Genomic DNA, 109,804 nt, shown 5'->3' with positions numbered 1-109,804 from the left:
GCACCCGTGCCCGTGCCGAGGAGCTGGCGGCGGATCTGGCCGCGGTCGGGCTGAATGGTGCCGGTCTCAACGGCGGCGTGACGGTGGTCGATTGGGTTTCACGTGAAACCGCTCTCGACGGCGCGTCCCTGCTGGTCAACACCACGACCCAGGGCATGGCCGGGCAGCCGGCGCTGGACCTGTGCTTGCGCGCCCTGCCCGCCTCCGCCGTCGTCAACGACATCGTCTATGTGCCGCTGGAAACCCCGTTGCTGGCCGAGGCCAAGGCGCGTGGCAACCCGGTGGCCGGCGGCATCGGCATGCTGCTGCATCAGGCGCGTCCCGGCTTCAAGGCCTGGTTCGGCGTCGAGCCGCAGGTGACCCCGGATCTGGTCCGCTTCGTCCTGGCCCGCTTCGTCCCGGAAGGCTGAGGCAAGGGCGATGATCGTGCTGGGCCTGACCGGTTCCATCGGCATGGGCAAGAGCACCGCCGCCCGCATGCTGAAGGCGATGGGCGCCCCGGTCTGCGATTCCGACGCGGTGGTGCATGGGCTGCTCGGCCGCGGCGGCCGGGCGGTGCCCGTCATCGACGCCGCCTTCCCCGGCGTGGTGGTCGATGGGGCGGTCAGTCGGCCGGCGCTGGGGGCTGCGGTGTTCCGCGACCCGGACGCTTTGAAGCGGCTGGAGGCGATCCTTCATCCGATGGTCCAGGCGGCACAGCGCGACTTCCTCGCCCGTGCCGCCCGTCGCGGTGCCAGGATCGCCGTTCTGGACATCCCGCTGCTGTTCGAAACCCGGGGCGAGCGGCGGGTCGATGCGACCATCGTCGTCTCGGCCCCCTTCGTTGTCCAGCGCGCCCGCGTGCTGGCCCGGCCTGGCATGACGGCGGAGAAGTTCGCCGGCATCCTCGGCCGCCAGATGCCGGATATGGAAAAGCGGCAGCGTGCCGACTATGTCGTTCCGACCGGCGCCGGTCGGCTGGTGACGCGGCGCGCACTTCAGGGCATTGTGCGCCAGATCAGACAGCGACAGAAGGCGCAGCGGACCGGAAGGCACTGGCCGCCGCGCGGCTATCAACCAGGGCAGATCCATCATGCGTGAAATCGTTCTCGACACCGAAACCACGGGCTTCAAGCCGGAGGAAGGTCACCGGCTGGTCGAGATCGGCTGCATCGAGCTTGTCAACCACCTCGCCACCGGCGAGCGTTTCCATGTCTATCTCAATCCCGAACGCGACATGCCGCCGGAGGCCTTCGCCGTCCATGGGCTGAGCACGGAGTTCCTGGCCGACAAGCCGCTGTTCAACGACGTCGCCGCCGACTTCGTCAATTTCATCGGCGACGCGCCGCTGGTGATCCACAACGCCGCCTTCGACATGCATTTCCTGAACTGGGAACTGAAGATCGCCGGCTATCCGGTGATGCCGAAGGACCGCGCCGTCGATACCCTGCTGATGGCCCGGCAGAAGTTCCCCGGCTCGCCCGCCACCCTGGATGCGCTGTGCAAGCGCTTCGGTGTCGACAACTCCAACCGCACCCTGCACGGCGCGCTGCTCGACGCCCAGCTGCTGGCCGAAGTTTATCTGGAGCTGCTGGGCGGCCGGCAGACCGGCCTGTCCTTCGCCGGCGGGCCGGCCTCGAAGGGCGGCGTCGCCAGCCCGGTCCGCATCGACCGTCCCTTCCGCGAGGCCCGCGTCTTCGCCGTCAGCGACGAAGAGGCTGCGGCTCATGCCGAGATGCTGAAGAAGATCAAGAACCCGCTCTGGGCGGTGGAGTGAGGGAGGGCCGGATCCGGGTCTCCGGCTCCCCGCCCCCCGGCTCCAGTTCTTAGGGCAACAGCACCGTCGACCCCGTGGTCGCCCGCGATTCCAGCGCCCGGTGCGCGTCGGCGGTGTCCTTCAGCGCGAAGCGCTGGTTGACGGTGAACGTCACCCCGCCATTCCTCACCGCATCGAACAGATCGGCGGCCGAGGCCATCAGATCCTCGCGCTTGGCGGTGTAGGTCGCCAGCGTCGGCCGCGTCACGTAGAGCGACCCCTTCGCCGCCAGCAGCCCCAGATCCAGCGGCTCCGGCGCGCCCGACGCGGCGCCGAACAGCACCATCAGACCGCGCGGCCGCAGGCAGTCCAGCCCCTTGAGGAAGGTCGTCCTGCCGACGCCGTCATAAACGACCGGCACGCCCTGTCCGCCCGTCAGCTCCTTCACCCGGACGACGAAATCCTCGCGGGTGTAGTCGATGGTGTGGTGGCAGCCATGGGCCTTCGCCAGTTCGGCCTTCTCCTCCGACCCGACGGTGCCGATCACCGTGGCGCCGAGATGCCGGGCCCAGGAGCACAGCAGCAGCCCCACCCCGCCGGCGGCGGCCTGCACCAGGATGGTGTCGCCGGGCTGGACCGCATAGGTGCTGCGCAGCAGATACTGCGCGGTCAGCCCTTGCAGCAGCGTGGCCGCGGTCGCCTGCTCGTCGAGCCAGCTCGGCAGCGGCACGAGCCGGTCGGCGGCGATCAGCCGGCTCTCGGCATAGGCGCCGATGGACATGGCGTAGCCGACGCGGTCGCCGACCTTCAGCGTGGTGACGTCCGGACCCAGCGCCTCCACGACGCCGGATCCTGCCATGCCGATCACCGCCGGCAGATCCGGCAGCTTGTAGGCGCCGGAGCGGTGATAGGTGTCGATGTAGTTCAGCCCGACCGCGGTCTGGCGGATGCGCACCTGTCCCGGACCGGGCTCTCCCACCTCGATCTCGTCCCAGCGCAGAACCTCCGGCCCGCCGTGCTCATGGATGCGGATCGCGTGAACCATGGTGGTTTGGTCTCCCTTCTTTTGAGGTCTCAGGCGTTTCAGAGCAGCGCGAACTGCTCCGCCGCCGCGCCGTTGCCCTGGCTTATGCCGGCATGCCGGCGCTCCAGCGCCAGCAGCCACGCCTTGGTGTCGAGCCCGCCATGGCCGGAATAGCCGCCGGGCGCACCGCCGCTGGCCAGCACCCGGTGGCAGGGGATGACGATGGGGATCGGGTTGGCGCCGCAGGCACCGCCGACCGCGCGCGGCCCGCTGTCCAGCATCTTCGCCATCCCGCCATAGGTGGCGGTGCCACCGTAGGGGATTGCCAGCATCGCGTCCCAGACGCTTTGCCGGAAGGCGGTGCCCGCCGGCTTCAGCGGCAGATCGAAGCGCTGGAGCCGTCCGGTAAAATAGGCGTCCAGCTGACGCGCCGTCTCGACCAGCACGGCGTCCGGCTCGTCCTGGTCGAAACGGCCCCAGCCGACCGCGGTCAGGGCGGATCCGTCTCCCGTCAGCATCAGGGGGCCAAGCGGGCTGTCGATGGAAAGGCGCGCCATGGAGTGCTCCCGCAAAAATCAGTTTTTCGTTGCCAGCAGAGCGGCCAGATCCGCCGGGGCCGTCACCGGGGCCGAACAGGTCATGCCGCGGCAGACATAGGCGGTGGCGATCCCGTCGCGCATCCCCTTGCCCTGCGCCGGATGACCGGCGGGCAGATCCGCCTCCGGTGCCAGCATGGTCAGGATGCGGTTGGGCAGCGAGCGCTCCAGCACCGTCCGCCGCAGCGCTTCCGTCTCCGCCGTCCGGGGCGGGCCGACGATGACGATCTGCAACGGCGCCGTCATCAGTTCCACCGCGTTGAGGAAGGTCGGCAGCGGGAAGAAGTTGCGCGTCAGCTCGCCGGAGAAGGCGGCGGCGAGCGCCTCCGCCCGCTCGCGGTACGCATCCTCGCCGGTGCGCTGGAACAGAATGGTCAGCACCGCCAGCATGGTGCCGTTGCCGCTGGGGGTGGCGTTGTCGTGGACGCTCTTGGTGCGGACGATCAGCCCCTCCGCATCGTCGGCGGTGAAGAAATAGCCGCCGTTGGCGCCGTCCCAGAAATGGGCGTCGAGCGTCGCCACCCAGACCCTGGCCTGGTCGAGGGCGGCCGGATCCCCGGTCGCCTCATGCAGCGCCAGGGCGGCGCGCGCCATGTGGGCATAGTCGTCCAGCATGCCGGTGTGCTTGCCCTGCCCGTGCCTCCAGCTGTGGCAAAGCCGCCCGTCCGTGTCCATGCGGTCACGGACGAAGGCGAAGGCGCGCCCGGCGGCGTCCAGCCACTCCGGCTCGTCGAGCGCCAGGGCGGCATGGGTCAGGGCGGCGATCATCAGGCCGTTCCAGTCGGCCAGCACCTTGTCGTCCCAGCCCGGCCGCACCCGCTTGGCCCGCGCCCGCAGCAGGATGTCCCGGCCCTTGGCGAGCATCGCCTCGGTGGCGTCGTCGGCGAGCGTCAGGCCGCCCAGCCGGTTCAGGATGGTGACGCCTTCCCAATTGCCCTGGGGCAGCACCTCGTAAACGCGTTTAAACGTCGCCAGCCCGTTGTCGCCGAGGGCGGGACCGAGCAGCCGGTCGACCTCATGCTCCTGCCATATATAGAAGAGTCCCTCCTCGCCCTCGCTGTCGGCGTCCAGCGTCGCGGCGAAGCCGCCGCCGTCGGCGATCATCTCGCGCAACAGCCAGCCCACCGTCTCGCGGATGCGGGTTTCCAGCAGCGGGTCGCGCGCCTCCTGCCAGACCAGCGTCATCAGGTCGAGCAGCTCGGCGTTGTCGTAGAGCATCTTCTCGAAATGCGGCACCAACCAGCGTTCATCGACCGAATAGCGGGCGAAGCCGCCGCCGAGATGGTCGTAGATGCCGCCCTGCGCCATGTTGGCCAGCGTGCGGGTCACCGCCTCGCGGAAGGGTTCGCGCCCGGTCCGCTGCCACGCCCGCCACAGCAGTTCGAACAGCGGCACCTGCGGGAATTTCGGCGCGCTGCCGATGCCGCCATGGATGGGATCGACCTCCCGCAGCAGCCGTTGCGCCACCTGATCCAGCACCGTGGCATCGACAGCGCCGGCCGACCGGTTCTCCCCCATCCCGGCGAGGGCCGATTTCAGCGCGTCGACATTCTTGACCACCTTGTCCTGCTCGTTGGCATAGGTGTCGGCGATGCCGTGCAGCACGTCGGGGAAGCCGGCGCGGCCATAGCGCGCTGCCGGCGGGAAATAGGTGCCGCCCCAGAAGGGCTCGGCATCCGGCGTCAGGAACATGGTCAGCGGCCAGCCGCCCTGCTGCCCCAGCAGCGCCAATGCCGACTGGTAGATGGTGTCGAGGTCCGGACGCTCTTCGCGGTCGACCTTGATGTTGATGAACAGCTCGTTCATCAGCCCGGCGATCTCGGGATTCTCGAAGCTTTCATGCGCCATCACGTGGCACCAGTGGCAGGCGGCATAGCCGACCGACAGCAGCACCGGCTTGTTCTCCGCCCTGGCGCGGGCGAAGGCCTCCGGACCCCAGGGCATCCAGTGCACCGGGTTGTCCTTGTGCTGCAGCAGATAGGGGCTCGTCTCCCGGCCTAGCAGGTTCGCGCCCAACGAAGTGGCGGGCATGGCGGTGTCCGATCTGTTGGTGTGTCGTTAGACAATAGGTGGCGCCGGGGTGGCGTTGCGCCAGTGCATCCTATCTGTATAGTGGGGCATGAGCCGCCGCGGCGCTCAACCCCAAAATCAACGCGGCCAATGCCCGGACCGGTGCCCGATCCTTCGATTGCGAGGGTTGGGAGTCCGGCTCCGGCTCTGGAGGGGGTCCCCATGAAAATCACCGTCGACATCGACTGCACCCCGGATGAGGCCCGGCACTTCCTCGGCCTGCCCGACGTGAAGCCGATGCAGGATGCCATGATGCACGAGATCCAGGAACGGATGCGTGCCAACCTCCAGGCGATGGACCCGGAGACCATGCTCAAGACCTGGCTGCCCGCCGGCATCCAGGGCATGGAGCAGATGCAGAAGATGTTTTGGTCCCAGATGGCTTCTGCCCTGGGCCAGGAAGGAAGAAAGTGACCGATCCGAAGCCTTATTTTGAAGCCCATGTCTTCTGCTGCACCAACCGCCGCCCCGACGGGCACCGGCGCGGATCCTGCGCCGCCCACGGGTCGGAAAAGCTGCGCGACTATATGAAGGCCCGCGCCCGCGAACTCGGGTTCGACGGCAAGGTGCGGATCAATTCTGCCGGCTGTCTCGACCGCTGCGAGCTGGGGCCGACGCTGGTGATCTATCCGGACGGCGTCTGGTACACCTACCGCAGCACCGGCGACGTCGATGAAATCCTCCAGACCCATCTGGTCGAGGGCCGCCGGGTCGAGCGGCTGATGCTGACCGCGGAGCAGCGCGAGTTGCGGCCCGAGCAGCAGGGCTGATCCGACGGCGATGTCCTTCACCACCATCTACGCACTCGCCACCGCCCCCGGCCGATCCGGTGTGGCGGTGGTTCGCATTTCGGGACCCGAGGCCGGATCCGCCCTCGCGGCACTGACCGGCCGCCCTCTGCCTGCACCGCGCCGCGCCGTGCTGACCAAGCTGCGCGATCCGAAGACCGGCGATGAGCTGGACGACGCGCTGGTCCTGCGCTTCACCGCCCCCGCCAGCTTCACCGGCGAGGATGTGGTGGAACTGCATCTGCATGGCGGGCGCGCCGTCGTCACCGGCGTGATCGAGGCGCTCGCCACCCTGCCCGGCCTGCGGCTGGCCGAGCCCGGCGAGTTCACCCGCCGTGCCTTCGAGAACGGCAAGCTCGACCTGACGGAAGCCGAGGCGGTCGCCGACCTGATCGACGCCGAGACCACCGCGCAGCGCCGGCAGGCCCTGCGGCAGATGGAGGGCGCGCTCGGCAAGCTCTATGACGGCTGGCGGGAGCGGCTGACCCGCGCGCTCGCCCACATCGAGGCCGACATCGACTTCGCCGAGGACGATCTGCCCGGCGGTGTCGCCGATGCCGTTCGTCCGGTGATCGCCGGGCTGGCCGGGGAGATCGCCAGCCATCTCGACGACGGCGGCCGGGGCGAGCGTCTGCGCGAGGGCCTGCACATTGCCATCGTCGGCGCGCCGAATGCCGGCAAGTCGAGCCTGCTGAACGCGCTGGCCCGCCGGGACGCCGCCATCGTCTCCGCCCGCGCCGGCACCACCCGCGACATCATCGAGGTGCATCTCGACCTCGGCGGCTATCCGGTCGTGCTGGCCGACACCGCCGGCCTGCGGGACGCCGCCGCCGACGAGGTCGAGGAGGAAGGCATCCGCCGCGCCCGGGACAGGGCCGCCCGCGCCGACGTGAAGGTCGCGGTGTTCGATGCCGCCACCCTGCCCGATCTCGACCCGGCGACGCTGGACCTGATCGACAGCGACACCGTGGTGGTCTTCAACAAGACCGATCTTGCGACAGCGGCAGACCTGCGGCCGGATCTGTCGCCGATCCTGGTCTCCGCCCAAACCGGTGACGGGCTGAAACTTCTGGAAGAAAAGTTGACGGAGTTCAGCGCCGACCGCCTTGCCATCGGCAGCGCGCCGTCGCTGACCCGCGCCCGACACCGGGCCGCGCTGACCGAATGCCGGGAGTCGTTGCTGCGGGCGTTGGACGCGCCGTTGCCGGAACTGGCGGCGGAGGATGTGCGTCTCGCCAGCCGGGCTCTGGGGCGCATCACCGGGCGTGTCGACGTCGAGGATTTGCTCGACGTGATCTTCCGGGACTTCTGCATCGGAAAGTAAGGGAGAAGCGCGGGCGTGTTTCACGTGAAACAGGGCTGACCTGCGGCACTTGTCCTCGCCCGACTCCCTGCCAGCCTCTTGGATCCGCGCCGTCGTTCCGCTATGGTCCCGCACATGCGAAGCTATGATGTCATCGTTGTCGGCGGCGGTCACGCCGGCTGTGAGGCTGCCGCGGCGGCAGCGCGCATGGGTGCGCGCACGCTCCTGCTGACCCACAAGGTCGAAACCATCGGCGAGATGTCCTGCAACCCCGCCATCGGCGGCTTGGCCAAGGGCCATCTGGTGCGGGAGATCGATGCGCTGGACGGGGTGATGGCGAAGGCCATCGACCGTGGCGGCATCCAGTTCCGCATCCTGAACCGCAGCAAGGGCCCGGCCGTCCGCGGACCGCGCGCCCAGGCCGACCGCAAGCTTTACCGGCAGGCGATGCAGGCTCTGCTGGCCGAACAGGAAAACCTGTTCATCGAGGCCGGCGGCGCCGAAGACCTGATCGTCGATGGTGAACAGCGCATCGTCGGAGTCGTCACCGGGGCCGGCGAGTCCATCCGTGCCGGCGCCGTGGTGCTGACCACCGGCACTTTCCTGCGCGGGCTGATCCACATCGGCGAGGAACGCACGCCCGCCGGCCGCGTCGGCGAGGCGCCGTCCATCGGCCTGTCCGACACGCTGGCCCGGCTCGGCTTCCCGCTCGGCCGTTTGAAGACCGGTACCCCGCCGCGGCTCGACGGTCGCACCATCGATTGGGACGCGCTGGAGAAGCAGCCCGGCGACATGCCGCCGCCGCCCTTCTCCTACATGACGGAGCGGATCGATACGCCGCAGATCGACTGCGCGATCACGTGGACGACGCATGAGGCCCATGCGCTGATCCGCGCCAACCTGCATCGCGCCCCGATGTATTCCGGCCAGATCACCGGCACCGGCCCGCGCTATTGCCCGTCCATCGAGGACAAGGTCGTCCGCTTCGCCGAGAAGGAGAAGCACCAGATCTTCCTCGAACCGGAAGGGCTGGACGATCCGACCGTCTACCCGAACGGCATCTCGACCTCCCTGCCCCGCGACGTGCAGCTCGGCATCCTCGCCAGCATGCCGGGGCTGGAGAAGGTGGTGATGATCCGTCCCGGCTACGCCATCGAATACGACTATGTCGATCCGCGCGAGCTGAAGCCGACGCTGGAGACCCGCCGGGCGCCGCGCCTGTTCCTGGCCGGCCAGATCAACGGCACCACCGGCTATGAAGAGGCGGCGGCGCAGGGGTTGATGGCCGGCATCAACGCGGCGCTGGCGGCGAGCGGCAACCGGGACGGGTTCGTGCTCGACCGTGCCGACGCCTATATCGGTGTGCTGATCGACGATCTGATCGGCCGGGGCACCAACGAGCCCTACCGCATGTTCACCTCGCGCGCCGAATACCGGCTGCTGCTGCGCGCCGACAATGCCGACCAGCGGCTGACCGACAAGGGTGTCGCCATCGGCTGCGTCGGCTCCGAGCGTCGCGATGTCTTCGCCGCCAAGAGTGCCGCCCTGTCCGCCGGGCGCGGCCTGGTCGCATCGCTGCAGGCGACGCCGGTCGAACTGTCCCGCCAGGGCGTCGCGGTGAATCAGGACGGCGTGCGCCGCAGTGCCGCCGACCTGCTGCGCTATCCCGACATCGATCTCGCTGCCCTCGCCCGCCTGTGGCCGGAGCTTGGCGAGATCGCGCCCGAGATTGCCGAGCAGCTGGAGATCGACGGCAAATATGCCGGCTATCTCGGCCGGCAGGAGGCCGACATCCGCGCCTTCCGCAAGGACGAGTCGCTCGCCCTGCCCGACGATCTCGATGTCGATAGCATCGGCAGCCTGTCCGCCGAAATCCGGCAGAAGCTGCGCCAGTCGCGTCCGGCGACGCTGGGGGCTGCCGCGCGCATTCCCGGCATGACCCCCGCCGCGCTGGTCGCCCTGCTCCGCCATGTGAAGCGCCGCGATGTAGCATCGTCCAGTGGTGCATCGTCTGGGGTGGCTGCGGAATGAGCGGGTTCGATGCGGTTGCATTTCAGGAGGCCACGGGTGTTTCACGTGAAACGCTCGACCGCCTGATCGCCTATGAGGCTCTGCTGCGCAAGTGGCAACCGAAGATCAATCTGGTCGGTCCCTCCACCCTGCCGGATGCCTGGAAGCGCCATGTCCTCGACTCCGCCCAGCTCTATCCCTTGCTGCCGGACGGCACGCGGGTGGTGGTCGATCTCGGCAGCGGTGCCGGCTTCCCCGGTCTGGTGCTCGCCATCCTCGGCGTGCCGCAGGTGCATCTGATCGAGAGCGATGTGCGCAAATGCGCCTTCCTGCGCGAGGTCGCCCGCGTCTGCGAGGCGCCGGTCACCGTCCACACCAAGCGGATCGAGACCGTCACCGGCATCGAAGCCGATGTCGTCACCGCCCGCGCCCTGGCGCCACTGGCCGACCTGTTCAGCTGGGCCCATCCTTTCATCGGATCGCGCGGCAAGTGCCTGTTCCTGAAGGGCGCGGCACTGGACGACGAATTGACCGCTGCAACGCAATATTGGACACTGGTTCCCGAGCGATTCGACAGCCGCACCGATCCGAGCGGGACCATCCTGCGTGTGAGCCATCTTGAGCGTGCGTGAAGACCGTGCCTGACACCGTTCCCCCGCCCTCTTCCCGCCAACCGGACTCCCGAGAGGCTGCCATGTCTGCCGTCACCCGTCCCCTTGCCCGCGTGGTTGCGATTGCCAACCAGAAGGGCGGCGTGGGCAAGACCACGACGACGATCAACCTCGCCACCGCGCTTGCCGTCATCGGCAAGCGGGTGCTGGTGATCGACCTCGACCCGCAGGGCAATGCGTCCACCGGTCTCGGCATCCCCCGCTCCGACCGCTGCGTCGGCATCTACGACGTGCTGTTCGACGACGTGTCGCTGGAGGAGGCCGCTACTCCCTCCTCCGTGCCGAACCTGTCGATCATCACCTCGTCGGTCGACCTGTCGGGTGCGGAGATCGAACTGGTCGGTGCCGAGCGCCGCGAGTTCCGCCTGCGCGAGGCGGTCGCCAACAGCGCGCTGGAATATGATTACGTCCTGATCGACTGCCCGCCGGCGCTGGGCCTGCTGACCCTGAACGCGCTGGTCGCGTCGCATGCGGTGATGGTTCCCCTCCAGTGCGAGTTCTATGCGCTGGAAGGTCTCAGCCATCTGGTCCGCACCATCGAGCGGGTGAAGCGCGCCTTCAACCCCAACCTCGACATCCACGGCGTCGTGCTGACCATGTTCGACAAGCGCAACAACCTGTCGGACATGGTGGCGGCGGACGTCCGCGGCTTCTTCGGGGAGAAGGTGTACGACACCGTGATCCCGCGCAACGTCAAGGTGTCGGAGGCGCCGTCCCACGGCAAGCCGGTGCTGATCTACGACATGCGCTGCCCCGGATCGCAGGCCTACATCCATCTGGCGGGCGAGGTGCTTCGCCGTGAGAAGAGACTGACCGCATGATCGACGACACCAAACAAGGCGGCGCCCGCCGCGCCAGCCTGGGCCGCGGCCTGTCCGCCCTGTTCGGCGAAGCGACCGAGGATTACTCGGCGCTCGACAAGGTGCGGCAGTCCAAGCAGGTGCCGATCGAGTTCGTCCATCCCGGCAAATACCAGCCGCGGCGGAAGTTCGACGACGAGGCGATCCAGGGCCTCGTCGAGTCCATCCGCGACAAGGGCATCCTCCAGCCGCTGCTGGTCCGCCGCGATGCGGAGGACGCCAATTCCTATGAGCTGATCGCCGGCGAACGCCGCTGGCGCGCGGCGCAGATCGCCGGCCTGCACGAGGTTCCGGTCATCATCCGCGATCTCAGCGACCGCGAGGCGCTGGAAATCGCGCTGATCGAGAACATCCAGCGCCAGGATCTGACCCCTCTGGAAGAGGCGGAAGGCTATCGCCGCCTGATGGAGGAGTTCGAGCACACCCAGGAGGATCTGGCCCGCGCCGTCGGCAAGAGCCGCAGCCATGTCGCCAACATGATGCGCCTGCTGGCCCTGCCGGAGCCGGTCAAGTCGATGGTGCAGGACGGCGCACTGACCGCCGGCCACGCCCGTGCCCTGCTGACCGCCCCGGATCCGGCCGCCGTCGCCCGCGAGGTGGTGACCCGCGGCCTGAACGTGCGCCAGACCGAAGACCTGATGCGCGGCGATCAGCCCAAGGCGAAGAAGGGCAAGGCTGCGGCCGGCGGAGCCGGATCCGCGCCTGCGATGAAGGATGTCGACCTGATCAATCTGGAGGAGGAGATCTCCGCCCGCATCGGCTTGAAGGTCGCCATCAATCCGCAGGGTCAGCGCGGGACGATCACCATCCATTACCAGACGCTCGACCAGCTGGACGACGTGCTGCACCGGCTGGGCGGGGAAGAGTAACGGGGCTTTGTCGGGGGCGTTGGCCCCCTACCCCCTCACCTTTGCGAAGTCGATGTAGCGATAGATCAGCCCATTCTCTTCCATGGGCGCGCTCGACCACACCTCCGCCCAGTCCGTTCCGATCGGCGGCATCAGCGTGTCGCCGTCGACCGCGCTTTCGATGCGGGTCAGGTGCAGGCTGTCGGCAATCGGCATCGTCTCGCGGAACAGGGCGGCGCCGCCGATGACGCAGAGTTCGGCGGCGCCGGACTCCTGCGCCCACGACACCGCCGCACCCAGCCCGCTGAACCAGCGGGCGCCGTCCTTTTCGCCGATGGAAGCCTGGCGGCTGATCACCAGATTGTCCCGGCCGGGAAGCGGACGGCGCGGCAGGGACTCCCAGGTCTTCCGACCCATCAGGATCGGCTTGCCCATCGTCAGATCCTTGAACCGGCGCAGGTCGCTGGGAAGGGTCCAGGGAAGCCGGCCATCGCGGCCGATCACATTGTTCGTTGCGGCGGCGACGATCAGAGTGATGAGCATCCCATGCCCTTTCCCTGCTGGAGCTGACCGATTTTACGCCAGAATTGCGCCGAGCACCGCGTTCAGACGCTGTAGCCCCTCCGGTGTGGCAACCAGACGGTCGGCATCGCGGGTCAGGAAACCGCCGTCGATCAGGCGGGACAGGGCTGCCGGATCGACAAAATCGTCCAAACTCCGGCCGGTTTCCTCCGTCAGGCGGGCAAGCCGCACGCCTTCGGACAGCCGCAGCCCCATCATCAGCAGCTCGGTCCCGCGGGCGTCGCGGTCTATGGGATCGGGTGCGGCGGCGCCATGGCCGTCGCGCTCCACCCGCTCCAGCCAAATCTCCGGGGCGCGATGGGCACGGGTGGCGAACTTCTCGCCGTCCAGCGTCAGCCGGCCATGGGCGCCGGGACCGATGCCGACATAGTCGCCATAGCGCCAGTAGGTCAGGTTGTGGCGGCTTTCCTCGCCGGGTCGGGCGTGGTTGGAAATCTCGTAGGCCGGCAGCCCGGCCGCCGTCAGCTGGCTCTGCGTCGCCTCATAGAGATCGCCGGCCAGATCCTCGTCGGGCAGCACCAGATCGCCGCGGGCATGGAGCGGATAGAAGGCCGTGCCCTGCTCGATGGTCAGCTGATAGACCGACAGGTGGCCGACCGCGTAGTCCAGCGCCCGCGCCAGCTCCGCCTGCCATGCCGCCACCGTCTGGCCTGGACGGGCATAGATCAGGTCGAAGGAGAAGCGGTCGAAGGTCCGTGCAGCCAACTCGATGGCGCCGGTCGCCTCCGCCGCATTGTGCTCGCGGCCGAGGAACTTCAGGCTGGCGTCGTCCAGCGCCTGGATGCCCAGCGAGACGCGGTTGATCCCGGCGCTGCGGAAGGCGCGGAACTTGTCGGCTTCGACGGAGGTCGGGTTGGCCTCCAGCGTCACCTCCAGCCCATCGGCGACCGTCCAGCGCCGGGCGACACGGTCGACGATGGCGCCGACGGTGGAGGGCTCCATCAGTGACGGGGTGCCGCCGCCGAAGAAGATCGAGCTGACGGTGCGCCCGGCGGTCAGGTCGGCGTAATGGTCCAGTTCGCGCAGCAGCCCGGCCCGCCAGCGATCATGGTCGACCCGCTCGCGGACATGGCTGTTGAAATCGCAGTACGGGCACTTCGACTTGCAGAAGGGCCAATGGACGTAGACGGCAAAATCGGAATCGGAAACGCTCACCGGAAGCACCGCTCCACCAGCTGGCGGAAGGCGTCGGCGCGGTGGCTCATCTCGTGCTTCCTGGCCGGGTCCATCTCGCCGAAGGTCAGCCCATGCCGGTCGGGCAGGAACATCGGGTCATAGCCGAAGCCGTGCGGCCCCTGCGGCGGCCACACCAGCGTGCCGGTGCAGCGGCCTTCCACCGTCTCGACATGGCCGTCCGGCCAGGCGAGCGACAGGGCGCAGACGAAATAGGCGCTGCGGTCCGACTTGCCGACCAAACCATCCTCGACCTTTTGCATCGCCATGGCGAAGTCCTTGGTCGGGCCGGCCCAGCGGGCGGAGTAGATGCCGGGATCGCCGTTCAGCGCCGGCACCACCAGCCCGCTGTCGTCGGCGAGCGCCACATGGCCGGCGGCGGCCGCGGCCTTGGCCTTGAGTTCGGCATTGGCGATGAAGGTGGTGCCGGTTTCCTCAGGTTCGGGCAGGCCCAGCTCCCCGGCCGAGGTGAAAGTGGCGACATAGGGGCCGAGCAGTTCGGCGATCTCGCGCACCTTGCCCTTGTTGTGGCTGGCGATGACGAGGGTGTCGCCGGTGAAGCGGCGGGGAGCGGACATGATGATGAACCTCTGACTGAAACGGCCTTACTTGATGCCGAGGACCTGCTTCTGCAACGCCACCAGCTCGGTCACGCCCTTGCGGGCGAGCGCCAGCAGCTCCATGAACTGCGGCTCGGAGAAGGGGGTTTCCTCGGCGGTGCCCTGGATTTCAACGATGCCGGCCTTGCCGGTCAGGACGAAGTTGGCATCGGCCTGCGCCTTGGAATCCTCGTCGTAATCGAGGTCGAGCACGGCGTTGCCCTGATAGAGGCCGCAGGAGACAGCGGCGACCTGATCGGTCAGCGGCATGGTCTTCAGGGCGCCGATCTGCATCAGGTGCTGGAAGGCCAGATGCAGGGCGACATAGCTGCCGGTGATGGCGGCGGTGCGGGTGCCGCCGTCGGCCTGGATCACGTCGCAGTCGATCTTGATCTGTTTCTCGCCCATCGCCGAGCGGTCGGTGACGGCGCGCAGCGCGCGGCCGATCAGCCGCTGGATTTCCTGGGTGCGGCCGGACTGCTTGCCCTTCGCCGCCTCACGGTCGGTGCGGCTGTGGGTGGAGCGCGGCAGCATGCCGTATTCGGCGGTGACCCAGCCCAGCCCGGTGTTCTTCAGGAAACGCGGCACCGTTTCGTCGACGCTGGCGGTGCACAGCACATGCGTGTTGCCGAAACGCACCATGCAGGACCCCTCGGCATACCGGCTGAAGCCGGGTTCGAGGGAGACGGTGCGCAGTTGGTCGAAGGCGCGGCCGGAGGGGCGCATGGGCATCATTCCGAAGGTCGTTTGCAGATCGGCGGCAAGCTAACGGCTCCGCCCGCCCCCGTCCAGTACGGTGTCCAGTACGGCGTCCGTGACCATCTGGGCGGGAACCGGCGTCACCACCGGGCGCGTCGCCCGCTCCAGCCACAGGGTCAGCAAGGGAATGGCAAGCCCGATGGCGATGGAGACCACGGCCATGGTCGAGACATGCTCCAGCCGGCCGTCGGGCGCGTTGGTCAGGATTTCCGCCGACAGGAAGGCCCCGAAGGCGGAACTGAGATGCTGGACCGCCGACACCAGAGCCATGAAGCCGGCGCGCTCCTGCGGGTCCGGCACACGGGAGAAGGCGGCGCCGTTGGCGACCATGCGGACGCCGACGAAGGTCATGAAGAAGGGAAACAGCCCCAGCACCGGCATCCAGGGACGGTAGCCGATGAAGGCGGTGAAGATCACGACGCTCAACCCCACGGTGGCCGCGAAGGTGATGGCGCTGGAGCCGTGGCGGTCGACCAGCCGGCCGGCCCAGCGGGCGGCGAAGAAGCTCAGCGTGCCGCCGGTCATGTAGACCAGGCTGAGATGGTCGCGCGGGAAGCCCAGATTGCCCTGCACATAGGCGGCGATGTTGGGGACGATCATGAATTGCTGGACCTGCACCAGCGCCACCGTGGCGTAAGCCAGCCAGACCTTGCGGCGGGACAGCAGCGCCGTCATCCGCACCCAGGCGCCGGTCTTCACCCCTGCCCCTGCCCCGGCAGCCAGATGGCCGCGCTGCGGCGGCAGGATGGCGATGGCGGCGACGGCGACGACCAGCCCGGCGGCGGCCACCGCGAAGAAAGGCAGGCGCCAGCCGCCATAGAGCGCCAGTTCCAGCCCCACCGGCACCCCGGCGATGGCCGACAGCGAGAAGGCCGACATCACGGCCCCCATCGCCTGCCCGCGGCGCTGCGGCGCCACCCGGTCGGTCAGCGTGGCGATGGCGACCGCAACGGCCGGGCCGCCGAACAGTCCGGCCAGCACCCGCGCCGCCAGCAGCGACGGGAAGTCCCAGGCCAGACCGCCGAGCGCGGTGGAAACGATCAGCCCGGCCATCGCCACGGCAAGCGCCCGGCGCCGGTCGAAGCGGTCGAGCAGCATCGACCCGATCAGCCCGGCCACCGCGGCGGCGGCGGTGTAGCTGCCACCGATGTAACCGATATGCGCCGCGGGAATGCCGAGTGCCCGCGCGAAGTCGGGACCGAGCGGCATCACCATCATGAAATCCAGGATGTTGATGAACTGCACCGCCGCGATGACCAGCGTGATGCGGCGTTCGTCAGGCGTCAAAGCGGTGGGCGCCGCAGGGCGTGTGGCCTGGGACAAGATGGAGGCTCCGGCAGAGGCGGAAAGCGCGGGTTGCGGGGGTGCACCGCATGGTAACAGCCGCCGCCCGGCCCTCCCAAACGCCATGGTCATGCAAGGCGAGCGCAGCAGATAGGACGCAATCCCAACTGAATGTGTCTTCAATCGTCAAAGAAATGCATGATTCGTACAAAAAGCGGGCTTTGGAGGCTTGGCGAGTTGCGCGTGCGGCGTGTACCATCGCGACCCCACCGTCGGCAGCGCACCGCACAAAAAGCATCAACGACGACCGACGGGCTGTACACTCCGTTGAGGAACACGACATCCATGTCCGACACCAAGCGCGTCACCGATGAAGAGGCCCTGCTGCTGCATTCCAGCGGCCGGCCCGGCAAGCTGGAAATCACCCCGACCAAGCCGCTGACCACCCAGCGCGATCTGGCGCTGGCCTATTCGCCCGGCGTCGCCGTGCCCTGCCTGCGCATCGCCGAAGACCCGTCGCTCGCCTACGACTACACGGCCAAGGGCAACATCGTCGCCATCATCTCCAACGGCACCGCGGTGCTGGGCCTGGGCGACCTGGGTGCCTTGGCCAGCAAGCCGGTGATGGAAGGCAAGGCGGTGCTGTTCAAGCGCTTCGCCGACGTCGACGGCATCGACCTCGAGGTCGACACCCGCGACGTGGACGAATTCGTCAACTGCGTGCGCTTCCTCGGCCCCAGCTTCGGCGGCATCAACCTGGAAGACATCAAGGCGCCCGACTGCTTCATCATCGAGGAGCGGCTGCGCGAACTGCTGGACATCCCGGTCTTCCACGACGACCAGCACGGCACCGCGATCATCGCCGCCGCCGGCCTGATCAACGCCTGCGACATCACCGGCCGGAAGGTCGAGGACGTGAAGATGGTGGTGAACGGCGCCGGTGCGGCGGGTATCGCCTGCGCCGAGCTGTTCTGCACGATGGGTGTTTCACGTGAAAACATCATCCTGTGCGACACCAAGGGCGTGGTCTACCGTGGCCGCACCAACGGCATGAACCAGTGGAAGTCGTCCTTCGCCGTCGATACCGACAAGCGCACGCTGGAAGAGGCGGTGGCCGGCTCCGACGTGTTCGTCGGCCTGTCGGCCAAGGGGGCGATGACGCCGGAGATGGTCAAGTCGATGGCGGCCAGGCCGATCATCTTCGCGCTCGCCAACCCCGATCCGGAGATCACCCCGGAAGAGGTCAAGGCGGTGCGCGGCGACGCCATCGTGGCGACCGGCCGTTCCGACTACCCGAACCAGGTCAACAACGTTCTGGGATTCCCCTACCTGTTCCGCGGCGCGCTGGACGTCCGCGCCACCACCATCAACGAGGCGATGAAGGTCGCCGCCGCCAAGGCGCTGGCGGCGCTGGCGCGCGAGGATGTGCCGGACGAGGTCGATGCCGCCTATTCGGGGCGCCGGCTGCGCTACGGCCCGGACTACATCATCCCGGTGCCGTTCGACCCGCGCCTGATCGTCACCGTCCCGGCCGCCGTCGCCCAGGCCGCCATGGAAAGCGGGGTGGCGCGCAAGCCGATCCTCGACCTGACCAGCTACAAGCATTCCCTGCGCACCCGCCTGGATCCGACCGCCGACAGCCTGGAACTGATCCTGGAAAAGGTGCGGACCAACCCGCGCCGCGTCGTCTTCGCCGAGGGCGAGGAGGAGCGGACGATCCGCGCCGCCATGGCCTTCCGGGCCCATGGTTACGGCACGCCGGTGCTGATCGGCCGGGAAGAGGTCATCCGGGAACAGCTGACGGCGATGGGGCAACCCAACGTCCAGTTCGAGATCCACAACGCCCGCCTGTCGGACGCCAACCGCCGCTATGCCGACCACCTCTACCGCCGCCTGCAGCGCAAGGGCGCGCTGCTGCGCGACTGCCAGCGGATGGTCAACCAGGACCGCAACGTCTTCGCCGCCTGCATGGTGGCGCAGGGCGACGCCCACGCCATGGTGACCGGCCTGACCCGCAGCTTCGGCGTCGCCTACGAGGAAATCCGCCGCGTCATCGATCCCAAGGCGAGCGAGCCGGTGTTCGGCCTGCACCTGTCGATCACCCGCAACCGCACCGTCTTCATCGCCGACACCACCGTCCATGTCCGTCCCGACGGCAAGACGCTGGCCGACATCGCCATCGGGGCTGCGGCCAAGGCCCGGCAGATGGGGCACGAGCCGCGGATCGCGATGCTGTCCTTCTCCAACTTCGGCCAGACGCCGCACCCGAACACCGATCCGCTGCGGGAAGCCCTGTCGATCCTCGACAGCCGCCGGGTCGATTTCGAGTATGACGGCGAGATGTCGGCCGACGTGGCGCTGGATTACCAGCTGATGAAGCGGGTCTACCCGTTCTGCCGGCTGTCCGGTCCGGCCAACGTGCTGATCATGCCCGGCCTGCATTCGGCCAACATCTCGGCCAAGCTGCTGAACAAGATGGCCGGCGGCCAGATGATCGGCCCGCTGCTGATCGGCTTGGACAAGCCGGCGCAGATCGTCACCATGGGCGCCTCGGTCAACGACATCGTCACCGCCGCAGCGTTGGCGGCGCATGACTCGCTGCCGTGGTGAGGTGAGGTAAGACGCCTCTTCTTCCGCCGCGGTGGAGGAAGAGGCGTGACCTTTCCGGGCTGGGCATCCTATAGTTTAGTCCAGACACCAAGTGTTGGAGGGGATGCCCATGCCGGACGGTCTCGTCAGTGCGGCGGAAGCGAACCGCGACTTCTCGAAAATGCTGCGCGACGTCGAAGGCGGCGCGCGTATCACCATCACCAAGGATGGCAAACCGGTTGCCGTGCTATCGCCTGCCGATGCATCCATGAATTTGGATCGCAGCAGCGCGCATCGGCGGATGATGGTGATGCTTGCGGAAGGGCTTCCTCTTGGCTTCTGCGGCGGTGTCGACCGCGACGATGTGCATTCGCGATGAAGTTGGCTGGGATCGATACCAACATTCTTCTCTATGCTGTCGATAGTGCTGGCGACCCCGAAAAGCATCGCAGGGCGGTCGATCTTCTTGATCGGCTGGGTGCTGGTGGGTGTGGAGTGTTGCCGCTTCAGACCTTGACTGAGTTCTATTCCGTCGCGGTCAGGAAGTACCGCGCTTCCCCCGAGCAAGCCTCACGTTACGTCGACGTATGGAGCGGAGTTTTTCCAATACGTGAGGCGGTATTTGCAGATGTCGTCGACGCTATGCGCATACACCGTGACCATGGCGTCCAATTCTGGGACGGCATGATCTGGTCTGTGGTAAGGCGCGCCGGCGGCCGTGTCCTGTTCAGTGAAGATTTGCAAGATGGCCGGGAGCTTGAAGGGGTTCGGTTTGTGAACCCATTTGTCCCGGCCAATGCATCGGTTCTCGAAAAACTCCTTACCTTCTAGTACCGTTCGAACTGTCACTCACCCCAACGCCTTGTAGAAGAACGCCGTGTCGCAGAGCCCACCCTGCGGCCACAGGGCGAAGTTCGGGATGACGCCGACCTTCACCCAGCCGGCGCGCGTGTAGAGCCGCTCGGCCTCGGGTGAGGCGGTGTCCAGCACCAGCAGGGTCTTGCCGGCGGCGCGTCCCGCATCCTCGGCGGCCTGCATCAGGGCGGCGCCGACGCCGCGGCGGCGGCCGCGGCGGTGGACCAGCATCTTGGACAGGTCGGCACGGTGCGGCTGGTTCGGCGGCTGGGCGACCACCAGTTGGACGGTGCCGAGCACGCCGTCGCCATCCTCCGCCACCAGCAGGATGCGCTCTCCCCGCTCCACCCCGGCCGCCACGCTCCGCCAGAAGCCTTCGGCGGTGGCGCGGTCGAGGGGGGCCATGAAGCTGACCGACGCACCGCCCTCCACGCAATCCAGCAGCACGTCGGTCAGGCCCGGCACGGCGGCGCCGGCCTCGTCCGCCGTCAGCATGCGGACCGTCACCGCACCGTCTCCACTCCGCCGGCTCGGGTCCAGGCAGGCAGCGTCCATGACTCGCTCCTTCAACGTTTAACGGCGTTTGAACCGCCGCGACCCTCGGTGGTCAGCGCCACGATGTAGCGGGCGGTGCGGTCGGTCGGGTTGTGGAAGCTGGTCGGCCGGTCGAGCCGCATGGCGAGGCAATCGCCGGTGCTTAGCCGGTGCGTGACCTCTCCCACACTCAGTTCGATGGTGCCGTCCAGCAGATGGATTTGCTGCTCGACGATGGCGGCTCGGGCGCCGCTGTCGTAGGAGACGCGGGCGCCCGGCGGCAATTCCACCTCGACCAGCTCGATGGGGGACGGATAGCCCGGCGGCGACAGGTTGCGGCGGCGGTAGCCGGTGGCGGGGTCGGTCCAGGCGATCTGGTCGGTGCGGCGAACCACAGGGTCGGCGTCCGCGCGCTCGGCCTCGGCGAACAGCGTCGCCAGCGTCACGCCGAGCCCGGCGGCGAGCCGCTCCAGCACGGAGGCCGTCGGGCTGCTCTCCCCCCGTTCCACCAGCGAGATCATCGAGCGGCTGACGCCCGACCGCTCGGCCAAGCCGTCCAGCGTCAGGCCGCGGTCCGCCCGCAGGGCACGCAACCGGGTGGCAAGCCGGCTGTCGATATCGTTTTCCATCTTTTCCATGAAGATAGAATGAAGATCTAAGATATTGGAGTCAACGGCCAGCCGCACAGTCTCCGCCATGAATCTTTTATGACCGCCGCGCGAGCGTCGCGGCGATGGTGTAGAAGGGCTGGACCCGCGCATTCCCGGTCCGTCTCCACCCTCAAATCCGGTGCCACCCCATGCGCCAGAAGGCGTCGCCGCCCACCCCGCTTCTGACCGCCATCCTGCTGATGCTGGCCCCCCTTGCCGGCGTGCTGACCTGGGCGGTCTACAGCGGGGCCTTGCATGGCGGGCTGGCGCTGGCGGCGGGCATCGCGGCATTGGCGGGGGCGGTCCAGATCCTGCGGACCTACCGGCGCGACGCCAACGCGGTGACCGACTATGCCGCCCGGCTGGCCGAAACCGACGAGCCGCTGGCCCCGGCCGGCACGCCGCCGGCCCTCAAGGCGCTGGTCGCCACCATCGGCCGCCTGCACCGGGTCGGGCTGCGCCGCGCCGAAAGCGTGCGGATGCAACTGGACGCCGACGAGGCGGTGATCGACGCCCTGCCCGCCCCGCTGCTGCTGATGGATGCCGACAGGCAGGTGGTGCGCGCCAACCAGACGGCGCGGGAGCTGTTCGGCGACAAGATCGTCGACCGCGACCTCGCCTCGTCCCTGCGCACGCCGGCGGTGCTGGAGGCGGTGGATTCGGTGCTGCGCGGCGGTGCGTCCCGCATCATCGAGTTCACCCTGCCGGTCCCGGTGGAGCGCAGCTTCGAAGCGCAGGTGAAGCCCTTCCAGCGGCTGGTGCCGGAACCCGATCCCTCGCTGCTGGATGGCGAGATCGAGGAGGAGCCGGCGCCGCGTCCGCCCACCGTCGCCCGCATGGCGATCCTGACCCTGCACGACGTCACCGCCGCCCGCCGGTCGGAGCAGATGCGCGCCGACTTCATCGCCAACGCCAGCCACGAGCTGCGCACGCCGCTGTCCTCCCTGCTGGGCTTCATCGAGACCTTGCGCGGCCCGGCCCGCGACGATCCGGAGGCGCAGGACCGTTTCCTGGCGATCATGCACGATCAGGCCAGCCGGATGACCCGTCTGGTCAACGACCTGCTGTCGCTGTCGCGCATCGAGCTGGACGAGCACATGCAGCCCAACGGGCGCGTCGATGTGGTGGAGGAGCTGGAGAACGTCATCGCCGCGCTTCAGCTGAAGGCGGCGGAGCGCCGCATCCGCCTGCGCATGGAGGCGCCGGAGGATTTGCCGCCGGTCGTCGGCGACGAGGACCAGCTGACCCAGGTCTTCCAGAACCTCGTCAGCAACGCGATCAAATACACGCGCGAGGACACCGACGTGACCGTCAGCGTGGCGCTGGCCGACGGTGCGGCGGTGGGCTTCACCGGCCTGCCGGCGCCCGGCGCTGCCGCGAAGGACAAGCGTATGGGGCGCGGCGGCACCGCCATGGTGTCGGTGTCGGTGCGCGACCGCGGCGACGGCATCGCCCGCACCCACCTGCCCCGCCTGACCGAGCGCTTCTACCGCGTCGATGCCGCGCGCTCCCGCGCTATGGGCGGCACCGGGCTGGGGCTTGCCATCGTCAAGCACATCCTGAACCGCCACCGCGGCCGGCTGACCATCGAAAGCGAGGTCGGGGTGGGCAGCGCCTTCACCGTTTACCTGCCTGCCGAGTCCCCCTCTCCCCCCCGGGGAGAGGGCCGGGGTGAGGGGGAGACGCTGCGTCTCGTTCCCAAGGCTCCCGCCGCGCTCCCCCCTCACCCTAACCCTCTCCCCGGGGGGGAGAGGGGATATGGCGGGGTGTGAGAGAGGCGGGGTGCTCCGTGACGCTGTCATGAAAGCGTCATAAAAACGTAATCAATCGGTCGCCCTCCGGGTCTATGGTCCGCGCCATTCCGCTGGACCAGTCTCCGTTTCCTCAAGGAGGGGCACCCGTGACCACCCGGACCCATGTTGTCGCCGCGACCGCCCTGGGCCTGACCCTGGCCCTGAGCCTTGCCGCCCCGGCCTGGGCGCAGTCGCGCGACCAGATCCGCGCGGTCGGCTCCTCCACCGTCTTCCCCTTCACCACCGCGGTGGCGGAGGCCTTCGGCAAGACCGGCAAGTTCAAGACCCCGGTGGTCGAATCGACCGGCACCGGCGGCGGGCTGAAGCTGTTCTGCGCCGGCGTCGGCCCGGCCCATCCCGACATCGCCAACGCCTCGCGCCGGATCAAGAAGTCGGAAATCGACCAGTGTGCCGGCAACGGCGTCACCACGATGACCGAGCTGAAGATCGGCTATGACGGCATCGCGCTGGCCTCCTCCCGGAAGGCGGCGCCGGTGTCGCTGTCCACCGTCATCCTGTGGAAGGCGCTGGCGAAGGAGGTGCCGGTGAACGGCGCCCTGGTCGCCAATCCTTACAAGCTGTGGTCCGACATCGACCCGTCGCTGCCCAAGGCGGCGATCGAGGTGCTGGGGCCGCCGCCCACCTCCGGGACGCGCGACACCTTCAACGAGCTGGCGATGCTGGAAGGCTGCAGGAAGGTGGCCGAGGTCGCCAAGGCCGTCCCCGACGAAAAGGCGCGCGAGCGCGCCTGCATGACCATCCGCGAGGATGGCGCCTATGTCGAGGCCGGCGAGAACGACAACCTGATCGTCCAGAAGCTGCTCGCCAATCCCAACGCCTTCGGCGTGTTCGGCTACAGCTACCTCGACCAGAACCGCGACACCTTGCAGTCGGCGAAGATGGACGGGGTAGAGCTGACGGCGGAGACGGTGGCCGCCGGCAAGTACGAGCTGGCCCGCCCGCTCTACATCTATGTCAAGAACGCCCATGCCGGCGTCATTCCGGGCATCCGCGAGTTCATCGGCGAATACACGTCGGAACGGGCGATGGGCGACGACGGCTATCTGGTCGACAAGGGGCTGATCCCGGAACCGAAGTCGCTGCGCGACGCCGCCCGCGTCGAGGCGGTCAACCTGACGCCGCTCCAGTTCTGACCAACTCCTCCTCTTGAGCGACCCGCATGCAGCTGACTCTCCTCGCCCTGATCCTGGCCCTGCTCACCGTGATCGGCTTCATGATCGGCCGGTCGCGGGCGGCGGCGTCCGTCGGCGGGCGGGTGGCGGAGCTGCATTCGGTCCCCTCTTATCATGGCGTCTATGTCGCGCTGTGGGCCGGGCTGCCGGCGCTGCTGCTGTTCGTCGCCTGGACGGCGTCGGAAGGCTGGCTGGCCATGCAGCTGGTGCTGTCGGCCTTGCCGGAGCGGCTGACCACCGGCGACGGCCAGTCGGTCGCCCTGCTGAAGGCCGACATCCTCAACCTCGCCCGCGGCATCTCGACCGGGCGTGAAGCCGATCCGCTGGTGGTCGAGGCGGCGCGCCGCTACGCCGCGTTGCGCGATCTCGCCGGCTGGAGCCTGCTCGCCGTCGGCGCCAGCTTCGCCGTCGCCGGGCTGGCCTGGGGCCGTCACCGCATCGGCCCCGACCTGCGCGCCCGTCCGGCGGTGGAGCTGGTGGTGCGGGTGGCGCTGGTCGTCTGTTCGCTAGTCGCCATCCTGACCACGGTCGGCATCGTGCTGTCGCTGCTGTTCGAGGCGCTGCGCTTCTTCAGCGTCGTCTCGCCGCTCGACTTCCTGTTCGGCACCCATTGGAGCCCGCAGATGGCGATGCGGGCCGATCAGGTCGGCTCCAGCGGCTCCTTCGGCGCGATCCCGCTGTTCGCCGGCACGTTGCTGATCACGGTGATCGCCATGCTGGTGGCGGTGCCGGTCGGGCTGATGGCGGCGATCTACATGTCGGAATATGCCGGTCGCGGCGTGCGCACCTGGCTGAAGCCGGCTTTGGAGATCCTGGCCGGCATCCCGACCGTGGTCTACGGCTTCTTCGCCGCGCTGACGATGGCGCCCTTCGTCCGCTCGGTCGGCGAGGCGCTGGGGCTGGACGTCAGTTCGGAATCGGCTCTGGCCGCCGGCATCGTCATGGGGGTGATGATCATCCCCTTCGTCAGCTCGCTGTCGGACGACGTCATCAACGCGGTGCCGCAATCCTTGCGCGACGGCTCCTACGGCCTCGGCGCCACCAAGTCGGAAACCATCAGGCAGGTGGTCCTGCCGGCGGCGCTGCCGGGCATCGTCGCCGCGGTGATGCTGGCGGTCAGCCGCGCCATCGGCGAGACGATGATCGTCACCATGGCGTCGGGCCTGACCGCCAACATGACCGCCAACCCGTTGCAGGCGGTCACCACCGTCACCACCCAGATCGCCACGCTGCTGGTCGGCGACCAGGAGTTCGACAGCCCGAAGACGCTGTCGGCCTTCGGTCTCGGTCTCGTGCTGTTCCTCGTCACGCTCTGCCTCAACATGGTCGCCCTGCGGGTGGTCCGGACCTATCGGGAAAAATATGACTGACCTCGTCGAGCGGGACGCGGCGGCCGTGACGCCCTCCCCCGCCTCCTCCCCTGGCCACTCCACTGCGCCGAAGTCGCGCCTGCGCAGCGAGGCCTTCGCCCGACGTCTGCGTGCCCGCCATGCGGCGGAGCGCCGCTTCCGGCTGGCCGGCGCCGCCGCGGTGGCGCTGGCGGCGCTGATCCTGGTGCTGCTGCTGGGCTCCATCGTCGCCAAGGGCGCCAGTGCCTTTTGGGAAGCGCGCATCCGGCTGGAGGTGACGCTCGACCCGGCGGAGGTCGCCGACCGCAACTACACCGCCCCGCTGCGCCGGGCGCTCTACGCCCAGTTCCCGCAGGTGACCGACCGTGCCGGCAAACGCGTGCTGAACGACCTGCTGTCGTCGGGCGCCCCCTACGAGCTGGAGGCGATGGTGGCGAAGAATCCGGCGCTGGCCGGCACGACGCAGACCGTCTGGGTCCGCGCCGACGACCAGATCGACCAGCTGGTGAAGGGCGCCTACCGCCGCGACCTGCCGGAAAGCGAGCGCGGGATCGGCGACGCCAGGATCGCCGCCGCCGACGCGCTGCTGGCGTCGGGTGCGCTGGCGCAGGGCTTCAACACCACCCTGTTCACCGCCGGCGACAGCCGCGAGCCGGAACAGGCCGGCATCGGCGGCGCCATCGCCGGCTCGCTGCTGACCCTGCTGGTGACCATGGCGCTGTCGGTGCCGACCGGCATCGCCGCCGCGGTCTATCTGGAGGAGTTCGCGCCGAAGAACCGCTGGACCGACCTGATCGAGGTGAACATCAACAACCTCGCCGCGGTGCCGTCGATCATCTTCGGCCTGCTCGGCCTCGCGGTGTTCCTGGGATTCTTCGGCATGCCGCGCTCCGCCCCGCTGGTCGGCGGGCTGGTGATGGCGCTGATGACGCTGCCGGTCATCATCATCGCGTCCCGCGTCGCGCTGAAGGCGGTGCCGCCGTCGATTCGTCAGGCGGCGCTGGGCATCGGCGCCTCGCCCCTGCAGACGGTGCTGCACCATGTGCTGCCGCTGGCGATGCCCGGCATCCTGACCGGCACCATCATCGGCATGGCCCGCGCGCTGGGCGAGACGGCGCCGCTGCTGATGATCGGCATGGTCGCCTTCATCGTCGACATCCCGCATGGGCTGACCGACAGCGCCACGGTGTTGCCGGTGCAGATCTACATGTGGGCCGACAGCCCGGAGCGGGCCTTCACCGAGCGCACCTCGGCGGCGATCCTGATCCTGCTCGGCGTCCTGATCCTGCTGAACGGCGCGGCCGTGATCCTGCGCAAGATTTTCGAGAGACGGTGGTGAGCGTCATGAGCATTCCGAGCCCGCTGAAGCTGCGGCCCCGCGCCGACGACCGTCCGGGCCAGCGTTCCGGCGCAGCGCTGCCCAACAAGATGACCGCCCGCGGGGTGAAGGTGTTCTACGGCGCCAAGCAGGCGTTGAAGGGCATCGACCTCGACATCCGGGAAAACCGGGTGCTGGCGCTGATCGGCCCGTCCGGCTGCGGCAAGTCGACCTTCCTGCGCTGCCTGAACCGGATGAACGACACCATCGAGGGCTGCCGGGTCGAAGGGCAGATCGCGCTCGACGGCGAGGATGTCTACGGCAAGGCGGTCGATGCGGTGCAGCTGCGCGCCCGCGTCGGCATGGTGTTCCAGAAGCCGAACCCCTTCCCGAAGTCGATCTACGACAACGTCGCCTACGGCCCGCGCATCCATGGCCTGGCTTCCGGCCGCGACGAGCTGGACGAGGTGGTGCAGACCTCGCTGAAGCGCGCCGGCCTGTGGGCGGAGGTGAAGGACCGGCTGCGCGAACCGGGCACCAGCCTGTCCGGCGGCCAGCAGCAGCGGCTGTGCATCGCCCGCGCCATTGCCGTCAGCCCCGAGGTGATCCTGATGGACGAGCCCTGCTCGGCGCTCGACCCCATCGCGACCGCCCACATCGAGGAGCTGATCGACGAGCTGCGGGCCAACTACACCATCGTCATCGTCACCCACAACATGCAGCAGGCCGCCCGCGTGTCGCAGCGCACCGCCTTCTTCCATCTGGGCGAGATGGTGGAGTGCGACGACACAGAGGAAATCTTCACCAACCCGCGCGACGAGCGCACCCAGGGCTACATCACCGGCCGCTATGGCTGAGCCCCCGCCCTGGACTTGCCCCCTGTCTTTCCCGATGCCCGCCCCTCTTCCCTCCTTTGTTGAAAAGGCTGTGCCATGCCGGTTAACGTCGAGACGCGCGCTGTGAACGGAGCCACCATGAACGCGGCCCTGAAGCCGCTCGTCCTGATCGTCGAGGACGAGGCCGACATCCTGACGCTGCTGAAGTACAACCTGGAAAAGGAAGGCTTCCGCGTCGCCACCGCCAGCGACGGCGAGGAGGCCCTGCTGGCCGCCGGCGAACAGACGCCGCACATCGTGCTGCTGGACTGGATGCTGCCGCTGATGAGCGGGCTGGAGGTCTGCCGCCAGCTGCGCCGCAACGCCAAGACCCGCGACATCCCGATCATCATGCTGACCGCCCGCGGCGAGGAAGGCGACCGTGTGCGCGGCCTGAATTCCGGTGCCGACGACTACATCACCAAGCCCTTTTCCCCGACCGAGCTGGTCGCCCGCATGCGCGCCGTGCTGCGCCGCGCATCGCCCGGCATGACGGACGAGGTGCTGACCTTCGCCGACGTGACGATGGATCTGGCCGCCCACCGCGTCCGCCGCAACGGCCGGGACGTACACCTCGGCCCGACCGAATTCCGCCTGCTGCGCCATTTCATGCAGCATGCCGGCCGTGTCTTCTCGCGCGAACAGCTGCTCGATCTGGTGTGGGGCCACGACGTGTACGTCGAGCCGCGTACGGTCGACGTACACATCCGCCGCCTGCGCAAGGCGATGAACGAAGAGGACGAGCTGGACCTGATCCGCACCGTGCGGTCGGCCGGCTACGCGCTGGATACCAAGTCGGTGTGAGCCCAGGATAGGATGGGGGTAGGATGGGGGCAGAACCACCGCAGCCTTGGTGAGACTGCCCCCATGCCCCCGATGATCCTGCTCTTCACCGATTTCGGGCTTTCCGGTCCCTACACCGGCCAGATGAAGGCGGTGTTGGCGCAACAGGCGCCCGGCGTGCCGGTCATCGACCTGTTCGCCGACGCTCCCGCCTTCGACCCGCAGCTGTCTGCCTATCTGTTGGCGGCCTACGCCCCGGCCTTCCCCGCCGGCAGCGTCTTTCTCTGCGTCGTCGATCCCGGCGTCGGCACCGACCGGAGGCCGGTGATGGTGGAGGCCGACGGACGCTGGTTCGTCGGGCCGGACAATGGGCTGTTCGCTTTGCTCGCCCGCCGCGCAACGTCGCTAAACGCTTGGACAATCGACTGGATCCCGGACCGGCTGTCCGCCAGCTTCCACGGCCGCGACCTGTTCGCCCCCGTGGCCGCCAGCCTTGCCACCGGGCAGGCCGTGGCGCGCAGCCCGCTCGATCCCGCCGTCCTCGGCCGCCCGGACTGGCCGGACGAGCTGCCGCGCATCGTCTATGTCGATGTCTACGGCAACGCCATGACCGGCATGCGGGCATCCGCCCTGCCCGCCGACGCGGTGCTGACCGCCGGCGGCGCCCGCGTCACCCGTGCCCGCACCTTCGGCGCCGTCGGGCCGGGGCAGCCGCTGTGGTACGAAAACTCCAACGGGTTGGCGGAGATCGCCGTCAACCGCGGGCGGGCCGACCAACTGCTCGGTCTCAAGGTCGGCGATGCGGTGACGGTGGAAACCTGACCAAAAGAAAACCGCCCGGAAGCGGGTGCTTCCGGGCGGCTGCTGCGTCGATCAGGTGCTTGTCCGATCGGGCGTCTCGGGTTAGATGTCCGGGGTTCAGTCGTTGTTGCGCTGGCCCAGGAACTGCAGCAGGAACTGGAACAGGTTGATGAAGTCCAGGTACAGCGTCAGGGCGCCCATCAGGGCCAGCTTGCCGGTGCTCTCGTGATCGTAGCCCTCGGCGTAGCTTTCCTTGATCGACTGGGTGTCATAGGCGGTCAGGCCGGTGAAGATCAGCACGCCGATGGCGGAGATCGCGAAGTGCAGGGCCGGCGACTGGAAGAAGATGTTCGCCAGGCCGGCGATCACCAGACCGATGACGCCCATCATCAGGAACGAGCCCATCTTCGACAGGTCGGCCTTCGTGGTGTAGCCGTAGAGGCTCATCGCCAGGAAGGTCGCCGCGGTGACGAAGAAGGTCAGCGCGATCGACGCCCCGGTGAAGACCAGGAAGATGGCCGACATCGACAGGCCCATCGCGCCGCAATAGGCCCAGAAGATCATCTGTGCCGATGCGAAGGACAGGCGCTGGATGCCGAAGGACAGCACCATGACGAAGGCCAGCGGCGCCAGCATCACCACCCACTTCAGCGGCGTGCCGAAGATCGTGGCCATCATGGCCGGGCTGGACGACACGAGCGCGGCGACCAGACCCGTCAGGATCAGGCCGGCACCCATGTAGTTGTACACGCGCAGCATGTGCTGGCGCAGGCCTTCGTCGAAGTATCCCCGATCTGTCGCGCGGCCTGCGGTCGCGAAGCGGTTATAGGTCGGGTCTGCCATGGTTTGGTTTCCTCGGTGGAATTGGGTGATCCCGTCGCAGGACATATTGGCGAGTCCGCCAGGCGGTTCAATAGGAATCGGCGGCGCTTTTTCCAGATGAAAAAGCTTTCACGATTCGTTTTTCCTGCGGCTTCATCATACGGGAGTCACTCGTTCCGAAGCAATGGCGCCGAAGGCTGGCCCAGAGCCCGCCAAGTACCATAGAACCCGAAAGCCAGCGTGATCGCCGTGCTCAGCAAAGCGGTGGTGAAGACAGCCGACGGCAGGAAGCTCCATTCCCAATGCATCAGGAACTTCAGCACCGCCCAGGCGGTCAGCGTGCCGATGATGCCGGCGATGACCGCGGTCAGCAGTCCCAGCAGCCCGTATTCCAGCAGGAAGGCGCGCAGAATGTCGCCGCGCGTGGCGCCCAGCACCTTCAGCACCACCGCGTCATTGACCCGGCGGCGATGGCCTGCGGCGACCGCACCCGCCAGCACCAGCGTGCCGGCCGCCAGCGTGATGCCGGCGACGATGCGCACCGCGGTGCCGATGTGACCCAGCATCTCCGCCACGGTGTCGAGCGCGTCCTTCACCCGCACCATGGTGATGTTGGGGAAGCGTTGCAGCACCGCGCGCTGCACCTGCGTTTCGGCGTCCCGCGTGGCGCGGACGGTGGCGACCCAGGTCTGCGGCGCCCCTTCCAGCGTGCCGGGGGCGAAGACCATGGTGAAGTTGATCGCCATGCTGCTGAAATCGGCGGAGCGCACGTTGGCGACCTTCGTCTCGAAGCTGCGGCCCAGGATGTTGACGGTCATGGTGGCGCCGGGACCGATGCCGAAGGCCTCGGCGACGCTCTGGTGGATGGAGATCAGCGGCGGCCCGGCATAGTCGGTCGGCCACCAGGACCCGGCGGTGACGGTGGAATGCTTCGGCAGCGTCGCCGAATAGGTGATGCCGCGGTCGCCGGCCAGGATCCAGGCCTGTTCCGGCTTGACCAGCGCCTTTTCGGCGTCCACGCCGTTCACCCGCTCGATCCGGCCGCGCAGGCTCGGCACCGCCTCGAAGGCGCTGGTGCCGGGGACGGCGGTGACGAGGTCGCGCAAGGGATCGAACTGGTCGCGCTGGATGTCGACGAAGAAGAAGGCAGGGGCGTCCTGCGGGATGGTCTCCGACACCCGGCGGGCGAAGTTGCCCTGGATCAGCGCGATGGCGACCAGCACCGTCAGGCCGAGACCCAGCGACAGCACCACCGCCGCCGTCGGGTTGCCCGGCCGGTGCAGGTTGGCGAGCGCCAGACGCAGGCCCGGACGCCGGACCCGCCCTACCCGCGCCGCTCCCCAGGTGACCAGGGCGGCGGCGGCGCGGAAGGCGATGAAGGTGGCGATGGAGCCGCCGACGAACCACAGGGCGAAGATCTTGTTGTGGGCGGTCAGAACCGCCAGCCCGGCGAGCGCCAGGGCCGACACGATCATCGCGACGGTGTAGGGCGTGCGTGGCCGTCCACCGGCCGGGGCGATCACGTCGCGGAACAGGGCGCCGGCCGGCACCTCGCGCGCCCGGCCCAGCGGCCACAGCGAGAAGGTCAGCGCCGTCAGCACGCCATAGAGGGCGGCGAGCGCCAGGGCGCCGGGATAGACGCCGATGTGGGCCGACACCGGCAGCACGCCGTCGAGCAGCCGGCCCAGCGCCAGCGGCGCCACGGCCCCCAGCGCCAGCCCGATGACGATGCCCAGCAGCGCCAGCGTCAGGATCTGCGCCAGATAGAGCTGGAAGACCAAGGCGCCGGGCGCGCCGATGCACTTCATCATGGCGATGGTGCGGGCGCGCGAATCGAGATGGCTGCGCACCGCATTGCCGACCCCGACGCCGCCGACCAGCAGCGCGGTCAGCCCGACCAGGGTCAGGAACAGCGTCATGCGGTCGATGAAGCGTTCGATCTGCGGCGAGGCGTTGGTGTAGTCGCGCATCCGCCACGGCGCATCGGGGAAGCGGGCACGCAAGCCCTCCTGCCACGCCTTGAGGTCGGTTTCCGGGGGCAGCGCCACCTTGGCGCTCCACCAGGTGAGGCTACCGGGTTGCAGCAACCCGGTGTTCGTCAGCGACGGCAGCGCCACCAACAGCCGCGGCCCGAGCGAGAAGGCGTTGGAGGAGGCGCGGTCCGGCTCGCGGTCCAGCACGGCGGCGACGCGGTAGGCGCCCTCGCCGACATGGATGGTGTCGCCGGGCTTCACCCCCAGCCGGTCGACCAGACTGGCCTCGACCACGGCACCCCAGCGGCCGTCCTTCTGCGCCAGCGCGTCGCGCAGGTCGCCGCCGCCGTCCAGCGCCACGGCACCGTAGAGCGGATAGAGGTCGTCGACCGCCTTCAGCTCGACCAGCGATGAGCGGACGTTGTCATCCGCGCGGGCCATCGCCCGCATCTCGGCGGAGGTCGACACCCGGCCGCCGGCCTTCAGCGCGGCCATCTGCTCGTCGGCCGGCGGATTGTAGAGTTGCCGCAACGCGACGTCGCCGCCGAGGATGGAGCGCCCGTCGCTCGCCAGCCCGTCGAGCAGCCCGCTCGACACCGACTGCACCGCGGCGATGGCGGCGACGCCCAGGGCGAGGCAGGCGAGGAAGACCCAGAACCCTTTCAGGCCGGTGCGCAGCTCCCGCCGGGCAAGCCGGAGCGCGAGGCTGAGGTCGGTCATCCCCCTCACTCCCCCGCCGCCTGGAGCTTCGCGCGCCGGGCCGCCTGCCCGTCGTCGGCGATCCGCCCGTCCGCCAGCCGCACCGTGCGGTCGCAGCGCGCGGCGAGGCTCTGGTCGTGGGTGATCAGCACCAGCGTCGTGCCGCGCCGCTCGGCCAGATCGAACAGCAGCTTGACGATGGTGCTGCCGGTGTCGATGTCGAGGTTGCCGGTCGGCTCGTCGGCAAGCAGCAGCGACGGCTCGGTAACGAAGGCTCGGGCGAGCGCGGTGCGCTGCTGCTCGCCGCCCGACAGCTGGCCGGGATAATGGTGGATGCGGTGGCCCAGGCCCACCTGCTCCAGCCCGACGCGGGCGCGGTCGAAGGCGTCGGCGACCCCGGCGAATTCCAGCGGGATGGCGACATTCTCCAGCGCCGTCATGGTCGGCACCAGATGGAAAGCCTGGAAGACGATGCCTACATGCTGGCGGCGGAAGCGTGCCAGGCCGTCCTCGTCCAGCTTCCGGAGATCCTGGCCGGCGACGCGGACGATGCCGCCGCTGGGGCGTTCCAGACCGGCCATCACCATCATCATGGTCGACTTGCCGGAGCCGCTGGGGCCGACGACGCCGACCCGCTCGCCGGCAGCCACCTGAAGATTCACGCCGCGCAGGATGTTGACGGGTCCGGCGCCGCTGTCCAATTTCAGGTGGACGTCGTCGAGTTCAACGATGATTTCGTTTGAAGACCGGGCGATGGAATTTGACGACGTTGCAGGGGACTGAGCCTTGGACATGCGACACTCGCACAAGCGGAATGGACCATCGCCATATGGCACGACCCGCCGGGCTTTCAACACGGGCGCCCTTGGCGTGGCGCCAGCGGTCATATTCGCCTTTCTTTTCGCCGCAGGGGCATCGATGACCGTTCCGACCCGCGCGGTTGCCGCGCAGCCGGTGAAGCTGCTGGCGCTGGGCGACAGCCTGACCGCCGGCTACGGCTTGCCGGAACCGCAGGGCTTCACCCGCCAGCTGGAAAAGGCGCTGGCGGCGAAAGGCTACAGCGTCACCGTCGTCAACGCCGGCGTGTCGGGCGACACCACCGCCGGCGGGCGGGCGCGGCTGGACTGGGCGCTGGCCGACAAGCCGGACGCCGCCATTGTGGAGTTGGGCGCCAACGACATGCTGCGCGGGCTCGACCCCGGTCAGGCCAGGGCCAACCTCGACGCCATCCTGAAGACGCTGAAGGAGCGCAAGGTGCCGACCCTGCTGGCCGGCATGTTCGCCTCGCCCAGCCTGGGCAAGCCCTACACCGACAGCTTCAACGCCATCTACCCGGATCTGGCGAAGAGCTACGACGTGCCGCTCTATCCCTTCTTCCTCGACGGGGTGGCGTTGCAGCAGGCGCTGATCCAGCCGGACGGGCTGCACCCCAACGCCCAGGGCGTGGCGGTGATCGTCGAGCGCATCCTGCCCTCCGTCACCGCCCTGCTCGACAGCCTGCCGCAAATCCAGAAGACTACAGAAAAGACCGGAGGCTGACCCGCCATGAACGCGATCCTGGACAGCGACACCCGCTTTCACGCCGCCTGTGCCGCCGGGGCGGAGTGGGGACCGACGGTCAAGGCCTGCCTGGACCGGCTGGGGCCGGTCGCCGGCTGCAACCTGGGCTTCCTCTACCTGACCGACGGGCTGGCGGAGCATGCCACCAGCATCGTCACCCTGCTGCGCGGCGTCACCGGCATCCGCCATTGGGTCGGCACCGCCGGCATCGGCGTGATGGCGAACGGCGCCGCCCTGTTCGACGAGCCGGGGCTGGCGATCATGGCCGCCCGCCTGCCGGAGGACAGCTTCCGCCTGTTCCCCACCCTGACCGACGGGCTGGAGCCGCTGCGCGGCAGTGCCGGCGGCTGGCTGGACAAGCATGGCGCGGCGCTGGCGCTGATCCATGTCGATCCGCACCATGCCGACATGGCCGGGCTGGTCGCCCGTTTGTCGGAGGAGGCCGGCGTCTTCCTGGTCGGCGGCCTCACCGCCTCGCGCGGGGAATTCCCGCAGATCGCCGCCGGGGCGGAGGATGCCGACCCGGTCACCGAAGGCGGCGTGTCCGGCGTGCTGTTCGCGCCGCAGCTGCCGGTCGCCACCGCCCTGACCCAGGGTTGCCGCCCCATCGGGCCGACGCGCACCGTCACCGCCAGCGACGACAATGTGATCCTTGAGATCGACGGCCGCCCGGCGCTCGACGTGTTCAAGGAGGACATCGGGCCGGAGCTTGCCGCCGACCTGCGGCAGGTCGCCGGGCTGATCTGCGCCGGGTTGCCCATCGCCGGCTCCGACACCCAGGATTATCTGGTGCGCGACCTGATCGCCATCGACCCGCGCGCCGGCTGGCTCTCCATCGCCGAACGGGTCACCACCGGCCAGACGGTGATGTTCACCCGCCGCGACGCGGAGACCGCCGCCGCCGACATGCGCCGGATGCTGGACAGCCTCAAGAAACGGGTGAAGGCGACGCCGAAGGGGGCGGTGTATGTCAGCTGCATCGCCCGCGGCCCCAGCCTGTTCGGTGCCGCCAATGCCGAGCTGTCGATGATCCGCGAGGTCTTCGGCGACATCCCGCTGACCGGCTTCTTCGCCTCGGGCGAGGTGTCGCACAACCGGCTCTATGGCTACACCGGCGTGCTGACGCTGTTTCTGTAAAGATCATTTCGAATAAGGAACGTTCCGGATGCAGTATCGTCCGCTTGGCCGTACCGGCCTGTCGGTCAGCGCCATCGGCCTGGGCACCATGACCTGGGGCCGCCAGAACACCGAGGCCGAAGGCCATGCCCAGATGGATGCGGCGCTCGACCGCGGCATCAATTTCTGGGACACGGCGGAGATGTACGCCATCCCGCCCACCGCCGACACCTATGGCAAGACGGAGGAGGTGATCGGCAGCTGGTTCCAGTCGCGCGGCAAGCGCGACAAGGTGATCCTCGCCAGCAAGATCATCGGCCTGCCGGCCGGCGGCTTCGGCTGGATACGCGAGGGCAAGTCGCGGCTCGATCGCGCCAACCTCTTCGCGGCGGTGGAGGCCAGCCTGTCGCGGCTGAAGACCGACTACATCGACCTCTACCAGATCCACTGGCCCGACCGCGTGACCAACCGCTTCGGCGTCCGCACCTACAAGCACAAGCCCGAGCAGGACGCCGTGCCGATCGAGGAGACGCTGGCGGCGCTGGCCGAGCTGATCCAGGCCGGCAAGATCCGCCATGTCGGCCTGTCGAACGAAAGCCCGTGGGGCGTCATGCGCTACTTGCGCGCTGCCGAGGTGGCAGGGGAGGTCGCTGGCCTGCCGCGCGTCGCCTCGATCCAGAACGCCTACAATCTGCTGAACCGGACCTTCGAGAACGGCTTGTCGGAGGTGGCTCTGCGCGAGGATGTCGGGCTGCTGGCCTATTCGCCGCTCGCCGCCGGCACGCTGACCGGCAAGTACCTGAACGGCGCCGTCCCGCCGGGCAGCCGCCGCTCGCTCGACCACCGGCCGTCGCGCTACAACACGGTCAATGCCGACGCGGCGACGGAAGCCTATCTGGACATCGCCCGCCGCCATGGGTTGGCGCCCAACCAGATGGCCATCGCCTTCACGCTGCAGCAACCCTTCGTCACCTCGTCGCTGATCGGGGCGACGACGATGGAGACGCTGATCTCCAACATCGACTCCCTCTCCCTGACCCTGTCGCCCGAGGTGATGGCGGAGATCGATGCCGTGCACAACCGCATGCCGGATCCGTGCCCGTAAGCTGTCATACGGCCCGCCTCCTTTCCTGGAAAGGGGGCGGGCCGTTGCAGCAACCGGCCCTGTAAGTCTGGAGGTGCCCCATGCTCCGCCTGTTCGTCGCGCTCGACCTGACGGAGGAGGTTCGCCGCCGGCTGGCCGGTCTGGCCGGCGGGGTGCCCGGTGCGCGCTGGACCGAACCCGAGACCATGCATCTGACCCTGCGCTTCATCGGCGAGGTGCCGGAGGATCAGGCGATGGACATCGACGCCGCCCTGGCGGAGCTGCGGGCGCCGGCATTCGCGCTCACCTTCGACGGGGTCGGCGTGTTCGGCGCCGGCCGCAAGGCGCGGGTGCTGTGGGCCGGGGTGGAGCGCAACGAGGCGCTGACCCATCTCCAGGCCAAGGTCGAGTCCGCCATCGTCCGCTGCGGCCTGCCGGCGGAAGAGCGGAAATTCTCCCCCCACATCACGCTGGCCCGGCTGAAGGATGCGCCGGCCGACCGCATCGGCCGCTTCCTGTCCGACCGCGGCCTGTTCCGCGCCGGCCCGATGCCGGTCGACCGCCTCACCCTCTACCGCAGCCATCTCGGCAACGGCGGCGCCGTCTATGAAGCGTTGCGGGATTATCCGCTGGACGGCGCTGTGGACGGCTGACCGCGCTCAGGCGGTGATGCTGTCCCAGGGATCGGTCTCGGCGTCGGGCTTGACGCCGGTGCCGGTGACGACCACCCGGTCCTTGCCGTCCTGCTTGGCCCGGTACATGCGCTGATCGGCCAGTTCTACCAGCGCTTCCCAATCGGCGGGACGGTCGGCCGTCTGTTCGGCGATGCCGATGCTGGCGGTCTGCAAACTGCCGTCCGGCCGCTTGCCGAAGCCGGCGCGGCGCATGCGCTCCACCGCGATCATCGCGCCGTCCAGCGGGGTGTCGGGCATGACGACCAGGAACTCCTCACCGCCCCAGCGGATCAGGGCGTCGGACTGGCGCAGCAGGCTGCGGATGGTGTTGGCGGCATGGCGCAGGACACGGTCGCCCTCCTCATGCCCATAACGGTCGTTGACCGCCTTGAAGTCGTCCAGATCGACGAAGATCGCCGTCAGCGGCTGCGCCGCCCGCTCGGCATGGGCGACCTGGAGTTTCAGCAACTCCTCCCCGATCCGGCGGGAGAAGGCGCCGGTCAGCGCGTCGTGCGCCGCCTGCTCCAGCAGCGCGATCATGAAGTGCAGCTGGCTGATCGCCGCCAGCGTCGCCACCACCGCGATCAGCGCCAGCAGCCACAGCGCGCTGATGTAGGACGGGAACGGCATCACCAGCGAGCCGTAGAAGCCGGCGGCCAGATGGGCGCCCAGCATCGGCGCCGCGAACAGCGCCCCCTCCAGCGCGGTCAGCGGAAAGACGCTGAGGCCCGCCACCATCACGAAGGGCAGATAGCCGTAGCCGGCGCTGACGGCGATGCGCAGGTCGTCCACCCCCTGGTTGTACAGGAGCGGGTGCGAGACGGCGAAGAATAGGGTCGGGATCGCCAGCAGCGCCGCCAGCCGCCACCAGGCGCAGGTCATGTCCTCGCAGGACCGGCGGTCGAAGGCGAGCGCCAGGAAGGCGGCGCTGGCGGTCAGGCGCAGCAGGATCAGCCAGACCGCCAGCGACCATTCGAAGACGGTGACGTCGATGGCGATCCACAGCGGCGTCAGGATGCCGAAGATCAGCGCCACCATGCGGACGCGCGACTGGATCATCGCGGCGCGGCGGCGTTGCAGGATCGGCGAGTGGCCCGCCGGCAGGATCAGGTCGGGCAGTTCGTCGCTGCGGACAAAGGCGTCGACCAGCGCGGCGAGAAGCCTCTCAACCCGCATAAGGCAGCCTGCCCCCGGCACCGGCCGGACGTGTCGCCAATGGATTAGCCATGCTGGGTGATTACACGTGCATGACCGCCCCTTCAACGGCTTTCGCGCAAAAACCACTCAGGGGCGAATGGAAAGCACGGAAAGATCCCAGCGTGCGACAAAAAGTAACGGGCGGCGCATCGTCGACGCGCCGCCCGTCCGGACAGGTCCGATTTGTCCCCGGCCGCGGTCGGGATCAGTCCTTCAGGTCTTCCCAAAGCTCCTTCACCTTGGCGAAGAAGCCTTCCGACTGCGGGTTCGACCCTTCCTTGGCAGCACCCTCGAACTCGCGCAGCAGTTCCTGCTGGCGCTTGGTCAGGTTCACCGGGGTTTCCACCACCGCCTGGATGTACATGTCGCCGCGCTGGGCGCTGCGCAGCACCGACATGCCCTTGCCCTTGATGCGGAACTGATGGCCCGACTGGGTGCCCGGTGGGACCGTCACCTTGGTGCGGCTGCCGTCGATGGTCGGCACCTCCACCGCCCCGCCGAGAGCCGCCGTGGTCATCGGGATCGGCACACGGCAGTGGATGTTGGCGCCGTCGCGCTGGAAAATCGGGTGCGGGGCGAGCGCCAGGAAGATGTAGAGGTCGCCGGCCGGCGCCCCGCGCAACCCCGCCTCGCCCTCGCCGGCCAGACGGATGCGGGTGCCGTCCTCGACGCCGGCGGGGATGTTGACCTGAAGGGTCTTCTCCTTGCGCAGCCGGCCGGAGCCGCCGCAGTTCTTGCAGGCATCCTTGATGACCTTGCCGGCGCCGTGGCAGCCGGGGCAGGTCCGCTCGATGGTGAAGAAGCCCTGCTGCGCCCGCACCTTGCCGTGACCCTGGCAGGTCGGGCAGGTGATCGGCTGGGTGCCCGCCGCGGCACCCGACCCGTTGCAGCCGTCGCACTGCACGGTGGTGGGCACGCGGATGGTGGTCTGGGTGCCCTTGAAGGCGTCCTCCAGCCCGATCTCCAGATTGTAGCGCAGGTCCTGGCCGCGGCCGGACGCACCGCCGCCGCCGCGGCGCCCGCCCATGAACTCGCCGAACATCTCGTCGAAGATGTCGGCGAAGCCGCCGCCGCCGCCGAAGTCGAAGTTGAAACCGCCGGCGCCCGCACCGGCACCCGGACCACGGCCATTCTCGAAGGCGGCGTGGCCGAACCGGTCGTAGGCCGCGCGCTTCTGATCGTCCTTCAGGACGTCATACGCCTCGCTGATTTCCTTGAACTTCTGCTCGGCGTCCTTGTCACCCTGGTTGCGGTCCGGGTGGTACTGCATCGCCATCTTGCGATAAGCCTTTTTCAGCTCATCCGCGCTGGCGCTCTTCGCCACACCGAGCAGCTCGTAATAATCCTGTTTCGCCATGGGGGCCGACCGCCTTTGAGTCGTTCTGGTCCAAACTGTCCGCGTCGCGTCGGAGCCTGACCCCAGCATACCGAAGGCCCGCCGCCGGGGAAAGGCGGCGGGCCATCGATGCTCGCGTCAGGTCCGTATCAAAAAGAAGCTGGCCTAAGATCAGGCCGACTTCTTCTTGTCGTCCTGGACCTCTTCGAAGTCGGCGTCGACGACGCCCGGCTCGTTCGGCTGGGCGCCCGGCGCCTCGCCGCCCGCAGCCGGGGCTTCGCCCTGGCCGGCCTTGTACATCGCCTCGCCCAGCTTCATGGAGACCTGGGCCAGGGCCTCGGTCTTCGCCTTGATGCCGTCCAGATCCTCGCTGTCCAGCACCGACTTCAGTTCGGCGACGGCAGCCTCCGCGGCGGTCTTGTCGGAGGCCGGGATCTTGTCGCCGTTCTCCTTGATGGTCCGCTCGGTGGTGTGGATCAGGGCGTCGGCATGGTTGCGGGCGTCGACCAGCTCGCGGCGCTTCTTATCGTCGGCCGAGTGGGCCTCGGCGTCCTTGACCATCTTCTGGATGTCGGCGTCCGACAGGCCGCCCGAGGCCTGGATGCGGATCTGCTGCTCCTTGCCGGTCGCCTTGTCCTTCGCCGTGACGCTGACGATGCCGTTGGCGTCGATGTCGAAGGTCACCTCGACCTGCGGCACGCCGCGCGGGGCCGGCGGGATGCCGACCAGATCGAACTGGCCCAGCATCTTGTTGTCGGCCGCCATCTCGCGCTCGCCCTGGAAGACGCGGATGGTGACGGCGTTCTGGTTGTCCTCGGCGGTCGAGAAGGTCTGGCTCTTCTTCGTCGGCACCGTGGTGTTGCGGTCGATCAGGCGGGTGAAGACGCCGCCCAGCGTCTCGATGCCCAGCGACAGCGGGGTGACGTCGAGCAGCAGGACGTCCTTGACCTCGCCCTTCAGCACGCCGCCCTGGATGGCGGCGCCGATGGCGACCACCTCGTCCGGGTTGACGCCGCGGTGCGGCTCACGGCCGAAGAACTGCTTCACCGCGTCGATGACCTTGGGCATGCGGGTCATGCCGCCGACCAGGATCACCTCGTCGATCTCGCTGGCCTTCAGGCCGGCGTCCTTCAGGGCCGCCTTGCAGGGCTCGATCGTGCGCTGCACCAGCTCGTCCACCAGGGCTTCCAGCTTGGCGCGGGTCAGCTTGATGTTCAGGTGCTTCGGACCGGTCTGGTCGGCGGTGATGAAGGGCAGGTTGACTTCGGTCTGCGTGGTGGACGACAGCTCGATCTTCGCCTTCTCGGCAGCTTCCTTCAGACGCTGCAGCGCGAGCTTGTCCTTGCGCAGGTCGATGCCCTGCTCCTTGCTGAACTCGTCCGCGAGATACTCGATGATCCGGCTGTCGAAGTCCTCGCCGCCCAGGAAGGTGTCGCCGTTGGTCGACTTCACCTCGAACACGCCGTCGCCGATCTCCAGCACGGAGATGTCGAAGGTGCCGCCGCCCAGGTCATAGACCGCTACGGTGCCGGACCCCTTCTTCTCCATGCCGTAGGCCAGTGCCGCGGCCGTCGGCTCGTTGATGATGCGCAGGACTTCCAGCCCGGCGATCTTGCCGGCGTCCTTGGTGGCCTGGCGCTGGCTGTCGTTGAAGTAGGCCGGGACGGTGATGACCGCCTGCGTGACCTTCTCGCCCAGATAGTTCTCGGCGGTCTCCTTCATCTTGGTGAGGATGAAGGCGCTGATCTGGCTGGGGCTGTACTTCTTGGAGTGCGCCTCGACCCAGGCGTCGCCGTTGTCGCCGGAGATGATGCGGTAGGGAACCAGGCCCTGGTCCTTCTTCGTTAGCGGATCGTCGAAGCGGCGGCCGATCAGACGCTTGATGGCGAAGAGGGTGTTTTCCGGATTGGTGACCGCCTGGCGCTTGGCGGGCTGGCCGATCAGCCGCTCGCCGCCCTGGCTGAAGGCGACCATGGACGGCGTCGTCCGCGCGCCCTCGGCGTTCTCGATCACCTTGGCGCTGCCGCCTTCCATAACGGCGACGCACGAGTTCGTGGTGCCGAGGTCGATACCAATCACTTTGCTCATGTTCAGCCTCTTTCGTTCGGCAGATGCGTGGCGGCCCGTCTGGTCCGGCACCGCCGCGATCCCCATAGGGTCGGTGAAACGTCGGTGGAGCGCTTGGGGTCCTGGTGTCCGGGGGCGACACATGAAAGCGATGCCCCCGGGTCCGGCCCGTGCTGGCGGAGATATAGGCGGAGCCGTTTCGGGCTGCAACAGGGTGGCGCGCCTTTCGGCCTGCAAAAGCGGGGAAAAAACGCGTCCCCGACACCCTGTGCCACATCGCCGTCGTCCCGTTGCTCCTGGCAATAGAATACCTGCGTATTCAAGTACGCAGGGACGAGTATCCCGATATTCAAGCACAATGATTCAAATCGTCACAGGTGTTACAAGAGATAAATCCTTAGCTCATGAACTAGTCAAGGAAGTTAACCTTTCATTAACAAGCAACCGCGTGCAAAGTGGCGTGCAATCAATTCACAGTTGCTATGATTATTCAAGTTTTGGAGAATCTAATAGTGAAAACTCAAAAGGAATATGCTATCTCGTTTGTCCATTGGGGATGACCGCAAGGGACGGGGCCGGCAATGCTGCCGCTGCCGCCGCCGAACCATGCGGTTCAATTGCGATGCTGGTCACACAGGTGTGAAAGGGAAGCGCGATGATGGACGAACGACGCGATGTGGCCCTGGCCATCAAGTCCTGCCTCGACAGCCTGATGAGCGATGCCACGCGATGCGATCTGGACGATCTGGTGCGCTTCCTCAGCCTCGCCGCCCTTGCGGCCGAAGAGGCCGCCGTCGCCCACGACCCGCATGCGCTGCGCATGAAGGCGCTGATGGCGACCGGCGCCGGCCACTGCTGACCGGCGCTCCCCAGTGACCGTGTTGCAGTGACGTTCCGAGGAGGCGGATGCCTTTCCGCCTCACAAAACCTGCCGCCTCACAAGATCTCCGCATTGCGGATGGCATCGTCGATCCGGCCCAGCATTTCGGCGCAGGATTCGTCGCCATCCATCAGGTCGGGCAGCGCGAAGCTGAACATGGCGACCGCGGCGACGGACCCCGCCGCATCGGCGCGCTCCGCACCGACCAGCCATAGATAATGCGTCTCCGCCCGGCCGTCCTCTTCCGTCCGCATCATCGCCTGGGCGATCACGGCGCCGTCGGCCCGGCTGTCCACGGTCCGGTCCCCCGCCCGCTGGTCCTGCGGCCGGACAAAGCGCAGAGCCATCTCCTGCAAGGTTGCGGCGGTGCCGCCGGAGTCCGGTCGCGGCACCACCCGGTCGGTCACCAGCCGCAGAACGCCCGCGGCCGGCGGCGGCGGCCGGAAGGTGCCCACCGGCTGCCCTTCATGCTCCTCCACATCGACGGCCCAGCCGGCCGGCAGCCGGAACCGCACCGTGTCGGCCCAGCCGATGTCGGAGCCCTGCGCGCTGCCTTGCCCGCCCCCCTGTCCGCCCCCCGGCCCGCTTGGTGAATAGGTGTCGTCGGCCATGGCCCGCTCCCGAAAATCGCCCGCTTGTGAAAACGCCCATTTCTGGAAACCGCGGCGCGCCTCGCGACGGCACGCCGGAAGCGGCACCATAGGCGCGGCGGAACCGGCAGCCAATGCCCGATTGATGCGGTCGGAAACGCCCCGGAATCGGCCCCGGAAACTGCCGATGCGGCCGGTTATTCCGGGATCAGGAACTGCACGCCCAGCCAGCGCCAGCGGCCGTCGGCGGCCGGCAGCGTGCAGTTGACGCGGGCGCGGCCCGGCGGGAAGGGATCGCGGATGCGGACCTCCACCCGGTCCTCGGCGATGCGTTCCAGCGCGGTGCGGCCCTGGCCGGTGGCGAAGCAGGCCAGCTTGGAGCTGTCGCCCACCCCGTCGGCGATGGTGAAGCCCAGCGGCGGCGGGTTGACGGTGACCAGCGGATCGTCGGGCGTCAGGTCCGACACCGGCAGCGGCAGCGCGTTGGCCGCCAGCTCGAACCGGTCGGCGCTGCCGTAGGTCTCGTTCATGACGAAGCGCGGCAGGCTCCAGGGATCGGCCTGCGGATGCATAACCCCCGACTGCTGGCCGAAGGCGGCGGTGAAGCCCTGGTCGATTACCATCTGCCGCACCGCCAGCGAATATTCGCCCTGCGGATAGGCCAGGACGGCCGGGCGCCGCCCCAGCTCCGCCTGGAAGCGGTCGGACATCCGGCGCAGGTCGGCGGCGAGCTGGTCCGGGCTGCGCGCCAGCATCGACTGGGTGGAAGTGCCGAGCGCCCCGATGGTGACGCCGGCCGCCGCCAGCTGACGGATTTCGCCCCAGGTCATGTGGGCAGGGGAGCCGCGGTCCACCGCATCGGTGGCGACGAACAGGGTGAAGGGCAGATTGGCCGCCTTCAGCCGCGGCCAGGCCTCGGTGAAGGCGGAGCGGCTGGCCTCGTCGATGGTGATCGCCACGGTGCGGTCGGGCAGCGGCTTGCCGGTGCGCAGGGCGTCCAGGATCTTCGGCAGAGGCAGGACGGTGTAATCGCCGTCGGTCAGCTCGTCCAGATGCGCTTCGAACTGGTCGATGCGGATGCTGATCGACGGGTTCTGGTCCTCGCCGAAGCGGTCATAGGCGAACACCACCGCGCTGGCGCCCTGCGGAGAGGCGGCTTCGGCGGCGGCGGGCCGGGACACCGGCACGAACGCGGTCCAGATGGACAGCGCGGCGGCGGCGACTACCGAGACGGCACGACGGAACGGCATGGCGCCCTTGCGGAAAAGGCTGATTGGGGCGACCTCCGCCCCAACGCAAATGATGTGCCACAGTCCCCGTCCTGCGAACAAGCGCTGTCCGCCGCTTTCCTGCGGAGAGCAGAGATGCGGTGCGCGCGTGCAACAATGGAACGCCTCCGGCGTAGCACACGTAGAAATGAGCTTGGGCAGTTGAGTTCGGGCCGGTACCGGCCGCCCCTGTCTCTACATCAGCCGGCCGCCGGCCGCGGCGTCGGTCAGCAGCGGGTAGCGTTCGGCATCCGGCAGCTGGTAGTGCCACCATTCCGAGGGGTAATGCTCCCAGCCCGCCCCCACCATCACGCCCAGCAGCAGGGCGCGGTTGCGCTGCTGTTCGGCGGTCAGGTCGATGCGGCCATGGTGCGACCGCTCGGTCATCGCGTCGAACCCGGTGCCCATGTCCAGGGGCACGCCGGCGGCATCCACCAGCGTCAGGTCGATCGCCACGCCGCGGGTATGGTTGGACCCCAGCCGCGGGTCGGCGATATAGGTGGGGTCGGGGAAGGCGTGCCAAAGCCTCCATTGCGCCTCCGCCGGGCGGAAGGCATCGTACACCCGCAGCCGGCAGCCGATGCCGCGGGCCAGCCGGATGGCGTCGGCGAGCCGGCGGGCCGCGTCGGGGTGCAGCATGCACACCGCCGAGCGGTAGATCGGCACGCCCGACAGATTGTCGGCGGTGGCGTAGAGAAGCTCCAGGTCGATGTCGAAGGCCGGAGGCGTGATCTCGGTCAGCATGAACAGGGCAACCGTCGGCGTATGGGGAAGACGATCGTCCTGTAGCATGGCCACGGCGCCGTCTGCCATGGTCGCGGGTCTGCCATTCCCATGCGGGCGGGTTCCGTTTCGGGGGAATGCCGGGCAGGATGGAAATCCGTGGCGGCTGGGCTTGCGTATTATGATCGGGCCGTCCGCGGGTCGCGGCGGCAGGGAAGGTGGGGTGATGAAGGTTCTGGGTCTGGATACGGCCACGTCCGGCTGTTCGGCGGCCGTGTGGGATGGAACGGCCGGTCAGGATGACGGGGCGCGCGTGACCGTCCGGCGCAGCCCGCCGATGGCGCGCGGGCAGGCCGAAGTGCTGGTACCACTGGCGCAGGAGGTGCTGGCCGAGGCCGGCGCCGGCTTCGCCGAACTCGACCGCATCGCCGTCACCGTCGGGCCGGGTGCCTTCACCGGGCTGCGCATCGCGCTGGCCGCCGCGCGCGGCATCGCCGTCGCCCAGGACCTGCCGGTGATCGGCATCACCAGCTTCGACGCCATCGCCCATGGCGTGCCGGCCGCCGAGCGTGCCGGCCGTTTCCTGCTGGTTGCCGTCGACAGCCGGCGGGCGGAACCCTTCCTTCAACTCTACGACGCGGCGCTGGCCCCCGTCGGCGATCCGGCGATGCCCGATCCGGCGGCGATCCCCGGCTGGCTCGACGGGCTGTACCCGTCCGGGCCGCTGCTGCTGGCCGGCGACGCGGCGGCGGCGGTGGCGCCGCTGCTGGCCGGGCGTGCCGATCTGGCCCTGGCGTCCGGCGACGGGCTGCCGGATGCGGCCGTGGTGGCGGCGCTCGGGGCTGTCCGCCCCACCGGCCAGCCGGCCGAACCCTTCTATCTCCGTCCGCCCGACGTCACCCTGCCGAAAACGGGGGGGCCGAAGACCACGGAGCCGAAGACCGCGGCTGCCGGGCCAGGGAGCAAAGCCGTACCGGGCGGAGGAGCCGCGGCATGACCGCCGCCGTCCGCCTCCACCCCGCCGGCCTGCTGGAGGCCGGTGTGGTGGCGGCCCTGCAGCAGGCCTGCTTCCCGGACGATCCCTGGGACGAGGCGTCGGTCGCCACCCTGATCGTCCCGCCGGCCGGCTTCGCCGCCATCGCCCTCGATGACCGGGACCGGCCGCTCGGTTTCGTGATGGCCCGGGTCGCGGCGGAGGATGCGGAGATCCTCGCCATCGGCGTGCTGCCGCAGGCCCGCCGCGGCGGCATCGGCCGCCTGCTGGTGGAGGCCGCGGTCGGCGGATCGCAGGACCTGGGTGCGACTGCATTGTTTCTTGAAGTCGCCGAGGATAACCCGGCAGCTTCGAGTCTATACAAGGCCAGTGGCTTTTTTTCCGTCGGACGCCGCCCTGGATACTACAAACGACCGGATGGACGGGTCGCGGCACTTGTTCTGCGCCGCAATCTTGACGGGGCATAGGGGTTAATTTTTCTGCACGATCAGGCGATGGACTCCATCCGGCTCATCCATTCGTTCGGGGTGGACAGACAGAATGCTGTGACCCAACTCGATCAAGGATCGTGGAACGTTTTCCAAGGGTTCACCGGCATTCAGCCGGACTTCGAGGGTCTGCCCCGCGTCCATCCGCTCCACCATCAACTTGGTCTTGACGAAGGTTAACGGACAAACCTGCGAGGTGATGTCGAGAAACAAGTCTGTGGAGATTTTTTCGGTCACCGATTCCTCTTTGTTCCAAAGGATGGATATTGCACGATGCAGGAAACCTCTTTATATGGTGAGGTACGAATGCCGCGGAGCAAGCTTACATGAGCAACGGGTCCCCTTCCAACGCGCTGTTGTCTCTGACCACGGAGATCGTGGCGGCGCATGTCTCCAACAATACAGTCGCACTGACCGATCTTCCGACTCTGATCGAGCAGGTCTACAAGTCGCTGGCCAATGTCGGCACCGAACCGGTGGTGGCGGAAGAGCGTCCGCAGCCTGCCGTGCCGATCAAGAAGTCGGTCACGCCGGACTATATTGTGTGCCTGGAAGACGGCAAGAAGCTGAAGATGCTGAAGCGCCATCTCAAGACGGCGTACAATATGACCCCAGAAGAATACCGTGACCGCTGGGGCCTGCCGGCCGACTACCCGATGGTCGCGCCGAACTACGCCCGCCAGCGCAGCTCGCTGGCCAAGCAGATCGGTCTCGGTACCCGCGCCCGCCGCGGCGCCTGAGGATTGGGGGTTCCGCAGGGCGGACCGGTGCCGTGCCGGCGCCGCCGCCCTTTCCGCCCCCTTCCCTTCCTTCCCGTGCCCGACCATCCCGCCTTCGCCGCGGGTGGCCCGTCCGGCAGGGCATCGGCGCCGCCTCACGCTCCGGCGCTCCGGACTCCATAACTGCAAAATCACGCAGGCCGATTTCACGCAGGCCGATCCGCTGCCGCTCATAGGGTGTCGGTCATGGCTCCGGCCAAGGGTGTTGGCTGACCGCGTGCCGCGCCGTCGGCTACGATGTCGGTTGACCGGCAACCGGCGGATCGTGTTATGCCTTGTGGTGCGTGCGACTCTGTCGTCCCGACCCAGCCGCTGCGGCCCGGCCGCCGTGGCCCGGCGGTGGCAGGCAGGGAGGCGCAGCGCATAGTCCCGAACCATCATCGCAGCGGACCCTCGACATGGCTGATGCAAGCTTGGACCAGCCGGGCATGACCCGGACTAGCCCGGAGCGGCGCGAGGCGTCCGCACCCGATGTCTCCGGTGTCGGCGGCGAGAAGCTGGCGGACGGCATTCGCCTGGGCACCCTGGAGGTGCGGCTGGCCCGCTCGGCGGAAGAGATCGATTGGGCGCAGGCGCTGCGCTACCGCGTCTTCTATGAAGAGATGGCAGCGGTTCCCTCGCCGGCGATGCAGGCCCGGTCCCGTGATTTCGACGATTACGACGGTGTGGCCGACCATCTGCTGGTCATCGACCATGCCCGCGGCAACGGCCCCGACATGGTGGTCGGAACCTACCGGCTGATCCGCCGTCCCGCCGCCGAGAAGGTCGGCCGTTTCTATTCCAGCGACGAATACGACATCGGCCGCCTCGCCAGCTATCCCGGCGAGGTGCTGGAACTGGGGCGCTCCTGCGTCGATGCCGGCTATCGGTCCCGCGGCAGCATGCAGCTGCTGTGGCAGGGCATCGCCGCCTATGTGTTCCAGCACGACATCGCCCTGATGTTCGGCTGTGCCAGCCTGCCCGGCACCGATCCGGATGCGCTGGCCGAGCCGCTGTCCTACCTCTACCACCATCATCTGGCCCCGCCGGAGCTGCGGGCGACGGCCTTGCCGGAACGCTTCGTGTCGCTGAACCGCATGCCCAAGGACCAGATCGATCCGCGCCGCGCGCTGAACATCCTGCCGCCGCTGATCAAGGGCTATCTGCGGCTGGGCGGCTTCATCGGCGACGGTGCCGTGATCGACCATCAGTTCAACACCACCGACGTCTGCATCGTGGTGAAGAGCGATCTGATCACCGACAAGTATGCCAAGCATTACGAGCGTCGCAGCCGCGACAGCCAAGCCGGCTGAGGCAATCATGAACCGCACCGCGCGCGCCTTGGGCTCCTCCGGCCGCGGCGCCCTGCGCCTGACGGTCTATCTGCTGTGGACGCTGCTGCTGATCCCGCTGCAGGCCCTGGCGGTGGCGCGGAACTGGCGTCTGTGCCGCACCCTGCCCGCCTTCTATCACGGTGTCTGTGCCCGGCTGATCGGGCTGGACGTGGTGGTGCGCGGCCAGCGGGCCGACGGGCCGGTGCTGTTCGTGTCCAACCACTCCTCCTACCTGGACGTCATTGTGCTGGGGTCGCAGATCCCCGGCTCCTTCGTCGCCAAGTCGGAGGTCGGATCCTGGCCCTTCTTCGGCCTGCTGGCCCGGCTTCAGCGCACGGTGTTCGTGGAACGCAAGGCCCGCGCCTCGGTTGACAAGCAGCGCGACGACATCGGCAGCCGTCTGGATGGCGGCGACAGCCTGATCCTGTTCCCGGAGGGCACCTCCAGCGACGGCAACCGCACCCTGCCCTTCAAGACCGCCCTGTTCGCCGTCGCCGCCCGCCGCATCGACGGCCATCCGCTGACGGTGCAGCCGATCAGCGTCGCCGCCACCCGCCTGGACGGCATCCCGATGGGCTTCGCCTTCCGCCCCTTCTATGCCTGGTATGGCGACATGGATCTGGCGCCGCACCTGTGGCAGGCCTTCCGCCTGGGCGGCATGACGGTGGAGGTGGAGTTCCATCCGCCGGTGACCATCGACGGCTTCAGCAGCCGCAAGGCGCTGGCCGAGCATTGCCATCGGGTGATTTCCGACGGCGTCGCCTGCGCCATCTCCGGCCGTCCGTCCGTCCCTGTTCCGGCGACAGAAGCCACGTCTCCGGCCCCCGCTCCCACCGCCGCGAGTGCTTGATTCCGCTCTTGTATCCGATGCGGCACTCGCCTATAAACAGCGGGCGCGCGGGTGTAGCTCAATGGTAGAGCAGAAGCTTCCCAAGCTTACGACGAGGGTTCGATTCCCTTCACCCGCTCCAAATGCCATGCCGGCTGCATGGCATCCGGCCTTGGGCCGCTTTCCTTCCTGAAAATTTGAAATTTCAAAGACGGGCGGTTCGCACCGATGGGTGCGGATGGGCGCTCTCTTTTGCGTGGGCGGTTCGCCGATGGCGCAATTGCTCGAAGAGCCCCGATCTCTGAAGCTGGGCGATACCGTTCAGCAGCGAGAGGGGAACCGCCGATGCCGCCGATCGAAAGAGCCCGCAGGCTGAGCCGCTCGCTGCAGGCACGCTTCCGCATCGACCTGTTCTCCGCCCTTGTGGAGCGCGAGTTCGAACGGCGTCTGGCCGACGCCATCGTGGAGGCCGAACGCGACGCCTACCGGCGCGGGCGTGAAGAGGCACAGGCGGGGCTGGCCGCCGGTGCGGTCAGTCCAGTTCAGCGGCCGGAAGCGGCGGTTCGGCCGGACGGCCCGCCCATGACCATGTAAGGCCGGCGCGCTCGGCGCAGGCATAATGCCAGGGGCTCTGGTCGCCATGCCCGGCCCAATGCGGGTCGCCGGCACGGATCGGCCGGCCACAGGAACAACACAGCGGCCCGTTGCGGCCGGCACGGCCACCATGCGCGCGCGATGCGCCGGTCTTGGTCGACTTCGACTTCGGCTTCGGTTCCCAGCCCAATGAGGCGGGATGCCGTCCATACAGCGCCATGGTGGTTCCCCCGGTTCGCTCTGATTGCGTTCGCCCTGATTGCGGATGATCCCCCGATCCCGGTCCGGCGACCCTCGCAACGAATCCTCCGAAAACGAGGCCGCCGAAAACGAGGCCATCGATAACGATGCCGCCGTGACGGGGCGAGAATGCCGTCCCCGGCCCGCTTTGCCAACGACAAGGATGGACAGGATCCAACCCGAAATCGCCGGGCTCGCACCTGTGCAATCTTTCAAAACCATTTCCATCACAGGGCGCCAGGACAGAAGACACACAATAATCACCGGCTTTGACGACGGGAGACACATGATTGCGCCTCCCAACTTTCGGTGGTTGCCAGCCGGTCGTCTTTTGGTCTGTTTCCGGTCACATCGATGTTCATATCTGGTTAACCGTCCGGGACTAGCGTCCGCCGCCTTCGCTGCACTGCGGCATGTTCTTCGTGCGAAGGCGCTCCATGACGGCATTTCTACTGGATTATCTTCCGACCCTGACCTCTCAGTCCGTCACGCTGTCGCCGGTTGCGGCAACCGGCATTGCTGGACTGTCGGCGGCCACCCTGTCGACGCTGCTCGGCGGCCGGCGGGCGATCCTGCTGGCGCAGGCGACCGCCTCCTCCCTCTTCCTGCTTCACTTCCTGTTGCTGGGCGCCCAGACCGGCATGCTGATGTGCGGGCTGGGGTTGATCCAGATGGCGGTGCGTATCCGCCGGCACCCCGGCCGGGTGCTTGGCCTTCTCTATGGGCTGACCGTGCCGGCGGCCCTGGCGGTGGCGGTGCTGAGCTGGCAGGGGCCGATGTCGGCGCTGTCGGCGACCGGTTTCCTGCTGGCCACGCTCGGCCGCTGGCAGAGCGGGGTTGGGCGGATGCGCCTGTGCTTCATCCTGGCGACCCTGGTCGGATCGGGACACAATCTGCTGGCCGGCTCGGTCTTCGGGCTGGTGTCGGACGCGATGGGCCTGTCCGGTCATTGCATCGGCCTGTGGCGGGCGGGGATCTTCCGCAGCCGTCCGTTCCACGCACGCGTCGCCTCCGACCAAGTGGCGGCATAAGGCGTTCTCGTCCGTCTTCCCGGCCTGTCTCTCCAGGCCTGTCTCTCACGGAGTGCTCCCGGTGGCTGGTGGGAACATTCAGCCCTGCGCATTGGTTGTGGCACCGTAGGGGACGCATGGGAGGGCTTGCCGTCATGGAAAAGGACGAGATCGTCGATACGCTGAACGAGCTGATCCGGATCGTCGAGGACAGCCACGAAGGCTACCGGCAGGCCGCCGAATCCGCCGAGGACGAGGATCTGAAGGCCCTGTTCAACGATCTCGCCGCCCAGCGCGGCGCCATCGTGCGCGAGATTCAGCGGCTGGTCGCCGAACAGGGCGGGGCGCCGGACATGGGCGGCACCATGCTGGGCGGCGCCCACCGCTTCTTCCTGGAACTCAAATCCACCGTGCTCGGCCATGACCGGGCCGCCATCATCACCGAGGTCGAGCGCGGCGAAAGCGAATGCCTGCGCCGCTATGACGAGGCGATGGCGAAGGAGCTTCCGCTGCCGATCACCGCGGTGATCGCCCAGCATCTCGACCGCATCCGCGTCGACCGGGACCGCATGGCGGCCCTGCGTGGGGTGGTGGCTTGATGGTGCGTCGCAGCATTGCGGGTGTGGAAAAGCGGGCGTAGGCTTTTTCCAATGGCTGCAACGAACCGGTACGGCCGCAGGGTTGTGCCGCAGCCATTGCCGATCATCCGGCTCCGGTGGCCGGATGTCCACTCCACCTGGACATGGATTGATGAACAGCGACAAACCGAAGACCGCGGATCCGGTCGGCAACGATCTGGTGACGATGGGCGCTTTCGCCCTGTATCGCGCCGAGAATGCCCACCGCGTGTCCGAATTCGAGAAGTCCCAGAATGCCGAGGCGGCCATCGCCGCCGATTTCGACGCCTACCGCACCCGTTACCTGCGGAAGTTCAAGGATGTCTTCGAAAGCCTGTCCCAACAGGGACTGACCGTCACCCGCGCGGTCTGAGCGTCCTATGGACGGCGCCCGGCACGGCGACTGCCGTCCGGGCGCCGTCCACCCCGCTTTCCGTCTTCAAACGCCGCCGCCGCCGCGGCAAGCCGTCCGCACCGACGGATCGCGGCTTGAAACGAATGGGAAAGCTGCCGGGCCGCCGCTATACTGCGCGGCATGGCCCGTATGCTGTTCCTCCGCGACATCGACGCCGACGTGCAACTGCGCTGCCGCGCCTGCGGACATGGCGGCGTGCTGCCCCGTGCCATGCTGGAGCGGCGCTTCGGCCCCAATTACCCGGTTCTGTCGATTGCGCCGCATTACCGCTGCTCACGCTGCGACTCCCGCGACATCGAAAGCCGGCCGATCCTGGCCGTTCCGTCGCTCCCCACCGCTGCCCCCGCCGATGACGAGCCGTCCTTCGACGCGCCGCTGGCGGCGCTGAACGGGCTGCTCGCCTCGCTGCGGGGAAACGATGGGCCGGACACGGCCGGGGACAGGGATCCGCCCGCTCCGCCGCCCCCGCCTCCCCCCGTCCCCACTCGCGCCAAGCCCCTGTCGGAGCTTCCGCTGTCCGACCTCGTGGCCGACGGCCCGGGCGATGGCGAGGCCGAACCGTTGTGGGAGCCGGTCTCCCTCGCCGACATGGCGGCCCGGCTTGGCCGCAGCTCGCCGCCCGATGAGTGGGACGACGATCCGGACGAGGAACCGACTGCGGGCGATCCCGGGTTTCCGGCCAAGCTCCCGGCCAACGACACGTTGCCGGAACCGGGGGGCATTCCGGACGATGATGATGAGGATGGCGACGACGAGACGCTGATGGCGATGCGCCAGCTGCTGGCGCAGGCCTATGGATCGGATGACGAGTTCGATGACGATCAGGGGGATGATCGGGGGGGCGATCAGGAGGACGAACGGGACGGCGCCATGCCGCAGTCTCCCGCCGGGCGCGCTGCGAACCCCGCTGACCGCCGGCCTGCCGACGATTTCGACAGCGACGGTTTCAGCGACGATTCGAGCGGCGGAAGGCCTGCCTCCGGCCATGACGATGACGAACCGCCGGTCTTCTCGCACAAGGTTCTGGTGCGCCGGGATTTCGAGGACGAATGGGCCGATAGCGATACCGATACCGATGCCGACCCCTGGGCGGCGGACGCGGACGACGACGACCGCGAGGACGGGTTCGACCACGGGGAGCCGGACGGCGAGGAACCGTCGGAGGAGGACATCCTGTCCTTCGCGATCCGCGACCCGGAAAAGCCCGTCAAAGCCTCCCGTCCCGCCAAACCTGTGCCGCCGCCGGCCGCCGAGCCGCTCGACTTCGATCAGCACCGCGCCGAACGCCGCGCCCTGCGCCCGTCGCCGCCGGAGGACGAGGAAGGCTTCGACCGCACCCTGGCCGCCCTGCGGTCGATGATCGAGGATGCGGCGAGCGGGACGGAGGAGGAAGACGCCCCGCCCCCGCCGCGCAGGACGTCGCGCGGCGCTGGCCAGACGGCCGACAGGTCCGCGGCGAAGCCGGTGGACAAGCCTCTCCCCCGCGAGGAGGAAGAGGATGAGCCGCCGGCCGGGCGGGACGATGACGATGGCTGGTCGCTGCCGGCCGGCTGGGGCGATCCCGACCCGGCGCCGGAGCCGCCAGCACCGGAGTCCGCTTCCCCCGACATGCCCCCCGCCGGGCGCCGCTCGGCCCAGGAGCGCGAGATCGAGGAGGCGATGAAGGCCCTGCGCGTGCTGATCGAGGACGAGGTGAATGCCGACCCGCCGGTGTCCCCCACAGCATCTCCCCTGCCATCTCCCCCGGCGCCTCCGCCGACTCAGCCGAAGCCCCGCGCCGGCAAACCGCGCCAGGCCCGCGGCGGACCGGCCGCGCCGGATGCCGTCCGTCCGCAAAGCGTCCAGGCACCGGACGTGGCACCGCCGGACGAGGACTTGTCCGGCAAGCCTGCCGGCGAGCCGACGCCGCTCAGCAAGACCATAGCCGCGCTGCGCGGCATGCTGGAGCTGGACGGCCGGCGCAAGCGCTGACGCGCCCCGTCCCCTCCGGCCGGAGGCCGCTTATCTCCGCAGGCGCTTTTCCTGCATGATTTCCAGCTGCAGCTGCTGGATCTCGGTCAGCCGCTGCCACTGGCGCTGGATCAGATAGTCCATCTTCTCGTGCAGGTGCCGGATTTCCAGTTCGGCCTTCAGGTTGACGCGATAGTCGTTTTCCGAGCGCAGGCGGTCCTTCGCCTCCTGCCGCTTCTGGCTCATCATGATGACCGGCGCCTGGATGGCGGCGAGACAGGACAGCAGCAGGTTCAGCAGGATGAAGGGATAGGGATCGAAGGCGCGCGCATCGCCCTCGATGATGTTGATCAGCATCCACACGCCGAGGAAGAAGGCGAAGGAGATCAGGAAGGCCCAGCTGCCGCCGAAGGTGGCGAGGCCGTCCGACAGCCGTTCGCCCAGCGTGCGGTGGTCGTCGTATTCCTCCTCCGGGTTCTCGGCCAGCGTCTCGTGCCGGGCGAGGCTTTCGGCGACCTCGCGGTCCAGCTCGCTGAGTTCGCCATGCTCCTCCTTCAGCAGCTCGGCGACATAGAGCGAGCGGTAGCGCGCCAGCTCCTGCCGGCTGATCTGCGCGTCATGCTCCAGATGCGGGTGGTCGTGGCGGATGCGGTCGGCCAGGCTGGGGCGCAGCGCGTCGAGCGCGATCAGGTCGCGCTTCGGCCGGCGCTTGCCGCTGATGGCGCAGGGTTGACGCTTGGACGCCAGCAGGCCGCCGGCCTCCTCCTCGCCGGACGGGAAAGTCGGCTCCGCGGACTCGTCACCGTCTTCCGGTGGAAACTGATGATCGGCCATGACGTCGCCCTCCCTGCATGCACACTCCGGCGCGGGCGACTTTATGCCTGATTATTTTGACAATCCGGTTAAATCACCGAAAGGCGAAGACCGCAGGTAAGGAAGCGGTCGCCTTGCAAAGACTGGACATGACCGGCGATGCCCGTCGCACCGGCTGTCCATCGGGCAATTCCAGATGAATTCCGGTTCATCTTCGCCCCAAACGGACAGTGCCAACGGAAAAGGGGCCGCCTTGCGGCAGCCCCTATCCTTACTTGACCGATGGGCCTTACCTGTGACCCGTGTCCGGGACGGTCAGCCGATGCGCCAGACGTCCGGGCTGTTCTCCAGCCGCTTCAGGACGGCGACGCGCTGCTGCTCGATCTCCTCGGGCAGGCGGTCGCCGAAGCGGTTGAACAGCTCCTCCTGGTCCTTCGCCTCGGCCTCGGCCTCCTTGCGGTCGATGTCCATGATCTTGGCGAACTTGTCGGCCGGGAAGGTCAGGCCGGACCAGTTCAGATCCTGGTAGCGCGGGGAATAGCCGAAGGGCGATTCCGCCACGTCGGTGGCGCGGCCGCGGACGCGGTCGACGATCCACTTCAGCACGCGCATGTTGTCGCCGAAGCCCGGCCAGACGAACTTGCCGTTCTCGTCCTTGCGGAACCAGTTGACGCGGTAGATGCGCGGCAGGCTCTCGACCTTGCCTTCCATCGACAGCCAGTGGTTCCAGTAATCGGCCATGTTGTAGCCGCAGAAGGGCAGCATGGCGAACGGATCGCGGCGGATGGCGGCCTGGCCGACGGCGGCGGCGGTGGCCTCCGAGCCCATGGTCGCCGCCCAATAGACGCCCTCGCGCCAGTTGTAGGCCTCGAACACCAGCGGGAAGGTCTTCGACAGGCGGCCGCCGAAGATGAAGGCGCTGATCGGAACGCCGGCCGGATCCTCCCAGGCCGGGTCGATCGACGGGCACTGGGCGGCAGGGGCGGTGAAGCGGCTGTTCGGGTGGGCGGCGACGCGGCCGCAGCCCGGGGTCCAGTCCTTGCCCTGCCAGTCGATCAGGTGCGCCGGCGCCTCGTCGGTCAGGCCTTCCCACCACACGTCGCCGTCGTCGGTCAGCGCGACGTTGGTGAAGATGACGTTGTGGTCCAGCGTCTTCAGCGCGTTCGGGTTCGACTTCACGCTGGTGCCGGGGGCGACGCCGAAGAAGCCGGCCTCCGGGTTGATGGCGCGCAGCGTGCCGTCAGGCTGCGGCTTGATCCAGGCGATGTCGTCACCGATGGTGCGGACCTTCCAGCCCTCGAACTCCTTCGGCGGAACCAGCATGGCGAAGTTGGTCTTGCCGCAGGCCGACGGGAAGGCGGCGCCGACATAGGTCTTCTCGCCGGCCGGGCTTTCCACGCCGAGGATCAGCATGTGCTCGGCCAGCCAGCCCTGCTCGCGGCCCATCGCCGAGGCGATGCGCAGGGCGAAGCACTTCTTGCCGAGCAGCGCATTGCCGCCATAGCCGGAGCCGTAGGAGACGATGCGGTGCTCGTCGGGGAAATGGACGATGTACTTGTTGTCGGCGTTGCAGGGCCAGGCCACGTCCGGCTGGCCGGGCTCCAGCGGGGCGCCGATGGAATGCAGGCAGGGCACGAAGTCGCCGTCGCCCAGGATGTCCAGCACCTTCTGGCCCATGCGGGTCATCAGGCGCATGTTGACCGCCACATAGGGGCTGTCGGAGATCTGCACGCCGATGTGCGCGATGTCGGAGCCCAGCGGACCCATGCTGAACGGCACCACATACAGGGTGCGGCCGCGCATGCAGCCTTCGAACAGGCCGTCCAGCTTGGCCTTCATCTCGGCCGGGTCCATCCAATTGTTGGTCGGACCGGCTTCCTCGCGCGTCTTCGAGCAGATGTAGGTGCTGTCCTCGACACGGGCGACGTCACCCGGATCGGAGCGGCAGAGGAAGGAGTTCTGGCGCTTGGCCTCGTTCAGGCGGATGAAGGTGCCGGCCTCGACCATCTCGTTGCAGAGACGGTCGTATTCCTCCTGCGAACCGTCGCACCAGTGAACGCGCTCCGGCTTGCATTTCAGGGCGATCTCCTCGACCCAGGCCAGGAGCTTCTTGTTCCGCGTCCGTGTGTTACCAGTCATATCGTCCCTCTCGAAGGCTGGGCCGGTATCGCCGCGCCGGGCATGCCCCTTGTCCGGGGATCCCGCGGCCGGTCCGGCCGTTCTTTCGTCCGTTGTCGTGTCAGATGGATGGCATCCGCCGCATCAGCGGCGTGCCGGTCCGAACGGGCGGCCGGGCTGCGAACCCGCCGCGATGCGCGGCACCGGCAGGGTGCGGCGACGATACGGTGCAAAAGGCGGTCCTGAGGCGACAGGTCTGGGGGCCAATGGCCCGGACGGGAAACGGGTCGATCCGTTATGGTCCACTGAAGTGTTCTCCTGGTTGCGCGTGCCCGCGCGCCGCGTTTTTGTTTTTGGTGCGGCGCCCGGTGGTGTCGAAGCGACCTCTCGGCTGGTCGTTCAAGGCTGACGGTTGGCTTCTCGTCTCTCTCGTTTTCGTTTTTCGCTGACCGTTCTTTTTGTTCTTTTCGATTTTTTCTTGTTCTTGCGCGGCGGCACGGCTGTCAGGTGCCTCCGCCGCCGTCCGGTCGGGTTCCAGCCGTTCTTGTCCCGGATGTCGATCCTCCGGGTTGTCCCGACCCGTCCGGCGGCCGGACCAGCGTGTCCAGCATCAGTTTAGCCGATTCGGGGTCATGGATTCTCTGCTCAAAATCGACGCGGGCGACGTACCCCCCGCGTCGCAGGTCGCATCCCTCCGGGTCGATCCCGGTCAAGCTCCAGCCGTCCTTTTCACCATCGGTGGCGGGCGCCAGCCGGGGGCCGTACCCCTCGCCGTTCAGCCGGTCGAGCAGCGCCGCCTCGCCCGCCGCCAATGCAGGCGCGGCAGCGGGGAGGTCCAGCTCCGCGGCGGACAGCCAGTGGATGCGGCCGAAGCCGGCGACCAGATGGGCACGCTCCACCGCGACGCGGTAGATCGCGAAGTCGCCGAAACCGGCATAGAGGGCTGCGTCGGGATGGCGGCGCAGGTAGCGCGCGCGGTGGTCCGGATCGTCCGACTGCCCGGCCCGGCCCTGGACCGACAGGCGCGCGCCGGTCAGCGGCTGCGCCAGTCCGGCGGTGCCGTCGAACAGCAGCCCGACCCGGCCGTCGGCCAGCAGGTTGCGCGTGTGGTCGGCGAGCGTGGACAGGAGAAGCAGCGGGCTGCCGTCATGGTCGAACGCCACCAGCACCAGCGAGGGGTAGGGCCAGCCGGCGGCGTCCGCCATCGCCCCGGTACCCTCGTCGGGCGACCGCTGCACGGTCGCCAGAGCGGCGCGGTCGCAGGCGCGCATCAGGCGCCGGGCGCGCAAGGCCGGAGCCATGGTCGCCGGAGCCGGGTTGGCTTGAGCCGCGCCGGGCCGGTCGGGGCCCGGCGGCGTCGCGCCCCCCTGGCCGTCCGAAGTGGCGCCGGCCGGAGAGGACGCGGAAAGGGCGTTCGAAAAACTCATTCCAAAACGAGCGCGTTCTCCCGCGCAGCACCGTTGTTCGGCGCCGCATTGCCGCCATATTGGCCCATACAAATGCTGCGGGAAAAGAGAAAACTGCCGCTGGTACCTGGACTCTGGCATAAAGTATTGGAATGACCACTCGTCCTATGCCTGATGTTTCCGCTAACATTACCGGGTCCCGGCAGTTCGACCGCTCCAACCTGTCCCCGACTGTCGGCACCCGACCGTCAGTTCCCCACTGTCCCTGCCCCGCTTCGATAGGATCAGTTACGACCATGGCCCACACCGTCGCCCTGGTGGATGACGACCGCAACATCCTGGCCTCGGTCTCCATCGCCCTGGAGGCCGAGGGCTTCGACGTGCGCACCTACACCGACGGCGCCGAGGCGCTGCGCGGATTGAGCCAGCGCCCGCCCGACCTCGCCGTGCTCGACATCAAGATGCCGCGCATGGACGGCATGGAGTTGCTGCAACGCCTGCGCCAGACCAGCCAGATGCCCGTCATCTTCCTGACCAGCAAGGACGACGAGCTGGACGAGCTGATGGGCCTGCGCATGGGCGCCGACGACTACATCAAGAAGCCCTTCTCGCAGCGCCTGCTGATCGAGCGCATCCGGGCGCTGCTGCGGCGCGAGGCCCTGCGCGGCGAGAGCCCGGAGGTCGATCCCGGCCAGATCATCACCCGCGGCCCGCTGCTGCTGGACGGCGCGCGCCATGCCTGCAGCTGGAAGGGCCAGCCGATCGACCTGACCGTGACCGAGTTCCTGCTGGTGCGCGCGCTGGCCCAGCGGCCGGGCCATGTGAAGAACCGCGACCAGCTGATGGACGCGGCCTATGGCGAGCATGTCTATGTCGACGACCGCACCATCGACAGCCACATCAAGCGGCTGCGCAAGAAGTTCAAGGCCGTCGACGCCGACTTCTCCCAGATCGAAACGCTCTATGGCGTCGGCTACCGGTACAAGGAATAACGCGGTGTCCACGCTCGGCGGGGCAAGGGTCGGAACAGGGGGCGGGGCTGGGGGCGGGAAGCGGCGGAGGCCGGGGGGCGTCTCGCCGCTGACCCTGCGCATCCTTGCGGTCAACGTGCTGGCGCTGCTGGTGCTGCTGGCGGGGCTGCTCTATCTCGGCCGCTACCAGGACCGGCTGATCCAGGCGGAGACCGAGGCGCTGGCGACGGAGGCGCGCATCTTCGCCTCCGCGCTCGGCGAAGGGGCGGTGAACCGCATCCTGACCGCCCCCTCCCCCACCGGCGACGAGAGCGGCGAGCGGTTCGAACTGGCGCCCGAATTGGCGCGGCCGATGATCCGCCGGCTGGCGGAGGCGACGTCGACCCGCACCCGCCTCTTCGACATCGACGGCCACATGCTGTCCGACAGCCGGGTGCTGGTGGGATCGCAGGGCCGCATCGAAATCCGCGAGCTGCCGACCCCGCCGTCCGGCGATCCGGTCAGCCGGGCGATCAACGACCTCTACACCCGCCTGATCGACGTGGTGCCCAGCCGCGAAGGCCTGCCGGTCTACCGCGAGCAGCCGGGCCAGCCCAACCCCGACGTGGAGCGCGCGCTCAGCGGCGAGGCGGCGGCCACCGTCTGGCGCGTCGACGGCGCCGGAGGCGATCCGGAACTGCTGCTGACCGTGGCGGTTCCGGTCCAGCGCTACCGCGAGGTGCTGGGGGCGGTGCTGCTGACCCGCGGCGGCGGCGAGATCGACCGCGCCATCCGCTCCGTCCGCTTCGACATCCTGCGGGTGTTCGGCGTGGCGCTGCTGGTGACCATCGGCCTGTCCTTCTATCTGGCCGGCACCATCGCCCGGCCGATCCGCCGGCTGGCCCAGGCCGCCGACCGGCTGCGCACCAGCCACGGGCGCCATGCCGAGATCCCCGACCTGACCCGCCGCGGCGACGAGATCGGCGAGCTGTCCGGCGTGCTGCGCGAGATGACCGATGCGCTGTGGACGCGGATGGACGCCATCGAGCGCTTCGCCGCCGACGTCGCCCACGAGATCAAGAATCCGCTGACCTCGCTGCGCAGTGCCGTGGAGACGGCGGAGCGCGTCAGCGACCCGCGCCACCGCGACCGGCTGATGGCGATCATCGCCGACGACGTGCAGCGGCTGGACCGGCTGATCAGCGACATCTCCAACGCCTCCCGCCTGGATGCCGAACTGTCGCGGGCGGAGCCGGAGCCGGTGGACATCGGCCTGCTGCTGACCATGCTGGCGGAACTGCGTCAGACGGTTGCCGCAACCATGGACGAGCGGGTGGCGGCCGGGAACGACGACAGGGAGGACGACGGCGAGGACGGCGGGACCCGGCTGCGGCCGCCGCGGGTCGTGCTCGACCTGCCGGCCGCCGAGCGGCTGGTGGTGCCGGGGCTGGAAGGGCGCCTGACCCAGGTGTTCCAGAACCTGATCGACAACGCCCTGTCCTTCTCGCCGCCCGGCGGCACGGTGCGGCTGACCGCAAGGCGCAGCGGCCGCAGCGTCAAGGTGGTCGTGTCGGACCAGGGGCCGGGCATCCCCGACGGCAAGGAGGAGGCGATCTTCGACCGCTTCTACACTGAACGTCCGGCGGGCGAGAAATTCGGGACCCACTCCGGTCTCGGCCTATCGATTGCCAAGCAGATAGTCAGCGCACACAATGGTTCTGTATTTGCGAAAAATCGTTATGTATCGGACGGGACCATCGAGGGCGCCGACTTCGTGGTGACTCTGCCTTTGCTGTGAGAAACTCTGCGGAATTTCATACATCCTTCCCACTCTCGGCTAGACAAGCCCAGTCCAACCATCGATCATGGTCTTGGTCGTTCTCGCTTGTCGGCTGCCGGGTCGGACGGACCATGCCGGTCCGGTTGTATGTGCCTGCACCATGCGGCAACGGGAGGGTGGCCAAACCCCGGGACAAAGATGTGGGGTCGCCATGCCTGAGTGCGTTCCGCCCGAATCCTCCTCCGTGCACACGCTGTCCCCGACCGGCCGCCGTTCCGCCGCCCCCGGTTCCGTTGCCGGTGCCGCGCCGGGCGACGTCGTCGACCTGCGCCGCTACCGTCTGGCCCGCCTGATCCGGGATGCCGGCCGGCAGCAGGGGGAGCTGGCAAGGATGATGCGGCAATCCGCGCAGGAGCGGACCCAGCTTGCCGAAGCCCTCCAGGGGGCGCAGCGCCACCTCGCCAGCATCGCCGACAACTACAAGGTCCTGCTGGTGCGGCTGAAGCGGGAGAAGGACTTCCGCGACGCCTGCCAGGAGGCGGCGGAGCTGGGGGATCTGGACGAGATGATCCGCCGCCGCGACGCCCTCGCCCTGGAGCTGGAGGCGATCCGCCGCACCCCCCGCGGCGCCGCCGGCGCCTGACGGCGCGCATCGGCACCATTCGCGCCGGTGTTCTGAGCCCGACCGTTCGCACGGCGATTATCCGCACCGAAAGAACGGTTGGAAGCGGATGGGGGATCCCGGACAGGTTTCCCCGCCTGACCTTGTGGGACACCGTTCCGTTCCCATTGACAGAACCTGCGCCACGTCTCACCTTCGCCAGACTATGGTGACGATTCACGGCACCTGCGTCTTGCTCTCCGGCATCGGCGTGCTGCTGCGTGGGGAGTCCGGACGGGGAAAATCGGATTTGGCCTTGCGACTGATCGATGGCGGAGCCTTGCTGGTCGCGGATGACCGGGTGGCGCTGCATTGCGAATCCGGCCGCCTGACCGCCTCTCCCCCGCCCGCCCTGGCCGGGCTGCTGGAGGTGCGGGGCGTCGGCATTCTTCCCGTTCCGTCGGCCGGGCCGGCCCCCGTCGGTCTCGTCGTCGACCTGCTCGAGCGTGACGAGGTGGACCGTCTGCCGGAGGCGGAGACCGACACGCTGCTGGGCGTCGCCCTGCCCCGTCTGGGCCTGCACGCCTTCGATGCCTCCACCCCCGCGAAGATCCGCCTTGCCGCCGCCAGCCTGTGCGGCGGACGGCTGGACCGGGTGCCCGCCAGCCTTTCGGCCCTATCATGAAACCTCCCGACACTCTGATGTCCGACGTGCCGGCCGACCCTGCCGCCCCTGCCGCCCGCGGGCGCATCGTTCTGGTCACCGGCATGTCGGGGGCCGGCATGTCGGTGGCGCTGAAGGCGCTGGAGGATCTGGGCTACGAGGCGGTGGACAATCTGCGCCTGTCGCTGGTGCCGGCCCTGATCCGGCAGGCCGATCCGAAACGCCGGCCGCTGGCCCTGGTGATCGACAGCCGCACCCGCGACTTTTCCGCGCAGAACTTCCTCGACGAGCTTGAGGAGCTGCGGCGCGACGGCGATCTCGACGTCCGCCTGGTCTTCCTGGAGTGCGGCGACGAGGTGCTGCAACGCCGCTTCACCGAGACGCGCCGCCGCCATCCGCTGGCGGAGGACCGCACGGTGCCCGACGGCATCCAGCGCGAACGCGCCCTGCTGTTCCCGCTGAAGGAGGAAGCCGACGTCACCATCGACACGACGCAACTGTCCATTCACGATTTGCGGCGCATCCTGTCCGGGCATTTCCGGCGTGACGCCCAGGCAGCCTTGCAGGTGTTCGTGACCTCCTTCTCCTTCCGCCAGGGTCTGCCGCGCGAAGCCGATCTGGTCTTCGACGTGCGGTTCCTGACCAACCCGCATTACGACCCGGAGCTTCGGCCGCTGACCGGCCTGAACCCGGCCGTTGCCGCGCGGGTGGAGAGCGATCCCGATTTCCCCGCCTTCTTCGGCAACCTGACGGAGCTGCTTCGCCCGCTGCTGCCGCGCTACAACCAGGAAGGCAAGAGCTACCTGACCATCGCCATCGGCTGCACCGGCGGCAAGCACCGGTCGGTCTTCATCGCCGAACGGCTGGCGGCATGGCTGAAGGACCAGGGGCTGCGGGTCAATCTCAGCCACCGCGAGCTGGAGCGGCTGGGCTTGCGGACCGCCGGGGCCGGCCCCGCCTCCAATCAGCAGGCCAACAACCAGGCCAACCATCAGGGATGATGCAAATTGCGCCTTGACGACCATGCGTCCAACCAACGATCCAGATGCGATGAGCGCTGCCGCCCCGCGGCGGCGGCCCTCGCGCAGGTCTCCGGGGAGGACCCAACCTTGAAGGATGTCCCATGATCGGTATGGTTCTTGTCACCCACGGGCGGCTGGCCGAGGAATTCATCGCCGCACTGTTCCACGTGGTGGGCGAACAGCAGCAGGTGCGCGCCGTGTGCATCGGCCCGGACGACGACATGGAACAGCGGCGCCAGGACATCCTGAACTCGGTGGCGGAGGTCGATGACGGGTCGGGCGTCGTGGTGCTGACCGACATGTTCGGCGGCACGCCGTCCAACCTCGCCATCTCCATCATGGACAAGGCGAAGGTCGAGGTGATCGCCGGCGTCAACCTGCCGATGCTGATCAAGCTCGCCAGCGTGCGCAAGACCGAGCCGCTGGACAAATCGGTGATCGCCGCCCGCGATGCCGGACAGAAATACATCAACGTCGCCTCCACCCTCCTGTCGGACTGACCGCCTGCGATGAGCCCCCCCGACGACACGGCATCCGCCGACGGCGAAATCCGCCGCACCGCCACCATCACCAACCAGCGTGGCCTGCACGCGCGCGCCTCGGCCAAGTTCGTCAAGCTGGTCGCCACCTTCGACGCCGAGATCTCGGTGCGCCGCGGCGAGTCCGTGGTGTCCGGCGAGTCGATCATGGGGCTGATGATGCTGGCCGCCGGTCCCGGCACCACGGTCGAGCTGCGCGCCAGCGGCGCCCAGGCCGATGCCGCGATGGACGCCCTCCTGGACCTGATCAACCGCAAGTTCGATGAAGAATGATCTGCCCCCCGCCGTCCCGGCCAGCGGCCCGACCGGCGGCCCGGTATCCGGCCCCGACCGCGGCGGTTCCGGCGGCACCCCGTCGCCCGAGCCGATGAGCGGTTCGGCCAACACGTCCGCCAGCACGGCCGCCAGCGCTGCGGCGCGCGCCCTGCGCGGCCTGGGCGTGTCGCCCGGCATCGCCATCGGCCCGGCCCATGTGGTGGAAAGCGGCGCCGTCGCCATCCCCGAATACGCCGTCGAACCGCAAGCGGTCGAGGCGGAGGTCGCGCGCTTCAACGAGGCGGCGACCAAGGCGCGCCGCCAGATCAAGAAGCTGAAGAGCAAGGCGCTCGTCCTGCCCGACTCGGCGTCGGAGGAGATCGGCTTCCTGCTCGACGCCCACCTGTCGATGGTCACCAACTCGCGCCTGACCCGCGGGGTGGAGCATCGCATCAAGCAGGACCGGATCAACGCCGAGGCCGCCATCCAGGCGGAGATCGCCACCATCGCCGCCACCTTCGCCGGCATGGACGACGCCTATCTCGCCGGCCGCATCGACGACATCCGCGAGGTCGGGCGGCGGCTGACCCGCAACCTGATGAAGCAGGAATACCGGGCCTTCAGCAGCCTGCCCCCCGGCAGCATCATCCTGGCGGAGGAACTGACCCCCGCCGACACCGCCCTGCTCGACCCCACCGTCGTCGGCGGCTTCGCCACCGTGCTGGGCGGGGCGGAGGGGCACACCGCCATCCTCGCCCGCTCGCTCGGCCTGCCGGCGGTGCTGGGCGCCCCCGGCCTGCTGGCCGGCGTGCGCAACGGCGTGACGGTGATCGTCGACGGCCTGCAGGGCCGCGTGCTGATCGACCCGCCGGCCGACGTGCTGGCCGATTACAGCGAACGCCGCGCCGCCCGCGAGCGCGAGCGCCAGGGGCTGAAGAGCCTGCGCAAGCTGCCCGCCGTCACCCGTGACGGCACCGCCATCACGCTGATGGCGAATCTGGAGCTGCCGCGCGATCTGGATCACGCGCTGGAGCATGGCGCCCAGGGCATCGGCCTGCTGCGGACCGAGTTCATGTTCATGAACCGCGACCATCTGCCCGACGAGGACGAGCAGTACGCCGTGCTGCGCACCATGATCGAGGGGATGGGCGGCCGCACCGTCACCGCCCGCACCATGGATCTGGGCGGCGAGAAGCTGGCCGGCTGGATGGCCGGGCGCTATGGCGAGCCGGCCAACCCGGCGCTGGGTCTGCGGGCCATTCGCCTCGGCCTGCGCGAACCGAAGCTGCTGGAGACGCAGCTCGCCGCCATGCTGCGCGCCGGCGTCCACGGTCCGCTGCGCATCCTGCTGCCGATGATCGCCTCGGTCACCGAGGTGCAGAAGGTGCGCGAGATGATGGGGCAGGTCGCCCGCCGGCTGCGCCGCCGCGGCGTCGCCATCGCCGACCCGCTGCCGCCGGTGGGCGTGATGGTGGAGGTGCCGGGGGCGGCGCTGGCCGCCGACGCGCTGGCCTATGCCGCCGATTTCTTCTCCATCGGCACCAACGACCTGACCCAGTACACGCTGGCCATCGACCGCGCCGACGAACAGGTCGCCACCCTCTACGACCCGCTGCATCCGGCCGTGCTGCGGCTGATCCAGTTCACGGTGGAGGCCGCCCTGCGCGCCCGCATCCCGGTGTCGGTCTGCGGCGAGATCGCCGGCGATCCGCGCTATACGGCGTTGCTGCTGGGGTTGGGCGTGCGCGAACTGTCGATGGCGCCGCTGGCGGTGCCAGCGGTGAAGAAGCGCATCCGCTCGCTCGACCTGGTGGAGGCGGGCCGCCGCGCCCGCGTCATCATGGACCAGAGCGACAGCGGCCGGATCGCCACGCTGCTGGACGATTTCAACGCGACCCTGTGAGGCAAAACCGGTGGGATGGGGGCGAAAGCCCCCCTCTCACGGCGCCTTCCGCCCCGCCATATGCCCGAGATAGGCGACGACCCGATCCAGATCGGCATCGCTCAGCATCGCGGTGTCGAAACCCGGCATCTGCTGGCCCGGCCATGTCCGGACGGAGCGGGGGTCGCGGATCAGCGTCTTCAGCCCGGCGGGCGTGAGATAGTCGGTCGGGTTCATCGGCCGGTTCAGGTCCGGCCCCATCGTGGCGCTGCCGGCGCCGTTCAGGGTGTGGCAGGCCATGCACTGGGTGATGAACACCGCCTGTCCGGCGCGGATGGCCGAGTCGGCGGGCAGGCCCGGCTCGACCGCCAGCTGCGGCCAGCGGCGCAGCGGATCGTCGGAACTGACGATGCGGGCCAGCTGATAGGGCCATTGTTCGCTGCGCACCCCCGACGCCTCCGGCCGCACCCAGACCAGATAGAAGGGACCGGCGGACACCGCCTTGCCCGGCAGGTTGGGCCAGGGCCGGTCGGCCGGTTCCACCGCCAGGAAGGCGACGGCGCCGTCGGGACCGCTGCGCAGGCACAGCTCCGGCGGCAGCTGCGCGGTGAAGCCGTCCGACGCCACCCCCTCCAGCACGGTGCCGGGTGGGAAGTCTCCAGACGGCGCTATGGCGGTGCCCAGCAGGCTGGCGAGCGGCACGGCGCGGTAGCTCATCGGCCGGCCATAGGAGATGTCGGCCGGGATGTCGACGGTCACGGCGTCCGGACGGGCCAGCAGGGCGTCGCGGTCGAACACCCGCTCGGTTCCGGCGACGGCGATCGTCAGCGCCGGCCCGCCGGCCAGTGCCGGATGCAGCGGCAGGGCGACGAACAGCAAAGACAGGGCGGCAAGCAGGCGTCCAGCCACAGGCCCAAGCGACGGCTTCCTCATTCCAGATCGTCCTCCCCTTCGTCGTCATCCCAGGATTCATCATCGGCGCCGGAGCGTCGCAGGGCGGCGGAGGCCGGCTCCCGCTCCAGCCGCTCGATCTGTTCGGGATGGGTGATCTCGATCATGGGGCCATTGCGCAGCGTGATCCAGCCCCGCACGCGCACCCGGCGGCCCTCGTAGGACAGCGGGTCGATGCCGGCGCGGGTGACTTCGCGCATCGCGGCGCGGCCGATATGGACGGTGACGTCGCTGCGCCAGTCGGCGCCGAAATCCAGCCAGCTCTCGCCGCCGCTCTTGGACACCGCCAGCACCAGCCCTTCCACCAGCTGGAAGCTGTCGCGGTCGCGGAAAATCTCTTCCGGGTCGGCGGCGTCGCGCACCGCATAGACCCGGCTGCGCCACAGCCCGCGCCCGGCGTTGCGCGCGGTTTCCTCGCCGGCCAGCAGCTCCGCCGCATAGGCGCGGGCGTCGGGCCGGGTGTGGACCCGCGCCAGCCCGCGGACCAGCAGCGCCGATTGCAGCCACAGACCGTCCTCCCGCACCAGATGGGCGAGCAGCCGGCCATGGCGGTCGGTCGGCGCCGGCCCGTGCAGGACGACACGGCGGCCGAGCGCCAGATCGGCCAGCGCCGCGGTCGCCGCCTCCGCCAGCGGCCAGACCCGCCCGTCGGCGGGGTTGGCGTTTCGCGGCGGCTTGGCCGCGTCGATCCCGGCCAGCCGGACCCGGCGGCCGTCCTCCAGCTCCAGCGTGTCGCCGTCCAGCACGGCGGTGACCCGCAACCCGTCCGCCGAGGCAGCGACCGGCAACAGGCCGCACAGCAGCAGGCCAGTCAGGAACAAGACCGGCAGTCGCACAAGCGGGAGCGTGACAAGTGTCATCGGGAAGGCCGTCCTTGCGGAACATCCGCCGCCGGGCGGGGTTTTGACCGGTATGCCGACCGATCTCCCCTTCCGCAAGCCCCTCCGCGCCGCATTGGCCACCCTCCTGCTGGCGGCGGTGACGCCCACCCTGGTCGCACCCGCGCCGGCCCGCGCCGGGCTGCTCGACAACGTATTGTCCGGCGGTGACGAGGCGGCGCTGGGCGCGCAGGAACACCCGAAGATCCTGGCCCAGTTCGGCGGGGCGGTGAAGGATGCCCGGCTCCAGGGCTACATCGACCAGCTCGGCCGCAAGCTCGCCGCGACCACGGCGCTGGCGCGCGAGCCCTGGACCTTCACCGTGCTGGACAGCGACGTGGTCAACGCCTTCGCCCTGCCCGGCGGCTATGTCTACGTCACCCGCGGCCTGCTGGCGCTGGCGAAGGACGAGGCCGAGGTGGCCGGCGTGCTGTCGCACGAGATCGGCCACGTCACCGCCCACCATTCGGCGCAGCGCCAGACCCGGCAGACCATCGCCGGTCTGCTCGCCGCCGGGGTCGGGCTGGTGTTCGGCAACGACACGCTGGCGCAGCTGGCCGGGCTGGGCGGCACCGCCATGGTCGCCAGCTATTCGCGCGAGCAGGAGCTGGAGGCCGACCAGCTCGGCGTCGAGACGCTGCGGCGGACCGGCTACGACCCCTTCGCCATGGCGACCTTCCTGGAGACGCTGCGCCGCGACAGCCAGTATGAGGGCTTACGCGCCGGCAACAAGGGCGGGGACGGCTTCGACTTCCTCGCCAGCCATCCGGCGACCGAGGAGCGCGTCCGCCGCGCCGCCGACCTCGCCCGCGCCATCCCGCCGGGCGGCGCCCGCCCGCGCGATCCTTACCTGGCGGCGGTCGACGGCATGATCTACGGCGACAGCCCGGAGAACGGCTATGTCCGCGGCCGGACTTTCGCGCACCCGCAACTCGGCATCGCCTTCACCGTGCCGCAGGGCTACTCGCTGCTGAACGGCGCCGATCAGGTGGTCGCCAAGGGGCAGAACGGCACCGCCATGGCCTTCGACGGCGGATCGGCCGCTGGCGTGTCCGACCCGGCCAGCTTCCTGACCGGCGTGTGGGGCAAGACCGCGACCCTGTCCAACCTCCAGCGCCTCACCATCGGCGGCATGGCGGCGGCCACCGCCACCACGCGCGGCGAGTCCGATGGCACCAGCGCCGACATCCGTCTGGTGGCGATCCGCGCGCCGGACGGGAAGATGTACCGCTTCACCTTTCTGGCGCCCGCCGGATCGCTCGCTCGTTTCGATAACGATTTCCAGGCGGCGGCCAACAGCTTCCACCGCATGACCGCGGAGGAGGCCGCCCGCTACCGTCCCCGCCGCGTGCAGGTGACGGCGGTGCAGCCCGGCGACAGCGTTGCCGGCCTCGTCCGCCGCATGCCGCAGGAACCCTATGCCGAAGAGTTGTTCCGGATCATCAACGACCTGCCGCCCGGCACGCCGCTGCAACCCGGCCAGCGGGTGAAGGTGATTGTCGGGGAATAGAACGGGGAGTAGCGGCAACCCTTAGCATAAGCACGACCGCATGAAATCCGCGTAAGGATACAGCCCCGCGGGTTGCCGCCGGCCGGATGGGCGGGTAGGCTGCCGCGCATGTCCGATACCCCGTCAGAGCGCCCCCAGATTGCTCCGCCCCTTCCGGCGACGGCCGTGAAGCCGGCTGCAAAGGCGGCGGCGAAGCCCGCCGGGCGCCGGCGGCTGCGGCTGCCCATCGCCGCGGTGCTGGTGGCGGGGTTCGGCTCGCTGATGCTGGCGGCGGTCGCCAGCGTCCTGGTGCTGGGTCTGGTCAGCGCCAGCACCAACACCTTCGCCCTGCTGAACGACAAGGCCGATCTGGCGCTGGCCGGGGTGGAGGTGCGGGTCCGCCACCAGTTGGACCCTGCGCGGGAGATGGCGCGCTTCGTCGCCGGACTGATCGAGCGCGGCGACCTGCGCGCCGGCGACAACACGGCGATGATCGATACGCTGCGCGGCGCGCTGGCAGGCGCGCCCGACGTCACCGGCCTCGCCTTCGTCCGCCCGGACCTGACCGGCGTCCGCGTCGGCCGGCTGAACGGCGGGCTGGTCGCCGATCCCTTCGACATGCAGGGCGACAGCGACATCCCGCCGGAGATTCTGGACGGCCCCAACCGCAGCGCCGCCACCTGGGCCGATCCGCGCTGGCTGAAGGAGGCGCAGAACAGCTTCGTCACCCTCTACCAGCCGGTGCGGCGCGACGGCCGCTATCTGGGGCAGGTGGCGGTCGGCGTGTCGCTGGGCGACCTGTCGCGCTTCCTGTCGGTGCTGTATGTGGAGCAGGGGCTGAACGCCTTCGTGCTGTACGACCAGAGCCATGTGCTGGCCCATCCGGCGCTGGTCGGCCGCAGCTTCGATTTTTCCGGCAAGCTGGACGGTCCGCCGCTGCCGCGCACCGATCAGGTCGACGACCCGGCGCTGGCGGCGCTGTGGTCCAGCGGCGTGCCCGTCCAGTCGCTGAAGAAGCGGGTGGAGGCGCGCGCCGTCCAGGTCCTCGGCAGCGACTACATCTTCCTGACCCGCAAGATGGCCGGCTACGGCCAGCAGGACTGGATCATCGGCATCGGCTATCGCGACGGCGAGCTGAATGTCGAGGTCCGCCGGCTCTACATCACCGGCGCCGTCGGCCTCGCCATCCTGCTGGTGTCGGTCGGGGTGGCGCTGCTGGTCGGGCGGCGGATCAGCCGGCAGGTGGCGCGGCTGGCCGAGGCCGCCGACCGCGTCCGCGCCTTCGAATTCCGCGCCATTTCCGACCTGCCCGACTCCCGCCTGCGCGAGATGGCGCGCGCCGCCACCGCCTTCAACGCCATGGTCGCCGGCCTGCGCTGGTTCGAGACCTATGTGCCGAAGGCGCTGGTCCTGCGCCTGATGCGCCAGCGCGAGACCGAGGGCGGGCTCGATTCGGTGCAGCGCGAGGTGACGGTGATGTTCACCGACATCCGCGGCTTCTCCCGCATGGCCGAGCATATGGCCGCCGCCGACACCGCCGCCCTGCTGAACGAGCATTTCACCCTGCTCGCCGCCTGCATCGAGGCGGAGGGCGGCACGGTGGACAAGTTCATCGGCGATTCGCTGATGGCCTTCTGGGGCGCGCCGGAGGCGCAGGAGGACCATGCCGTCCGCGGGCTGCGCGCGGCGCTGGCGATCCACCATGCCATCCGCGCCGACAACCGCCGCCGTGTCGCCGAGGGCCGGGCGCCGATCCATGTCCGCGTCGGGCTGCACAGCGGCCCGGTGGTGGTCGGCAACATCGGCTCCGACAGCCGGATCAACTACACCATCGTCGGCGATACCGTGAACGTCGCCGCCCGGATCGAGGAGCTGTCGGCCGCCCTCCAGGGCGAGGCCGAGGTGATCGTCCTGACCAGCGGCGTCACCGCCGCCAAGGGCAAGGACGCCGTCCCGCTGGTCCGTCAGGGCGGCCGGTCGCTGCGCGGCCGGACCGGGATGACCGAACTCTGGCGCTTGGTGCTAGAGGAGGAGAAGAAGGACGCGGCGAAGGCGGCAGCAGTGGTGCCGGCAGCGCCGCCCGCCGTACCCCCGCCGGTGGCGGGTGAGACTGCCAAACCGGTGTTCGCAGGTAAGGATACACCCTGAAACAGGCCGGCGTTTCCAGTTAAGTCATTGGAAAATCTGGAAACGCCCTTGCCCGCTTCCTTACCTCAGCGCCAGCCGCGACGGCCGCCGCGGCGGTCGTCCTCGTCGAACAGTTCGGCCAGCTTGTTCATCATCGTGCCGCCCAGCTGCTCCGCATCGACGATGGTCACGGCGCGGCGGTAATAGCGGGTCACGTCGTGGCCGATGCCGATCGCCACCAGCTCGACGGGCGAGCGGGTCTCGATCTGTTCGATGGTCTGGCGCAGGTGGCGTTCCAGATAGTTGCCGGCATTCACCGACAGGGTCGAGTCGTCCACCGGCGCGCCGTCGGAGATCACCATCAGGATGCGGCGCTGTTCCGGCCGGCCAAGCAGCCGGGTGTGCGCCCATTGCAGCGCCTCGCCGTCGATGTTCTCCTTCAGGATGCCTTCGCGCAGCATCAGGCCCAGATTCTTGCGGGCCCGGCGCCACGGCATGTCGGCCGCCTTGTAGACGATGTGGCGCAGGTCGTTCAGCCGGCCGGGATGCGGCGGCTTGCCGCCGGCCACCCAGGCCTCGCGTGCCTGCCCGCCCTTCCAGGCGCGGGTGGTGAAGCCCAGCACTTCCACCTTCACCGCGCAGCGCTCCAGCGTGCGGGCGAGGATGTCGGCGCTCATCGCGGCGATGGAGATCGGCCGGCCGCGCATCGAGCCGGAATTGTCGATCAGCAGCGACACCACGGTGTCGCGGAAGTCCATCTCCTTCTCCGCCTTGAAGGAGAGCGGCAGGACCGGGTTGGCGACGACGCGGGCCAGCCGGGCGGCGTCGAGGATGCCCTCCTCCAGGTCGAAGTTCCAGGAGCGCTGCTGCTTGGCCATCAGGCGCCGTTGCAGCCGGTTCGCCAGCTTGGAGATCACGCCCTGCAAATGTTGCAGCTGCTGGTCCAGCAGGTGGCGCAGCCGTTCCAGCTCCGCCGGGTCGCAGAGGTCGGCGGCGTCGACCACCTCGTCATACTGGGTGGTGAAGGCCTTGTAGGCGTTGGGATCGGGCTCGTTGCGGCGGTTGAGGTCGTTGCGCCAGGGCTGGCCGGGGCCGGCGGGCTCCTCCGCCCCCTCGCCCTCGCCCATCTCCATGTCGCCTTCCTCGCCGGCGCCCTCCTCGGCGCTCTCGCCGGCTTCCGACGAGTCCTGCATCTCCGACGAGGCCATCGATTCGGCGTCGGACTGGTCGTCGTCCTGGCCGCGGGTCTGGCCGTGCTGGGGCGACTCCTCGTCCTCGGAGGACTGGGTCTGCTGGTCCTCCTCCTCTTCCTGATCGGCTTCCTGTCCGACTTCCATGTCGAGGTCGGCCAGCAGGCGGCGGACGGCCTTGGCGTAGGCCTCCTGGTCGCCGGCATAGTTGGCCAGACCCTTCATGTCCTTGCCCAGCCGCTCCTCGATCCAGGGGCGCCAGAGGTCGACGGCGTGGGCGGCGGCGGGCGGCGGTGCCGCACCGGTCATCGCCTCGCGCGCCATCATCCGCAGCGCTTCCGACAAGGGCACCTGCCCGCGGTCGTCGAAGCGGTCGAAGCCCTGGCGGGTGTAGCGATCCTCCAGCGCCGCTTCCAGATTGTGGGCGACGCCGGCCATGTCGCGGCTGCCCAGCGCCTCGCAGCGCGCCTGCTCCATCGCGTCATAGGCCTGGCGTGCGGCATCGCCCAGCGGCATGCGGTGGGCATGCACCGTGGCGTCGTGATGGCGCAGCCGCAGCGCCACGGCATCGGCCGCCCCGCGCAGCTTGGCAACCTCGACCGGGTTGAGGTCGCGCGCCGGCAGCGGCACCCGCACGCGCTGACCCGACAGCCCCGGCGGATCGGACGAAAAGCCCACCTGCACCTCCGCCCGCCGGGACATGGCGCGCACCGTGGCGGTGGTGGACCGCTTGAAGGCTTCGACGGGGGTGTCGTTCTGGGTGGTCATCGCGGGGGCGTCTTCGTTCTTGGGAGAGTTACGGCGCGGCGGGCAAGATTGACACGGAGCAGGGCATGGCTCTCACGGACATGCCGGGACGTGAACCGCTGATATAAGCTCTTGCCCAGAAATGCCGTCCGTCCCGATCTGTGTGAATCTTTGTGTGCTACGCCCCGATTCCAATAAAGGACAGGGCGCAGCGCACAAGATCACACGAGGTTCGCCTGGACCCCCGTCTCCGGCAACTCCACGCCGAAGCAGCGCTGGTAGTATTCGGCCACCGTCGGCCGCTCCACCTCGTCGCACTTGTTGAGGAAGGTGATGCGGAAGGCGAACGCCACATCGCTGAAGATTTTCGCGTTCTCGGCCCAGGTGATCACCGTGCGCGGGCTCATGACGGTGGAGATGTCGCCGTTGATGAAGCCGGCGCGGGTCAGGTCGGCCAGACGCACCATCGACGCCACCGTGTCGCGGCCGCGGGCGTCGTCGTAGGACGCGACCTTGGCCTGGACGATCTTCATCTCGGCATCGACCGGCAGGTAGTTCAGCGTCGCCACGATGTTCCAGCGGTCCATCTGGCCCTGGTTGATCTGCTGGGTGCCGTGATAGAGGCCAGTGGTGTCGCCGAGGCCGACGGTGTTGGCGGTGGCGAACAGGCGGAAGGCCGGATGCGGGCGGATGACGCGGTTCTGGTCGAGCAGCGTCAGCTTGCCTTCCACCTCCAGCACGCGCTGGATCACGAACATCACGTCGGGGCGGCCGGCGTCGTATTCGTCGAACACCAGGGCGCAGGCATGCTGCAAGGCCCAGGGCAGGATGCCCTCGCGGTATTCGGTGACCTGCACGCCGTCGCGGAGCACGATGGCGTCCTTGCCCATCAGGTCGATGCGGCTGATGTGGCTGTCCAGGTTGACGCGGATGCAGGGCCAGTTCAGCCGGGCCGCGACCTGCTCGATGTGGGTCGACTTGCCGGTGCCGTGATAGCCCTGGACCATGACGCGGCGGTTGTAGGCGAAGCCGGCGAGGATGGACAGAGTCGTGTCCCGGTCGAAGCGGTAGGCGCTGTCGAGGTCGGGCACATGCTCCGAGCGCTGGCTGAAGGCCGGCACCTGCATGTCGCTGTCGATGCCGAAGACCTCACGCACCGAGACCGTCGTGTCGGGCTTGTGGTCGAACAGGGCCGAGCTGGCCTGGGTCGCTCCTTGGGAAGCCATGGGTGGTTTCTTACGTTCCAGCGAGTGTCGGTTGTCCAGCGGCCGCGGGATTGACCCGGCCCGCCAACGGGGGTTCAGGCAGCATAACAGGCTTTCAGCGTATTGTAGGCCTGATTGATTTCTTTCAGGCGTTCTTCCGCAGCCTTGTCGCCGCCGTTGGCATCGGGATGATGCTTTTTCGCAAGCTCCCGATAGCGTGCTTTGATCCGTGCGAAGTCCACCGGCGGAGTCAGTTCAAGGACCGCCAGCGCCTTTTCCTCTTCGGTGCGGGCGTGGTGGCGCCGGTGCGCCTTTTCCTCGTTCTTCGTCTTGCCGGTGTCCTGGCCGAATTCGAAACTGAAGCCGTTGACCACGCGGTCGCGGATGAAGCGCTCCTGCGTCGCCCATTTGCCGAGCGGCCAGCTCGGCCGCTGCCAGGTCGTGTCTTGCCGCACCTCCGCCTCGATCTGGTCGGTGGACATGCCGGCGTAATAGTCCCAGGCCCGGTTGTACTCCCGGACATGCTCCAGGCAGAACCACCAGTACTCGTTGAGGCTGCTGCGGCTTTTCGGCGCACGGAATTCGCCGGCGGCGACGCAATCGGGATGGTCGCACACACGGGTGGCCGCACGCGGGGCGGCGTAGCTGTCGTAACTGGAGCGGGCGCGGTTCCTGGTCATCGGCCAAGTATGGGAAGAGCCGGTGCCTCTGGCAAGCACGCCGAATCGAGCTTCCGTCATCCGCAATCTGCGGGTCGCCGGGCTTGACAGACGCTTGACAGGGCAGGGATCGCACCGTCTCCTGACCGTTGGCGCGCCGGCCGGGTCACGACGTCCCGCCGCGGCCGCTCCCATCCCTTCCCGACCAGTGACGAGACATCAGGATCCGCCATGGAATACGCCACCCGCATCCGCGAAAAGCTGACCGCCGGACTGGCGCCGGACCGGCTCGAGGTCGTCGACGACAGCGCCCGCCACGCCGGCCATGCCGGGGCGGACGCCGCCGGGGAAACCCACTTCCACGTCACCGTCGTCTCCGCCGCCTTCGCCGGCAAGTCGCGGGTGGAGCGCCAGCGGATGGTCTATGCGCTGCTGGCCGACGAGTTGCGCGAGCGGGTGCATGCGCTGGGGCTGACCACCCACGCCCCGGGTGAAGCCGGGGCCTGAACGGGGCCGGAAAGCCCGCACGCATCCCGTCCGCAGGGCGTTCATACCGATCCTTCGTGCGCTTCAAATAACGTGCGGTTGGGCGGCCGAAATAACATACATATGGATGCAACCAAGAGTCGATTTTAGGAAAACTTGTAAGAATGAGAGACGCTAGCGTGGTTGCATTTCCCGCTGCGTTTAGTAAAGTATGATATATGCAACCATTTATCGCGCCGTGGCGGACACAAACTTCGCATGTCCGCCGGCGGCTTCGTGGAAGGGGCTGCGGATGGCGAAGCGTGGGCCGAAGAAAAAGCGCGTGATCACTTCCCATGCGGGGGTGGAACCGCTGAGGAGTCAGAACATCATGATCGGCGGGCACCGCACGAGCATGCGGCTGGAACCGTCGATGTGGGATGCTCTGGAGGAGATCGGCCGTCGGGAAGGCCTGACCGTCAACCGCCTCTGCACCCAGATCAAGGAGCGGATCGAGGAACAGGCGCGCCGCAAGGGCATCAAACCGGAAGACGCCGATGTCACCCTGACATCGGCCGTGCGCGTCTTCATTGCGTCCTATTACCGGCGGGCCTGCACCGAGGACGGTCATCTGCGTGCCGGCCATGGCGGCAGCGACCCGTTCGTCGGCACGCCGTTCGAGCTGCCGCTGGCTGACGAGGAGGACGGTGTCAAGGCCGCGGTCGCCGCGGGCGGCAGCTTCCCCACGCCCGGCTCAACCCCAGGCCCGACCCAGGCCGCAGGTCCGGCCCAGCCCGGTCTGGACGCCTGAGCGGCACCACCCGGCGCCCGCCCGGCTGATTTCCGGCGGGCGTCCGGGGCGAAGGCTAACCTATTCCGCCGCCTCTTCCCGGGCGGCGTCTTCGTTTTCAGGGCCGGCGCGATCGTGGCCGGTGTAGTGCGCAGGCCAATGTCTGCGCACCACCTCGCCGTTGCTGTCGAAGATATGGCACATGTTCAGCAGCACCGGCCGCTTGCCGTCGTCCTGGGCCGGTTTGCCGGACGCCTTCGCGCGGTCCGCCGCCTCGCGGGCCAGGATCGGGTAGACGGTCTGGAAGGCGGTGGTCGCCAGCGGACCCAGCAACTCGACCAGATGGGTGCAGCCCTTCGCTCCGCCCAGCCGGTCCTTCACCGCCCGGGTCCAGCCCGGTCCGACGCGCAGGCCCACCAGCTGCTGGAACTGCGGCGTGATGCTGCCGCAGGCCTTGTAGGGGCTGTGTTCGGTCACCGCCTCCACCGCCTGGACGGTCAGTTTGTCGTCGACGGTCAGGCGCATCCACATCTGGTGGATCGGGGTTCCCGGCTCCAGATGCCCACGCTCCTCCGTGTGGAAGCCATAGCTTTTGACGTCGGTCAGGTGGCCTTCGATGTCCCACAGCCCGTCGGCGCGCCGAAAGCCCTGGCAGGTGACACGACGGGTGTGGATCGGCTCGCGCGCGGCGGGGGCGGACAGCGAGGGCGCGGACATCGGGCTTTCCAGTTCAGCAAAGAGGATGGCTCACCCTCGACTATCGGTGGGGCCGGGCGCCCGGTCAACCCGACCCCACCGCAACGCAGCGTTACCTATGGGTAAAGCTTGCCGTCACCCCAGCGTGGCCTCCGCCGAATAGCCGCTGCCGAACATGTAGGCCTCGCGGCTGCGCAGTTCGTCCTCCAGATGGGTGCGCACCACGGCGAACAGGTCGCGGATCGACACCATGCCGACTGCTTCGCCGTCCACTGCGATGGGCAGGTGGCGGTAATGGTGCCGCTCCATCAGGTCGAGCGCCTCCAGCGCCGTGGCCGAGGGTTCCAGCGTGTCGGGATCGGCGGTCATCACCGAGGACAGAAGGGTGGTGTCGGGGTCGAGCCCGGCCGCGACCACGCGGGCGGTCATGTCGCGCTCGGTGACGATGCCCTTCAGCGTCCTCCCGTCGGTGACCAGCACCGCGGCGATGCGCTTCTGCGCCATCAGCGTGGCGGCATCGCGCACGGTGGCGCCCGGCGGCAGGCAGGTCAGTTCCTGGTTCTTGATGACATCGGGCATCAGTCGGCGTGTCGGCATGTGTCCCATCTCCCTCGTGATTGCAGGTTTTGTGGACGAACGATGCACTCGACCGCGATTTCGCAGCGCGGCATACACGATCCTGTCAGCTTGATGGACCAATCGTCAATAGAACTGATTGTCTGGAACTTCCCGCATGCGCCATGGCCTTGCCGCCGCCGATGCGGTTACTGGCCGGACTCCAGCCGCTTGCGCAGCCCGTCGAAGCCGCTGGTGTAGATGCCGGCGATGGCCTTCCGCGCCTCCGCGTCGGAGGCGCCGCTGGCCTGGAAGCGCGAGGACCAGGTGATGCGGGTGGTGTGGGCGTCCACCGCGCTCAGCCGGATGGTGGAGGTGTAGTTCTTCACCGGCAGCGGCCCGGTCAGCAGGGTGTAGCGCAGCCGGTGCTTGGCGGCGGAAAGGCCGGTCAGCCGCTCCTGAATGGCCCCGCCTCCCTTCAGCGCGATGTCACGCTCCTGGCGGTCGCCGGTCTTGCGCAGGGTGCAGCCCTCCACCGCGGGGTGCCAGTCGCTGATCGCGCAGAAGGGGGCGATCTGCTTCCACACCTGCTCGACCGGCGCCTTGATCGTCGCCTGCTCCCGCACCTCCAGCGCCATGGCTGGCGCCGCCGCCAGCAGCACCGCACCCATCGCCGACATCCCAAGCGTCGCCTTCATCGCTCATCCTCCCCGTTGCGGCCGCGGCGGGATGGCCGCGGTATTGGAGGGAGTATGGGCGGGCAACCGCTGCCGCTGCTATTGTGCGAAAGACGGACTATCCGTGATGGGCGAGGATCAGGCGGGCTGGACCGACTCGTCCAGAACGGCGCGGACGGCGGCGGCATCGACGTCGCGGCGGGTGAAGGCGTTGCCGATGCGGTCGGCCAGGATGAAGGTGATGCGGCCGTCCTGCACCTTCTTGTCCTTCGCCATCGACCGCACCAGCCCGTCCACATCCCAGGCGACGCCGGGGATGTCGGCCGGGCGCACCGGCAGGCCGACATCGGCCAGATGGGCGCGGGCGCGCCGCGCGTCGTCGGCCGGGCACAGCCCGAGCCGGACCGACAGGTCGAAGGCCAGCACCATGCCGATCGCCACACCTTCGCCATGCAGCAGGGTCTGGCCGAAGCCGGTCGCCGCCTCCAGCGCATGGCCGAAGGTGTGGCCCAGGTTCAGCAGCGCCCGGTCGCCGCTTTCGCGCTCGTCGACGCCGACGATGTCGGCCTTGGCGCGGCAGCTGACCGTCACCGCATGGCGCCGGGCGTCGCTGTCGCCGTCCACCACGCGCCGGCCGTTCCGCTCCAGCCAGGCGAAGAAGTCGGGCTGGCGGATCAGGCCGTATTTCACCACCTCGGCATAGCCGGCCAGCACCTCGCGCCGCGGCAGGGTGTCCAGCGTGGCGGTGTCGGCGATGACCAGGCGCGGCTGGTGGAAGGCGCCGATCAGGTTCTTGCCGTGCCGGCTGTTGATGCCGGTCTTGCCGCCGACCGAGCTGTCGACCTGGGACAGCAGCGTGGTCGGCACCTGGATGAAGTCGATGCCGCGCAGGGCCGATGCCGCGGCGAAGCCGGTGATGTCGCCGATCACCCCGCCGCCCAGCGCCAGCAGGACGGTGGACCGCTCGATGCCGCGGCCCAGGATGTCGTCCATCAGCTGCTGGAAATGGGCGAAGTCCTTGGTCTTCTCGCCGGCCGGCAGGACGATGGCCGGCTGCGGCACGATCCCCGCCGCCAGCATCGCGGCGTTCAGCGTGTCCAGATGCAGTGGCGCCACGTTGGCGTCGGTCACCACGATGGGCGCCCGGCCGCGGGTGATGGCGGCGATGCGCTCGCCGGCATCGGCCAGCACCCCGTCACCGACGAGGATGTCGTAGCTGCGGGCGCCCAGCTCCAGGCGGACGGTGTCGAGTGCGGCCGGGGTCGTGGCGTTGACGGAGGTCATCGGGGCAGTCCGCGAAGCTGGTGGTTCATGACAAGGGGCGGGAGGCGGGGATCAGGGCGCGTCGGTTTTGGCAATATCGGTTTTTGGGGCGTCGGGCTTTCCGGGCCGGCCGCCGCGCTGGGCGTTGCCTTGGCCCTGGGGCTGGCCCTGGCCCTGGGGCTGGCGGTGGGGAAGCTGGACACCGAAATGCGCCTCCAGCGCGTCGATCACCAGCTCCACCGTCACGTCGGGCGGGCGCTCGTCGCTGACCACGGTCAGGTCGGCCTCGGCATAGACGGGATAGCGCTGTTCCATCAGCCGGCCCAGGATGGTGCGCGGATCGCCCTGGTTCAGGATGGGGCGGTGGGTGCGCCGGGCAGTGCGGGCGACCAGCACGTCCAGTTCGGCGCGCAGCCAGACCGACACGCCGTGCTGGCGGATGGCGGCGCGGGTTTCCGGGTCCATGAAGGCGCCGCCGCCGGTCGCCAGGATATGCACCGGCTCGTCCTTCACCAGGCGGGTGATGATGCGGCGTTCGACGGAGCGGAAGACCGGTTCGCCGTCGCGGGCGAAGATTTCGGCGATGGTGCAGCCGGCCGCCGCCTCGATCTCGGTGTCGGCGTCGCGGAAGGGCAGGTGCAGGCGCGTGGCCAGCCGGCGCCCGATGGCGCTCTTGCCGGCCCCCATCAACCCGACCAGCACCACGGTGCGCGGCAGCAGCGGCACCGCATCCTCCGCCGGGCCCGTGCCCGGACCTGCCCCCGGACCTTGGGCCGTCATCGCCTTGCGCAGTCCCATCACATCCATCCGATCCGCCACCCGCACTCCCGGCCCCAGCATGCCGGCGTCTTCGCCGGCCGTCACACCGCTGCAACAGACAACACTCATACCCGCCGAAAGCTGGCCGGCACAAGCGCTCCGGTTCCGCCCTGCCCTGCCCCGCATCCTGCTGCGGAGCCGGTGAATGGCCCGGTGGACGGGTTGCGCCGCGGTCCAACCTGTGGCTACACTGCGCCGTCCTTCGGCCGCCGGCCGGAGCCGCGGATGCTTTAGCAGAAAAGCCCTTGCTTGTCCCAAGCCCTGCGGATGCAGGGCATGGTAGCTCCGCTCCGATCCTCCGCTTTCCGACACAACACGTCCCTGGTGCCATGAGCCGGTTTCTCTCGATCCTCTTCGTCCTGCTGTTGCTGGTGATCGCCGGTGGCATGGTGTTCCTCGCCTCGTGGGACCTGCCGGCTCCGTCGAAAACGGTGGAGAAGGTTCTGCCGGATGAGCGCTTCCCGCGCTGAGCCCCGACCATCGGCCGGAAGCGTGCTGCTGCTGGCCGGGCTGCTGGCGGCCGGCTGGTCCATGGCCGCCGGCGCCCAGGCCGCCGCCCAAGCCTTCGGCCCGCCGGTCCGGCTGACGCCCGACGCCGCGGTGGAAACCCCCGTCCAGTCCCGGCCTTCCGCACCCGCTCCTGTCATCGTGCCGGCCTATCCGCCCGCGGTCTCGCCGCCGCCCGCCGTCTCGCCGGTGGTGGCGCGGCCGGCTTCGGTCGCGCGCGAGCCGCTGGGGGCGCCCGATCCGGACGGTGCCGGCCTGCTGGACGGTTTGCAGGGGCTGGGCGGCGACCCCTGGCGCGGCCTCGGCCGGGCGGAGCTTCTCCCCCTGATCGCCGCCCTGCCGGTCGACACCCCGTCTCCCACCGTCAAGGCGCTGGAACGCCGGCTGCTGCTGAGCGCCGGCTCTCCGGCGGTCGCGACCGGGGAGGCCCCGCCGCCCCGCCGCCTCGGCGCCCTGCGCATCGAAAAGCTGGCGCGGCTCGGCGATCCCGCCGGGGCGGCTGAGCTGGCCGGGCGTCTGCCGGCGGCGCTGGCGGCGGACGAGCCGGCGGCCAGGGCGCTGACCGATGCGGAGCTGGTGCGCGGCGGGCTGGATTGTCCGCGTGCGCTGGCCCGCGGCAAGAGCTTCGCCTCCGCCTATTGGGCCAAGCTGGGCCTGTTCTGCCGCGCCCGCTCCGGCGACCGGGCCGGCACGGACGAGGCGCTGGCGGTCTTGCGCGACAGCCGCCGGTCCGACCCCTTCCTGGCGGTTGCCGAGGCGCTGGCCGGTGCCGCCCCGCCGCCCGCCCGCTCGCTGTCGCTGCAAGCCGATGCGGACGGGCTGGCGCTGCTGCTCGCCGCCATGCGCACTGCGCGGATCGGCGTGCCGCCCGACCGGCTGCCGCTGGACACCCTGCCGGCGCTGGCCGCCATAGCCACCAACCCCGCCACCGATCCCACCACCCGCGCCGCCGCCGGCGAACGGGCGGCAGCCGCCCTGTTCCTCGATGCCCGGCAGTTGCAGGATCTCTACGCCCAGGTGCCGGCGGTGGGGGACGAGCTGCTGCGGGTCCGCGACATCGCCCGGCGCGACCGCGGCGCCCGCACCCGCGCGCTGGTCCATCAGTCGATGGCAGCGGCGATGGACGGGCGTCGGCGCGTCGCGCTGGCCACGCTGGCGGTGGAGCTGGTCGATCCGCGCCTGCGCGCCGGGCCGGTCGGCGGTGCCGCCGCCGGGCTGCTCGACGGCGTGTCGCCGACCGGCGACGCCGCGGCGCTGGCCCCGGCGGCGGCCCGGCTCTATTACGCGCAGGGGCGTCTCGATCAGGCGCGGCGCTGGCACGATCTGGCCCTGCGCAGCGGCCGCAGCGCCGACACCGCCTGGCTGTGGCCGCTGGCAACGGTGGCGATGGGCCAGGGACGCAGTCAGGGCGGCGGCGATCCGGCTGCGCTGACCGCCTGGCTGGACGAGGCGCTGCGCGGCGCCGACACTCCCGCCCGCAACCGCATTGCCGGCCAGCTGGCGCTGCTCCAGGCCACCGGAGTCGCTATCCCGGACGAGGCCTGGATGACCGCCACCGACGGCGCCGGTCCGCCCAGCGGCAGCGAGGCCGGTGTCGATCCCGCATTGTGGCAGCGGTTGGGCGATGCCGCGGCCGGCGGGCGCATCGGCGAGACGGTGGCCGTCGCCCTGATCCTGCTTGGGGAGGCCGGGCCGGCCACCCTGCCACCCGTCGTCACCGCCCGCGTGGCGGCCAACCTGAAGGCGGTCGGGCTGGAACCGGACGCCCGCGCGCTGGTTCGCGAGGCGATGGCCGCCATCGCCGGCCCCGCCGCCCAGGTCCCGAATCCAACCGCCGAATGACCTTCCGCCCCGTGGAGCCCGCCACCACCATGACGCCGACACCATGACCGGCAGCAAGAAGACCGCCATCAAAGCCGCCACCAAATCCGGTGCCAGGCGGCGCGGCCGGCCGTGCAAGCCGCGCCCGCTCGCCACCTCGCCGCATCTGGACGCCTTCCTCGACATGCTGACGGCGGAGCGCGGGGCGGCGGTGAACACGCGGCTGGCCTATGAGCGCGACCTTGCCGACCTCGGCCGCTGGCTGGCCCAGCGCAGCGTGGCGTTGGAGGCGGCGGGCACCGAGGATCTGCGGGCCTATCTGGCGGTGCAGAGCAAGGACGGCGCCCCCCGCACCGTGGCGCGGCGGCTGTCGGCGATGCGGCAGTTCTATCGCTTCCTGCTGTCCGAAGGCCGCCGCACCGACGATCCCGCCTCGCCGCTCGACAGTCCCAAGCAAGGCCGTCCGCTGCCCAAGATCCTGACGGAGGCGGAGGTCGGCGCCATGCTGTCGACCGCCGAGGCGCGCGGCGGGCCGGAGGGGCTGCGGCTGGTGGCCCTGCTGGAGGTGCTCTACGCCACCGGCCTGCGCGTGTCGGAACTGGTCGGCCTGCCGATGACAGCGATCATGCGCGACGGCCGCGGCCTGCTGGTGCGCGGCAAGGGCGGCAAGGAGCGGATGGTGCCGCTGTCCGACCCGGCGCTGGCGGCGCTGGCGGGCTACATCCCGTTCCGCGGCCACTTCATCCCGCCAGGCGCCGGGGCAGGGGGAGCCGCAGGGGGAGCAGGTGAGGCCGGGCACAGCCCCTTCCTGTTCCCGTCCCGCATCTCCGCCGAGGGGCACCTGACGCGCCAGCGCTTCGCCCAGCTGTTGAAGCAACTGGCCATCGACGCCGGCATCGACCCGGAGAAGGTCAGCCCTCACGTGCTGCGCCATGCCTTCGCCACCCATCTGCTCGACCATGGCGCCGACCTGCGCTCCGTCCAGAAGATGCTGGGCCATGCCGACATCGCGACGACGCAGATCTACACCCATGTGGTGACGGAGCGGCTGAAGAAGGTCATGCACGACCACCACCCCCTGGCGCGCCGCAAGGTGGAAGAGCCGTCGGAGGGGTAGGGCAGGTAAGGATGGGCGGGAGGGGCAGGGCGGGGGCAATCGAAGCCCGCACCTCCCCCGCGCAACCCTTACTTCTTCTCCAGCATCAGCGTGCCCTGGCGCGAGACCTTGTTCTTGATCTTGTCGGCCAGCAGGGCCAACGCCCAGGGCAGCTGCACCTCCATCTCGACCCGGTCGTCCAGCACGTCGATGTGGCCGGCGATGGTCTGGGCCAGCGCCACGACGTGGAAGTTCAGGCGGTCGTCGGTCCAGCTGTCGTCGACGCTGGCCGACACGGCGCTCAGGCGCGCCCGCACCTCGCCCATGCCGTCGACCAGCCGGCGCTTGGCCTCCGCCCGGCCGAGCGAGTGGGGGATGGACAGGGTCAGGGGTTTCGGCATGGTCGGCGGCTCCGCACTGCACGGTGTTGTCCCGCCGCCCGGTCGGCGGCGGAACAGGAATAACGCCGGGGGCGGGCGATGGGTCCCGCCCCGGCGGTCGCTCGGCGGGTCATTCAGCGGTCGTGCAGGGGCGCCATCTGGTCCAGGCGGTGGGCGAAGTCGACATCGGCCTGGGTCACGGCGTCGCTGTTGCGGGTGTAGAGGATCACCTCGACCCGGCCCAGGTCGTTGAACCATTCGGGATGGTGGCCGGTCTTCTCGGCCAGCAGGGCGACTTGGTTCATGAACCCCCAGGCGGCGGGGAAATCGGCGAAATGGTAGGTCTTGCGGATGGCGTCGCGTTCCAGCACCTCCGCCCAGCCGTGCAGTTCCTTCAGCGCCGTCTGGCGATGCGCGCCGACAAGACGATCCGACATGATGACCTCCCTTTCCGTAAGTCTCTCTTTTGCCGCCCGCAGCTTCTTGGCGAACGGGCGGCGGTTCGCTACCTTCTGCGGCATGATACGGAAACCTTCAGGTCCCCATACGGTTCCGCCCACGGTCGAAGACCTGGAGCGCATGGCCGAAGAGGCGCTCGACACCATCCCGGCGGAGCTGCTCGCCCCGGTCGGGAACCTCGTGATCCATGTCGAGGATTTCCCCGATGAGGATACCGAGCGGGAGATGGAGCTGGAAAGCCCATTCGACCTGCTGGGCCTCTATCGGGGCGTGGATCTGACGCGGCAAAGCGTCGCCGACCTGCGTGGCGGCCCGGACATGATCTTCCTCTACCGCCGCCCGATCCTCGATTACTGGTGCGAGACGGGGGAGGAACTGCCGGCCATCGTCCGCCATGTCCTGATCCACGAGATCGGCCACCATTTCGGCTTCTCCGACGAGGACATGGAGCGGATCGAGACGATGGAGTAGGGGGAGCAGGCGGGGGAGGGCAGGGCCTTCAGTCGCCCAGCGCTTCCGCCACCCGGCGGCGCAGGGCCGGTACCAGCTCCTCCTCGAACCACGGGTTGCGGTTCAGCCAGGCGGTGTTGCGCCAACTCGGGTGCGGCAGAGGCATGTGGGCCGGGCCGTACTCCCGCCAGTTCGCCACCGTTTCCGTCATCGTCGCCTTGCGCCGCTCGCCCAGGTAACGCGCCTGGGCGTACTGTCCGATCAGCAGGGTCAGCCGGACGCCCGACAGCGCGTCGAGCAGCGGTGGGTGCCACAGCGGCGCGCATTCCGGACGCGGCGGGTAATCGCCGCCCTTGGGCATGGTGCCGGGATAGCACAGCCCCATCGGCACCACGGCGATTCGGGACTCGTCGTAGAAGGCGGGACGGTCCATCGCCAGCCACTTGCGCAGCCGGTCGCCGGAGGCGTCGTCCCAGGGGATGCCGCTGGCATGCACCCGCGCGCCCGGCGCCTGCCCGACGATCAGCAGGCGGGCGGCGGGGCTGCCGCGCAGTACCGGGCGGCAGCCGTGGGGCAGCACCCCCGCACACAGCGTGCAGGCGCGCGCCTTCGCGAACAGGCGGTCGAGATCCGAACCGCCCTCAACGGTTTCATCAGACAAGCGTCAGCAAATCCTGGACGAAGGCCGGGACCACCTGGGTCGCCGGACCGTGGATCGAGCTGTGGAAATAGGAGGCGCCCTCCGACGGTTCCAGGTTCAGCTCGACCGTATAGGCGCCGGACGACCGCGCTTCCGCCACGAAGCCGGCGGCAGGATAGACATGGCCCGAGGTGCCGACCGACACGAACAGGTCGCATTCCTCCAGCGCCCGCTGGATGCGCTCCATCTGATAGGGCATCTCGCCGAACCACACCACGTCGGGCCGCATGCCGCCCTTGCGCCCGCAGGTCAGGCAATGGTCATGCACCGACAGGTCGCCCTGCACCTCCACCACGGTGCGGCAATGCAGGCAGAAGGCCTTCAGCAGTTCGCCATGCATGTGCAGCGGTGCCTTCGACCCGCCGCGCTCGTGCAGGTCGTCGATGTTCTGCGTCACCAGCAGGACATTGCCCTTCCAGCGCCGCTCCAGCTCCGCCAGCGCCCTGTGCGCGGCGTTGGGCTGCACCGCCGGATCGGCGAGGCCGCGGCGGCGGTCGTTGTAGAAGCGGTGGACCAGATCGGGGTCGCGGGCGAACCCTTCCGGCGTCGCCACATCCTCCAGATCGACCTGGCTCCAGATGCCGCCGGCGCAGCGGAAGGTGTCCAACCCCGACTCCTTGGAAATCCCGGCCCCGGTCAGGATGACGATGTGGTCGGTCGGGCGCAGGCGGTTGGTCAGCGCGGGAGCGGGCATGGGATCCCCTTAGCGGTTCGGAAACCGGTCATGTGGAAAACTGTTGCGGCGTACGCTCGTCACGCCCGGAAGTAAAGCCGCAGGAAACGAGGAAGAGGGATGCCAGGGGTGCTCAAGGTCCTGTTCGTCTGCACGGGCAACATCTGCCGCTCGCCGACCGCCGAGGGGGTGTTCCGCCATCTGGCCGACCGCGCCGAGCTCGGCACCCTGGTGAGCGCCGACTCCGCCGGCACCCACAGCTATCACGTCGGCGAGCCGCCCGATCCGCGCACGGTGCGCGCGGCGCTGGCCCGCGGCGTCGACCTGTCGGCCTTGCGCGCCCGGAAGGTGGTGGCGGCGGACTTCACCCGCTTCGACCATATCCTGGCGATGGACCACGGCCATCTGGCCCAGCTGCGCCGCATCGCCCCGGCCGGCGCCACCGCCGCACTCCGCCTGTTCCTGGACGATGCCCCTGGGCTGGAAGGGCGGGAGGTGCCCGATCCCTATTATGGCGGCCCCGACGGGTTCGAACAGGTGCTGGACCTGTGCGAGGCCGGGTCGCGCGGCCTGCTGGACCGCCTGTCGCGCGAAAGCCGGTTTCCGATTCGCGAAAGCCTCGGGTAACGTCTCGCGGTTTCCCGGCTGCTTGATCTATGCTGTCGGGACAAGGCCCATTCGGAGCATCCCGTCACCATGACCAGCGCCACCACCGGCACAACCGCGCCCGGCGGAATCCTCGACGGCATCGTCCTGTTCGAGGCCTTCTCGCCGGAGGAGCGCGCCGCCGTGGCCTCGCGCGGGCGGGTGTTCGCCGCCGCGGCCGGCACCGTCCTGATGCGCGAGGGCGACAGCGCCGACTCGCTCTACGTCCTGCTGGACGGCACGGTGCGCGTGGTGCGCGACGACCCCTTCGGCGCTCAGGTGGAGGTCGGGTTCCGCCGTGCCGGCGACTGTTTCGGCGAGATGGCGCTGATCGACGGCGGCTCCCGCTCCGCCTCGGTCATCGCCGCCACGCCGGTCACGGTGTTCGAACTGGAGCGCGACCTGTTCCTGTCGCTGATCTCTCCCTCGCCCGATTTGCTGGCGAAGCTGCTGCGCGAACTCAGCCGCATGATCCGCGAGGTATCGGAACGGGTGGTTCGCGAGGATCTGGAGCGGCGCGCCCGCATCGCCGAATCGGCGCTGGCCCGCCAGCGCGCCATCACCCAGGCGGTGACCGGGCTGGCGCATGAGCTGAACACGCCGCTCGGCGTCTGCGTCACCGCCGCCAGCCACCTGCAGGATCTGGCCCGTCCCGGCAACGGCCCGCTGTCGACCGAGGAATTGCGGGAACCGGCGGCCCTGCTCGACGCCAACCTCGCCCGCGCGGTGGAGCTGGTGGAGGCCTTTTCCGCCATCGCCGCCTGCCAGACCGCCGAACCGCTGGAGGCGCTGGACCTGCGCCGCATGACGGAGGACGCGGCGAGCCTGTTCGCGGTCCAGCATCCCGACCTGCCGCTGGTCGTCCGGATCGTGCCCGGCGCCGCCTGCCCCTGGATCGGCTATGCCCCGCATCTGGAGCGGGTGCTGCACCACCTGTTCGCCAACGCCGCCGCCCATGGCTATGGCGGCGGTCCGGGCGAGGCCGAGGTGACGGTGGAGCCGGCGACGCTGGATGCGGTCCCGGCCTGGAACCTGATCGTCCGCGACCGCGGCGCCGGCATTCCGGCCAACAACCTGCCGACCCTGACCGACGCCTTCTTCACCACCGCCCGCAACCGCGGCCACAAGGGTCTGGGGCTGGCGGTGGTGTTCAACACGGTGACCGGCCCGCTCGGCGGCCGGCTCGCCATCGACAGCGTGCCGGGCGACGGCACCAGCGTGACGATCACCGTCCCGCAGGAGCTGTGACCGGCGGGTTGACGCTACCCGTGTTGTCTCATCCGTGCAGGGCGAGGCCCTTCACCGTCTTGTCCATCGCCTTCTTCGGCCCGCGCAGGGCCAGCCCGACCAGATCGGGGGCATCCGGATCCTCGGCCTGGAAGGCGGCACGGTTGGCGACGTCGTGGCCGGTGGCGAACATGGCGGCGACATAGGGCACCAGCGTCAAACCCCGCTCCAGTGCCGCATCGCGGACCGCGCGCAACTGGTCGCTGTCGGCGGCGAAGACCAGCATCGGCTGGCCCAGCATGCGGGCATAGCGGCGGCCGGCACCGTCGACATACACCTCGCCCAGCGCGTCCGGTGCCGCGGCGGCGATCCCGGTGGCGAGGAAGGCGGCGACGTTCAGCTTCTGCCAGACCGCCAGATCGGCGCGGATGACCAGCGCGACCTTGGTGTCGAAGCGGACGGGCGCGTCCGCGGGATCGGTTCCGGGCATCGGGCTGTGGGGCATCGGGCTGTCGAGCATGGCAATAATCTCCTTTGCCCCTTCAGATGCCCGACGACGGCGTCTCAGTCTGGAACGTTTGTGCACAGATCGCGGTAGGCGGCCGGCGTCAGGCCATAGGCGCGGCGGAACCAGCGGCCGAGATGGCTCTGGTCGGCGAAGCCCACCTCGGCCGCCACCAGGGCCGGCGCCTCGCCGTCGGCCAGCCGGCGCCGGGCGGCGCGCAGGCGCAGCCGGACCAGATAGGCATGCGGCGACAGGCCGAAGGCGGCACGGAAGCCGCGGTTCAGCCGGAACCGGTCGACGCCGGCCGCGGCGCACAGCTCGTCCAGCCCGACATCCTCGGCCATCCGGGCCTGCAGCAGGTCGCGCGCCAGGGCGGCGGCGCAGTCGGGGCGAAGCGGCCGGCGCTCCTCCGGCGGTGCCAGATGGCCGGCCAGCCTCGCCGCCAGCCGGTCCAGCGACAGGTCGCGGGCCAGCCGCCCCTCGCGCTGGTGCAGGGCCAGGAAGGCGGAGCGGATCGTCGCCGCGAGGCCGGGATCGTCAGCCAGCGTTTCGCGGAAGCCCAGCGGCATGCCGGTTCCGCGCGGCGTCAGGCTGCGCAGCGCCTCGCTGCGGGCGGTCAGCAGCGGCACCGGCAGATAGAGCATGGCGTAGGTGAAGCCATCCTCCCCTGGGCTGTGGCCGTCATGGGCCTCGCCCGGTTCGATCAGGATGACGCGGCCGGGAACGCTGGTGTGCAGCCGCCGCCGGCAGCGGAAAGCCTGCACCCCCTGCTCGGTGACGCCGACCAGAAGCTCGTCATGGTCGTGCAGGTCATAGGCATGGCCGCGGAAATGGGCGCGGATGGTCTCGATGCCGGTCTCCGCATCGCGGCGCACCGCCACCCAGTCATTCTTTCCGGCTGCCGTTCTTTCGGCCATGCGGCACCTCTGTCACCGGATCGACGGACGGCGAGGCATCCCGCCGTCCTTTCCCCCAGTCTCCACCGCCGTGGATGGTCAGCCGAACCGCTTGGCGATCACCGCATAGGCGGCGCGCAGGCCCAGCGCCTCGCCACCCTCCGGACGGCCGGGACGGGCCGAGCCGTTCCAGGCATAGGTGTCGAGATGCGCCCAGGGCGTTTCCTTCGACACGAATTCCTGAAGGAACAGCCCGGCGGTGATGGCGCCGGCGAAGCCGTTGGCGGTGACGTTGTTGATGTCGGCCACCTTGCTGTCCAGCCCCTTGCGGTAGGGCGCCCACAGCGGCAGCCGCCACATCGGATCGTCCTCCGCGGTCCCGGCCTCGGTCAGGTCGTTGGCCAGCACGTCATTGTTGGACATGAGCGCCGGCAGGTCGGGACCCAGCGCCACGCGGGCGGCGCCGGTCAGGGTGGCGAAGTCGATCAGCAGTTCGGGTTTCTCCGAATCCGCCTCGGCCAGCGCATCGCACAGGATCAGGCGACCCTCGGCGTCGGTGTTACCGACCTCGATGGTCAGGCCCTTGCGGGTCTTCAGCACGTCCTGCGGCTTGAAGCTGTCGCCGGCGACGACATTCTCCACCGCCGGCACCAGCACGCGCAGCCGCACCGGCAGCCCGGCCATCATGATCATCCGGCCGAGCGCCAGCGCATGCGCCGCACCGCCCATGTCCTTCTTCATGATCAGCATGGCGGAGGACGGCTTCAGGTCCAGCCCGCCGGTGTCGAAGCAGACGCCCTTGCCGACGATGGTCACCTTTGGATGGATCGGGTTTCCCCAGCGCAGGTCGACCAGCCGCGGCGCCCGCGGGCTGGCGCGGCCGACGGCATGGATGGCCGGATAGTCGCGGTCGAGCAGGTCCTGGCCGACGATCACCTCGACCGCGGCGTCGAACTCGGCGGCCAGATCCTGCGCCGCCTGGGCCAGTTCGGCCGGACCCATGTCACAGGCCGGGGTGTTCACCAGATCGCGCACCAGCCAGGTGGCGGTCGCCGCCCGCTCCACCTCGCCGCGGTCGGCCTCCGCCGGCCAGACCAGGGTGGCGAAGCCCTTCTCGGGCGGCTTCCTGTAGCGGCTGAAGCGATAGCTGCCGAGCGCCCAGCCCAGCGCCGCCCGCGTCGCCGCCCGCGCATCCAGCGCCGCGTCGATCCGGTAGGAGCCGGCCGGCAGCGCGGCGGGCAGGCCGGCGAAAGCCCACAGGTCGTCGACCGCCGACACGCCGGCCAGCACGCGGGCGACGGCGCCGTCCGGTCCGGGCAGGAAGACGGTCGATCCGGCCTCGCCGGTGAAGCCCACGGCCTTGACCCAGGATGCTGTGGCCGGCGACTGCGCCGCCAGCCAGTCGGCCAGCCCGGCCTTGGTCACGGGGGTGAGGGCGACGGTGTCGGGACCGTCGACGGCAAGCAGGGTGGCGAGCAAGACGGGGAATCCTTTTCACGAGATCACATCACGCATCCGATGCGGATGCCCATCCCTCAAGGATGGCGCGCCTGGAGCCGGCTGGAAAGGGGTGGCGTGGAACGGAGTGAAACGCTTGGCGAATGGATGTTTCCTTCGATCTGCAGGGGCGTTGGGCGTCCGGTTCCTCGACCCGGTTCACCAACAGCGACGTTCACGGTATAAGGGCCCGTGATCATCAACCGGCGTTGCCGTCTATGATTGTGCTCGACATCGCCACCGTGCTGTTTCTGTACCAGTCGTCACTTCTGGTGGGGGCGGCCGTCTTTCTGCTCGCGCGGTTGCGGGACGTCCCCGCATCGGGATTCGGCACGCTGGCGGCGGCATTTTCCCTGGTGGGGTTCGGCGGCGTCCTGGCCGGCTTCGGCGAGCATGCCATGCTGCCGAAGCCGGTCTGGACCCTGGGCAGCCTGACGCTCGGTGTGGTCGGGCATGGATTGCTGGCGCTGGGGATGGAACGCCTGCGGTCCGGGCGCCTGCCGCAGGCGTGGCGCCTGCTGGCGGTCTATCCGGTTTCGGTCTGGATCGTCGCCTGGGCGACCGGCTTCCACCTGGACAACCAGCTCCGCGCCACATTCTTCCATCTGAATGCGGCGCTTTGCCTGATGCTGGCGGCGCGGATCGTGACGCGGCTCCGGCGGGTCGAGCAATTGCCGTCCTGCCGGCCGCTGGCGGCGGTGCTGGCGCTCAGCGGGGCGTCGTTCCTGCTGGGGGCTGCGGCCATTCTCTTCGCCGCGGATTTCGTGCCCTGGCTGGCCTGGGAGTTCTTCATCCAGATCCTGGGCAATTTCGCCGTCTCGATCCTGATCTACAGCGTCGCGACCGACCGGGCGGAGCGCAAGCTGAGCCTGATGGCGGAACTGGACAGCCTGACCGGCATCGGCAACCGGCGCTGGCTGGAACGGATGCTGCCCGGCCATCTGCGTCCCGGCGACACTGTCTTCTGCATCGACCTCGACCATTTCAAGCGGATCAACGACCGGTTCGGCCATGCCGCCGGCGACACCGTGCTGGTCGCCGTGGCGGCGACGCTGCGCAACCTGAAGCGCCCCGACGATGTGCTGGCGCGGATGGGCGGGGAGGAGTTCCTGCTGTTCCTGCCGGAATTGCGGACATCCGACGTGCTGCCGGTCGCCGAGCGGATCCGCGAGGCGATCCAGGCGATCCCGTTCCAGCACCAGGGAAGCGCGCTGGGGGTGACGACCAGCATCGGCGTCGCCCAGGTCGTCCGGCTGGGGGAGAAATGGCCCGACCTCGTCCATGCCGCGGACATGGCGCTCTACGACGCCAAGCGCGACGGCCGCAACCGTGTCGCGCACGCGGCGCAGGTTCCCCACGACCTCATGCCGGCGTAAGAAGGGGATGACGGTTGCACGAAGGCGCAATCCGTCGCCTCAACTGTTCCCACCCTATTCCCCGCGCGCGAAAGGTGCCGTCCGATGTCCGATCCGATCCTGGTGATTGGGAACAAAGCCTATTCGTCCTGGTCGCTGCGCCCCTGGCTGGCCCTCAGGCAGGCCGGGGTCGCCTTTGCCGAGACGGTGATCGTCCTGCGCCAGCCGGACACCGCCGCGCGCATCGCCGAACAGTCGCCGTCGGGCCGCGTGCCCGCCCTGATCCATGACGGGCTGACCGTCTGGGATTCGCTGGCGATCTGCGAGTATGTGGCGGAACTGGCGCCGCAGGCCGGGCTGTGGCCGGCGGACCGGGCGGCGCGGGCGGTGGCGCGCTCGGTGTCGGCGGAGATGCATTCCGGCTTCGTCTCGCTGCGCACCACCATGTCGATGGACCTCAAGCGCGACCGCAAGGGTCAGGGCATGACCGAGGCGACCGCCGCCGACATCGCCCGGATCGAGTCGCTGTGGGACGATGCCCGCACCCGCTTCGGCGGCCCGGCCGGCGGACCCTTCCTGTTCGGCGGCTTCACCATCGCCGACGCCATGTTCGCCCCGGTGGTGACGCGGCTGGAGACCTATGGCGTCGCGGTGTCGCCGGTGTCGCGCGCCTATATGGACGCCGTGCTGGCTCTGCCGGCGATGCGGGACTGGATCGCGGCGGCCAAGGCGGAGCCGTGGGAATTCGAACCGTGAGCTTCACCGTCCGCACCGCGCGGCCGGAGGATGCCGCGGCGGTGGACCGGGTGCTGTCGGCCTCCTACCCGGCCCTGATGCCGGCCGGCTATCCGGCCGAGGTGATGGAGCGGGTGCTGCCCATCATCACCCGGTCGAATCCGGCGCTGCTGGGCGCCGGCACCTATTATCTGGCGGAGGCCGCGGATGGCACGCCGGCGGGCTGCGGCGGCTGGAGCTTCGACTGGCCGGGCGAGCCGGCGCGTCCGCAGCAAGCCGGGTTGGCCCATGTCCGGCACTTCGCCACCCATCCCGGCTGGCTGCGCCGCGGCGTCGGACGGGCGCTGCTCGACCGCTGCTTCGCCGATGCCGCCGATGCTGGTGCATCGCGGATGCTGTGCTACGCCAGCCTGGTGGCGGAGGAGTTCTATGCCTCCGCCGGCTTTGTGGCGACCGGCCGGAATTCGATGGAGTTTCCGCCGGGCAACCGCTTCGACAGCATCGTGATGGAGCGGGGTCTTTAGCCAGGCTTCGCCCCGCTGAAACGGAAAACGGCGCGCCGTCCTGCCGGATGGCGCGCCGTTTTCGTGTCGGCCCTCCGCCCCGCCGGTGAGGGCGGGGCAGGGGTGGTGTCGGTCACTCCGCCGGGATGGCGCGCGGCAGGGTCACCGGCACGGCCAGACGGTGCAGCATCTCCTTCGGAACCACCTGCCAGAAGTGGCCGAGTTCACGCTGCCAGTCGTTGAGGATCTCCGCGGCGAAACGGCTCTGCGTCTCGGCGACGTGTTCCTCGATCAGCGCGCGGAGCTGGGCCTCGTAATGGGGCACCTCGATCCGCTGGAAGATGACGCTCTCCTCGTTGATGAAGAGCGGCAGCGAGTCCTCCGGGTCGTAGATGTAGGCCATGCCCCCGGTCATGCCGGCGCCGAAATTGTCGCCGACCTTGCCGAGGATCACCGCCGTGCCGCCCGTCATGTACTCGCAGCCGTTGGAGCCGCAGCCCTCCACCACCACGGTGGCGCCGGAGTTGCGCACCGCGAACCGCTCGCCGGCCTGGCCGGCGGCGAACAGCTTGCCGGCGGTGGCGCCGTACAGCACCGTGTTGCCGATGATGGTGTTCCTGTTCGACTCCAGCGGGCTGCTGGTCGCCGGACGGACGACGATGGTGCCGCCCGACAGGCCCTTGCCGACATAGTCGTTGGCGTCGCCCATCACCTCCAGCTTGATGCCCTGGACCGCGAAGGCGCCCAGCGACTGGCCGGCGGTGCCGCGCAGACGGACGGTGATGTGGCCGGGCTGCAGCCCGAACATGCCGAACTTCCGCGTCACCATCGAAGACAGCCGCGTGCCGATGGCGCGCTGCGTGTTGCGGGCGTTGTAGGCGAGCTGCATCTTCTCGCCTTCCTCGAACAGCGGACGGGCATCGGCGACGATGCGGGCGTCCAGCGTGTCCGGCACCTCGTTGCGGCCCTGGAGCGTGCAGTAGCGCGCGTTCTCGCCGGGATCGACCTGGGCCAGCAGCGGGTTGAGGTCGAGGTCGTCGAGGTGGGCGCCGCCGCGGCTGACCTGATGCAGCAGGTCGGTGCGGCCGATCACCTCGGTCAGCGAGCGGAAGCCCAGCTTGGCCAGGATCTCGCGGACCTCTTCGGCCAGGAAGGTGAAGAGGTTGACGACCTTCTCCGGCGAGCCGACGAACTTCTCGCGCAGCTTCTCGTCCTGGACGCAGACACCGACCGGGCAGGTGTTGGAATGGCACTGCCGGACCATGATGCAGCCCATGGCGATCAGGCTGGCGGTGCCGATGCCGAACTCTTCCGCGCCCAGCATGGCGGCGATGACGATGTCGCGGCCGGTCTTCAGGCCGCCGTCGGTGCGCAGCCGCACGCGGTGGCGCAGCTTGTTCAGCGTCAGGACCTGATGCACCTCCGACAGGCCCATCTCCCAGGGCAGGCCGGCGAACTTGATCGAGGTCTGCGGGCTGGCGCCGGTGCCGCCGGAGTTGCCGGAGATCAGGATGATGTCGGCATTTGCCTTGGCGACACCGGCGGCGATGGTGCCGATGCCCGACCGGCTGACCAGCTTCACCGTGACCTTGGCGTCCGGGTTGATCTGCTTCAGGTCATAGATGAGCTGCGCCAGATCCTCGATCGAGTAGATGTCGTGGTGCGGCGGCGGGCTGATCAGCATGACGCCCGGCGTCGAGTGACGCAGCCGCGCGATCATCTCCGTCACCTTGAAGCCGGGCAGCTGGCCGCCCTCGCCGGGCTTGGCGCCCTGGGCGACCTTGATCTCCAGCTCGCGGCACTGGTTCAGGTACTCGGCGGTGACGCCGAAGCGGCCCGACGCCACCTGCTTGATGGCGGAGTTCCAGTTGTCGCCGTTCTTGTCGGGACGGAAGCGCGCCGGATCCTCGCCGCCCTCGCCCGAGTCGGACTTGGCGCCGATGCGGTTCATCGCGACGTTCAGCGTGCCGTGCGCCTCGGGCGACAGTGCGCCCATCGACATGCCCGGCGTGATGAAGCGCTTGCGGATCGAGGTGATGCTCTCGACCTCGTCCACCGGAACGGCGGCCTTGGTGGTGCGGAACTCCAGCAGGTCGCGCAGCTGCATCGGCGGCCGCTTGTTCACCTGCTCGGAATACTTCTTGAAGGTGGTGTAGCTGTCGTTGGTGACGGCCTGCTGCAGGGTGTGGATGATCCCACCCTCCCAGCCATGGCGGTCGCCCGACTTGCGGAAGCGGTAGAAGCCGCCGACCGGCAGCGGCAGCGCCTCGCCGGCATAGGCCAGCGCATGCTGCTCCAGCACCTTCTTCTGGATGCCGTTCAGGCCGATGCCGGAGATGCGGCTGACCATCGCCGGGAAATGCTCGGCGACCAGGGCGCGGCTGAGGCCGATGGCCTCGAAGTTGCCGCCGCCGCGGTAGCTGCTGATGACCGAGATGCCCATCTTGGACATGATCTTCAGCAGGCCGTCGTCGATGGCCTTCTTGTAGTTCGTCATCGCCTTTTCCAGCGACAGCGAGCCGAGGAGGCCGCGGCGCTGGCGCTCGGCCACCGCCTCCTGCGCCAGATAGGCGTTGACGGTGGTGGCACCGACGCCGATCAGCACCGCGAAGTAATGGGTGTCCAGGCATTCCGCCGTGCGCAGGTTCAGCGAGGTGAAGGTGCGCAGGTTGGAGCGGATCAGGTGGGTGTGGACCGCGCCGGTCGCCAGGATCGCCGGGATGGCGGCGCGGGCCGGGCCCATCGCCTCGTCGGTCAGGGTGACGTGGTTGGCGCCGCCGCGCACGGCGTCCTCCGCCTCCTGGCGGATGCGGCGCAGCGCGTCGCGCAGCGCGTCGGGGCCGCCATCCACCGGGAAGGTGGCGTCGATCACCGCCGCGGTGTCGGCCATATAGTCCCGCATGGCGTGGAATTCGGCGGTGGTCAGCACCGGGCTGTCGAGTTGCAGCAACCGAGTCTGGCTTTCATCCTCGTCCAGGATGTTGCCGAGATTGCCGAGACGCGTCTTCAGGCTCATCACCCGGCGCTCGCGAAGCGAGTCGATGGGCGGATTGGTGACCTGGGAGAAGTTCTGGCGGAAGAAATGGTGCAGGCCGCGGTACTTGTCGGACAGCACGGCGATGGGGCTGTCGTCGCCCATCGAGCCGACGGCCTCCTTGCCGTCCTCCGCCATCGGGTGGAGGATCAGCTCCATGTCTTCCATGGCGAGGCCGAAGGCCATCTGGCGGCGGCGCAGCTCCTCCTTCTCCATCTCCGACGGCTCGCCCTTCAGCGCGGCGGTCTTCACCAACTCGTCCAGATGGGTGGTGTTCTTGACCCACTGGCCCCAGGGCTTCTGGGCGGCCAGATGGTCCTTCAGCTCACGGTCGTTGAACAGCTTGCCGGCCTGGAGATCGACGGCGATCATCTCGCCCGGCCCGAGGCGGCCCTTCTCGACCACCTGGTTCTCCTCGATCTTGACCATGCCGGTCTCGGAGCCGCCGATGATCAGGCCGTCGGTGGTGATGGTGTAGCGCATCGGGCGCAGGCCGTTGCGGTCCATGCCGCCGACGACCCAGCGGCCGTCGGTCATGGCGAGCGCGGCCGGGCCGTCCCACGGCTCCATGACGGAGTTGCAGTAGGCGATCAGCGCCTTGTGGTTGTCCGGCGTGGTCTGCGAGCTGGTCAGCGCCTGCGGCACCAGCATCATCTTGACCATCGGCGCGCTGCGGCCGGCGCGGACCATCACCTCGAACACGGTGTCGAGCGCGCCCGAGTCCGACAGGCCGACGCCGATCACCGGCTTCAGGTCGCCCATGTTGGCGCCGAACACCGGATGCTCCATCCGCGTCTCGTGCGCCTTCATCCAGTTGACGTTGCCCTTCAGCGTGTTGATCTCGCCGTTGTGGGCGAGCATGCGGAAGGGCTGGGCCAGCGGCCAGGTCGGGAAGGTGTTGGTCGAATAGCGCTGGTGGTAGATGGCAAAGGACGACTCGAAGCGGTCGTCGGTCAGGTCCGGGTAGAAGGTGGACAGCTGTTCGGCGAGGAACATGCCCTTGTAGATGATCGAGCGCGCCGACAGCGAGCAGATGTAGAAGTCGTTGATGCGCTCGTTCTGCACCGCCTTCTCGATCCGGCGGCGGATGATGTAGAGGTCGAGTTCGAACTGCTCGTCCGACACACCCTTGGCGTTGCCGATGATGATCTGTTCGATCTCGGGCCGGGTGGCGTTGGCCTTCTCGCCGATGATGTCGACGTTGATCGGCACCTGACGCCAGCCATAGATGTAGTAGCCGAAGGCCAGGATCTCGGTCTCGACGATGCAGCGGCAGGCTTCCTGGGCGTCCAGGCTGATGCGCGGCAGGAAGACCTGACCGACCGCCAGATTGTTCTCCGGCGGCAGGTGGCCGATGATCTTGACGTGGTCCTTGAAGAACTTCTGCGGCACCTGGACATGGATGCCGGCGCCGTCGCCGGTCTTGCCGTCGGCGTCCACCGCACCGCGGTGCCAGACCGCCTTCAGGGCTTCGATGCCTTTTTCGACCACCGAGCGGCGGGGCTTGCCGTCGATCGCGGCGATGAAGCCGACGCCGCAGGCGTCGTGCTCGTCGGCCGGATTGTAGGCGTGGGCAGTGGTCAGCGCCGCGGCGTTGGCGCGGAAATCGGCGACGAACTGCTCACCCTGGTTCAATTCGGTGGTCATGGAACGACCCTTTCACAGTCTGGACGTGGACCTGGGGGGCCGAAGGGAAGGCCCCCTGGGGTAGACGGTGGTACTGATAGCGGAAGGAGGAAGCGCCTTATTCGGCGGCAACGGCCAGCTTGGGCGCGCCGACGGTCTGGGCGTAGGCGTGCATGGCGTCGGCGGCGTCGCGGCCGTCGCGGATGGCCCACACCACCAGCGAGGCGCCGCGGACGATGTCGCCGGCGGCGAAGACGCCGTCCAGGCTGGTCATCTTGGTGCGGTGGTCGACCAGCAGCGTGCCCCAGCGGGTGACGGTCAGGTCGGGCGAGCCGAACATGCCCGGCAGATCCTCCGGCTCGAAGCCCAGCGCCTTGATGACGAGGTCGGCCGGCTCGGTGAAGTCGGAGCCCTCGATCACCTGCGGGGTCTGGCGGCCGGTGGCGTCGGCGACACCCAGATGGATGCGCACGGCGCGCACGCCGGTCACCACGTCGTCGCCGGTGAAGGCCTCAGGCGCGGCCTGCCAGACGAACTCGACGCCCTCCTCCTCGGCATGCGCCACTTCGCGCTGCGAGCCCGGCATGTTCTTGCGGTCGCGGCGGTACAGGCACTTGACCGAGGTCGCACCCTGACGGATCGCCGTGCGGACGCAGTCCATCGCGGTGTCGCCGCCGCCGAGCACCACCACCTTCTTGCCGGCGGCGTTCAGCGAGCCGTCCTCATAGGCCTCCATGGAATCGCCGAGACCGACCTTGTTGGAGGTGGTCAGGTATTCCAGCGCCGGGACGATGTTCTTCAGCCCCGAGCCGGGGGCCTTGATGTCGCGGGCCTTGTAGACGCCGGTGGCGATCAGGATGGTGACGTGGCGCTCGCGCAGCTCGGCCAGCGAGGCGTCGCGGCCGACCTCGAAATTGGAATGGAAGATGACGCCGGCATCGGCCAGACGCTGGACCCGGCGGGCGACGACGTCCTTCTCCAGCTTGAAGCCGGGGATGCCGTAGACCAGCAGGCCGCCCATGCGGTCGTAGCGGTCGTAGACATGGACCTCGTAGCCCTTGGCGCGCAGCTCCTCGGCGGCGGCGAGGCCGGCCGGGCCGGCACCGACCACGCCGACCGACAGGCCCAGCTCGCGGACCGGCTTGCGCGGCTTGACCCAGCCGTTTTCCCAGGCGGTGTCGTTGATGTACTTCTCGACCGAGCCGATGGTGACGGCGCCGTGGGTCGACTGCTCGATGACGCAGTTGCCCTCGCACAGCCGGTCCTGCGGGCAGATGCGGCCGCAGATTTCGGGGAAGTTGTTGGTGGCCTGGGAGACCTCGTAGGCCTCCTCCAGACGGCCCTCGGCGGTCAGCTTCAGCCAGTCCGGGATGTTGTTGGAGACCGGGCAGTGCACCTGGCAGAAGGGAACGCCGCACTGCGAGCAGCGGTTGGCCTGCTCGCCGGCGCGCTCGTTGCTGAAGCGGGCGTAGATCTCGGCGAAGTCCTGGCGGCGGTCGGCGGCAGACCGCTTGTCGGGCATCTTCTGCGCGGTGTGCACGAAGCCCAACATTTTCTGGTTCGCCATGACGTCTGCTCCTTGCTTCGCGGCCCCGCCCGCTGTCGCGGGGGCATCGCCTTGCTGGGCCTGACCGGGGGCTGCGGCTATGGCCTACACCGACCGGCTGGGTTGAAATCGAACGTCCGCGAAGTGGCGGACGCTCGTCATATAACGCATGCGCCCACACCGCGGAAGCACAAAAACACCGATAGGTCCGGTTTGTTGACCTTTTCTTCCGCAAGGCTGTAATGCGTGGGCGTGGCGGTGGGGTGTCACAAAAACGCGACAGAAAATTAGTCCCAATTCAGGACTATCGCCCGAATAGGGGTACCGACCCCACGCCATCGCCAAGCCCGGCCACGGCCTGCTATAAGCGCTGCAACATTCACCGTGCCGAAGGCTGCGTGCCGCGATGATGATCGATCAATATCTGGACGCCACCCTCCTGGGGCTGATCGAGGGGCTGACCGAGTTCCTGCCCGTCTCCTCCACCGGCCACCTGATCATGCTGGACGAACTGCTGGGCTTCGAGGGCCCGCCCGGCAAGGTGTTCGAAGTGGTGATCCAGCTCGGTGCCATCCTGGCGATCTGCGTGGTCTATTTCCAGCGGCTGTGGCATGTCGCCACAGGGCTGAAGGACGACCCCGGCGCCCGGCGTTTCGTGATGGCGGTGGTGATCGCCTTCCTGCCGGCGATGGTGCTGGGCGCCGGTCTGCACGGCATCATCAAGTCGGTGCTGTTCAACCCCACCGTGGTCAGCATCGCGCTGATCGTCGGCGGCATCGCCATCCTGCTGGTGGAGCGGCTGATCCCGGTGGCGCGCTATCACAAGATCGAGAATTTCTCCGCCCCGCTGGCGCTGAAGATCGGCTTCTGCCAGTGCCTGGCCCTGGTGCCGGGCGTGTCGCGGTCGGGCGCCAGCATCCTGGGGGCGCTGCTGATGGGCGTCGACCGCAAGGCGGCGGCCGAGTTCTCCTTCTTCCTGGCGGTGCCGACCATGGCCGGCGCCACCGTCTACGACCTCTACAAGAACTGGTCGGTGATGAGCCTGGACAGCGGCCTGCTGATCCTGGTCGGCTTCGTCACCGCCTTCATCGCCGCGGCCCTGGTGGTGAAGACGCTGGTCGACTTCGTCGGCCGCTACGGCTTCACCCCGTTCGGCTGGTACCGCATCGCCGTCGGCACCGGCATGCTGGCGTTCCTGTACCTGTAAGGAAGAGGGCCGCGACTGCGGCCCCGCAGGCCCATGCCTGCGAAGGCAAGCGGCCGGATAGCCGCGCCCGCCGATTGAGGGCAAAAAAGCTAAGCCATCCGCCGCGGCACCGCACGGGCCGCGGCGGCGGCCATGCCCAGCGCCAGCAGCGCGATCATCGCGAAGGCGGTGGCGAGGCTGGTGGCCTCGGCGATGAAGCCGACCAGCGGCGGACCGGCCAGCACGCCGGCATAGCCCATGGTGGACACCGCGGCGACCGCATGATCGGGATGACCGCTGTCCACCGACCCTGCCGTGCTGAACAGCACCGGGACGATGTTCGAGAGGCCGATCCCGGTCAGTCCGAAGCCGACCATCGCCAGCACCGGCGCTCCCCCCGCGACAATCCCCCCGGCCAGCACGCAGCCCAGACCGGCCGTGGCCAGCAGCCCGCCGGCACGCATCAGCGTCGCTCCGCCGAAGCGGTGGCGCAGCCGGTCGCCGCTGAACCGCCCGGCCGCCATGGCGGCGCAGAACACGCCGAACCCCATGCCGGCGATGGAGGCCGGCGCGCCCAGATCGTCGCGCAGATGGATGGCGCTCCAGTCCAGGATGGCGCCTTCGCCCATGAAGGCCATGGCGGCGAGCAGGCCGAGCAGCAGGGTCTTGCGGTCGGGCAGCACCAGCCCGCCGCCGCCGGCGTTGCGGTCGGGCAGGAAACGCCCCTGCAAGGCCAGGAACAGCGCCAGAAGCCCGGCCGACACCAGCCCGGCCTGCGCCGCCGGCGGCATCAGCGGCAGCAGCAGCCCGCCCAGGCCCGCTCCGGCCAGCCCGCCCAGACTCCACATCCCGTGCAGCGACGACATGATCGGCCGGCCCATCCGCCGCTCCACCAGAGCGCCCTGGGCATTCATCGCGACGTCCATGGTGCCGCCCGACGCGCCGAACAGCGCCAGCACGATGCACAGCGTCATCACGTCCGGCACCAGGGAGGGCAGGGGAAGCAGCCCGGCGAACAGCAGGGCGGTCACCCGCGTCACCGGCGCGCTGCCCAGCCGGCCCAGCAGCGGCCCGCTGGCGATCATCGCCGTCAGGGCGCCGACGGCAAGACAGAGCAGGGCGGCACCCAGCACCGCCGGGCTGAGGTCGAGCCGGTTCTTCAGCAAGGGGATCTGCGTCGCCCACACGCCGAAGACGGTGCCGTTCAGGAAGAAGGCGGCGACGGTCGCCCAGCGCGCGGCCGATGCCTGTTCCGCCATCCGGCCCGACACGCCCCGGATATCCTCTGCTCCCGTCATCACCGTTCCCGCCGTGGTTGAACCGCCCACATGACGGCGGCGGCGGGGGAATTCAAGCGGCGATGGGGCAGGCGTGCCATGCCCGCGGCGGGAGCGTCATGGCCCGGGCAAAAGGCTGGGCAAAGGAAAAGCCCCGGCGCAGCGGCCGGGGCTTTCGGAAGGCACTGGGAACGGAACCGCCCGTCAGTGGGCGTTGCCTCAATGGGCGTTGTTGGTCATGCCGCTGTACTTGCCGCCGACGATGAAGCGCGACAGGTAGGTCGGCAGGATCACCTCGCAGGCCGCCAGCTCGGCGATGCCCAGATCCTTGAAGCCCAGCGCGCCCGGCGAAACGACGTTGTCCTGCTTCAGCAATGCCACCTGATCGCGGGTCAGGGCCGGGGCCAGCACCGGCACCTTCTCCAGGATGCCGGCCAGCGACTCGGCGGCGCTCCAGGGGATGGTCACCAGCGGGCGGTGGCGATGGATGTTCTTCTGGGTCAGCTCCAGCAGTTCGCGGAAGGTGTAGACGCGCGGACCGCCCAGCTCGTAGGTCTTGCCGCGGCTGGCATCGCTGTCCAGCGCCGCGATCACGGCGTCGGCCAGATCGCCGACATAGACCGGCTGGAACAGGGTCTTGCCGCCGCCGATCAGCGGCAGGGCCGGGGCCTTCTGCGCCATCGCAGCGAACTTGTTGAAGAAATTGTCCTCCGGCCCGAAGACGATGCTGGGGCGCAGGATGGTCGCCGCCGGGAAGGCGGACAGCACCGCCTGCTCGCCGGCCGCCTTGGAGCGGGCATAGACCGACGGCGAGGAGGCGTCGGCGCCGATGGCGGAGATCTGGACCAGCCGGTTGACGCCCGCCGCGGCGGCCAGCCGGGCGATGCGCGACGCGGCGTCGACATGCACGCCCTGGAAGCTCTGGCTCCCGCGCTCGTACAGCACGCCCAGCAGGTTGATGGCGACATCCGCCCCCTGGAGGGCGCGGGCGACCGACACGTCGTCGGTGCAGTCGGTGGCGAACGGCACGATCTGGCCGACGGCGCCGGCCGTCTTCAGGAAGCCGGCCTTGCCCGGGTTGCGGGTGGCGATGCGGATGAGGGCGCCCGACTTGGCGAGGCGCCGGATCAGGTGGCGGCCGATGAAGCCCGAACCGCCGAACACCGTGATAACCTGAGTGCGATAGGACATCGACCGTCTCCCGTGTCGTTGCGCGCCGAAACCGGGGTCTTCGCGCTTTCAGCGCGCGCCCCCGCGCGTCGTCCGACTGTGTGTCGCCATAGAGGACTGCTGGAACTGCGGCCATGCTTATAGCGAATGGACCGCCCCCAATCTAGGGACTGCATCGCCGCGGCCGGGGCCCTGAGGGCGAAAACCCGCGATGCGGCAAAAAAATGAAAGGCTCGGAAAAAAGCTGTTGACGCCCCCCGGAAGGATCATTAAACAACCGCCCACACACCGAGCACCGAGCCCAGGTGGCGGAATTGGTAGACGCGCAGGTTTCAGGTACCTGTGGCAGAAATGTCGTGGAAGTTCGAGTCTTCTCCTGGGCACCATTTCTTTCTACCCGGCTGCGCCGCATGCACAGCTCCTTCGATTGAGAAGGAGGACGTGCAGAGCGGCGTTCGTCGTTTCTAGGGTCCATGGCCGGGGGCCTGACCACCCCGGGACGCGACCATGCCCATCGACCTTCATGACGGCGACCTCCCCGACGGCCTCGACCTCGGCGCCGGCGCCCGCGACAACTGCGTCGCCATCGACACCGAGACCATGGGGCTGAACCCCCACCGCGACCGCCTCTGCCTGGTGCAGCTGTCGGCCGGCGACGGTGCCGTCCATCTGGTGCAGTTCCGCCCCGGCCAGTACGAGGCGCCGAACCTGAAGCGCCTGCTCACCGATCCCACCGTGACCAAGCTGTTCCACTTCGCCCGCTTCGACGTGGCGGTGATGAAGGCCTATCTGGGCGTCGGCTGCCAGCCGGTCTACTGCACCAAGGTGGCCTCCAAGCTGGTCCGCACCTTCACCGACCGCCATGGCCTGAAGGATCTGTGCAAGGATCTGCTGGGCGTGGAAATCTCCAAGCAGCAGCAGTCCTCCGACTGGGGCGCGCCCGAGCTGACCACCGACCAGATGAAGTACGCCGCGTCGGACGTGCTGCACCTGCACGACCTGAAGGCGAAGCTGGACGTCATGCTGGCGCGCGAGGGCCGCACCCATCTGGCCCGGGCCTGCTTCGACTTCCTGCCCGCCCGCGGCGAGCTGGACCTCGGCGGCTGGGAAACCCCGGACATTTTGGCGCACTGACGGCCGACCCCTTCGGGGCGAGTCTTCGAGACAGGCGCGAAAGCCCCTTTTCCATTGTGGGAGAGGGGCTTTCACATGAGCGCCCCCCTGACCGGGCGTGGATTTGACCCGGCGTCCGCCGGTGGGCATACTGCATGACGCGCCTGCCGGGAGACATCCGGGCAGGCGCCGTGTTTGTGAACGGCCCATCGCCGGGCCTTGCGAATGGAAGGCATCACAGCCTTGACCAGTGTTATCACGTCCAGCCTGAGTGGCAGCCTGACCGACGGTGCCGCCTCGACCGGATCCACTCTGGCCGGGTCCAGCCCGGTGGAGAACCGCGATCTCGCCTGCGCCACCCGCGTCCTGCGGACCGAGGCCGATGCGCTGCTGGCGCTGGCCGGCAGCCTCGACGGCAAGTTCCTGCGGGCGCTCGACATCCTGCAGGGCATCGAAGGCCGCGTGATCGTCACCGGCATGGGCAAGTCGGGCCATGTCGCCCGCAAGATCGCCGCCACCATGGCCTCGACCGGCACGCCGGCCTTCTTCGTCCATCCGGGCGAGGCGAGCCACGGCGACCTCGGCATGATCGCCAAGATCGACGCGGTGGTGGCGCTGTCCAACTCCGGCGAGACGCACGAGCTGGCGGACATCATCGCCTACACCCGCCGCTTCGGCATTCCGCTGATCGGCATGACGCGGCGTGCCGCCTCCGCCCTGGCCGAACAGTCCGACGTGGCGTTGGTCATCCCGCCGGAGCCGGAAGCCTGCCCGCTGGGGCTGGCGCCCACCACCTCCACCACCATGATGCTGGCGCTGGGCGATGCGCTGGCGGTGGCCCTGCTGGAACGGCGCGGCTTCTCCGCCGCCGATTTCCGCGAGTTCCACCCCGGCGGCCAGTTGGGCCGCGCATTGCTGAAAGTCACCGACATCATGCATAAGGGCGAGGATTTGCCCCTGTGCCGTCTTGACTCGCCGCTGTCCGACGTCATCTTCGAGATGACGGCCAAGCGGCTGGGCTGCGTCGGGGTGACCGACGATGCCGGGGCGCTGGTCGGGATCATCACCGACGGCGACCTGCGCCGTCATCTGACGCCGGAGCTTCTGGCGGAACGCGCGGACAGCATCATGTCGCCGCGGCCCAAGACCATCCGCCCCAAGGCGTTGATCGTCGAGGCGCTGCGCGAGATGAACGACAAGAAGATCACCACCCTGTTCGTGATCGAGGCCGACCGGCCGCTCGGCATCGTGCATATCCACGATGTCCTGCGCGCCGGTGCGGCCTGACGATTGTTCTGTCCATGATGGAAGCGAAGCGCCGAGCCGGAGGGACGAAGATTTGAGCCTGGACGACCTGCGCAGCCCCGACCGTACGACAGCCGGCCGCACCGCCCCGAGCGCCGGGCAATCCACCTTCGGCGGCCTGTCCGCCGGCGCGCCGGACCTTCGCGCGCCGGCCGCTGCCGAACCGCCGGCGGTGCTGCGGGCGCACCGGCGGCGCGACACCCGTCCGGTCAGCCGGGTCTACAGCCGTTTCGTTTCCGCAATGAAGTTCGTGCTGCCGGCGGCGGCGCTGGCGATGGTGGCCCTGCTGGCCGCCTGGCCGTCGCTGAACAGCCCGCAGAGCGCCCGCGTCAGCGCCGACGCCGGGCAGAGCGAGATGCTGAAGCCGCGCTATTTCAGCCTGGACGAACACAACCAGCCCTTCTCGCTGGTGGCGGCCAAGGCCGACAAGTCGACCGACCAGCCCGACATCGTCCTGCTGGACGATCCGCAGGCGGAGATGACGGAGACCACCGGCACCTGGGTGACCATGCGGTCCGACAAGGGCTGGTACAACCAGAACACCGGCATCCTGCTGATGCGCGGCAACGTCCATGTGCTGCGCGACGACGGCAACGAGTTCACCACCAGCGAGGCCGAGGCCGACATCCGCAAGGGCAACGCCTGGGGCGACAAGGCGGTGACCGGCCAGGGTCCGCAGGGCGAGATCAACGCCATCGGCTTCCGCATGACGGACCGCGGCAAGAATGTCGTCTTCCTCAACCAGTCGAAGGCCGAGGTCCAGGCCGCCGAGCGCCCCGGGAGCAAGAAGCCGTGACGTCCAAACGGTCGCCATTCCGTCCCCCCACACTCCGTATTGCCCCATTTCGTATTGCCCTGACCCTGTCGGCCATCCTGGCCGGCGGGTTTTTCTCTTTCGGATCCCTGGTTCCAGGGCCGGCCTTCGCCCAGGGTCTGCCCGGCATGGGCGGCAAGCAGCCGGTGGAGATCAACGCCGATCAGGCGATCGAATGGCACCAGGACGTCCGCGCCTATGTGGCGCGCGGCAACGCGTCGGCCAAGCGCAACGACTCGACCGTCTTCGCCGACGTGCTGACCGCCTATTACCGCGAGGTTCCCGGCAAGGGGAACGAGGTGTTCCAGCTGGTGGCCGACGGCAACGTCCGCATCGTCAGCCCGACCCAGCAGGTCTATGGCGACCACGGCGTCTATGACGTCGACAAGCAGGTCGCCGTCGTCACCGGCCGGGATCTGAAGCTGATCACCACCAAGGACGTGGTCACCGCCCGCGACAGCCTGGAATATTACGAGGCGCAGGACCTGACCGTGGCGCGCGGCGACGCGGTGGCGGTGCGCGGCAACGACCGGCTGCGCGCCGACGTGCTGATCGGCCGGCTGAAGAAGATGCCGGACGGCACCACCCAGATGGAGCGGATCGACGGCTCCGGCAACATCGTCGTCACCACCCCCACCGACGTGGCGCTGTCCGACAAGCTGGTCTATTCGGTCGCCGACAATGTCGCGGTGCTGATCGGCAACGTGAGGATCACCCGCGGCGACAACCAGCTGAACGGCGAAGCCGCCGAGATGAACATGAACACCAAGATCAACCGCGTCATCGCCGGCCGCGACGCCGGCGGCCGGGTCAGCGGCCTGCTGATTCCCGGTGAGAAAAATGGGGGCGAGAAGAACGGGCCCGGCGCGCCTGCGGGCAAGAAGCCGTGACCGTGCTGACCGCGAACGGGCCCGGCGCCGCTCCCGCCGGCACCATCCCCGCAGCATCCGTCCCGACCGAAGGGCTGGTGGCCCAGCATCTCGGCAAGTCGTTCAAGAAGCGGCCGGTGGTGCGCGACGTCTCGATCAGCGTCCAGCGCGGCGAGGCGGTCGGGCTGCTCGGCCCCAACGGCGCCGGCAAGACCACCTGCTTCTACATGATCACCGGCCTGATCGCCGCCGACTCCGGCACGATCACGCTGGACGGCCAGGACATCACCGCGCTGCCGATGTACCGCCGCGCCCGGCTCGGCATCGGCTATCTGCCGCAGGAAGCCTCGATCTTCCGCGGCATGACGGTGGAGAACAACATCCGCTCGGTGCTGGAGGTGGTCGAGAGCGACCGCGACGCGCGCGAGGCGATGCTGGACGAGCTGCTGGCCGAATTCTCGGTCACGCATCTGCGCCGTTCCCCCGCCCTGGCGCTGTCGGGCGGCGAACGGCGGCGCGTGGAGATCGCCCGCGCGCTGGCCGGACAGCCGCATTTCATCCTGCTGGACGAGCCGCTGGCCGGCATCGACCCCATCGCGGTGAACGACATCCGCGAGCTGGTCGGCCATCTGCGCGACCGCGGCATCGGCGTGCTGATCACCGACCACAATGTGCGTGAAACATTGGACCTCGTCGATCGGGCATACATTTTGCACGATGGTGTGGTACTAATGGAGGGACGGCCGGACGAGATCGTGGCGCACGAGGGCGTGCGTCGGGTCTATCTCGGCGACCGCTTCAGTCTGTAGCCCTCCGTTCCCACTGGTCCCGGTTCCACAGCCATGGCGCTTGCTCAACGTCTCGACCTTCGACAAGCCCAGACCCTGGTGATGACGCCGCAGTTGCAGCAGGCCATCAAGCTGCTGCAGCTGTCGAACATCGAACTGTCGGACTTCGTCGACCGCGAGATCGAGCAGAACCCGCTGCTGGAGCGTGACGGCGGATCGGCCGACGGCGGCAGCGATCCGGTGGGGCCGGCGGACGGCAGCGATGCGCCGGGCGGGCTGGACGGCCCCGGCGGCATGGCGGCGAACGGCCTCAGCGCCGACGGGCTGAACGGCCGCGATGACGGGCCGGCCCTGCCGATGAGCGACGGGCGCACCCGTGACACGGTGGAGATGACCTCGTCGGACACGATGACGTCCTCGTCGGAGTCGCCGCTCGACACCGATTTCGAGAATGTCTATGGCGACGACCGCTTTTCCGACGGCTCGGACGGCGGCAGCGAGGTCTACGGCTCCTATGGCGAGCGCGGCGGCCGCAGCGGTTTCGAGGATGACGACAGCAACCTCGAAGCGACGCTGACCAGCGAGAAGAACCTCCGCGACCACCTGACCGAACAGCTGAAGATCGACCTGCCCGACCTGGGCGACCAGCTGATCGGGCTGGCCCTGATCGACATGCTGGACGAGGCCGGCTGGCTGATCGGCTTCGATGCCCAGGCGATGGCCGAGCAGCTGGGCTGCGGTGCCGAGCGGGTGGAGCGGGTGCTGGCCGCCTGCCAGCGCTTCGACCCGCCGGGCATCTTCGCCCGGTCGCTGAAGGAATGCCTGG

At 68.9% G+C, this 109,804-nt stretch carries 108 protein-coding genes and 2 tRNA genes (2 of these 110 only partly in view); 66 read left to right on the top strand and 44 right to left on the bottom strand.

The window, feature by feature from the left end:
- The 3 genes in view from ABNQ40_RS30070 to dnaQ are tightly spaced (at most 10 nt apart) and all read left to right on the top strand, a layout consistent with a single transcriptional unit that may run on beyond the window.
- Window positions 1-410, top strand: the final stretch of a protein-coding gene (locus ABNQ40_RS30070; RefSeq protein WP_109052257.1) for a shikimate dehydrogenase. The gene continues 517 nt to the left of window position 1, outside the view; the window shows 410 of its 927 coding nt (coding positions 518-927); its start codon lies off the left edge, out of view; the stop codon is at window positions 408-410.
- A gap of 10 nt (window positions 411-420) precedes the next feature.
- The gene (coaE, locus tag ABNQ40_RS30065; RefSeq protein WP_109052258.1) at window positions 421-1,080 is read left to right on the top strand and encodes a dephospho-CoA kinase; all 660 of its coding nucleotides are present in this window, start codon (window positions 421-423) and stop codon (window positions 1,078-1,080) included.
- Window positions 1,073-1,756, top strand: coding sequence for a DNA polymerase III subunit epsilon (gene dnaQ / locus ABNQ40_RS30060; RefSeq protein ID WP_109052259.1), 684 nt, complete (start codon window positions 1,073-1,075; stop codon window positions 1,754-1,756). Before coaE ends, dnaQ begins: the two co-directional genes overlap by 8 nt.
- Before the next feature lie 49 nt (window positions 1,757-1,805).
- Here the strand turns inward: dnaQ and ABNQ40_RS30055 are convergent, their stop codons facing one another.
- The 3 genes from ABNQ40_RS30055 to ABNQ40_RS30045 are packed head-to-tail and all read right to left on the bottom strand — an operon-like array spanning window position 1,806 to window position 5,386.
- Complete coding sequence (locus ABNQ40_RS30055; RefSeq protein WP_109052260.1) at window positions 1,806-2,780, bottom strand: quinone oxidoreductase; 975 nt, start codon at window positions 2,778-2,780, stop codon at window positions 1,806-1,808.
- 38 nt (window positions 2,781-2,818) lie between these two features.
- Complete coding sequence (locus ABNQ40_RS30050) at window positions 2,819-3,316, bottom strand: methylated-DNA--[protein]-cysteine S-methyltransferase (protein ID WP_109052261.1); 498 nt, start codon at window positions 3,314-3,316, stop codon at window positions 2,819-2,821.
- Between the two features lie 18 nt (window positions 3,317-3,334).
- Entirely contained in the window at window positions 3,335-5,386 is a 2,052-nt protein-coding gene (locus tag ABNQ40_RS30045; RefSeq protein ID WP_109052262.1) for a thioredoxin domain-containing protein, read from the bottom strand.
- Between the two features lie 201 nt (window positions 5,387-5,587).
- Here ABNQ40_RS30045 and ABNQ40_RS30040 point away from each other — a divergent pair, with 201 nt between their 5' ends.
- The 7 genes from ABNQ40_RS30040 (at window position 5,588) to ABNQ40_RS30010 (ending at window position 11,926) form a co-directional block, all read left to right on the top strand.
- The gene (locus tag ABNQ40_RS30040; protein ID WP_014249167.1) at window positions 5,588-5,839 is read left to right on the top strand and encodes a DUF6489 family protein; all 252 of its coding nucleotides are present in this window, start codon (window positions 5,588-5,590) and stop codon (window positions 5,837-5,839) included.
- Entirely contained in the window at window positions 5,836-6,195 is a 360-nt protein-coding gene (locus tag ABNQ40_RS30035) for a ferredoxin (protein WP_109052263.1), read from the top strand. The genes ABNQ40_RS30040 and ABNQ40_RS30035 overlap by 4 nt, the downstream gene beginning before the upstream one ends.
- Before the next feature lie 10 nt (window positions 6,196-6,205).
- Complete coding sequence (gene mnmE, locus ABNQ40_RS30030; protein ID WP_391348280.1) at window positions 6,206-7,537, top strand: tRNA uridine-5-carboxymethylaminomethyl(34) synthesis GTPase MnmE; 1,332 nt, start codon at window positions 6,206-6,208, stop codon at window positions 7,535-7,537.
- Window positions 7,538-7,651: 114 nt separating this feature from the next.
- Window positions 7,652-9,547 carry a tRNA uridine-5-carboxymethylaminomethyl(34) synthesis enzyme MnmG gene (gene mnmG / locus ABNQ40_RS30025; RefSeq protein ID WP_391348278.1) on the top strand — a complete coding sequence of 632 codons (1,896 nt, stop codon included), beginning with the start codon at window positions 7,652-7,654 and terminating at the stop codon, window positions 9,545-9,547.
- Complete coding sequence (gene rsmG, locus ABNQ40_RS30020; protein ID WP_391348276.1) at window positions 9,544-10,158, top strand: 16S rRNA (guanine(527)-N(7))-methyltransferase RsmG; 615 nt, start codon at window positions 9,544-9,546, stop codon at window positions 10,156-10,158. Before mnmG ends, rsmG begins: the two co-directional genes overlap by 4 nt.
- Before the next feature lie 62 nt (window positions 10,159-10,220).
- Window positions 10,221-11,018 (top strand): ParA family protein, encoded by a 798-nt coding sequence (locus tag ABNQ40_RS30015; protein ID WP_391348274.1) that lies wholly within the window; start codon window positions 10,221-10,223, stop codon window positions 11,016-11,018.
- Window positions 11,015-11,926, top strand: coding sequence for a ParB/RepB/Spo0J family partition protein (locus ABNQ40_RS30010; protein ID WP_098740884.1), 912 nt, complete (start codon window positions 11,015-11,017; stop codon window positions 11,924-11,926). The genes ABNQ40_RS30015 and ABNQ40_RS30010 overlap by 4 nt, the downstream gene beginning before the upstream one ends.
- A 27-nt stretch (window positions 11,927-11,953) precedes the next feature.
- Here ABNQ40_RS30010 and ABNQ40_RS30005 read toward each other — a convergent pair whose 3' ends face one another.
- From ABNQ40_RS30005 to ABNQ40_RS29985, 5 genes are read right to left on the bottom strand one after another with little or no spacing between them, the layout of a single operon-like run.
- Complete coding sequence (locus ABNQ40_RS30005; protein ID WP_391348271.1) at window positions 11,954-12,448, bottom strand: dihydrofolate reductase; 495 nt, start codon at window positions 12,446-12,448, stop codon at window positions 11,954-11,956.
- Between the two features lie 33 nt (window positions 12,449-12,481).
- Complete coding sequence (hemW, locus tag ABNQ40_RS30000; protein ID WP_391348267.1) at window positions 12,482-13,651, bottom strand: radical SAM family heme chaperone HemW; 1,170 nt, start codon at window positions 13,649-13,651, stop codon at window positions 12,482-12,484.
- Window positions 13,639-14,238 carry an RdgB/HAM1 family non-canonical purine NTP pyrophosphatase gene (rdgB, locus tag ABNQ40_RS29995; RefSeq protein WP_391348264.1) on the bottom strand — a complete coding sequence of 200 codons (600 nt, stop codon included), beginning with the start codon at window positions 14,236-14,238 and terminating at the stop codon, window positions 13,639-13,641. The genes hemW and rdgB overlap by 13 nt, the downstream gene beginning before the upstream one ends.
- Before the next feature lie 27 nt (window positions 14,239-14,265).
- Window positions 14,266-14,985, bottom strand: a complete 720-nt coding sequence (gene rph / locus ABNQ40_RS29990) for a ribonuclease PH (protein ID WP_042696317.1) — start codon at window positions 14,983-14,985, stop codon at window positions 14,266-14,268.
- A 39-nt stretch (window positions 14,986-15,024) separates the two neighbouring features.
- Complete coding sequence (locus ABNQ40_RS29985) at window positions 15,025-16,341, bottom strand: MFS transporter (protein ID WP_199235440.1); 1,317 nt, start codon at window positions 16,339-16,341, stop codon at window positions 15,025-15,027.
- Between the two features lie 306 nt (window positions 16,342-16,647).
- On the opposite strand from ABNQ40_RS29985, the gene ABNQ40_RS29980 reads away from it, so the two are divergent.
- The 3 genes from ABNQ40_RS29980 to ABNQ40_RS29970 all read left to right on the top strand — a co-directional run bounded on the left by ABNQ40_RS29980 (window position 16,648) and on the right by ABNQ40_RS29970 (window position 19,722).
- A complete protein-coding gene (locus ABNQ40_RS29980) occupies window positions 16,648-18,912 on the top strand; it encodes an NADP-dependent malic enzyme (protein WP_109052270.1) in 2,265 nt (754 codons plus the stop codon).
- Between the two features lie 109 nt (window positions 18,913-19,021).
- A complete protein-coding gene (locus ABNQ40_RS29975) occupies window positions 19,022-19,270 on the top strand; it encodes a type II toxin-antitoxin system Phd/YefM family antitoxin (protein ID WP_158285635.1) in 249 nt (82 codons plus the stop codon).
- The gene (locus tag ABNQ40_RS29970; RefSeq protein ID WP_109052272.1) at window positions 19,267-19,722 is read left to right on the top strand and encodes a PIN domain-containing protein; all 456 of its coding nucleotides are present in this window, start codon (window positions 19,267-19,269) and stop codon (window positions 19,720-19,722) included. Before ABNQ40_RS29975 ends, ABNQ40_RS29970 begins: the two co-directional genes overlap by 4 nt.
- Window positions 19,723-19,740: 18 nt before the next feature.
- Here ABNQ40_RS29970 and ABNQ40_RS29965 read toward each other — a convergent pair whose 3' ends face one another.
- Together ABNQ40_RS29965 and ABNQ40_RS29960 are read right to left on the bottom strand one after the other, a co-directional pair.
- Window positions 19,741-20,301: a GNAT family N-acetyltransferase gene (locus tag ABNQ40_RS29965; protein WP_109052273.1), complete on the bottom strand. Its 561-nt coding sequence runs from the start codon at window positions 20,299-20,301 to the stop codon at window positions 19,741-19,743.
- Between the two features lie 11 nt (window positions 20,302-20,312).
- The gene (locus ABNQ40_RS29960; protein WP_247880118.1) at window positions 20,313-20,909 is read right to left on the bottom strand and encodes a helix-turn-helix domain-containing protein; all 597 of its coding nucleotides are present in this window, start codon (window positions 20,907-20,909) and stop codon (window positions 20,313-20,315) included.
- Between the two features lie 170 nt (window positions 20,910-21,079).
- Between ABNQ40_RS29960 and ABNQ40_RS29955 the strand changes: the two genes are divergently transcribed.
- The 7 genes from ABNQ40_RS29955 (at window position 21,080) to ABNQ40_RS29925 (ending at window position 29,063) form a co-directional block, all read left to right on the top strand.
- Entirely contained in the window at window positions 21,080-22,702 is a 1,623-nt protein-coding gene (locus ABNQ40_RS29955) for an ATP-binding protein (RefSeq protein ID WP_109052275.1), read from the top strand.
- Between the two features lie 128 nt (window positions 22,703-22,830).
- Window positions 22,831-23,877, top strand: a complete 1,047-nt coding sequence (locus ABNQ40_RS29950) for a PstS family phosphate ABC transporter substrate-binding protein (RefSeq protein ID WP_109052276.1) — start codon at window positions 22,831-22,833, stop codon at window positions 23,875-23,877.
- A gap of 26 nt (window positions 23,878-23,903) precedes the next feature.
- Window positions 23,904-25,286, top strand: coding sequence for a phosphate ABC transporter permease subunit PstC (gene pstC, locus ABNQ40_RS29945; protein ID WP_109052277.1), 1,383 nt, complete (start codon window positions 23,904-23,906; stop codon window positions 25,284-25,286).
- Complete coding sequence (gene pstA / locus ABNQ40_RS29940) at window positions 25,279-26,604, top strand: phosphate ABC transporter permease PstA (RefSeq protein ID WP_109052278.1); 1,326 nt, start codon at window positions 25,279-25,281, stop codon at window positions 26,602-26,604. Before pstC ends, pstA begins: the two co-directional genes overlap by 8 nt.
- Window positions 26,605-26,609: 5 nt before the next feature.
- On the top strand, window positions 26,610-27,440 hold the full coding sequence (gene pstB / locus ABNQ40_RS29935; RefSeq protein ID WP_109052279.1) for a phosphate ABC transporter ATP-binding protein PstB: 831 nt from the start codon (window positions 26,610-26,612) through the stop codon (window positions 27,438-27,440).
- A 117-nt stretch (window positions 27,441-27,557) separates the two neighbouring features.
- Window positions 27,558-28,262: a phosphate regulon transcriptional regulator PhoB gene (gene phoB / locus ABNQ40_RS29930; protein ID WP_109452346.1), complete on the top strand. Its 705-nt coding sequence runs from the start codon at window positions 27,558-27,560 to the stop codon at window positions 28,260-28,262.
- A 72-nt stretch (window positions 28,263-28,334) separates the two neighbouring features.
- Window positions 28,335-29,063, top strand: a complete 729-nt coding sequence (locus ABNQ40_RS29925; protein WP_109491213.1) for an S-adenosyl-l-methionine hydroxide adenosyltransferase family protein — start codon at window positions 28,335-28,337, stop codon at window positions 29,061-29,063.
- A gap of 96 nt (window positions 29,064-29,159) precedes the next feature.
- Here ABNQ40_RS29925 and ABNQ40_RS29920 read toward each other — a convergent pair whose 3' ends face one another.
- The 3 genes from ABNQ40_RS29920 to ABNQ40_RS29910 form a co-directional block, all read right to left on the bottom strand.
- Window positions 29,160-29,885 carry a Bax inhibitor-1/YccA family protein gene (locus ABNQ40_RS29920; RefSeq protein WP_098740870.1) on the bottom strand — a complete coding sequence of 242 codons (726 nt, stop codon included), beginning with the start codon at window positions 29,883-29,885 and terminating at the stop codon, window positions 29,160-29,162.
- A 146-nt stretch (window positions 29,886-30,031) separates the two neighbouring features.
- The gene (locus ABNQ40_RS29915) at window positions 30,032-32,557 is read right to left on the bottom strand and encodes an ABC transporter permease (RefSeq protein WP_109052280.1); all 2,526 of its coding nucleotides are present in this window, start codon (window positions 32,555-32,557) and stop codon (window positions 30,032-30,034) included.
- 5 nt (window positions 32,558-32,562) lie between these two features.
- Window positions 32,563-33,330, bottom strand: coding sequence for an ABC transporter ATP-binding protein (locus tag ABNQ40_RS29910; RefSeq protein WP_109052281.1), 768 nt, complete (start codon window positions 33,328-33,330; stop codon window positions 32,563-32,565).
- Between the two features lie 124 nt (window positions 33,331-33,454).
- On the opposite strand from ABNQ40_RS29910, the gene ABNQ40_RS29905 reads away from it, so the two are divergent.
- The 4 genes from ABNQ40_RS29905 to thpR all read left to right on the top strand — a co-directional run bounded on the left by ABNQ40_RS29905 (window position 33,455) and on the right by thpR (window position 36,949).
- Window positions 33,455-34,075, top strand: a complete 621-nt coding sequence (locus ABNQ40_RS29905; protein ID WP_109052282.1) for an arylesterase — start codon at window positions 33,455-33,457, stop codon at window positions 34,073-34,075.
- 6 nt (window positions 34,076-34,081) lie between these two features.
- Window positions 34,082-35,233, top strand: a complete 1,152-nt coding sequence (locus ABNQ40_RS29900; protein WP_109052283.1) for an FIST N-terminal domain-containing protein — start codon at window positions 34,082-34,084, stop codon at window positions 35,231-35,233.
- Between the two features lie 28 nt (window positions 35,234-35,261).
- On the top strand, window positions 35,262-36,317 hold the full coding sequence (locus ABNQ40_RS29895; protein ID WP_109052284.1) for an NADP(H)-dependent aldo-keto reductase: 1,056 nt from the start codon (window positions 35,262-35,264) through the stop codon (window positions 36,315-36,317).
- 80 nt (window positions 36,318-36,397) lie between these two features.
- A complete protein-coding gene (gene thpR, locus ABNQ40_RS29890; protein ID WP_109052285.1) occupies window positions 36,398-36,949 on the top strand; it encodes an RNA 2',3'-cyclic phosphodiesterase in 552 nt (183 codons plus the stop codon).
- A gap of 6 nt (window positions 36,950-36,955) precedes the next feature.
- Here thpR and ABNQ40_RS29885 read toward each other — a convergent pair whose 3' ends face one another.
- The 3 genes from ABNQ40_RS29885 to dnaK form a co-directional block, all read right to left on the bottom strand.
- Entirely contained in the window at window positions 36,956-38,146 is a 1,191-nt protein-coding gene (locus ABNQ40_RS29885; protein ID WP_247880119.1) for a diguanylate cyclase, read from the bottom strand.
- Between the two features lie 226 nt (window positions 38,147-38,372).
- Window positions 38,373-39,524, bottom strand: a complete 1,152-nt coding sequence (gene dnaJ, locus ABNQ40_RS29880; RefSeq protein ID WP_109052286.1) for a molecular chaperone DnaJ — start codon at window positions 39,522-39,524, stop codon at window positions 38,373-38,375.
- A gap of 150 nt (window positions 39,525-39,674) precedes the next feature.
- A complete protein-coding gene (gene dnaK / locus ABNQ40_RS29875; RefSeq protein ID WP_109052287.1) occupies window positions 39,675-41,591 on the bottom strand; it encodes a molecular chaperone DnaK in 1,917 nt (638 codons plus the stop codon).
- A 337-nt stretch (window positions 41,592-41,928) separates the two neighbouring features.
- Here dnaK and ABNQ40_RS29870 point away from each other — a divergent pair, with 337 nt between their 5' ends.
- Entirely contained in the window at window positions 41,929-42,213 is a 285-nt protein-coding gene (locus tag ABNQ40_RS29870; protein WP_391348253.1) for a hypothetical protein, read from the top strand.
- A gap of 12 nt (window positions 42,214-42,225) precedes the next feature.
- Window positions 42,226-42,429 carry a hypothetical protein gene (locus ABNQ40_RS29865; protein ID WP_098740861.1) on the top strand — a complete coding sequence of 68 codons (204 nt, stop codon included), beginning with the start codon at window positions 42,226-42,228 and terminating at the stop codon, window positions 42,427-42,429.
- A gap of 77 nt (window positions 42,430-42,506) precedes the next feature.
- Here ABNQ40_RS29865 and ABNQ40_RS29860 read toward each other — a convergent pair whose 3' ends face one another.
- The 3 genes from ABNQ40_RS29860 to ddpX all read right to left on the bottom strand — a co-directional run bounded on the left by ABNQ40_RS29860 (window position 42,507) and on the right by ddpX (window position 45,052).
- Window positions 42,507-43,061 carry a hypothetical protein gene (locus ABNQ40_RS29860; RefSeq protein WP_247880120.1) on the bottom strand — a complete coding sequence of 185 codons (555 nt, stop codon included), beginning with the start codon at window positions 43,059-43,061 and terminating at the stop codon, window positions 42,507-42,509.
- A 176-nt stretch (window positions 43,062-43,237) separates the two neighbouring features.
- A complete protein-coding gene (locus tag ABNQ40_RS29855; protein ID WP_109052288.1) occupies window positions 43,238-44,290 on the bottom strand; it encodes a polysaccharide deacetylase family protein in 1,053 nt (350 codons plus the stop codon).
- A 213-nt stretch (window positions 44,291-44,503) separates the two neighbouring features.
- Window positions 44,504-45,052, bottom strand: a complete 549-nt coding sequence (ddpX, locus tag ABNQ40_RS29850) for a D-alanyl-D-alanine dipeptidase (protein ID WP_109491215.1) — start codon at window positions 45,050-45,052, stop codon at window positions 44,504-44,506.
- Between the two features lie 205 nt (window positions 45,053-45,257).
- Here ddpX and tsaB point away from each other — a divergent pair, with 205 nt between their 5' ends.
- Together tsaB and ABNQ40_RS29840 are read left to right on the top strand one after the other, a co-directional pair.
- Entirely contained in the window at window positions 45,258-46,028 is a 771-nt protein-coding gene (gene tsaB, locus ABNQ40_RS29845) for a tRNA (adenosine(37)-N6)-threonylcarbamoyltransferase complex dimerization subunit type 1 TsaB (protein WP_109052289.1), read from the top strand.
- On the top strand, window positions 46,025-46,492 hold the full coding sequence (locus tag ABNQ40_RS29840) for an N-acetyltransferase (protein ID WP_109052290.1): 468 nt from the start codon (window positions 46,025-46,027) through the stop codon (window positions 46,490-46,492). The genes tsaB and ABNQ40_RS29840 overlap by 4 nt, the downstream gene beginning before the upstream one ends.
- A 3-nt stretch (window positions 46,493-46,495) precedes the next feature.
- Here ABNQ40_RS29840 and ABNQ40_RS29835 read toward each other — a convergent pair whose 3' ends face one another.
- Window positions 46,496-46,750: a sulfurtransferase TusA family protein gene (locus ABNQ40_RS29835; RefSeq protein WP_098740857.1), complete on the bottom strand. Its 255-nt coding sequence runs from the start codon at window positions 46,748-46,750 to the stop codon at window positions 46,496-46,498.
- A gap of 89 nt (window positions 46,751-46,839) precedes the next feature.
- Between ABNQ40_RS29835 and ABNQ40_RS29830 the strand changes: the two genes are divergently transcribed.
- The 9 genes from ABNQ40_RS29830 (at window position 46,840) to ABNQ40_RS29790 (ending at window position 54,281) form a co-directional block, all read left to right on the top strand.
- Window positions 46,840-47,253, top strand: coding sequence for a MucR family transcriptional regulator (locus ABNQ40_RS29830; RefSeq protein WP_014249126.1), 414 nt, complete (start codon window positions 46,840-46,842; stop codon window positions 47,251-47,253).
- 437 nt (window positions 47,254-47,690) lie between these two features.
- Window positions 47,691-48,584 (top strand): GNAT family N-acetyltransferase, encoded by an 894-nt coding sequence (locus tag ABNQ40_RS29825; protein ID WP_109052291.1) that lies wholly within the window; start codon window positions 47,691-47,693, stop codon window positions 48,582-48,584.
- 7 nt (window positions 48,585-48,591) lie between these two features.
- Entirely contained in the window at window positions 48,592-49,455 is an 864-nt protein-coding gene (locus ABNQ40_RS29820) for a 1-acyl-sn-glycerol-3-phosphate acyltransferase (protein ID WP_109052292.1), read from the top strand.
- A gap of 47 nt (window positions 49,456-49,502) precedes the next feature.
- Window positions 49,503-49,576, top strand: a tRNA-Gly gene (locus ABNQ40_RS29815).
- 203 nt (window positions 49,577-49,779) lie between these two features.
- Window positions 49,780-50,028 carry a hypothetical protein gene (locus tag ABNQ40_RS29810; RefSeq protein WP_109052293.1) on the top strand — a complete coding sequence of 83 codons (249 nt, stop codon included), beginning with the start codon at window positions 49,780-49,782 and terminating at the stop codon, window positions 50,026-50,028.
- A 677-nt stretch (window positions 50,029-50,705) separates the two neighbouring features.
- A complete protein-coding gene (locus tag ABNQ40_RS29805; RefSeq protein ID WP_158285636.1) occupies window positions 50,706-51,299 on the top strand; it encodes a YgjV family protein in 594 nt (197 codons plus the stop codon).
- Between the two features lie 134 nt (window positions 51,300-51,433).
- Window positions 51,434-51,877: a PA2169 family four-helix-bundle protein gene (locus ABNQ40_RS29800; RefSeq protein ID WP_109052295.1), complete on the top strand. Its 444-nt coding sequence runs from the start codon at window positions 51,434-51,436 to the stop codon at window positions 51,875-51,877.
- A gap of 151 nt (window positions 51,878-52,028) precedes the next feature.
- A complete protein-coding gene (locus tag ABNQ40_RS29795) occupies window positions 52,029-52,268 on the top strand; it encodes a hypothetical protein (protein WP_109052296.1) in 240 nt (79 codons plus the stop codon).
- 171 nt (window positions 52,269-52,439) lie between these two features.
- The gene (locus tag ABNQ40_RS29790; RefSeq protein WP_146255536.1) at window positions 52,440-54,281 is read left to right on the top strand and encodes a hypothetical protein; all 1,842 of its coding nucleotides are present in this window, start codon (window positions 52,440-52,442) and stop codon (window positions 54,279-54,281) included.
- A gap of 30 nt (window positions 54,282-54,311) precedes the next feature.
- Here the strand turns inward: ABNQ40_RS29790 and ABNQ40_RS29785 are convergent, their stop codons facing one another.
- From ABNQ40_RS29785 to ABNQ40_RS29775, 3 genes are all read right to left on the bottom strand, one after another.
- Window positions 54,312-55,094, bottom strand: a complete 783-nt coding sequence (locus ABNQ40_RS29785) for a DUF1003 domain-containing protein (RefSeq protein ID WP_109052298.1) — start codon at window positions 55,092-55,094, stop codon at window positions 54,312-54,314.
- 294 nt (window positions 55,095-55,388) lie between these two features.
- Complete coding sequence (locus ABNQ40_RS29780) at window positions 55,389-57,212, bottom strand: phosphoenolpyruvate carboxykinase (GTP) (RefSeq protein WP_109052299.1); 1,824 nt, start codon at window positions 57,210-57,212, stop codon at window positions 55,389-55,391.
- Between the two features lie 482 nt (window positions 57,213-57,694).
- The gene (locus tag ABNQ40_RS29775) at window positions 57,695-58,618 is read right to left on the bottom strand and encodes a HugZ family protein (protein WP_109052300.1); all 924 of its coding nucleotides are present in this window, start codon (window positions 58,616-58,618) and stop codon (window positions 57,695-57,697) included.
- 275 nt (window positions 58,619-58,893) lie between these two features.
- On the opposite strand from ABNQ40_RS29775, the gene ABNQ40_RS29770 reads away from it, so the two are divergent.
- The 8 genes from ABNQ40_RS29770 (at window position 58,894) to ptsP (ending at window position 66,311) form a co-directional block, all read left to right on the top strand.
- Window positions 58,894-59,589 carry a response regulator transcription factor gene (locus tag ABNQ40_RS29770; protein WP_109052301.1) on the top strand — a complete coding sequence of 232 codons (696 nt, stop codon included), beginning with the start codon at window positions 58,894-58,896 and terminating at the stop codon, window positions 59,587-59,589.
- Window positions 59,561-61,345 (top strand): stimulus-sensing domain-containing protein, encoded by a 1,785-nt coding sequence (locus ABNQ40_RS29765; protein WP_391348240.1) that lies wholly within the window; start codon window positions 59,561-59,563, stop codon window positions 61,343-61,345. Before ABNQ40_RS29770 ends, ABNQ40_RS29765 begins: the two co-directional genes overlap by 29 nt.
- 226 nt (window positions 61,346-61,571) lie before the next feature.
- Complete coding sequence (locus tag ABNQ40_RS29760) at window positions 61,572-61,970, top strand: hypothetical protein (protein ID WP_247880121.1); 399 nt, start codon at window positions 61,572-61,574, stop codon at window positions 61,968-61,970.
- Between the two features lie 184 nt (window positions 61,971-62,154).
- Window positions 62,155-62,613 carry an HPr kinase/phosphorylase gene (locus ABNQ40_RS29755; protein WP_109052304.1) on the top strand — a complete coding sequence of 153 codons (459 nt, stop codon included), beginning with the start codon at window positions 62,155-62,157 and terminating at the stop codon, window positions 62,611-62,613.
- A 17-nt stretch (window positions 62,614-62,630) separates the two neighbouring features.
- Entirely contained in the window at window positions 62,631-63,593 is a 963-nt protein-coding gene (gene rapZ / locus ABNQ40_RS29750) for an RNase adapter RapZ (protein WP_109052305.1), read from the top strand.
- 122 nt (window positions 63,594-63,715) lie between these two features.
- Window positions 63,716-64,114 carry a PTS sugar transporter subunit IIA gene (locus ABNQ40_RS29745; protein WP_042690507.1) on the top strand — a complete coding sequence of 133 codons (399 nt, stop codon included), beginning with the start codon at window positions 63,716-63,718 and terminating at the stop codon, window positions 64,112-64,114.
- Between the two features lie 9 nt (window positions 64,115-64,123).
- Complete coding sequence (locus ABNQ40_RS29740) at window positions 64,124-64,426, top strand: HPr family phosphocarrier protein (RefSeq protein WP_109052306.1); 303 nt, start codon at window positions 64,124-64,126, stop codon at window positions 64,424-64,426.
- The gene (gene ptsP / locus ABNQ40_RS29735) at window positions 64,416-66,311 is read left to right on the top strand and encodes a phosphoenolpyruvate--protein phosphotransferase (protein ID WP_109052307.1); all 1,896 of its coding nucleotides are present in this window, start codon (window positions 64,416-64,418) and stop codon (window positions 66,309-66,311) included. Before ABNQ40_RS29740 ends, ptsP begins: the two co-directional genes overlap by 11 nt.
- 36 nt (window positions 66,312-66,347) lie before the next feature.
- Here the strand turns inward: ptsP and ABNQ40_RS29730 are convergent, their stop codons facing one another.
- Window positions 66,348-67,223, bottom strand: a complete 876-nt coding sequence (locus ABNQ40_RS29730; RefSeq protein WP_109052308.1) for a cytochrome c — start codon at window positions 67,221-67,223, stop codon at window positions 66,348-66,350.
- Window positions 67,220-68,062, bottom strand: coding sequence for a thermonuclease family protein (locus ABNQ40_RS29725; RefSeq protein ID WP_391348234.1), 843 nt, complete (start codon window positions 68,060-68,062; stop codon window positions 67,220-67,222). The genes ABNQ40_RS29730 and ABNQ40_RS29725 overlap by 4 nt, the downstream gene beginning before the upstream one ends.
- A 91-nt stretch (window positions 68,063-68,153) precedes the next feature.
- On the opposite strand from ABNQ40_RS29725, the gene ABNQ40_RS29720 reads away from it, so the two are divergent.
- Together ABNQ40_RS29720 and ABNQ40_RS29715 are read left to right on the top strand one after the other, a co-directional pair.
- Window positions 68,154-69,629 carry a M48 family metalloprotease gene (locus ABNQ40_RS29720; RefSeq protein WP_247880123.1) on the top strand — a complete coding sequence of 492 codons (1,476 nt, stop codon included), beginning with the start codon at window positions 68,154-68,156 and terminating at the stop codon, window positions 69,627-69,629.
- Window positions 69,630-69,794: 165 nt separating this feature from the next.
- Window positions 69,795-71,756, top strand: coding sequence for an adenylate/guanylate cyclase domain-containing protein (locus tag ABNQ40_RS29715; protein WP_247880124.1), 1,962 nt, complete (start codon window positions 69,795-69,797; stop codon window positions 71,754-71,756).
- Window positions 71,757-71,821: 65 nt separating this feature from the next.
- Here ABNQ40_RS29715 and cobT read toward each other — a convergent pair whose 3' ends face one another.
- The 3 genes from cobT to ABNQ40_RS29700 all read right to left on the bottom strand — a co-directional run bounded on the left by cobT (window position 71,822) and on the right by ABNQ40_RS29700 (window position 75,557).
- On the bottom strand, window positions 71,822-73,693 hold the full coding sequence (gene cobT, locus ABNQ40_RS29710; RefSeq protein WP_109052310.1) for a cobaltochelatase subunit CobT: 1,872 nt from the start codon (window positions 73,691-73,693) through the stop codon (window positions 71,822-71,824).
- Window positions 73,694-73,893: 200 nt separating this feature from the next.
- On the bottom strand, window positions 73,894-74,898 hold the full coding sequence (gene cobS, locus ABNQ40_RS29705; protein ID WP_109490458.1) for a cobaltochelatase subunit CobS: 1,005 nt from the start codon (window positions 74,896-74,898) through the stop codon (window positions 73,894-73,896).
- 74 nt (window positions 74,899-74,972) lie between these two features.
- Complete coding sequence (locus ABNQ40_RS29700; RefSeq protein WP_098740834.1) at window positions 74,973-75,557, bottom strand: J domain-containing protein; 585 nt, start codon at window positions 75,555-75,557, stop codon at window positions 74,973-74,975.
- 210 nt (window positions 75,558-75,767) lie between these two features.
- Between ABNQ40_RS29700 and ABNQ40_RS29695 the strand changes: the two genes are divergently transcribed.
- Both ABNQ40_RS29695 and ABNQ40_RS29690 read left to right on the top strand, forming a co-directional pair.
- Entirely contained in the window at window positions 75,768-76,043 is a 276-nt protein-coding gene (locus tag ABNQ40_RS29695) for a BolA family transcriptional regulator (protein ID WP_085087049.1), read from the top strand.
- Window positions 76,044-76,314: 271 nt separating this feature from the next.
- Window positions 76,315-76,812, top strand: coding sequence for a ribbon-helix-helix domain-containing protein (locus ABNQ40_RS29690; protein ID WP_348982912.1), 498 nt, complete (start codon window positions 76,315-76,317; stop codon window positions 76,810-76,812).
- Window positions 76,813-76,872: 60 nt separating this feature from the next.
- Here the strand turns inward: ABNQ40_RS29690 and ABNQ40_RS29685 are convergent, their stop codons facing one another.
- The 5 genes from ABNQ40_RS29685 to ABNQ40_RS29665 all read right to left on the bottom strand — a co-directional run bounded on the left by ABNQ40_RS29685 (window position 76,873) and on the right by ABNQ40_RS29665 (window position 80,822).
- Window positions 76,873-77,508 (bottom strand): DUF2889 domain-containing protein, encoded by a 636-nt coding sequence (locus ABNQ40_RS29685; RefSeq protein WP_109490460.1) that lies wholly within the window; start codon window positions 77,506-77,508, stop codon window positions 76,873-76,875.
- A gap of 114 nt (window positions 77,509-77,622) precedes the next feature.
- Window positions 77,623-78,084 (bottom strand): CBS domain-containing protein, encoded by a 462-nt coding sequence (locus tag ABNQ40_RS29680; protein ID WP_109490461.1) that lies wholly within the window; start codon window positions 78,082-78,084, stop codon window positions 77,623-77,625.
- 167 nt (window positions 78,085-78,251) lie between these two features.
- Window positions 78,252-78,740: an SRPBCC family protein gene (locus ABNQ40_RS29675; RefSeq protein ID WP_109490462.1), complete on the bottom strand. Its 489-nt coding sequence runs from the start codon at window positions 78,738-78,740 to the stop codon at window positions 78,252-78,254.
- A gap of 117 nt (window positions 78,741-78,857) precedes the next feature.
- Window positions 78,858-80,003 carry a 3-dehydroquinate synthase gene (gene aroB, locus ABNQ40_RS29670; RefSeq protein ID WP_109490463.1) on the bottom strand — a complete coding sequence of 382 codons (1,146 nt, stop codon included), beginning with the start codon at window positions 80,001-80,003 and terminating at the stop codon, window positions 78,858-78,860.
- Window positions 80,004-80,054: 51 nt separating this feature from the next.
- Window positions 80,055-80,822, bottom strand: a complete 768-nt coding sequence (locus ABNQ40_RS29665) for a shikimate kinase (RefSeq protein ID WP_348982913.1) — start codon at window positions 80,820-80,822, stop codon at window positions 80,055-80,057.
- A 308-nt stretch (window positions 80,823-81,130) separates the two neighbouring features.
- Between ABNQ40_RS29665 and ABNQ40_RS29660 the strand changes: the two genes are divergently transcribed.
- The 3 genes from ABNQ40_RS29660 to ABNQ40_RS29650 are packed head-to-tail and all read left to right on the top strand — an operon-like array spanning window position 81,131 to window position 84,246.
- A complete protein-coding gene (locus ABNQ40_RS29660) occupies window positions 81,131-81,271 on the top strand; it encodes a hypothetical protein (RefSeq protein ID WP_167393297.1) in 141 nt (46 codons plus the stop codon).
- Window positions 81,252-83,150: a hypothetical protein gene (locus ABNQ40_RS29655; RefSeq protein ID WP_109490464.1), complete on the top strand. Its 1,899-nt coding sequence runs from the start codon at window positions 81,252-81,254 to the stop codon at window positions 83,148-83,150. The genes ABNQ40_RS29660 and ABNQ40_RS29655 overlap by 20 nt, the downstream gene beginning before the upstream one ends.
- 43 nt (window positions 83,151-83,193) lie before the next feature.
- On the top strand, window positions 83,194-84,246 hold the full coding sequence (locus ABNQ40_RS29650) for a site-specific tyrosine recombinase XerD (protein WP_109490465.1): 1,053 nt from the start codon (window positions 83,194-83,196) through the stop codon (window positions 84,244-84,246).
- 68 nt (window positions 84,247-84,314) lie between these two features.
- Here ABNQ40_RS29650 and ABNQ40_RS29645 read toward each other — a convergent pair whose 3' ends face one another.
- Together ABNQ40_RS29645 and ABNQ40_RS29640 are read right to left on the bottom strand one after the other, a co-directional pair.
- Window positions 84,315-84,626, bottom strand: a complete 312-nt coding sequence (locus ABNQ40_RS29645; protein ID WP_098740825.1) for a polyhydroxyalkanoic acid system family protein — start codon at window positions 84,624-84,626, stop codon at window positions 84,315-84,317.
- 113 nt (window positions 84,627-84,739) lie between these two features.
- Complete coding sequence (locus tag ABNQ40_RS29640) at window positions 84,740-85,042, bottom strand: 4a-hydroxytetrahydrobiopterin dehydratase (RefSeq protein ID WP_109490466.1); 303 nt, start codon at window positions 85,040-85,042, stop codon at window positions 84,740-84,742.
- Between the two features lie 142 nt (window positions 85,043-85,184).
- On the opposite strand from ABNQ40_RS29640, the gene ABNQ40_RS29635 reads away from it, so the two are divergent.
- Complete coding sequence (locus tag ABNQ40_RS29635) at window positions 85,185-85,535, top strand: metallopeptidase family protein (protein WP_083896940.1); 351 nt, start codon at window positions 85,185-85,187, stop codon at window positions 85,533-85,535.
- A 28-nt stretch (window positions 85,536-85,563) separates the two neighbouring features.
- Here the strand turns inward: ABNQ40_RS29635 and ABNQ40_RS29630 are convergent, their stop codons facing one another.
- Both ABNQ40_RS29630 and cobB read right to left on the bottom strand, forming a co-directional pair.
- On the bottom strand, window positions 85,564-86,175 hold the full coding sequence (locus tag ABNQ40_RS29630; protein WP_109490467.1) for a uracil-DNA glycosylase family protein: 612 nt from the start codon (window positions 86,173-86,175) through the stop codon (window positions 85,564-85,566).
- Window positions 86,168-86,908: a Sir2 family NAD+-dependent deacetylase gene (gene cobB / locus ABNQ40_RS29625; RefSeq protein ID WP_109490468.1), complete on the bottom strand. Its 741-nt coding sequence runs from the start codon at window positions 86,906-86,908 to the stop codon at window positions 86,168-86,170. The genes ABNQ40_RS29630 and cobB overlap by 8 nt, the downstream gene beginning before the upstream one ends.
- A gap of 108 nt (window positions 86,909-87,016) precedes the next feature.
- Between cobB and ABNQ40_RS29620 the strand changes: the two genes are divergently transcribed.
- Window positions 87,017-87,514, top strand: coding sequence for a low molecular weight protein-tyrosine-phosphatase (locus ABNQ40_RS29620; RefSeq protein WP_109491217.1), 498 nt, complete (start codon window positions 87,017-87,019; stop codon window positions 87,512-87,514).
- 69 nt (window positions 87,515-87,583) lie between these two features.
- The gene (locus tag ABNQ40_RS29615) at window positions 87,584-88,780 is read left to right on the top strand and encodes a sensor histidine kinase (protein WP_109490469.1); all 1,197 of its coding nucleotides are present in this window, start codon (window positions 87,584-87,586) and stop codon (window positions 88,778-88,780) included.
- Between the two features lie 28 nt (window positions 88,781-88,808).
- On the opposite strand, the gene ABNQ40_RS29610 is transcribed toward ABNQ40_RS29615, so the two are convergent.
- The 3 genes from ABNQ40_RS29610 to ABNQ40_RS29600 all read right to left on the bottom strand — a co-directional run bounded on the left by ABNQ40_RS29610 (window position 88,809) and on the right by ABNQ40_RS29600 (window position 91,639).
- Window positions 88,809-89,279 carry a DUF2000 domain-containing protein gene (locus tag ABNQ40_RS29610; protein ID WP_247880125.1) on the bottom strand — a complete coding sequence of 157 codons (471 nt, stop codon included), beginning with the start codon at window positions 89,277-89,279 and terminating at the stop codon, window positions 88,809-88,811.
- Window positions 89,280-89,323: 44 nt separating this feature from the next.
- Entirely contained in the window at window positions 89,324-90,181 is an 858-nt protein-coding gene (locus ABNQ40_RS29605; protein ID WP_109490470.1) for an AraC family transcriptional regulator, read from the bottom strand.
- A 78-nt stretch (window positions 90,182-90,259) separates the two neighbouring features.
- Window positions 90,260-91,639 (bottom strand): M17 family metallopeptidase, encoded by a 1,380-nt coding sequence (locus ABNQ40_RS29600; RefSeq protein WP_109490471.1) that lies wholly within the window; start codon window positions 91,637-91,639, stop codon window positions 90,260-90,262.
- 236 nt (window positions 91,640-91,875) lie between these two features.
- Here ABNQ40_RS29600 and ABNQ40_RS29595 point away from each other — a divergent pair, with 236 nt between their 5' ends.
- The 3 genes from ABNQ40_RS29595 (at window position 91,876) to ABNQ40_RS29585 (ending at window position 94,271) form a co-directional block, all read left to right on the top strand.
- Window positions 91,876-93,033, top strand: a complete 1,158-nt coding sequence (locus tag ABNQ40_RS29595) for a GGDEF domain-containing protein (RefSeq protein WP_158285637.1) — start codon at window positions 91,876-91,878, stop codon at window positions 93,031-93,033.
- An 84-nt stretch (window positions 93,034-93,117) separates the two neighbouring features.
- Window positions 93,118-93,768 (top strand): glutathione S-transferase family protein, encoded by a 651-nt coding sequence (locus tag ABNQ40_RS29590; protein WP_109490473.1) that lies wholly within the window; start codon window positions 93,118-93,120, stop codon window positions 93,766-93,768.
- Window positions 93,765-94,271 carry a GNAT family N-acetyltransferase gene (locus tag ABNQ40_RS29585; protein WP_109490474.1) on the top strand — a complete coding sequence of 169 codons (507 nt, stop codon included), beginning with the start codon at window positions 93,765-93,767 and terminating at the stop codon, window positions 94,269-94,271. The genes ABNQ40_RS29590 and ABNQ40_RS29585 overlap by 4 nt, the downstream gene beginning before the upstream one ends.
- 112 nt (window positions 94,272-94,383) lie before the next feature.
- Here the strand turns inward: ABNQ40_RS29585 and gltB are convergent, their stop codons facing one another.
- Both gltB and ABNQ40_RS29575 read right to left on the bottom strand, forming a co-directional pair.
- The gene (gene gltB / locus ABNQ40_RS29580; RefSeq protein WP_109490475.1) at window positions 94,384-98,931 is read right to left on the bottom strand and encodes a glutamate synthase large subunit; all 4,548 of its coding nucleotides are present in this window, start codon (window positions 98,929-98,931) and stop codon (window positions 94,384-94,386) included.
- Window positions 98,932-99,028: 97 nt separating this feature from the next.
- A complete protein-coding gene (locus ABNQ40_RS29575; RefSeq protein WP_109490476.1) occupies window positions 99,029-100,477 on the bottom strand; it encodes an NAD(P)-dependent oxidoreductase in 1,449 nt (482 codons plus the stop codon).
- 385 nt (window positions 100,478-100,862) lie between these two features.
- Between ABNQ40_RS29575 and ABNQ40_RS29570 the strand changes: the two genes are divergently transcribed.
- Window positions 100,863-101,663, top strand: a complete 801-nt coding sequence (locus ABNQ40_RS29570) for an undecaprenyl-diphosphate phosphatase (RefSeq protein WP_109490477.1) — start codon at window positions 100,863-100,865, stop codon at window positions 101,661-101,663.
- Between the two features lie 89 nt (window positions 101,664-101,752).
- On the opposite strand, the gene ABNQ40_RS29565 is transcribed toward ABNQ40_RS29570, so the two are convergent.
- Together ABNQ40_RS29565 and ABNQ40_RS29560 are read right to left on the bottom strand one after the other, a co-directional pair.
- Entirely contained in the window at window positions 101,753-102,940 is a 1,188-nt protein-coding gene (locus ABNQ40_RS29565) for an MFS transporter (protein WP_109490478.1), read from the bottom strand.
- A 198-nt stretch (window positions 102,941-103,138) separates the two neighbouring features.
- Window positions 103,139-104,110 (bottom strand): complex I NDUFA9 subunit family protein, encoded by a 972-nt coding sequence (locus ABNQ40_RS29560; RefSeq protein ID WP_109490479.1) that lies wholly within the window; start codon window positions 104,108-104,110, stop codon window positions 103,139-103,141.
- A 278-nt stretch (window positions 104,111-104,388) separates the two neighbouring features.
- Here ABNQ40_RS29560 and ABNQ40_RS29555 point away from each other — a divergent pair.
- The 7 genes from ABNQ40_RS29555 to rpoN form a co-directional block, all read left to right on the top strand.
- Window positions 104,389-104,475: transfer RNA gene (locus tag ABNQ40_RS29555), tRNA-Leu, on the top strand.
- A gap of 121 nt (window positions 104,476-104,596) precedes the next feature.
- Window positions 104,597-105,223 carry a ribonuclease D gene (locus ABNQ40_RS29550; RefSeq protein WP_109490480.1) on the top strand — a complete coding sequence of 209 codons (627 nt, stop codon included), beginning with the start codon at window positions 104,597-104,599 and terminating at the stop codon, window positions 105,221-105,223.
- A gap of 204 nt (window positions 105,224-105,427) precedes the next feature.
- A complete protein-coding gene (locus ABNQ40_RS29545; protein WP_109490481.1) occupies window positions 105,428-106,489 on the top strand; it encodes a KpsF/GutQ family sugar-phosphate isomerase in 1,062 nt (353 codons plus the stop codon).
- A 52-nt stretch (window positions 106,490-106,541) separates the two neighbouring features.
- The gene (gene lptC, locus ABNQ40_RS29540) at window positions 106,542-107,303 is read left to right on the top strand and encodes an LPS export ABC transporter periplasmic protein LptC (protein ID WP_247880127.1); all 762 of its coding nucleotides are present in this window, start codon (window positions 106,542-106,544) and stop codon (window positions 107,301-107,303) included.
- Between the two features lie 146 nt (window positions 107,304-107,449).
- Window positions 107,450-108,211 carry an LptA/OstA family protein gene (locus tag ABNQ40_RS29535; RefSeq protein WP_247880128.1) on the top strand — a complete coding sequence of 254 codons (762 nt, stop codon included), beginning with the start codon at window positions 107,450-107,452 and terminating at the stop codon, window positions 108,209-108,211.
- Window positions 108,208-108,999, top strand: a complete 792-nt coding sequence (gene lptB / locus ABNQ40_RS29530) for an LPS export ABC transporter ATP-binding protein (RefSeq protein WP_109490482.1) — start codon at window positions 108,208-108,210, stop codon at window positions 108,997-108,999. The genes ABNQ40_RS29535 and lptB overlap by 4 nt, the downstream gene beginning before the upstream one ends.
- A 33-nt stretch (window positions 109,000-109,032) precedes the next feature.
- On the top strand, window positions 109,033-109,804 hold the start of the coding sequence (gene rpoN, locus ABNQ40_RS29525) for an RNA polymerase factor sigma-54 (RefSeq protein ID WP_109490483.1). Its footprint extends 845 nt past the window's final position; only the first 772 of its 1,617 coding nucleotides appear in the window; the start codon lies at window positions 109,033-109,035; the stop codon falls past the right edge of the window.

The organism is Azospirillum sp. A23 (assembly GCF_042938965.1).
Lineage (GTDB): Bacteria > Pseudomonadota > Alphaproteobacteria > Azospirillales > Azospirillaceae > Azospirillum > Azospirillum melinis.
Note: the sequence above shows the minus strand (reverse complement) of the source record. Positions and strands in the feature narration are given on the sequence as shown.

Excerpts from the sequence above, each read along its gene's own strand:
- ABNQ40_RS29960 (WP_247880118.1), bottom strand. The coding sequence starts at position 20,909 with ATGGAAAACGATATCGACAGCCGGCTTGCCACCCGGTTGCGTGCCCTG.
- ABNQ40_RS29965 (WP_109052273.1), bottom strand. The coding sequence starts at position 20,301 with ATGGACGCTGCCTGCCTGGACCCGAGCCGGCGGAGTGGAGACGGTGCG.
- ABNQ40_RS29905 (WP_109052282.1), top strand. The coding sequence starts at position 33,455 with ATGACCGTTCCGACCCGCGCGGTTGCCGCGCAGCCGGTGAAGCTGCTG.
- ABNQ40_RS29565 (WP_109490478.1), bottom strand. The coding sequence starts at position 102,940 with ATGACGGGAGCAGAGGATATCCGGGGCGTGTCGGGCCGGATGGCGGAA.
- ABNQ40_RS29895 (WP_109052284.1), top strand. The coding sequence starts at position 35,262 with ATGCAGTATCGTCCGCTTGGCCGTACCGGCCTGTCGGTCAGCGCCATC.
- ABNQ40_RS30055 (WP_109052260.1), bottom strand. The coding sequence starts at position 2,780 with ATGGTTCACGCGATCCGCATCCATGAGCACGGCGGGCCGGAGGTTCTG.
- ABNQ40_RS29975 (WP_158285635.1), top strand. The coding sequence starts at position 19,022 with ATGCCGGACGGTCTCGTCAGTGCGGCGGAAGCGAACCGCGACTTCTCG.
- ABNQ40_RS29665 (WP_348982913.1), bottom strand. The coding sequence starts at position 80,822 with ATGCTGGGGCCGGGAGTGCGGGTGGCGGATCGGATGGATGTGATGGGA.
- ABNQ40_RS29755 (WP_109052304.1), top strand. The coding sequence starts at position 62,155 with ATGGTGACGATTCACGGCACCTGCGTCTTGCTCTCCGGCATCGGCGTG.
- ptsP (WP_109052307.1), top strand. The coding sequence starts at position 64,416 with ATGAAGAATGATCTGCCCCCCGCCGTCCCGGCCAGCGGCCCGACCGGC.
- ABNQ40_RS29810 (WP_109052293.1), top strand. The coding sequence starts at position 49,780 with ATGCCGCCGATCGAAAGAGCCCGCAGGCTGAGCCGCTCGCTGCAGGCA.
- ABNQ40_RS29925 (WP_109491213.1), top strand. The coding sequence starts at position 28,335 with ATGATCCTGCTCTTCACCGATTTCGGGCTTTCCGGTCCCTACACCGGC.
- ABNQ40_RS30010 (WP_098740884.1), top strand. The coding sequence starts at position 11,015 with ATGATCGACGACACCAAACAAGGCGGCGCCCGCCGCGCCAGCCTGGGC.
- dnaK (WP_109052287.1), bottom strand. The coding sequence starts at position 41,591 with ATGAGCAAAGTGATTGGTATCGACCTCGGCACCACGAACTCGTGCGTC.
- ABNQ40_RS29640 (WP_109490466.1), bottom strand. The coding sequence starts at position 85,042 with ATGTCGGATCGTCTTGTCGGCGCGCATCGCCAGACGGCGCTGAAGGAA.
- dnaQ (WP_109052259.1), top strand. The coding sequence starts at position 1,073 with ATGCGTGAAATCGTTCTCGACACCGAAACCACGGGCTTCAAGCCGGAG.
- ABNQ40_RS29855 (WP_109052288.1), bottom strand. The coding sequence starts at position 44,290 with ATGCCGTTCCGTCGTGCCGTCTCGGTAGTCGCCGCCGCCGCGCTGTCC.
- ABNQ40_RS29720 (WP_247880123.1), top strand. The coding sequence starts at position 68,154 with ATGCCGACCGATCTCCCCTTCCGCAAGCCCCTCCGCGCCGCATTGGCC.
- tsaB (WP_109052289.1), top strand. The coding sequence starts at position 45,258 with ATGAAGGTTCTGGGTCTGGATACGGCCACGTCCGGCTGTTCGGCGGCC.
- ABNQ40_RS29770 (WP_109052301.1), top strand. The coding sequence starts at position 58,894 with ATGGCCCACACCGTCGCCCTGGTGGATGACGACCGCAACATCCTGGCC.
- cobS (WP_109490458.1), bottom strand. The coding sequence starts at position 74,898 with ATGGCTTCCCAAGGAGCGACCCAGGCCAGCTCGGCCCTGTTCGACCAC.
- ABNQ40_RS29575 (WP_109490476.1), bottom strand. The coding sequence starts at position 100,477 with ATGGCGAACCAGAAAATGTTGGGCTTCGTGCACACCGCGCAGAAGATG.
- rsmG (WP_391348276.1), top strand. The coding sequence starts at position 9,544 with ATGAGCGGGTTCGATGCGGTTGCATTTCAGGAGGCCACGGGTGTTTCA.
- ABNQ40_RS29765 (WP_391348240.1), top strand. The coding sequence starts at position 59,561 with ATGGCGTCGGCTACCGGTACAAGGAATAACGCGGTGTCCACGCTCGGC.
- ABNQ40_RS29870 (WP_391348253.1), top strand. The coding sequence starts at position 41,929 with ATGATTCAAATCGTCACAGGTGTTACAAGAGATAAATCCTTAGCTCAT.
- ABNQ40_RS29695 (WP_085087049.1), top strand. The coding sequence starts at position 75,768 with ATGGAATACGCCACCCGCATCCGCGAAAAGCTGACCGCCGGACTGGCG.
- ABNQ40_RS29840 (WP_109052290.1), top strand. The coding sequence starts at position 46,025 with ATGACCGCCGCCGTCCGCCTCCACCCCGCCGGCCTGCTGGAGGCCGGT.
- ABNQ40_RS29740 (WP_109052306.1), top strand. The coding sequence starts at position 64,124 with ATGAGCCCCCCCGACGACACGGCATCCGCCGACGGCGAAATCCGCCGC.
- ABNQ40_RS29825 (WP_109052291.1), top strand. The coding sequence starts at position 47,691 with ATGGCTGATGCAAGCTTGGACCAGCCGGGCATGACCCGGACTAGCCCG.
- mnmG (WP_391348278.1), top strand. The coding sequence starts at position 7,652 with ATGCGAAGCTATGATGTCATCGTTGTCGGCGGCGGTCACGCCGGCTGT.
- pstC (WP_109052277.1), top strand. The coding sequence starts at position 23,904 with ATGCAGCTGACTCTCCTCGCCCTGATCCTGGCCCTGCTCACCGTGATC.
- ABNQ40_RS29820 (WP_109052292.1), top strand. The coding sequence starts at position 48,592 with ATGAACCGCACCGCGCGCGCCTTGGGCTCCTCCGGCCGCGGCGCCCTG.
- ABNQ40_RS29885 (WP_247880119.1), bottom strand. The coding sequence starts at position 38,146 with ATGCGGGTTGAGAGGCTTCTCGCCGCGCTGGTCGACGCCTTTGTCCGC.
- ABNQ40_RS29955 (WP_109052275.1), top strand. The coding sequence starts at position 21,080 with ATGCGCCAGAAGGCGTCGCCGCCCACCCCGCTTCTGACCGCCATCCTG.
- ABNQ40_RS29650 (WP_109490465.1), top strand. The coding sequence starts at position 83,194 with ATGACCGGCAGCAAGAAGACCGCCATCAAAGCCGCCACCAAATCCGGT.
- ABNQ40_RS29980 (WP_109052270.1), top strand. The coding sequence starts at position 16,648 with ATGTCCGACACCAAGCGCGTCACCGATGAAGAGGCCCTGCTGCTGCAT.
- ABNQ40_RS30005 (WP_391348271.1), bottom strand. The coding sequence starts at position 12,448 with ATGCTCATCACTCTGATCGTCGCCGCCGCAACGAACAATGTGATCGGC.
- phoB (WP_109452346.1), top strand. The coding sequence starts at position 27,558 with ATGAACGCGGCCCTGAAGCCGCTCGTCCTGATCGTCGAGGACGAGGCC.
- aroB (WP_109490463.1), bottom strand. The coding sequence starts at position 80,003 with ATGACCTCCGTCAACGCCACGACCCCGGCCGCACTCGACACCGTCCGC.
- ABNQ40_RS29680 (WP_109490461.1), bottom strand. The coding sequence starts at position 78,084 with ATGCCGACACGCCGACTGATGCCCGATGTCATCAAGAACCAGGAACTG.
- rapZ (WP_109052305.1), top strand. The coding sequence starts at position 62,631 with ATGTCCGACGTGCCGGCCGACCCTGCCGCCCCTGCCGCCCGCGGGCGC.
- ABNQ40_RS29615 (WP_109490469.1), top strand. The coding sequence starts at position 87,584 with ATGACCAGCGCCACCACCGGCACAACCGCGCCCGGCGGAATCCTCGAC.
- pstB (WP_109052279.1), top strand. The coding sequence starts at position 26,610 with ATGAGCATTCCGAGCCCGCTGAAGCTGCGGCCCCGCGCCGACGACCGT.
- ABNQ40_RS30015 (WP_391348274.1), top strand. The coding sequence starts at position 10,221 with ATGTCTGCCGTCACCCGTCCCCTTGCCCGCGTGGTTGCGATTGCCAAC.
- ABNQ40_RS29635 (WP_083896940.1), top strand. The coding sequence starts at position 85,185 with ATGGCCGAAGAGGCGCTCGACACCATCCCGGCGGAGCTGCTCGCCCCG.
- ABNQ40_RS29805 (WP_158285636.1), top strand. The coding sequence starts at position 50,706 with ATGACGGCATTTCTACTGGATTATCTTCCGACCCTGACCTCTCAGTCC.
- ABNQ40_RS29860 (WP_247880120.1), bottom strand. The coding sequence starts at position 43,061 with ATGGCCGACGACACCTATTCACCAAGCGGGCCGGGGGGCGGACAGGGG.
- ABNQ40_RS29560 (WP_109490479.1), bottom strand. The coding sequence starts at position 104,110 with ATGTCCTATCGCACTCAGGTTATCACGGTGTTCGGCGGTTCGGGCTTC.
- ABNQ40_RS29590 (WP_109490473.1), top strand. The coding sequence starts at position 93,118 with ATGTCCGATCCGATCCTGGTGATTGGGAACAAAGCCTATTCGTCCTGG.
- rdgB (WP_391348264.1), bottom strand. The coding sequence starts at position 14,238 with ATGTCCGCTCCCCGCCGCTTCACCGGCGACACCCTCGTCATCGCCAGC.
- mnmE (WP_391348280.1), top strand. The coding sequence starts at position 6,206 with ATGTCCTTCACCACCATCTACGCACTCGCCACCGCCCCCGGCCGATCC.
- dnaJ (WP_109052286.1), bottom strand. The coding sequence starts at position 39,524 with ATGGCGAAACAGGATTATTACGAGCTGCTCGGTGTGGCGAAGAGCGCC.
- ABNQ40_RS29785 (WP_109052298.1), bottom strand. The coding sequence starts at position 55,094 with ATGGCCGATCATCAGTTTCCACCGGAAGACGGTGACGAGTCCGCGGAG.
- ABNQ40_RS29545 (WP_109490481.1), top strand. The coding sequence starts at position 105,428 with ATGGAAGGCATCACAGCCTTGACCAGTGTTATCACGTCCAGCCTGAGT.
- ABNQ40_RS29780 (WP_109052299.1), bottom strand. The coding sequence starts at position 57,212 with ATGACTGGTAACACACGGACGCGGAACAAGAAGCTCCTGGCCTGGGTC.
- ABNQ40_RS29790 (WP_146255536.1), top strand. The coding sequence starts at position 52,440 with ATGCTGTTCCTCCGCGACATCGACGCCGACGTGCAACTGCGCTGCCGC.
- ABNQ40_RS29795 (WP_109052296.1), top strand. The coding sequence starts at position 52,029 with ATGAACAGCGACAAACCGAAGACCGCGGATCCGGTCGGCAACGATCTG.
- ABNQ40_RS29690 (WP_348982912.1), top strand. The coding sequence starts at position 76,315 with ATGGCGAAGCGTGGGCCGAAGAAAAAGCGCGTGATCACTTCCCATGCG.
- ABNQ40_RS29535 (WP_247880128.1), top strand. The coding sequence starts at position 107,450 with ATGGGCGGCAAGCAGCCGGTGGAGATCAACGCCGATCAGGCGATCGAA.
- ABNQ40_RS29595 (WP_158285637.1), top strand. The coding sequence starts at position 91,876 with ATGATTGTGCTCGACATCGCCACCGTGCTGTTTCTGTACCAGTCGTCA.
- ABNQ40_RS29775 (WP_109052300.1), bottom strand. The coding sequence starts at position 58,618 with ATGAGTTTTTCGAACGCCCTTTCCGCGTCCTCTCCGGCCGGCGCCACT.
- ABNQ40_RS29655 (WP_109490464.1), top strand. The coding sequence starts at position 81,252 with ATGAGCGCTTCCCGCGCTGAGCCCCGACCATCGGCCGGAAGCGTGCTG.
- ABNQ40_RS30040 (WP_014249167.1), top strand. The coding sequence starts at position 5,588 with ATGAAAATCACCGTCGACATCGACTGCACCCCGGATGAGGCCCGGCAC.
- ddpX (WP_109491215.1), bottom strand. The coding sequence starts at position 45,052 with ATGCTGACCGAGATCACGCCTCCGGCCTTCGACATCGACCTGGAGCTT.
- ABNQ40_RS30045 (WP_109052262.1), bottom strand. The coding sequence starts at position 5,386 with ATGCCCGCCACTTCGTTGGGCGCGAACCTGCTAGGCCGGGAGACGAGC.
- pstA (WP_109052278.1), top strand. The coding sequence starts at position 25,279 with ATGACTGACCTCGTCGAGCGGGACGCGGCGGCCGTGACGCCCTCCCCC.
- cobB (WP_109490468.1), bottom strand. The coding sequence starts at position 86,908 with ATGCCCGCTCCCGCGCTGACCAACCGCCTGCGCCCGACCGACCACATC.
- cobT (WP_109052310.1), bottom strand. The coding sequence starts at position 73,693 with ATGACCACCCAGAACGACACCCCCGTCGAAGCCTTCAAGCGGTCCACC.
- rph (WP_042696317.1), bottom strand. The coding sequence starts at position 14,985 with ATGCGCCCCTCCGGCCGCGCCTTCGACCAACTGCGCACCGTCTCCCTC.
- ABNQ40_RS29685 (WP_109490460.1), bottom strand. The coding sequence starts at position 77,508 with ATGTCCGCGCCCTCGCTGTCCGCCCCCGCCGCGCGCGAGCCGATCCAC.
- ABNQ40_RS29645 (WP_098740825.1), bottom strand. The coding sequence starts at position 84,626 with ATGCCGAAACCCCTGACCCTGTCCATCCCCCACTCGCTCGGCCGGGCG.
- ABNQ40_RS29910 (WP_109052281.1), bottom strand. The coding sequence starts at position 33,330 with ATGTCCAAGGCTCAGTCCCCTGCAACGTCGTCAAATTCCATCGCCCGG.
- coaE (WP_109052258.1), top strand. The coding sequence starts at position 421 with ATGATCGTGCTGGGCCTGACCGGTTCCATCGGCATGGGCAAGAGCACC.
- ABNQ40_RS29675 (WP_109490462.1), bottom strand. The coding sequence starts at position 78,740 with ATGAAGGCGACGCTTGGGATGTCGGCGATGGGTGCGGTGCTGCTGGCG.
- ABNQ40_RS29920 (WP_098740870.1), bottom strand. The coding sequence starts at position 29,885 with ATGGCAGACCCGACCTATAACCGCTTCGCGACCGCAGGCCGCGCGACA.
- ABNQ40_RS29700 (WP_098740834.1), bottom strand. The coding sequence starts at position 75,557 with ATGACCAGGAACCGCGCCCGCTCCAGTTACGACAGCTACGCCGCCCCG.
- ABNQ40_RS29800 (WP_109052295.1), top strand. The coding sequence starts at position 51,434 with ATGGAAAAGGACGAGATCGTCGATACGCTGAACGAGCTGATCCGGATC.
- ABNQ40_RS29660 (WP_167393297.1), top strand. The coding sequence starts at position 81,131 with ATGAGCCGGTTTCTCTCGATCCTCTTCGTCCTGCTGTTGCTGGTGATC.
- ABNQ40_RS29610 (WP_247880125.1), bottom strand. The coding sequence starts at position 89,279 with ATGCTCGACAGCCCGATGCCCCACAGCCCGATGCCCGGAACCGATCCC.
- ABNQ40_RS29730 (WP_109052308.1), bottom strand. The coding sequence starts at position 67,223 with ATGAGGAAGCCGTCGCTTGGGCCTGTGGCTGGACGCCTGCTTGCCGCC.
- thpR (WP_109052285.1), top strand. The coding sequence starts at position 36,398 with ATGCTCCGCCTGTTCGTCGCGCTCGACCTGACGGAGGAGGTTCGCCGC.
- ABNQ40_RS29830 (WP_014249126.1), top strand. The coding sequence starts at position 46,840 with ATGAGCAACGGGTCCCCTTCCAACGCGCTGTTGTCTCTGACCACGGAG.
- ABNQ40_RS29865 (WP_098740861.1), top strand. The coding sequence starts at position 42,226 with ATGATGGACGAACGACGCGATGTGGCCCTGGCCATCAAGTCCTGCCTC.
- ABNQ40_RS30050 (WP_109052261.1), bottom strand. The coding sequence starts at position 3,316 with ATGGCGCGCCTTTCCATCGACAGCCCGCTTGGCCCCCTGATGCTGACG.
- gltB (WP_109490475.1), bottom strand. The coding sequence starts at position 98,931 with ATGACCACCGAATTGAACCAGGGTGAGCAGTTCGTCGCCGATTTCCGC.
- ABNQ40_RS29605 (WP_109490470.1), bottom strand. The coding sequence starts at position 90,181 with ATGGCCGAAAGAACGGCAGCCGGAAAGAATGACTGGGTGGCGGTGCGC.
- ABNQ40_RS29970 (WP_109052272.1), top strand. The coding sequence starts at position 19,267 with ATGAAGTTGGCTGGGATCGATACCAACATTCTTCTCTATGCTGTCGAT.
- ABNQ40_RS29550 (WP_109490480.1), top strand. The coding sequence starts at position 104,597 with ATGCCCATCGACCTTCATGACGGCGACCTCCCCGACGGCCTCGACCTC.
- ABNQ40_RS29570 (WP_109490477.1), top strand. The coding sequence starts at position 100,863 with ATGATGATCGATCAATATCTGGACGCCACCCTCCTGGGGCTGATCGAG.
- ABNQ40_RS29900 (WP_109052283.1), top strand. The coding sequence starts at position 34,082 with ATGAACGCGATCCTGGACAGCGACACCCGCTTTCACGCCGCCTGTGCC.
- ABNQ40_RS29745 (WP_042690507.1), top strand. The coding sequence starts at position 63,716 with ATGATCGGTATGGTTCTTGTCACCCACGGGCGGCTGGCCGAGGAATTC.
- ABNQ40_RS29915 (WP_109052280.1), bottom strand. The coding sequence starts at position 32,557 with ATGACCGACCTCAGCCTCGCGCTCCGGCTTGCCCGGCGGGAGCTGCGC.